The sequence below is a fragment of the Pantoea cypripedii genome (assembly GCF_011395035.1).
In the GTDB taxonomy this organism is placed as follows: domain Bacteria; phylum Pseudomonadota; class Gammaproteobacteria; order Enterobacterales; family Enterobacteriaceae; genus Pantoea; species Pantoea cypripedii_A.
The window spans coordinates 4,252,367-4,354,892 of record NZ_CP024768.1 but is presented as its reverse complement, the minus strand read 5'-3'; the positions used below and the strand labels follow the sequence as shown (position 1 = coordinate 4,354,892).

Here is a 102,526-nt window from a genome sequence, read left to right as displayed (position 1 = left end):
ACATTAGGAATAGGCTTCCTGACTTCATAGATAGTATATGGTTTAGAGTCTGTTCCTGGCGGAAGTGCCCGCATTGAATATGGAGTTCCTACTGGTGAAGTATATTTACCGCCGGGATAACCATAACGATCAATTACGTGACCAGGCTCCAGAATAGTAACTTTCTCCGAGCCAAAAGCCCCATTATTTGGCGGCCAATAGGTAACCAGCCCCTTATTCAACCCCAGCGGGTCGATCCACGTCAGAGGGTTTGGTGCATAAGCGTAAAGGTTTTCTCCCCCCGCTAACCCTATCGGGTCCTGGACTGTAAACCGTCCCACCTGCGGGTCATAATACCGGAACAGATTATAATGCAGTCCGGTTTCCCGGTCGGCGTATTGTCCGGCGTAGCGCAGCGGCTGATGGTGCAGCGACGCCAGTCCGGACAGGCGGTAAAAGCCTTCCGTCTGCCTGCTGACCTCGCCAAAACTGCCGTACTGCCCGCTCCAGCGTACCGCGCCCTCTGCATCCGTCACCTCCAGCGGCGCGCCGTTCAGGTCGGTGCTGAACCAGAATATTTCCCCCTGCGCGGCATCCTGCTGATGGTCGATACGCGCCAGCGGGCTCCAGGTTTCCGTTGGGTCATAAACGTAGGTCTGGCGGCTGCCGTTTGCCTGCTGTTCCTGCAACAGACGATATCCCTGCCACAGAAAACGGGTTTCCTGCTCACCCTGTCCGCTGTTCACCACCTTGCGCGTGCGTCGTCCCAGCGCATCGTAATGATAATGCGCGGTAAACCGGCCCTGCGGGCCACTGCCGCTGGCGGTTATCAGCCGGTTTTCCGCGTCCCAGGTAAAATGCTGTTCATACTGACCGCTGCGGCGGCGGATTAGGTTGCCCCACGCGTCGTACTTCATAAACAGCTGCTGCCACTGCCGCAGACGGTTATCCCTCACCGCCACGAAACCCTGCTCCTCATCCACCAGGTTGTCGGCGGCGTCGTAGCGGAACCCGCGGCTGGCGTGGCCCTGACGCGCTTCATAATGCTTCAGCAGGCGGCCTTCGGCGTCATAGCCGTAGTCCACCTGGCCGCGCAGCGTGTCGTGGATACCCGCCAGCTCACCCCGCGCGCAGTAGCGGAAGGCGCGCGACAGGATATCTTTTTCCGGCAGCGCCACCCCGTCTGTCACCGCGCTCTGCTGCCGGATGCGGCGGCCGAGGCTGTCGTACCCGCGGGTCTGCCAGCGCGCCCCCTGGCTGCGCCGGATTTCGCGGTGCAGCCGGTCACGGGTAAATTCACTGACCTGCTGCCGGTTGAAACGGATGGCGCTGACGTGGCCGGAGCCGTAATGCAGCCAGCTCAGCTGCTGCCCGTCCGGCAGCGTCAGGCCGGTGAGGTTGTTCAGTTCATCCCACTGATAATTCAGCGTGCCGCTGCTGCCGGACTCACTCAGCAGGCGGCCTGACGCATCACGCCGGAACAGGATTTCATCCGCTTCGATACCCAGCTCACGGCCTTCCTCTGTGGGCGTGCGCGTCACGCCAAGCAGCTGACCGGCACGGTCATGCCGGTAATGATATCCGGCATGGCGGTGGCTGCGCCCGGTCAGCAGGCCGCTGTCGTCATAGTGGAACTGCTGGATACGGCGCGGCAGCCCGCCATCCGGGCCGGGCATGCCGTCTTCGCGCATCGCACTGAGCAGGCCGCGTTCGTCCCACTGCCACAGCCGTTCGGTTTCGTCCGGGCGCACTTCACGCAGCGGGCGACCGGCGGCGTCATAGTCAAAACGGTATTCGCCACCGTTGCCGTTCTCCAGCCGCAGCAGGTTGCCGCGCGGATCATAATGCCAGCGCCGCGTGCGTCCGAGCCGATCGGTCTGGCTGACGGGCAGGCCCGCAACGTTGTAAGCCCAGCGGATTTCACTGTCCAGCGTATCGCGCCAGCCGCTCAGCTGACCGCGCGGGTTCCATATCAGCGTTTCACGGCTGTCGTCAGGATGGATCAGGGTGCACAGCTGACCGGCGCTGTTCCACCCGCGCTGCGTCACGTTGCCTTCCGCATCTTCGCTGCGGATAAGCTGGCCGAACCGGTCATAGCTGAAGCGGGTGACGCTGCCGGAGCAGTCGGTACGCTGCGTCAGCAACCCCTGACGGTTCCACGTCAGCCGCACCACACCGCCTGCCGCATCGGTCACACTTTCCGGCAGCGTCTCTTCATCGTCCGGGTAGTAATAAACCGTGGCATGGCCGGAGGCGTCGGTTTCCGACAACAGGCGTCCGGCCGGATCATAAACATTCTGCGTGCTGGTCTGGTCGGGGTACCGGATACGGGTGATAAGGTCGGTCTGGCGATGCCAGTGATATTCCGTCCGGCGCCCGGCCGGATCGGTCTCTGACGTCATGCGGCCATATTTATCCCAGCCGCTGCGACGCATCGCGCCGCCCGGCAGGATGACATCGCACAGCTCACCGTCTGCATAGATCAGGGTGGTCTGGCGGCCATCAAAATCGGTGAAGCGGGCAACGTTATCGTCGTCATCCGTCAGCCAGTGCGCCTGCGCGCCATCGTCACGCAGCGCCAGCCGCGTTCCTGCGGCAAAATCGTAGCTGAATTCAAGTTGTTCTCCGCCGTTGTGGCGGAAGGCGACCACACGCGGCAGACCGTCAATTTCCTGCCAGCGATATTCACTCAGCAGGCCGTTTGCATCCTCATGGGCGCTCATCAGCCCGTCACGCCACTGAAAACGACGGCGCACGCTACCGCCCCGGCCGGTTACGCAGACAAGCTGGTGCTGATCATCGTAAGCGTAACTGACCAGACACACCTCGTCATCCAGCCAGGCTCCCGTCAGGCGGCCGGCGTCATAACGACACACCACGGTTTGCCCGGCGCTGTCAGTTAAGGCATGCAGGGTGTGATCGGCGTTCCAGGTGAACAGAATGTCATTGCCACCGCGCTCACTGAGGCGCAGCGGCAGGGAAGGGGCATCATCGGCCAGTGGCGGGAAGTGCCAGCGCTCGCCGCTGATGTCATAAAGGGACCAGCTGTCATCCTGGTGATGCTCCAGCCACTGTTTTTCATCGGCACACCAGCTGCGATGGCCCCGGGGCACCCAGGGGAAGAAAATAAAGTCGCCGGACGGCGCGCGCCAGACCAGGCCATCCTGATATCGCTGCAGCCGGGTTTCCCAGAACAGATTCCAGCCCCGGCCCAGCACGCTGTCGCCGGGATTACCGCTGCGCCAGTAGCGCTGCCAGCGCACCGGCAGGCGGGAAGGCAGCACAAAATCCAGCTCGTCATCGCCGCTGAGAAACTTCTGGCCGCTGACGATATCCACCGGGCGGGCAATAATCCCGGCCGCCGCAGCCCCGGTCATCAGCACTCCGGCCCGGCAGGCGATACGCGCCAGTTTGTTGATGCCCGGCAATTTGCTCAGCAGTCTGCCCAGCGCGCCGGTCTTCCCGGCCATTCCGCCCCAGCCACCGGCGAGTCCGGCAAACAGCAACGTCAGATCCGAGACTTTGTATAACCATTCAGGGACTTCAGGTTCGATCGGCAGGGTCTGCTGCGCTGCGCCGCCGATGAACACGTCAGAGGAGCCGGTCATCACCCTGGCATCGCAGGTGGTATGGTCCCCGAGGCGCACGGCAGGCATGCCGTTGATAAAGACGCTGGACGATCCTTCCGCCATCTGTTCGGAACCGTCGTCAGAACAGTCCACCTCGCTGTAAGTGGCGACCGCCGCAGGCTGACCATTGATAAAGACATCGGCGGAGCCGGTGGTGATGGTGCCTTCTTTCGACATACTGGCGGCACCGGCTTCGGCAATGCCGTCACGGGCCGCCGTCGCCAGTTCCCCCGTGATCCAGCCAACCGCCACGCTGGCACCGATCAGCAGAACACCCACGCCGAGACAGGCTGCGCCCAGCCCGGCAATCATCAGTGCGCCCGAGGCAATCCCCCCAACCGCCGCAATCAGTCCGCCAATTAACGTTCCGCCGATCATGCCAGCCAGGGCATGAGAATGCCCGATGTCGTCCCCGACGCGTGCTGCTTCAAACATAACAACATTCCTTATCGTTAAGCGTGAAAACGGAAGCTCCTGAGCAGGGAGTTAAAGCGGGAAGAATCCGTCTCGCTCAGTACATCCATCGAAGTCATGGTGAACACCAGCACCCTGCTGTTGTCCGGGGTGAAAACCGCCTGCTGCTGCCAGACGCGTCTGCCATCACGCAGATAACTGGCGTGGACGATTTCGCCCGTCAGGAGATTTTCGCCAAGTGTGGTGGAGGCGCGTTGCGACTGTTTCCAGCCCTGCAGATGCTGCGCCATCAGTGCCAGTTGACGATCAATATACGTATCCAGCGCTTCATCAGCGTGGAGGGTATCGCGGGAAATATTGAAGGCGGGTGCACCCGCGCCTGTTACCGTAAAGACATTGACCGTGCGATCCTGATAGCCGTCAGGCAGCGCAATCCGGCCTTCTGTGAAGAAACAAACCTGAGATGAGTCGTTCATTGAGCGCATTCCCTATGCTTAAAACGTAAGGGAGTCTCTCACAGGAAGACAATATTGACCACAATTTATACTGGACCTGTTTCAGGGAACAGCGCGATAAATCGCGCCGCTACAACCTGTGCCGATCCTTTCACTTCACCAGATTCGCCTGCCAGTCACTAAACAACATCGGCCAGTTTTTTGCCGGGATGTCCTGTTTTTTCACAATGCCAAAACCGTGGCCCCCCTGCTGAAACAGATGCAACTCAACCGGCACCTTGTTTTTGCGCAACGCATCAAACATCAACAGTGAATTCTTTGGTGAGGCCGTGCCATCATTCAGCGCCTGGGCAAGGAAGGTCGGTGGCGTATGGGTGGAAACCCGGTCTTCCTGTGAATAACGCTGTTTGACGTCATCACTGATATCTTTGCCATACATGGCGGCACGCGTGCCGTTATGGGTGACACCATCTTTCAGCGACAGCACCGGGTAGATCAGCGCGGCAAAATCGGGGCGGGCAGAAACCTTATCCTGATCATCTTTTGCCGGATAGTTACTGGCATCGGGATCGTTGCTGACATTCGCTGCCAGGTAAGCCCCCGCAGAGAAGCCCATCACACCTATCTGGTTGGAGGCTAGCTGGTATTGGTCCGCATTGGCACGAATCAGACGCATGGCGCGCTGCACATCGGCAAAAGCATTATTGCGGTTAACCTCTGATCCATCGTGTGGCATGCGGTAAAGTAGCACGAACGAGGAATAGCCTTTTTTACTCAGGACCTTTGCCACATCCAGCCCTTCGAGATCCTCCATAATATAAGAAAATCCCCCACCCGGAATGATAAGCACCGCCGAATGATTATTTTCCCCGGTCGGTGGAACATAAATCATTTCCGGTGATGCTACCTTTGTGACAGCGCGATTATTATCCGCCAGGTTCTTACTAAAGTTAATAAATGTATTATTTCCTGACACTTCATTTTGCCAGATCGGAATTTCCTTATTGGCAAATGCGCTGGGAAGATAAATCAGGGAAATCAATGCGGATAAAAAAATCGACTTCATCTTTCTGGCTCCAAATCCTGAATGAAAACAACAACAAGCGCTCCGGCAGCTCACCACAACGGCACGCCCCCTGCCGCAGAATCCAATCCCAGAAGAAAAAACCTGACTTTATAATAAGTCCAAATCAATCTACAGAGAAAGGTAGCAAATATTGCTGTTCATTTTCATCCAATATAATTATGGACCAGAAAAAATTAGACTTTTCTCATGTTTACGTTAACAACACCCTATGTTATAAGTAAATTTTAAACTATAAGAATCTGTGACCATGGGAATTTACTGGATCATAAGCCTGACATTGACCTTCGTGGCAATTGTTGAAGTCATGCTTAGTAAAGATGAAAACACAGCACGACTCAGATTATATCTTTATTTTGTTGCCGTGGTCGTGCTTTTTACCTTTGGTGGAATTCGTGGTCTTGGCACCGGTCTGGATGATTTACAGTATCGCCAGTTCTTCTCACAGTTTATCGATCAGATTATTATCGATGGATTCTGGAATGCGGTGGTCAACTTCCGCTATGAACCGGCTATTTATGCCATTGCAGGTGTTACCCGAATATTTACGGCCAATCCGGACATCTTTATCTTTGTCTTTACTGTGATTGCCGTCTGCGTCAACGCACATTATTTCCGCAAGCTGACACCGATCCCGTTAGTCGCCCTGGCCGTTTACTCTGCTCACCTGTTTATCAATAAAGACATGAACCAGATTCGCTTTGGTTTGTGCTCGGCATTTTTAATGGGTTTTGTTTATCATTTCGCACGCAGAAGTAAATCGGGCATGATCACCACCTTTATTCTGTCGTTTATCAGCCACGCCACCGGCATTGTCGCGTTGCTGGTGCCGATAGCGCTGATCGTGAAGAAACATAAGTACATCCCGATACTTATCGTGCTGGCCAGCCTGCCATTGGCCTTTATGGGCAGTTCGGCGTTAATCTCTGCCCTCTCAAGCCATCTGGGTTCGTTAGGCGACAGGGCAATGGGCTACGCCAACCAGGACTCCGCGCAGGAACAGGGCATCATCACCCTTTCCAACCTGAAAAATATTGGCTTCGTCTTCATCTTCAGCTTCCTGTTGCTGAGCGACAAAATAAAGAATTTCGAGGAAGAGAAATTCCGTCTTTACTACATCCTGGTCATTACCTTTGCGATTGGTAGTGGTTTGAGGATGGCCCTGCAGGATTATGCGTCCGGTGGACGTCTGGCCAACTATTTATTGCAGGTAGAACCCGTCCTTATTTCCCTGTGTATCTGGGAAACGAAGAAATTCATGAAGGTTCTGGCGGTAGGCGTGACGGTATTAATGGTTCTTTACTATCTTTATTACAATACTATTTCAAGCAAGCAGTCGATCACCGGCTACCAGGTTTCACGTACCTTCCAGTTGTTCCGCTAAAAAAATGCGCTGACGTTAACTGCGTCAGCGCTTCGCTTCTATTTAAGAATAGCCCGATAGACACATAAGGAAAGTCCGAATATCTTTCCTCTTCGGGCCATTGCTTGCATTTTGAATCTTTTAAAACTTTAATAGCTGAACATCTGCGTCAGCAGTGATCGGATTATTCCTAACAACTCACGTGAAGTTTATTAATGATTTCACTGGCGCAACGTCACTCAATGAAAGAATGCAGATATGAACGAAAAAAATAACTTCGACATCGTCCGACTATCGCTCGCCTTTATCGTGTTACTGGTGCATTCGGCAGAAGTAACCAGAAATCCTGACATTCGTTTCCTTGCTCACTTTCTGAATAGTGATTTTGCCGTAAAAGGATTTTTCGCAATAAGTGGTTTTCTTATTGCAAAAAGTTACTTAAGAAGTAAATCACTCACCTCTTATTTTATTAAACGTGCGCAACGAATTTTACCCGCGTATATATTCGTGGTGATTATGTGCTTCGTGATTGGCCTGTGCCTGACGACGCTGCCGATTGTCGATTTTCTGAAAAACAAAGAAACCGTCAAGTATCTGATAGCGAACTTCTCGTTCCTCAACTTCATCCAGCCATCACTGCCGGGCGTGTTCACCAGCAACCCGAACCAGCCGCTGGATGGCTCGCTGTGGACGATTAAAGCCGAGCTGAGTCTCTACGTGCTGCTGCCCTTCGTGCTGCCGCTGATGAAGAAAAACCCGCTGAAAGTCTGGGGGGCGATTTTCTTCATCTCCTGTGCCTGGTTCTTTTACTTCACGGTGGTGTATACCGGAGCTAAAGCCGACACGCTGGCGAAACAGTTCATTTCGCTCTCTTCCTACTTCTTCTTTGGCAGCCTGCTGGCGACCCACCAGCCCACGTTTGATCGGCTGAAAGAAATCACCATCATTTCACTGGTGGTGTTTCTGCTGTTCAAAGGCACCGATTATTCCTTCCTGGTGGAGCCAATCGCCTTCTCTTCGGTGGTGATTCTGTTCTGCACCAACCTGTGTAGCGAGATCAAAATCAGCCAGTACGGTGACCTGTCTTACGGCATGTACCTTTACCACTGGCCGATTATTCAGGTGTTGCAGCACTTTGGCGTCTTCAACGCTAACGCCTTCCTCGGCCTGCTGATGACGATTGTGATTACCGTGGCGCTGGCTTATACCTCGTGGAATCTGCTGGAAAGCCGCTTCCTGAAACGTGCGCATCACACGCCGCCACCCATTGCAGGCAGTGCCGCGCGCGACTGACACACCATCCGTAACGGCGCGATAAATCGCGCCGTTACGGTCATATGCAACAGTTCAGGTGTTTCAGATGGTGGCACCCATCGACAGGCGATAGTGCAGATTGACCTGCTCGATGGTCGGCAGGTGATTGATCTTTTTAATCACGATTTCGGTGGCCACTTTGCCCATTTCAAAGCGCGGCGTAATCACGCTGGCGAGGCGAGGCGTGGTGACCTGACCAATCTCTAACCCATGAAAACCGGCAATCGCCATCGACTGTGGCACCGCGATACCCGCCGCATGGCATTCCTGCAATACGCCGACCGCCAGGTCATCATTGGTGCAGAGAATCGCATCCATCTCCGGGTAGAGCTGGCGCGCCAGCGTCATCATGCCAGTACCAATCGATACTGATGACACCTTGTTTGGCACAATGCGCCCGGCAGGCAAACCCGCCGCGGCCACCGCATCGCAATAACCAGCATAACGTTGCTCATCACGCCGGTCCGACATGGAGCCAAAATAGATCACGCGTTTTTTGCCACTCGCCAGCAGCATTGCCGTCATGTCGTAGCCCGCACGATAGTTGTCGAACCCGACATTAATGCGATCGCGCGTTTCAGTCAGTCCCATCACTTCCGCCACCGGAATGGTGGCAGCCTTGAGGTATTTTTCCGCCCGGATGGTGTGCACGGACTCGGTAAGGATCAGGCCCTTGATATTCAATGCCAGCACCGTGGCAATCTGCTCCTCTTCCCGCTGCGGGTTGTAGTCATAATTGACCACCAGCGTTTGGTAGCCTTGCGCACTGGTCACCGATTCAATCCCGGCCAGCAAATCGGCAAAGATTTGATTATTAAAGGAAGGGATCAGCACACCAATGCGTGGCGGGCTGGCACTGCTCAGGGCGAGGTTGTCCGGATCGGGCGTGTAGCCGATTTCGGCAATAACGCTGGCAATTTTGTCGGCCGTTTCCGTTTTCACTTTTTCCGGCGTGCGTAAATATCGGCTCACCGTCATCTTGGTGACCCCCGCCAGGGTGGCAATATCATCCAGGGTGATGCGCTGCGTTTTCATCGCGATGTCCGCAAAGACGGCCTTTCAATCAACGTATTATGCCTGCTGCCCGGCAAAAAATGAAACCGTGCCCAGGCGGAATTACCGGCAGGGAAAAGGGCAACATTTCAGAATGAAAATTTCAGAAAAATTCCAGTAAAAAACAAGAAAGGCAACATCCCTGTCAGAAGGTAATGACAAAAAACCTATCATTTCATCCGCATAAACCTTCTCTCCCTTATCCATGACAGCAATTTTCGCAACCCCGCTCACACATTTCGGAAAAAATGATCCAAAAATATCCATTTAGAAAATATATTTCACTGCGAGTACCCTGCGTGAATACACGGAACATCGACAACCTACAACATTCCTCTTTCTGGACATGCAACGTTCAGGCGGTAGAGACAAGGGGCTATAACTATGGATTCCAGGCAAAAACGCTACAATATGAAGTATGTCATTCTCTGCTGCACTGTCGCCGCATTTGGCGGGCTGCTGATGGGCTATGACTCTTCCATTATCTCCGGTGCAATCGAACCCTTAAGTGAATACTTCCAGCTGACACCCGCGGAAACGGGCTGGGCGGTTTCTAACATTCTGCTCGGGAGTCTGGTGGGCTGTTTTATCGCCCCGCGCCTGAGCGACGTGCTGGGGCGTAAAAAATCGCTCGCCATCACCGCCTTATTGTTCACCGTTTCGGTGATCGGCACCGCCATCGCCCACAATTTCACGGTATTTGTGCTTTTCCGCATCATCGGTGGCCTGGCAATTGGCCTCGCTTCGGTGATTTCGCCTATCTATCTGGCAGAGCTGTCGCCGTCGAAGTTCCGTGGTCGCACCACCGCGCTGTATGCGGTGTGCTGCGTCGGCGGACAATCAGTGGTGCTGCTGACCAACTACTTCATCACCAAATCCATGCTACCGGAAGCGATGATTGCTATGGGCTGGCGCTATATTCTGGCGACCGCACTGGTCCCCTGCGCGTTGTTTATCTTCTTTATCGCCTTTATCCCGGAGTCACCGCGCTGGAACGTGCTGAAAGGCAAATACGATGCCGCCCTGGATACACTGACCAAAATCTCCAACCGCGAACATGCAGAAAGCGTGTTTAGCGAAATCAAACACTCGTTCTCCGATGAAACAGCACGTCAGCACAAGGCGCGTTTTCGCCTCGATAAAACCACGGTGCCATTGCTGGTGATTGGTATTGGTCTGGCGGTGGGGAACCAAATCAGCGGCATCAACGTGATTCAGTATTTTGGCCCGACGCTGCTGAAAAATGTCTCTGGCAGTGTGGATTCGGCGCTGCTGCAAACCTTCTGGCTGTCCGTTTGCCAATTTATTGGCGTGCTGGCGGGGATGACGCTGATCGATAAAGTCGGGCGTCGTAAGCTGCTGCTGCTCGGGGCCATCACCTCCTGTATCTGCCTGGCTTACTCCTTTATCGCCTTCTACTACCATCTGCCAGGCCTGCTGGCCGTGATTGGCCTGTTCGCCTATATGATTTTCTTCGGCATGACCTGGGGCCAGATTGTCTGGACGGTGCTGGGCGAAATCTTCCCGACCGAAATTCGTTCCATCTGTGTGGGGATCTCCATCTGCGCGATGTCGATGGCGAACTTTATTATCAGTTCCACCTTCCCGATCATGAACAGCAACCCCCTGTTGCTCGATATGTTCCACGGTGGATTCCCGCTGCTGCTGTTCGCGATTTTCTCGCTTGGCATGTACTTCTTCACCTTCCGCTATCTGCCGGAAACCGCTGGCGTCTCGCTGGAGAAAATTCACGGCCTGGTGCTGGAGAAATTTAATGTTGATGTGGAACTGCCAGCTGCCACCAGCAGCAGCAAATCCGCTGAGTCACTGAATATTCCACGGCATTAATCCTTTCAGGCGGCGATATACCGCCTGAAAATAGCGCGATAAATCGCGCCGCTACAACGGATTGCACAACCCGTAGCGGCGCGATTTATCGTGCAGGATTTTCATCCCATGCGCTGTTCATACTGCTCAATCACCGCCAGCGCCAGGCCGTTAGCTGGATCGATGCGCTGCGGCAGAAAATGCAGCGCAGTATGGGCAAAGGTAAAGGCCAGCGTGCTTGCCTGCGTCGTCTGTTGCACCGCCTGGACAAAGGCGGGTGACGCATTCCACGGCGCATCCACCATAATGCTGGCGGGGTTAAGCAGCAACATCACCTGGCTCAACGCAATACCGAGCTGCGCACCAGCCTCACTCATTACCGCACTGACAATCGCCGGTTCGCTCTCGCGATTTTGCCAGCGCAGACCCGATTTTCGCTGAGCTAACTGGTGTTGAATGGCAGGCAGGCTGACCAGCGCTTCCAGGCAACCACTACGCCCGCAGCTGCAACGCGCACCATTCGGCTGCACCGTCAGATGCCCCACTTCTCCTGCGGTCCAGCTGCTGCCGGTAAAGACTTCGCCAAGCTGCACCAACGCCCCGCCAATGCCTTCCGCAATACGCAGGTAAAAATGACCCTGGTTTTTATCCAGCGCCAGTTGCTGCACCGGAAGCAGCGCCGCCGCTTTGACATTATTCATGATGCGCAGCGGCAGGTTGATTTCAGCGTTGAGTGGCGTCAGCAGATCAATGTCCTGCCAGCCAAGATGGGAAGAGAAATGCATCCAGCCACGTTGGGGATCCACGATGCCCGGAAATCCCAGCGCGATACCAATTAACTCAGGATGGGCGGCGGCCAGCGTCTGGCAGCACTCCGCCAGCTCCTGCAACAACGCGGTGGGATCATGGGTTTCGGTACGCCAGGTCTGCTCAGCAATCACCTGCGAGAAATAGTCACAGACCCGCCAGTGAATCGTCTTACGTTCTACCATGATACCAGCGCTTTTCAGCTTTTCCGGCCTGAGCGATATTTCAATCTTCGGACGTCCGGCAGAGGCAACACTGACCGGCCCCAGCTCGGTAATCACCCCCAGCTCCAGCAGATCATCCACAATCAGCGAAACGGTATTTTTGCTGAGGTTTAATGCCAGGGCCAGATCCTGGCGGGAGGTTACGCGCGTCTGACGCAGCTGCGCCATCACCCGCTTCAGGTTATTCAGTCGTAATAATGCCGGCCCTTTACCCGTCGCTTTCATGCCTGTCTCACCCGGCAATATAGAAGAGGTTCAGTGTAGCAGTGTCCGGGTGCGCTTTATCTCAGACTTTGCTGGCATTTTTGATGTGGCGCACCCTGATGCAGTGAGGAAGGTGAATTAGTATTCATCGCCGCGCACGCGGCTGCGGTAACTTTCCCAGTCGAAGCGTACCCACAGGCTGTTACCGAGGCGCATACGGTCCATCACACGCTCACCCAGCAGCGTGTTCATACCGGCGGGATCGAGGTTCGACAGCATGCCCGTTGGCCGTTTGGAGGAAGATCGGCGATCGACAATCTGGTTGATGATCACTTTTTCATAGCGTGATTCGCTTTGCATACCGATCTCGTCGATCACCAGCAGATCGACATGGCTCAGATCCTGCAACAGGCGTTCTTCCGTGATATCGCTGCCGCCGCTGAAGGTGCCTTTCATGCTCGACATCAGGTCCGCTACGGTCACAATCAGCACGCTTTTACCGCGCAGAATCAGATCATTACCGATAGCCGCGGCCAGATGGTTCTTGCCGGTACCCGGACGGCCGGAAAACACAAAGCTGGAAATGCTGTTATCAAAACCCGCCGCATACTCGCGCGCCAGGCTCAACGCTTTGCGTTGTCCTTCGTTTTCCACCCGATAGTTATCGAACGAGCAATTCATATGCAGTTCACGAATGCCCGAGCGCCCCATAATACGCTGCATCTTCATCGCGCGATTCTCACGCACAATCGCTTCGGAGCGTAAACGGCCCTGCTCCTGATTCCAGGCGAGCAATTCTTCACCACTGGTGAATTTTGGCTTCACATCATGCGGCATCAGTTTTTTCAGGCGGCTGAAAAGATCGTTCGGCGTTTTCATCATTCACCTCGAAAACCATCGGGAATATCATAATCAGTATTGCTGATCCGGGTGATATCGCGCTTCGGCTGCCCGCCGTTCGCCACCCGGTTCATCTGTACGCTACGCGCCAGCTTCTGCTGCCACTGCACATGATGGAACAAACGGCCCTCGGCCTGCCAGTAAGCGACAAAGGTGGCCAGCTCAGCGGGAGTTACCGGTTCGCTCAGCGCGACGCCCCAGATTGCCGCCTGGCGCTGAAAATCGTTGTCCGGCGTCCAGCCCTGATACATGGCAAATTTCCCCACCGGGGCCGCAATGGGCGCGCTGGGGCTATCAAACATGCTGTCATCCAGCGTGACATCATTGGGTTGCTGCGCCGCGGCTTCCAGCGCCAGCAATTGCGCCAGCCGTTGTGGCGTGACCGCATAAAACGCCGGTACGTTGTGATGCAGCACCGCCAGCGTGCCGTTTTCTGCCTGTTGCAGTTTCGCGAGCGGATCCTGACAAAAGCCATCCAGCCCGACCAGCGTTGAAGTTAAGATTTTGACTGACATGAAGAAACCTGACGTTGACAAGCCCAGTGCGCCGGACCGGATATTCCGTCCGGCGCTGAGCTTGCAGTGTACCTGTTTTAGCGCGCGGAATCGCCTAAAAGCTGGCGCTGACGCCCAGGCTATAGATGAACTGTTCGCCGCTGCTCATGGCCCCGGTTTGTGAAAACGAGGCAAACGCCGACAGATGCTGCCCCAGCGGCATATTGGCACCCACGCTGACATCCATCCAATTGTTTTCCCGCCCAATCCCCTCATCGCTGCGTGGGGTAAAATTCATCTCCCCCAATTGATGGCTGTAGCTAATCTGTGCGTAGGGCGCTATCCAGCCAAGGCTGGAATCAACACGCCAGCCCAGCGAGGCGACCTGGTCAGGGTTGTTATGATCGATAAATTCACATTGCGGGCAGTTGAGAGACGAGGGATCGACCGCGTATTGCGCAATCGGCCCGGTGGATATCGTCTCACTCATCGGCATTTGCCAGCCGGCGGAGAGGCGGCTAGCAAACGGATTCGCGCCAACGCTGGCGGCTTCGGTATGCAGGTTAACACCCGCCCCATCCGGCGGGTTCAGCGCTGCATCCATCAGGCCTCTCTCGTTGTTTCCGGTCAATGTCAGGTGATTCTGGGAAATTTTTTCCGCCAGGATGGCGTCATAATCAGGCGAGCTGGCGCTGGTCGTATTCTGCTGGCTGCCCTCATCCCATGCGCGGGCAGGCAGGGCGCAGGCAGATAGCCACACACCAACAAGAGCCAGCGCAATAATGTGCTGGCCTGACCGCTGACTTTTCTGCAACATGAAGGACTCCTGACGAGCCAGATAGGAACCGGGCGTTTAGGTATTGGATAAAACAGTTATCGGCGCCCTTTGATTAACTATTAACCGATTATTGAATACGTCAAGGAAAGAGAAGTATTTTCCTCATGCTTTAGGAGCACTGCGATGCAACGATGTGGCTGGGTAACAAAGGATCCGCTCTATCTGGCGTACCACGACACCGAATGGGGCGTGCCGCAAACTGATAAGCGTGCCTTATTTGAAATGCTGTGTCTGGAAGGACAGCAGGCCGGGCTTTCATGGATTACGGTGTTAAAAAAACGCGAAAACTACCAGCGTGCTTTTCATCAGTTTGACCCACAGGCAGTGGCTGCGATGGATGAAGCCGATCTCGATCGGCTGATGCAGGACAGCGGCCTGATTCGTCAACGCGCCAAACTCTCAGCCATTATGGTGAATGCGCGTGCATTCCTCGCCATGGAAGCCAGCGGTGAAGACTTTTCTCGCTTTATCTGGGGATTTGTCGATAACACGCCAGTTTTGCATCATTTTCCCGATTACAAGCTGGCTCCGACCACCTCCGATGCGGCCATAGCAATGTCTAAAGCGCTGAAGAAGCGTGGTTTTAAATTCATCGGTCCCACGATTTGCTATTCCTATATGCAAGCCTGCGGCCTGATCAACGATCATCAAACTGATTGTTTCTGCCATCCTGCTAATCTCTGAGGCGATTCTTTACAATTTAAGACTTATTCTCACGCTTTCCCTCACGATTTAACGGCATAATCAGCACCGTTTTGGGTTTTTCCCCCCATTTAAATCGAAGGGACTTTTATGAATAAGCACACTGTTGCACTGGCCTTGTTACTGAGCGGCAGCCTGGCATTATCTGGCTGTACCACCAACCCTTACACTGGCGAATCACAAGCAGGGAAATCCGGCATTGGCGCGGGCCTTGGCGCCGTGCTGGGCGCGGGTGTCGGCATGCTGTCATCCTCGAAAAAAGATCGCGGTAAAGGGGCGCTGATTGGCGCAGCTTCCGGCGCAGCGCTGGGAGGCGGTATCGGTTATTACATGGATGTGCAGGAAGCCAAACTGCGCGACAAAATGCGCGGCACCGGCGTCAGCGTCACGCGCCAGGGTGACAACATCGTGCTGAATATGCCAAACAATGTCACCTTCGATTCCAGCAGCAGCAACCTGAAACCGGCAGGTGCCAATACCCTGACCGGCGTGGCGATGGTACTGAAAGAGTATCCGAAAACCGCCGTCAATGTGGTTGGCTTTACTGACAGTACCGGTACGCGCGCGCTGAATATGCGTCTGTCGCAGCAGCGTGCGGAAAGCGTTGCCAGCGCGCTGATTGTGCAGGGCGTCGAAGCCAGCCGCCTGCGTACCCAGGGCATGGGGCCGGATAACCCGATTGCCAGCAACAGCACCGAAGCCGGTAAGGCACAGAACCGCCGCGTTGAGATCACCCTCACCCCGCTGGGTTAAGTCGTCTTTTGGGCCTGCGCCGTCAGGCCCATTTCGCACGTTTTTACTCCACTTTTGACGCTTGCTGCTGCCCCTGCCCTCAAATATTATTCCCCCGTAGAGCCGCCGATTTCTTTATGTTAGCTTGATCAAAAATTGATCAATGGAAGCCCATCATGTCGCTGAAAGCCATCGCCTCCGTCCTCGGACTTTCCGTTACAACCGTGAGTCGTGCACTGAATGGCTATGATGATGTGGCTAAAGACACACGCAAACGTATTGAAGAAGAAGCCAGCCGACGCGGCTATCGTCCTAATGCCGCAGCACGCCACCTGAAGACCGGCCGCACCAACACGGTCGGGCTGGTGATACCCGACAGCGTATTGCCGCTGAGCGATAGCCATTTCACCGGCATGCTGCAAACCATTGATCAACGCCTTGCCCGTGAAGACATTGATCTGCTGATGCTGGCCGATAAACCGCAGGATCAGCAGCGCACTTTGCGTATGCTGCGCAGCCGCGCCATGGATGCGCTGATCGTCACCCACACCACCCCCGATGACATTCGCCTGCAACGTCTGCAACAGAAAGGCTTCCGCTTTCTGGCGCTGGGACGCAGCCAGCTGGCGCAACCCTATGCCTGGTTTGACTACGATAATCACGCCGGGGTGAAGCTGGCGACAGAACACTTTCTGGCAAAGGGCCTGACCCGGTTGGGGTGGATTGGCAGCGATGAACCCAGTTCCTTTGTGCGCGACCGCCGTCAGGGTTTTCTCGACGCCATCGCATCGCACCAACCGCCCGTTCCTGCCCCGGAGCTTGCCACCGTACCGCCCTCACGTCGTGCGGGTTATCAGCAAACCTCGGCCTGGCTGGCGAACGACCCTCAACCACAGGCGATCATCACCGATTGCAGCCCACTGGGTGAAGGTGCTGCGATTGCCTTGCAACAGGCCGGACGTCTCAGCGGGCCGCAGGCGATTCCGTTGTTTGTTTATGACGGACTGCCGCATGATTCGATTATCGATCACCCGGTCAATGCCATCCTGCAATGCTCACAGCAGCATGTTGGCGAAAAGATCGCCGAAATGGTGCTGCAATTGCTGGAAGGTACGCCCCCCGAACAGCTGCAAACCCTGTGGCAACCGCGTCTGCTCCTCACTTCTGACTAGCCGGTTGTTGCGCAGCGGTGTTCCTGTGATAGTCTTCGCCTGTTTCTTTTGATCCAGGTGTATGCAATGAAGACCAGGCCGCCCCGCGCGACTATCAGTGATGTTGCCCGTACAGCAAAAACCGGGAAAACCAGCGTTTCCCGTTATCTGAACGGCGAGCAGAACCTGCTGTCGCCCGACCTGAAGGCGCGTATTGAACAGGCGATTGCTGAACTCGATTACCGCCCCAGCCAGATGGCTCGCGGGCTGAAACGTGGACGTACTCGCCTGATTGGCCTGATCATTGCCGACATCACCAACCCCTACTCCGTTGATGTGCTGAGCGGAATTGAAGCCGCCTGTCGCAGCCACGGTTTTACCCTGCTGATGTGTAACACCAACAATGAGGTGGACCTGGAGCAGCATTACCTGCAACTGCTGAGCAGCTATCAGGTGGAAGGCATTGTGGTGAATGCTGTCGGCATGCGTGAAGACGTGCTGCGCCAGCTGCAACAGTCAATGCTACCGATGGTACTGATTGACCGCAAAATCCCTGATTTCGCCTGTGATGTGGTAGGGCTGAATAACCCGGAAGCGGCGCAACAAGCCACTCAACACCTGCTGGATAACGGTTATGAAGCGCTGCTGTTCCTCAGTGAACCTCTGGGCAGCGTCAACACCCGCCGCGAGCGCCTGGCTGCGTTCTTCAGCAGCGCGCAATCGCAGCCTGCGGTGCAGGCAGAAAACACCGAAGTCGCCCTGCATCAGCCCGCGCTGATGGATGCGGCGCTGCGCGATTTCCGCCAGCGTCATGCCGGAAAACGCTGCGCCATCGTCGCCGCCAACGGTGCCCTGACGTTGCAGGTGGCGCGCGCAATGCAACGTCTTAACCTCAACTGGGGCGAATCAATCGGCCTGCTCGGCTTCGATGAACTGGAGTGGGCTGCGCTGGCTGGCCCTGGCATCACCACCCTGAAACAACCAACCTGGCAGATCGGCTATGCCGCGCTGGAAAAGGTTATCGCGCGTATTGAAGGCGATGATCAACCGATCTCCGAGCAGGTGTTTTCCGGCGAGCTGATCGTGCGTGGTTCCAGCCAGCGGCTGCGTTGATTTATCCTGTCAGATGTCGCCTGCCCGGAGCGCATAAATGCGCTCCCTACAAGAACCCAGTAGGGTCACCATTTATGGTGACCGATTTCCCGCTACGGCTCACTTCGTGAGCAGGATCATACTTCCGCGATCTGTCGCTTTTCTTTGGAACCGGTTCCATCTAACGTTTTTATAACGTTTGGCAAGCTGTTTGCGCCCGGAGAGATGAGATGAAACCAGAAATTATCGTTGTAACAGCCGCTTACGGCACCACCAAAGTAGCAGAACTGGGCGGCCAGGCTGCGCTGCTGCCGCTGATTAAACAGGCAGGGGCGGATGGTGTGGAAATTCGCCGTGAATTATTCGGTGCCGATGAGATAAGCCAGCTGCCCGCGCTGGGTGAGGCTATTGCCCAGCAGGGGCTGAGCGTGTGCTATTCCGCCCCGGAAACACTGTACCTGGCCGATGGCGCACTGAATCCCCATCTGGCGCAACTGCTGCTCGAAGCCGGGCTGCTCGGCGCACAGCGCCTGAAGCTGTCGCTTGGCCGTTATGTCGAGCCGCACTTCGATGCCTTACTTGCGGTACTGAACGCTACCCCGGTCAAACTGGTGGTGGAAAACGATCAGACCGCCGATTGCAAACTGGCCCCGATGCAACGCTTTTTCCATCACGCCTTTGATGCCGCGCTGCCGCTGCAAATGACTTTTGATATGGCGAACTGGCACTGGACCGGCGAAGACGCCATGCAGGCGGCACAGCAGCTGAGCCGCTATGTCGGCTACGTGCATGTCAAAACTGCCGTGCCACACAACAACAGTTTCCGCGCCATCGCGCTGGATGACAGCCCCGAAGACTGGCGCGCCCTGTTGCAGGCGCTGCCCGGCGATGTCCCTCGCGGTATTGAATTCCCGCTGGAAGGCGACGATTTGGTGGCGGTAACGCGCCATTACGTTGACCTGCTGCGCGCCTGCTAAGGAGCTGACGATGTCCCAGACACAACTTGATGTCGTCACCATTGGCGAAGCGATGGCGATGTTTATCGCTGAGCAAACCGGCGATCTGGCCGCTGCCGGGCGTTTTACCAAACGCATCGCCGGTGCCGAACTTAACGTGGCAATTGGTCTGGCGCGCCTGGGATTGCAGGTGGGCTGGGTAAGTCGGGTGGGTGACGACAGCTTTGGTCGCTTTACCCTGCAACAGCTGGCAAAAGAAGCCGTTGATCATCGCTGCGTCACCGTTGATACGCGCTATCGCACCGGTTTTCAGCTCAAATCCCGCGTCGATGATGGCTCCGATCCTGAAGTGGAATATTTCCGTGCCGGGTCCGCCGCCAGCCATTTGTCGCGGGATGACTTCAATGCCAGCTATTTCGGCCATGCACGCCATCTGCATCTGAGCGGCGTGGCGGCAGCAATCTCCGACACCTCACTGGCGCTCTGTAAACACGCCGCCAAAGAGATGCGCGCCCAGGGCAAAACCATCTCCTTTGATCCCAACCTGCGGCCGGTGCTGTGGCGCAGCGAAGAGGAGATGCGTAAACAGCTAAACCTGCTGGCGGAATACGCCGACTGGGTACTGCCGGGCGAGCGCGAAGGATTGATTCTCACCGGCTACCGCCAGCCGGAAGCCATCGCTGATTTCTACCTGGATAAAGGGGTCAGAGCGGTGGTGATCAAAACCGGCAGCGACGGTGCCTGGTTCAAAACTGCCGACGGCGACAAAGGTCTGGTGGCACCGATTCGCGTCGACAAGGTAGTCGATACCGTCGGTGCCGGTGATGGCTTTGCCGTCGGCCTGATCAGCGCCCTGCTGGAGGGCAAAACCCTGCCGCAGGCGATCCTGCGCGGCAACAAAATTGGCTCGCTGGCCATTCAGGTGGCGGGTGATAGCGAAGGGCTGCCGACACGCGCCACCCTTGGCGATTATTAACCCCGTAGCGGCGCGATTTATCGCGCAGAGGATAAACGTATGAAAACGCAGACAATCGCGCCAAAACGCTGGTGGTTTATCATGCCCATCGTGTTTATCACCTACAGTCTGGCGTATCTCGACCGCGCGAACTTTAGCTTCGCCTCGGCCGCAGGCATTAACGACGACCTTGGCATCACCAAAGGCATGTCATCGCTGCTCGGCGCGCTGTTCTTCCTTGGCTACTTCTTTTTCCAGATCCCTGGTGCGGTGTACGCCGAACGCCGCAGCGTGAAAAAGCTGATTTTCTGCTGCCTGGTGCTGTGGGGGCTGTGCGCCTCGCTGACCGGGGTCGTCAGCAATATCCCGATGCTGGCGGCCATCCGCTTTGTCCTCGGCGTGGTGGAAGCGGCGGTGATGCCCGCGATGCTGATTTACATCAGCAACTGGTTCACTAAATCCGAACGTTCGCGCGCCAACACCTTTCTGATCCTTGGTAACCCGGTGACGGTGCTGTGGATGTCGGTAGTGTCGGGCTATCTGATCGATTCCTTCGGCTGGCGTGAAATGTTTATCTTCGAAGGGATTCCGGCGGTGATCTGGGCCATCGCCTGGTGGTTCCTGGTGCAGGACAAACCGGCGCAGGCGAAATGGATGAGCGACAGCGAGAAAGCCGCGTTGCAGGCGCAGTTGCAGAAAGAGCAGGAAGGTATCAAAGCGGTGCGTAATTACGGCGAAGCCTTCCGTAACCGTAATGTTGTCCTGCTTTGCCTGCAATACTTTGCCTGGAGTATTGGCGTGTATGGCTTCGTGCTGTGGCTGCCCTCCATCCTGCGTAACGGTACGCAAATGGGTATGGTGGAAGCGGGCTGGCTGTCGGCGGTGCCTTATCTGGTCGCCACCATTGCGATGATCGTGGTGTCGTGGGCCTCGGATAAGATGCAGAACCGTAAACTGTTTGTCTGGCCGCTGCTGCTGATTGGCGCGCTGGCTTTCCTCGGTTCGTATCTGGCAGGCTCCAGCAATTTCTGGCTGTCATATGCGCTGCTGGTGATTGCCGGTGGTGCGATGTACGCCCCGTACGGTCCGTTCTTCGCCATCATTCCGGAAATGCTGCCGCGCAATGTGGCAGGGGGCGCGATGGCGCTGATTAATAGCATGGGCGCACTCGGTTCCTTCGTCGGCTCATGGATTGTAGGCTATCTTAATGGCGCAACCGGTAGCCCGTCGGCCTCTTACATTTTTATGGGGGCAGCCCTGCTGGCGTCAGTCTGGCTGACGCTGGTCGTCAAACCCGCTGAAAACAAAACGCCGCCGCTGCACGGGGCAAAACACGCCTGAAAGCGTAAGCTGAAATGACTTTTCCGGGCGACGCTGGTCGCCCGTCACTCGTTCTACAGGGAGCAAAAGATGAAACCTGCTGTGATTCTTTACAAGAGCCTGCCGGAAGACCTGCGTGCCAAACTGGACGCGCATTTCACCGTGACCGAAGTCAGCGATATTTCGCCAGAAAGCGTCAAACAGCACGCGGCACAGTTTCAACAGGCGCAGGGGCTGCTGGGTTCCGGGGGTAAGGTAAACAGCGATTTACTGGCGCAGATGCCCGCGTTGCGCGCCTGTTCCACCGTGTCGGTGGGTTATGACAATTTCGATGTCGCGGCCCTCAGCAAGCAGGGCGTGGTGCTGATGCACACGCCGACCGTGCTGACCGAAACCGTCGCCGACACCATGATGGCGCTGGTACTGAGCAGCGCCCGCCGCGTCACCGAACTGGATGCATGGGTGAAAGCCGGTGGCTGGCAAAGCAGCATCGGCCCGGAAAAATACGGCGTGGATGTCCATCATAAAACCCTCGGCATCCTCGGCATGGGCCGCATCGGTCTGGCGCTGGCACAGCGCGCGCATTTCGGTTTCGGTATGAAGATTCTGTACAACGCACGTCGTCAGCATAGCGAAGCGGAAACCCGTTTTGGCGCACGCGCCTGCGATCTGGAAACGCTGCTGAAGGAGAGCGATTTTGTCTGCATCAGCCTGCCGCTGACCGAGCAGACGCATCATATGATTGGTACTGCACAGCTGAAAATGATGAAGCCGAGCGCCATTCTGATCAACGCCGGACGCGGCCCGGTGGTCGATGAGCAGGCGCTGATCGCGGCCTTGCAGGACGGCACCATTCACGCTGCGGGTCTGGACGTGTTCGAGCAGGAGCCCGTCCCTGCCGATTCCGCCCTGCTGAAGCTGCCGAATGTGGTGACGCTGCCGCATATCGGTTCCGCCACCCATGAAACCCGCTACGGCATGATGAGTGATGCGGTGGATAACCTGATCGCCGCGCTGACCGGCAAAATCGAGAAGAATTGTGTCAATCCTGAGGTAGTGAAATAAGGCTTTGCACCTTTTCCCCGCCTGACCATTGCGCCTGCCTGTTGCGGGCGCTATGGTTGTGCCCAATCAGTCATCACAAAGTTTTAACCTGCTATGTCTTTTTCACAGTTCGGCGACAAATTTACGCAACATTCCGGTATCTCACGTCTGATGGAAGATATGGGTGAAGGGTTGCGTACCCCCGGCACCATCATGCTTGGCGGCGGCAATCCGGCGCAAATCCCGGCCATCAACGACTATTTCCACCAGCTTTTGCAGCAGATGCATCAGGAAGGCAAGCTGAGTGAAGCGTTGTGCAACTACGACGGCCCGCGCGGCAAAGCGCTATTGCTTGATGCGCTGGCAGCCATGCTGCGCGAGGAGTTCGGCTGGCCATTAACGGCGCAGAACATCGCGCTCACCAACGGCAGCCAGAGCGCGTTTTTCTATCTGTTTAACCTGTTCGCCGGACACCGCGCCGACGGCAGCAAAAAACGCGTACTGTTCCCGCTGGCCCCGGAATACCTCGGCTACGCCGATGCCGGACTGGAAGAGGGTTTGTTTGTCTCCGCGAAACCCAACATCGAACTGCTGCCGGAAGGCCAGTTTAAATACCACGTCGATTTTGACCATTTGCCGCTGAATGACGAGGTTGGCCTGATCTGCGTATCACGCCCGACCAATCCGACCGGTAACGTGATCACCGATGATGAACTGTTGCAGCTGGATGCCCTGGCACAGCAGCATCAGGTGCCGCTGCTGATTGATAACGCCTATGGTGTGCCCTTCCCCGGCATTATCTTTAGCGAAGCGCGCCCGTTGTGGAATCCCAACATTATCCTGTGCATGAGCCTGTCAAAACTCGGCCTGCCTGGTGCGCGTTGCGGCATTATCGTTGCCGATGAAAAGACCATCAGCGCCATTGGCAACATGAACGGCATTATCAGCCTTGCACCGGGCAGCATCGGCCCGGCGATCGCCAACGAGATGATTGCGCGCGGGGATTTATTGCGTCTGTCGGAAGAGGTGATCAAGCCGTTTTATCAGCACAAGGTGAGCGAGACGATCGCCATCATTCGCCGCTATTTACCGGAAGATCGCTGCCTGATTCATAAACCGGAAGGGGCGATTTTCCTCTGGTTGTGGTTCCGCGATTTGCCGATCTCCACCGAAGCGCTGTATCAACGTCTGAAAGCGCGCGGCGTGCTGATGGTGCCCGGCCACTTCTTCTTCCCCGGTCTGGAACAGGAATGGCCGCATACCCATCAATGCATGCGCATGAACTATGTGCCGGACGCAGAGAACATTGAACGCGCGGTGCAGATCCTGGCGGAAGAACTCGAAGACGCCTGGCGCGCTTAATCCTGCTTTGCTTCTACCAGTGACAGCTGGCACCACTGTGCCAGCTGGCGAATCGCCTGCTCCACTTCCGCATTCCAGCCAAACCCGGCGTTGAGCCGGAAGCAGTGATCGTAGCGGTGATCGGTCGCGAAGATATGCCCCGGCGCAATGCCAATCCCGGCGTTGCGTGCCTTGAGAAATAACGCACGCACATTCAGCGCCTGCACCGGCATCTCAACCCAGAGCACATAACCCCCTTCCGGATCGGACACCCGCGTGCCCACCGGAAAATAGCGCAGCACCGCCTGGCGCATCTGGCGGATCTGATTCGCCAGTTCACGACGCAGCTTACGCAGATGGGCATCGTAACCGCCATTACGCAGCAGCTCGGCAATCGCCGCCTGCGACAGCACCGAGGTACCCATGGTTGAGGTGTACTTTAGCGAGGCGATTTTGCGCATGTAGTTGACGCTGTGCACCCAGCCAATGCGAATGCCGGGTGCCACGGTTTTCGAGAAGCCGCTGCACAAAATAACGTTCGGGCTGAAGGCGCGCATCGGGAACGGCCGACGTTCGCCAAAGGCGGTATCACCGAAGATATCATCCTCAATAATCACCACATCGTTTTCATCCGCCTGACGCGCAATATAGGCCTTCTGCTCGTTGGGAATACTTTTGCCCAGCGGGTTGTTGATGTTGTTAATACTGAGGTACGCCTGCACCGCCTGGCGCTGGAACAGCGACGTCAGTTTTTCCACGTTGACGTACCCTTCCGCCCCCGCTTCCACTTCAATCACCCGCAGGTTGAGGTTGTGCAACATTTGCAGCAGCACGAAATAGCACGGCGATTCCACCGCCACGATATCACCGGGGCGCGTGGTGGCACGCAGCGACAGCGAGATCGCCTCGATGCAGCCATTGGTGATCAGGATGTCATCGGCGTTGATGTTGCAGCCATAATCCACCGCGCGGCGGGCGATCTCCGCTTTGAGCGGCGCATAGCCGGTGCCCTTGACCGTATTGCCCAGCAACGCCGGTTTGCTGTAGCCCATCTGACGCATCAGCAGGCCAATTTTCTTTACCGGATACAGCGAGATATCGCCGTTTGCCAGGTCCAGTCGTACCCGACAATCCGAGCCGACCATCGCCAGATGCAGCTCAGTCTGTTCATCCAGCGGTGCGATTTCACGCGGCTGCTCGTGCGCAACCATCGGCAATTTTTTGTCCGCTTTGCGCGGTGCCACAAAAAAACCGGACTTAGGACGCGCGACCGCATAGTGCTCATCCTCAAGGGTGCGTAATGTTTTCAACGCGGTGGTCATGCTGACATGGTACTGCGTCGCCAGGGTGCGAACCGAAGGCAAGCGGCTGTCTGGCGGCAGCGATCCGCTGTGAATCGCCTGTTTGATCTGTTCTGCTATCTGACGGTAACGACTACTCTGACTCTCCTGTTCTTCCGTCTCACCCGCCATCTGTTCCACCCCATATCGTGCTGATCTGTGCGTATCCATCAGATTACATTCAAAGTAGTTTAGGCTGCATCTGTTAAATAACGATGCGTATCAGTGGCTGATCAACCGCCACGACTGAGAAATTCATTCCGTAGCACCTTCGTGGCCTGTTAGCCGCAATGTTGTCGAACTCAAGGCGACTGCGATTTTATTAGCCAAAGGAAAAAGTGAAAAATGAATAATCTGTCCACCATGATGAGAGAAATTGAAGGATACCTGTCCAGCGCCATTCTCGAATCAGCCCAGGCCTGTTCCCGCCGTTTGCTCGCCGCTCTACCTGATACGCATCATCCCGAAAACAACCGTGTGCTGCTCGCCTATGGCGGTGGCAAAGACAGCAGCTACATGGTGGCGTATGTGCGCTACATCCAGGGGCTGATCTGGCAACAGCGTGGCAGCACCTTCCAGCTGCGCATCAGTACCAACCGCCATGCGGCGATGAACGACAGCGTGATGGAGAACATCGATCGCGTCTATCGCGCGCTGCATATCCACAACGATGACTTTACCGAATGTCTGGTGACCGACGGATTACAGATTCGTCCTTTTGCCCGGCATTTGCCGATGCCGGAAGCGGTGCGCCAGCAAAATCGCCACGATGTGCTGATGAATGGCCACCGTTTCCGCGCCGATGCGCGTTCCACCTTTTGCAACGCCTGCAACCTCAGCATGGTGAACTCCTTTGGCCTTGCTGCGCACTACGATGGCGGGGTGGATATGATCATCACCGGCGATTCCCCGCAGGAGCAGACAGCCTACCTCGCGTGGGCGCGCCATCTGTCACGGCTGTTTAATGCGCCAGTGGCGGATAAATCACGCGGCTTTAGCGGCTTTCTGCAAACCCTCGATGGCGTCGCCGAACGTTATTTTGCCGATGTCTACGGTGCCGATCAGGTCACTCCTGCGCATCGCATCACCTGGCAGCTGGCCCGCGACCCGCTGTTCTTCAATATCTATCAGGACACCGCCTATGAAGCCGGTGCGCACTGGGCGTTGCTGACGGAGTTTATGCATTTCCGCTTCGACGAGTTGATGTTCAGCTTTTCCGAATCGGACTGCGGCAATCCGACGTTAATGGCACATCTTCGCGGTCTGCGCGCGGAAACGCTGTTGCAACGGAGCTACGCCGAAGGCATTCGCGAATATGTGCGCTTTGCGCTGGGGTTGATGCAGCAAAAGGATTTCCCGCCTCAGCTGATACAGGAGATGGCGGCGCGCTACCAGGATGATGACGCGATCGCGCGGGCGCGTCAGCGCGCGGCACAGTTTGCTGAACAGGCATTTGGCCTCAACGAAACCCAGCTGGTGTGCATGATTTATTCGCCATTTATCGCCAGCGGCAGGCAGCTGGCGGCCTGGTTACATCAGCTGCCGCACCCACCGCAGGAGCAGGCCGTGCGCGCGCTGCTGGCGGGGGAGAGCAACGAAATCCAGCTGGCACAACAGCTGGAACAACTGTCCGGCCTGACCATCACCCAAATGCGCCATTGCTGGCGCAGCGCACAAGTCAGCTCACTGCTGGATAACCAGCAGCACGATGCCCTGTCGCGCGTGTTGCGCTTCGATCCACACAAAGCGGTGATTCAGGTAAACAATGGTGTCCTGCAGGACATCGTCACAGAAGTGATTTCCGGGCGCTGACCCGGTAAGGCTAAGCGATGAGAAAGATATTCCTGCAGATTGGCGCAACCCGCGACGGGCAAAACCCGTACTGCTCCGTGGCGAAACGCGAAGGCTATTTTACTGTGCTGGCGGAGATGGGCGACTTTGTCGATTACCAGTCGCTGAGCTTTAGGCTGCCGTTCGATCTGATTGTGCGGCTTGATCGGCCAGAAAACCCCTGGGATGTGTTGCAGGCGTGCCTGCGTGCCGGGTTGCTGGAACATCCCCAGGTGGTACTGGCGGGGTTTGAAGCCTATAACGTCTCCGCCGGACGGCTACGCGAGATGCTGGCAGGTCCGGATGCCGGCCCTGGTTTTATTCCGCCGGATAAATATGCCCAGCGCATGGCGTTGCGCAAAGCCTGGCCACGTTTCCCACAGCCGGAATTCCGCTTCTTTGCTTCACCACTCAGTATCCGCGATGCGCGTGAAGCGTTGCTTTATCCGTGCGTGATCAAGCCGGTTGATGGCGGCGGCGGCCTCGGGATTTGGCTGGTGGAGCAGGCCTGCCAGCTCGACACCGTGATCAATAAATTAGTCGATACCATGAATTATGGCGGACGCGGCTTTTCCGGCTTTATCGTCGAAAGCTGGCTATGCGGTGATGAGTATTCGCTCCAGGGCGTGGTGGATAACGGTCACGCGGTGGCGCTGACCTGCTGCCAGAAGGTGATCGAGCATCACAGCGATCAGGATGGCAGCATCAGTTTTTATGAATCCGGGCATGTGGCGATGGCCGCACACCAGTTGCCAGCCTCCTTCACCAGCCTGATGAGTTTCTGCTGCGAAACCTTTGGCTATCGTCAGGGGGCCTTTCATATCGATTTCATTATGGTCAACGGCGAGCCGCATTTTCTCGAAATGGGTTTCCGCCTGTCAGGGATGGGCGTGGTGAATCTGGTCGAGGAAGTGACAGGTATCAACTGGGCTGAGGTAGCCTTTCACATCGAAGCGGGACGCGGCATGCCCGAGCTGCATTTTTGCCAACCCGCTCAGGTGGTGGGACGCTTACGTTTGCGCCAGTCGCTGCAATATCGCCAGGCGGAGCAGTGGATCGCCCAACAACAGCGCGGCCAGCTATTGCCGCCGCTCAATCTGCCTGCGCTTGAGGTCTCGCCGCGATCCTCTCTGTACGCCGATTTAACCCGTCATGCGGGCATCCTCGCCACCTTTTGTCTGCCGGGCAACAGCCGCGACGACGTGCTGGCGACCTTCCATCAGATTCTCGATGTTACGTCCTTTGCCACCCGGGGGGATTTACTATGTGCAGAATGATTCTGGCACACGGTCAGTTTGATGCCGCAGCGGTACTGGAGGCGGCGCGCGCCATGAGCTGTGGAGAAACCGCCACCCATGATGGCCCAATCAAACAACATCCGAACGGCTGGGGCTTACTGTGGCGTGAACAGGGCCATATTCGTACGCTGCACGGCACCGGCACCTTTGCCGACGCGCTGCCGGGTATCGATGTGGATCGTCTGCGCGGCCGTTTTCTCGCTGTGCATGTCCGTCATGCCACGCTGAGTAAAAATCAGGGCATCGAATTTTCGCATCCGCTGTGGCGTACCAGCGGCCAGACGCAATGGTACATGATGCACAACGGCTTTCTGCCGACGGTGCACCAGCAGCTCGGTATGGCGGAGTCGCGCTTTGATTCGGCGGAATACCTTGAATACATCGTTGATCGGGCGACGCCTGCCGATTTCACCCGTCGTTATCTGCGCGACAAGATGGCGCAGGTAGCGCCAGGCGGCAGCGCGGCCAACGCCATTTTTGTCACCCGCGAGAAAGCCTGGGCGTGGCAATGGCATCCCGATGACACCCCCTACCCGGATTATTTCACCCTGCACCACTGTCAGCATAACAACAGCACGTTTATCTCTTCTGAACCCATTGCAGCACTGGGCGCGGCGTCCACGTGGCGTCGTATGAGTAACCATGAACTTCATGAAATTCCTTTGTCGGAGTGAACAAGCATGGCCATTTTCAATCAGATACGCGTTATTAGCCCCAAAATGTTTGTGGAAAGTACCTGGCTGGATGACATTGTTACTGCGCGCGTGCCGCTACTGGTACTGCGTAATTTTCTGACCCCGGAAGTGCGTGAAGCGGCGGTGGATGACCTGCAACTTTGCCGCGAGAAGGTGCGGGTCTCGCACTATCCCAACGGTGCACTGACCACCCTTGGCCCCTATCTGGCGAAACATACCGCTGCGCCGGAAAACTACTTCACCGAACTGCGTGATATTCAGCCCGCGTTACCGCCGTCGCTGCATTGCCTGCGTGACCAGGTCTACAACTGGGTGAAACACGCTTTGCGGCTGGAAAGCCTGCAAACCGCCACCGATCCACAACACGGCGATTACGCAGGTTCGATTGTGCGGTTCCATGCCAATGGCGTCGCCAACCCGCTGCATAACGACAACATCGTGCGCGATGCGGCGGGTAGCGGCCTGACCGTGACTGAAATTTTGCATCAGCTGAGTTGTGTGGTGTGCCTCCAGGAATGCAGTGCCGGGGGTGAATTACGCATCTTTAATAAGCAATGGCAGCCAGTGGATGAGCGCTTTAAAACGCCCGGCGAACTTGGCTACCAGAGTGGCGTGATTGAGCACTGCGAAACCTGCGAGTTTTCACCGCGCAGTGGCGATATCTATCTGTTTAATCCTGCTTTTTATCATGAAATTGATCGGGTGGAAGGCGATACGCGCATCACCATGGGCTTCTTCTTTGGTCTCACCGACAAAAAGATGAAGCACGCGATTGCCTGGAGTTGACCCGAGGCCCGTCATACGAGGAGAGAAGATGACAACCTTTGAGAAAGTGATCACCCAACTGGAGCAGCATCAGGCGGATTATCGTGTGATTGAGCATGAGGCCATCGGTCAGACCGATGTCATCAGCGCCATCCGCGGTAACGAGCTGAATCAGGCAGCAAAGGCGATGGTGCTGGAAGTGACCATGCCGGAGGGCGCGGAGGCCCGTTACCTGCTGGCGATTGTGCCGGGTGATTGCAAAATTAACTTCAAAAGCGCCGCCCGTGCCATCGGCGGCAAGAAATCGAGCTTTGCCGCCCCTGAAAAAGCCCAGGAGCTGACGCAATGCGTGATGGGCGCGGTGCCGCCCTTTAGTTTTGATGACCGACTGGCGCTGCGCGTTGATGCGCGCCTGCGTGATGTCGGCACTTTGTGGTTTAACGCCGGGTTGCTGGAACGCTCAGTGGCACTGGATGTGAATGACTATTTTCGTGTTATCGGTGATGACTGCTGCGCAGAGATCGCCACCCCCGTGACGGCGACCGCCTGATCGCGGCAGAAGGAATGTTTATGTCAGTCAAAGATCTCTTATTAGCCCTGTGTGTGGTACTCGCCTGGGGCGTCAATTTTGTGGTGATTAAACTGGGGCTGCATGGCATGCCCCCCTTTTTGCTGGCGGGACTGCGTTTTACTCTGGTGGCATTCCCGGCGATCTTTTTCGTTAAACGCCCGGCCATTCCGCTGCGCTGGTTGGTGGTGTATGGCATGACCATCAGTTTTGGTCAGTTTGCCTTTCTGTTCCTCGCCATCAAGCTGGGTATGCCCGCCGGACTGGCATCGCTGGTGGTGCAGGCGCAGGCCTTTTTCACCCTGATACTCGGCGCATTGCTGCTGGCGGAGAAACTGCGCTGGAACCATATCGTCGGCATTCTGGTAGCAACCCTTGGCATGTTTACCCTGGCGACGGCGGGGATGGAGGGACAGACCACCGCAGGCATTACGCTCACCACCATGATGCTGACGCTGGCGGCGGCGTTATCGTGGGGATTGGGCAATATCACCAACAAGATTATTTTGCGTAACCGCAAAGTGCCGGTGATGTCGCTGGTGGTGTGGAGTGCGCTGGTACCTATGGTGCCGTTCTTTGCCTGTTCATGGTGGTTTGAAGGGCAAGAGACGATTGTCAGCAGCCTGATGAATATCTCGCTGCAAACCGTGCTGGCGCTGATCTATCTCGCCTTTGTCGCCACCATTATCGGCTACGCCATCTGGGGCAATCTGCTGAGCCGCTACGAAACCTGGCGCGTGGCACCGCTGTCGCTGCTGGTGCCGGTGGTGGGGATTCTCAGTGCCGCACTGATTCTGGGTGAAACGCTGTCGGCACAGCAGATGCTCGGGGCATCGGTGATTATTTTTGGTCTGCTGATCAATGTGTTCGGCGGCATGGTGAGCCAGCGATTTCTGGTGAGGACCTGACGCACCGCAGGGGTGTCGGGGGCATGTTACCCCGCCACTCCTCATCCCCATTGTCATCTTTCCTTTCTCTCTCAGCAAATCACTGCATCGTACCGAAAAATTAAATAACCTTTAAAAACAGACAATTAAACACAAAGGTACAAATTGTACTTTAATGTGGTCACTTTTGGTGCCATTATAATGAAAACTGACGAGGTGTGACCGTGAAAATATCATGTCATCTGCAAAAGAGAATGTCGGAAAGAAATATATCTCTCGGAGTGATTAATTTAGTGATGTCACTTGGATCCTTTAGCGATAACAGCGAGAGATTGATATTAGATGAAAAGACACTGGCGTTAGCCATTCAATGCACCGATTCGCTGAAAAAACAGTTGGTGTCTTTACAGCAAAAAAAAGGGGCAAGCGTCGCATTAACCGACGACCTGCTTATGACTTCCTTTTTTCATTATGGTAAAAAAAATGCTAAAAATAAACAAAGACAAAATATTAAGCAATTCAGCTGACAGCACCATTGTATTGCCAGTGCCACCACAAAAAATGAATCTTAAAATACATCGGGCAGACCTGAAATTTATCGATGAATTGGCACTTAAAATTGATACAACCCGATCAGCCATTCTCAATAACATCATCAGAAAAATTTTAATTGAAAAGCTGAAGACGGAAGTCACCGAATTTGATAGCCAGGTGTTGTTAGCTGTTGAGGCTGATAAGTTATCTTCACAAAATATTATTGATGGCTGTAATGACCTGGAAGAAAGCTGGGTTTTTGAAGTAGCCAGGGCGGAGATCAAGAATGAGATTTTCTATAAATACAATAATTTTAAATTATCAGAACAGGATCAATATACTGACTTGCTCAGCAAAGAAGAGATAGAATTAGAAAAACATTCTGATGAACATAACTTTTGCAAGCAACTTATCGAGCAGAAACTGGTAAATAAAAATGATTAAAAATCAAATCGAAAAAATGAAGAACAACGCAATTAAAGATTCTCGCGATCTTTACGAAACCGTATCCATTAAGATACCCGCGAAAAGCTATGCCATGCTGGAGTTATTAAGTCGGCTGAGTGCCGAACCTAAAACCTCATTACTGACCAAAGATATCTCTGATACCCTATACCGGATTGTCGCTACGGAGAGTGAGGAAACTGATTTAATTGAGGAGATTATCAATAAGATCGATCCTCAATACTATCAGGAATCCTTTGTTGAGCAGTTGATTAATAATAACATCATTCATTCCACTCCAGAGAAGTAATTATCCACAGGGAATTAAAATGCCTCTTGTATATATCACAAAATATTCTTTAATTAAGATTGGTGGCATCCTTGATATACCTTATGAAAAATCTCTCACCGCCAGTAACGCCATTCAAACCATAATAGCGTCACATACGAAAGAAAAAATATTCAGCGCACCTGAACTCAGGGTCATGACGATGACACTTGCGGTGAATGAAATTCTTAACACAGAAACAGCTGGCAATATAAAAATAATGAACCAGCGAAAGTCTGATATTTATTCACGCAAGCAACGAGTGATCTTCTATCAGGACAGGCTTACTTATCATTATAATAAAGATTGTCCAAATTTGTTGTCTGATTATAATAATTTCACCATCCCTGCTGAAATCCCTGAGCATCGGATAGAAGAATATCGGAAATATTTCATTAATAATATCGATGTTTTTAACCGCAATGAAGAAGCTTACTATGCCCAGGCAAATGCTTTCTTCCGGGTTCATATGAGCCCGATAAAAAAAAGCCACTACGCCAACAGTGGTAAGGATTCGGTTTCAAGCAATAATCTGCTGCAATCTTCAGCAGATGAAGAGGACGGAAAATATATTGAAGAAGCATTGTCTTTTTTTCAAACCTACAAAAAGACGATAAATAAATATGGCTATGCTTCCCATCTCAAAGAAAAATTGCTCCAGGAAAATAAAATGTCTATGGAGGATTATAACATCATCACCGCATGGCACATTCTCAAGACGAATACAAAAAGCGAAATCATCAGCAAAATAATCAAGATAAATCAGCACAGCGAACAATTATTTTCTGAGGAAGTGATGATAGCACTGGGATTTCATGGCTGTGCGACATGCAAGGCGCTTAATAAATAATCCGCAGGTTTATACGAAAAAGCCGCATTTCTGCGGCTTTTGCTTTATTTATTTCAAAATCTCAATCCGACGCGGTTTCGCCTCTTCAGGGACGATGCGTTCCAGATCGATGCTTAACAGGCCATTTTCGAGCCGCGCATCGCGCACCACGATATGGTCTGCCAGCTGGAATTTACGCTCAAAGTTACGCTCGGCGATGCCCTGGTACAGGTATTTACGTTCCTGTTGCTCCTCGGGATGCGCGCCGCGCACAACCAGCATGTTGTCGTGTGACGTGATATCTAACTCGCTTTGGGCAAAGCCCGCAACGGCAATGGTGATACGGTAGTGGTTTTCGTCTACCAGCTCGACGTTATACGGAGGATAGCCACCATTGGCCTGGTTCTGATTGGATTCCAGCAGGTTAAACAGACGATCGAAACCAATAGCAGAACGATAAAGCGGAGAGAGATCAAAATTACGCATATTAGGACTCCTGATATTCAGCAAGTTTTGGCAACCTTCCACTATGGACAGGTTGTGCGGCCCGTTGCTCTCCCTGTCGGCAAAAGCAGCGTGACCTTATCCTAAAAGTGGGTGCGGTTTTGTCGCTTTCAAGTTTTCATCAGGATTTTCTTGCAGCAATTCTGATGAAATAGCATACACTCAGGAAATTATTCACCTGATATCAGGACATCACCCCAGAGTGATGCAGCACAGGTGACACACTCCAGCCAGGGCCATGCCATGACTGAAGGGATGAAGACGATGAATCTAATGAAACGCTTTTCGCTGCCAGGCCTGTTGGTCTGCTGTGCATGTACCACCTCCGGTTGTTCCAGCGTCATGTCTCATACTGGCGCCAGTCAGGGTTACTACCCCGGCACCCGCGCCAGCGCGGAGATGCTGACTGATGATCAAACCAGCTGGGCGATGAAACCGCTGGTCGCGATTGATCTGCCATTCTCAGCCGTGATGGATACCATCCTGCTACCGTGGGATTACTTCCGCCACGATGATGACAAATCGATCGACTCACCGCGTGAGCGCGTGCGGCAAAGCGAGAAGCTGGCCGGTACGCAGGCCAGCCTGTCAGGCGCAGCCGTTATGCCTGTGGAAGCGCACTGACGCCAAACAGCTGTCGCCAGCCGTTAACTTCGCGCATATACGCAATCTGCTGCCCATCCGGCGACCAAACCACCGCGTCACCGGAGGGTGGCAGTTCACTGCGCGGCGTCAGGCGTGTGCATTTCCCGCTCGTCAGCTCGCAGCGCATCACGCTGTTGTCGCAAACGAAGGCGATCGCCTCGCCAGAGGGATGCCAGCTAAAGGCGGACTGAATGCTGCTCTCCAGCTGCGTCACCTGCCGTGGCGTTCCACCGTTGGGGGAGACCGTCCACAGTTGCACCACGCCGTTATCATCCGCCAGCAAAAAAGCAATGGCGCTGCCGTCCGGCGCAGCGCGCAACCAGTGACGCGGCTGTAAAGCCAGTCCTGTGCTATGGGTCACCCGGCGCTGCTGCACCCCGGCCGGTGGCGCAGGCAGTTTATCCGTTGTTCCCTGCAGCGGCACCGTTCCTGGCCTGGCGTAATCTGCCAGCGCAGCTGGCAAATCCACCACAAACACTTCCGGCACTTTTGCGCCATCAGCCCCGCGCGTATCACCAATAAACGCAATGGCCCAGCGCTGCCAGCTGCCGTCTGGCTTTTGATAGCCACGATCGCCAATCCAACACTCCTCATACGCCCGGTCGATTTGGTCACTACCCGGCTGCGGATCGCGCTGCGTCTGGCTGACCAGCACACAATAATGGCTGCCTTCGTATTCACGCGGATGGTGCTTTGGCGGACATACCGGATGCAGCGGCACGGCAATACCGACGTTGCGCAGGTCATCGCCCACATCCTTTTCGTGCATCACATGGTCGTTATAAGTGAAACTGAGACGTGAACCATCCGGGCTGAAGACATGGACATGGGACCCGCCGCGCAACGCACCTGGCGTGTAGGGTGCAGTGATATCACAGGCATCGAGGTTTTCCGCGATACCTCGCTGCACAATCACGCCACGACGATGGTGGAAATCGTAATGCCAGTGCGCATCGGGACGTTCCGGGCCGTGGATGCAAACGTAACGTGGCGGCAGATCCGGGCTGACGGTGACCACACCAACATAGGCGCCGTCGCGTGCCTGATACAGCACCTCCACCGCGCCGCTCTGCACATTCACGCGCTCAATGGTCAGGCTGGTAAAGGAGGCACCGGAGGGCCGGACATCAAACGCCAGCCATTGGCTGTCGGCAGTCCAGACATTGATATTGGTGAGCTGGTGATGACGTTCTGCAAAGGTGAGTTGTTTTTCTGACATGGGGCAACCTTACATCCAACAGTTGCCAGACAAACTACGCGATTCTGCCCTGCCGGGCCAGTGCTCCGGCAGGGCGTAACGCCATCAACCGACGCGCTTCACATCACCGACCAGCAGGATGTAAGAAAGCGCACCAAGCAGCGCCACCACTGAGATATAAATCAGCGCCGGGGAGAAACCGTAATCCTGCGCCAGATAGCCCACCACCAGCGGTACGCTGATCCCTCCCAGACCACCGATAAAGTTAAACATACCGCCAGTCAGGCCAATTAACCGCACCGGGGCCAGCGACGAAACCAATGACCAGGTAATTGACGCGAAGCCGTTACCGAAGAACGCCAGCGCCATGAGCGTCATAATCCACAGCGGATCGTTGGTGTAATTGGCTCCCATAATGCAGGTGGAGATCAGCAGGCCGCAGATGATCGGCGTTTTACGTGCGAAGCCGAGTGAACGGCCACTGCGCACCAGACGGTCCGCCACGATGCCAGAAAGAATCACCCCGACAAAAGCGGCGAGGAAAGGGACGGTGGTCATAAAGCCCGCCGTCAGCGCGCCAATGTGTTTTTCCTGCGTCAGATAGTTCGGGAACCACGTCAGGAAGAACCACAGGGTTGAAGTCACGGCAAACTGGCCGAGATAGACGCCGCACAGCTTACGATGAAACACCAGCTTCCAGTCGGCAGCGGTTACCCGGCTACGGGTTTTCTTCTCAGCGGGCGCATCCCCTTCCACCATCGCGCCGCCTTCACGAATATAATCCAGCTCAGCCTGATTGATGCCTTTGCTCTGCTTTGGTGCCTGATACACCTTAATCCACACCAGCGACCAGACCAGGCCAATCGCCCCGGTGAGGATAAACACCCAATGCCAGCTCAGCAGCTCCTGAATCCAGATCAGCAGCGGCGTCAGGAATGCCAGGCCAACAAACTGGCCGGAAGTGTAGAAACCCACGGCAGAGGCGCGCTCATGCTCCGGGAACCAGCTGGTCACCAGGCGATTATTGGTTGGAAATGCCGGTGCTTCGAATACGCCGGTAATGGCGCGCAGGCCAATCAATGACAATAACCCGCTGGCAAAACCCTGGCACAAAGTGGCGACCGACCAGCCGCAGATGGCAATAAAATAGGTTAAGCGCGAGCCGACACGATCGAGAAACCAGCCACCGGGAATCTGGCACAGCGTATATAACCAGGCGAAGGCGGAAAATACATAACCCATTTCCGCTTTGGTGATGCCAAATTCCTGCTGAATATGGGCAGAGGCGACAGCTAAATTCGCGCGATCGACATAACAAATTACCACCGTAATAAATATCATCAATAGCGTGATATAACGGCGACGCGTCGGACGGGCTTGAACGGCAGAGAGATCCATGGTGTTTCTCCGGATACGTAGGGTATCAATATCGGTAATAACCGCCGATGGCGGCAAATAAGGCACGCAGCAATCCAGCACAGCGAATATCGCTGCGCACCGGTGGTGGCGATAAATAAAGCGTGCACGAGGCCCTGCGCCTTATTTACCGGCACATCGTTATCAGAGATTTAATAAATTCAGAGGGTGATCAAATTACCATTCAGCGACAGTACCGTCCGGGAAGCGCCATAACGGATTACGCCAGTCCGGCGCATTTTTACTGCGCTCAATCACCAGTTCTTCATTAATTTCCACGCCAAGGCCTGGTTTATTTAATGGATAGAAATGACCGTCATCCATTTTAAAATCGTCTTTATTGATGACATAATCGAGCAGCTCGGCACCCTGATTATAATGAATGCCCATGCTCTGCTCCTGGAACACCGCATTGCGTGAGACGAAATCAATATGCAGACAAGCCGCCAGCGCAATCGGTCCAAGCGGACAGTGCGGAGCCAGCGCCACATCGTAGGATTCCGCCATCGCCGCGATTTTGTAGCATTCGGTGATACCACCGGCATGGGACAGGTCCGGCTGCAGAATCGCCAGCCCACCAGCATCCAGCACGCGTTTGAATTCGAAGCGCGAGAACATCCGCTCACCCGCCGCAATCGGCAGATGGGTTTGCGCCGCCAGACGCGGATAATATTCCGCCTGCTCGGCCAGTACCGGTTCCTCAATAAACAACGGGCGGTAAGGTTCCAGCTCTTTAATTAACACTTTCGCCATCGGTGCGCTGACGCGACCGTGGAAATCGAGGCCAAACTCGATGTCCTTGCCAAAGGCTTCACGAATCTGCGCCACGGTATTCACCGCTGCATCAATTTTGCGTGAATTATCGATAATCCCCATCTCTTCACAGCCGTTCAGCTTGAAGGTGTCGAAGCCGATGGTGCGCAGTTTTTTGATGCCATCGATCACTTCCGCCGGGCGATCGCCCCCGACCCAGCTATAGGCTTTGATGCTGTCACGCACCAGGCCACCCAGCAGCTGGTACACCGGCACGCCAAGCGCTTTGCCTTTGATGTCCCACAACGCCTGATCGATACCGGCGATGGCGCTCATCAGAATCGGACCGCCGCGATAAAAACCGCCACGGTACATCACCTGCCACAAATCGTTGATGCGTGCCGGGTCCTGACCCACCAGATACTCCGACAGCTCATGCACCGCCGCCTCGACACTGCGCGCGCGGCCTTCAATCACCGGCTCGCCCCAGCCGACGATGCCTTCATCGGTTTCGATTTTCAGGAACATCCAGCGCGGAGGCAGGCGGTAAGTCGTCAGTTTGGTAATTTTCATCGTACAGCGTCCTTATAAGCAGCAATAAATGCGCGGGCCTTCTCCACGGTACGCGTCAGCGGCTGACCGGCGCGATAGAGATCGCTGCCTAAGCCCGCACCGATACAGCCCGCGGCAAGGAATTCATGCAGGTTTTCTGGCGTCACGCCACCGACGGCAAACACCGGCACTTCCGGCGGCAACACCGCCTTCAGGGCTTTGATGTAACCGGGGCCAAACGCCGATGATGGGAAAATTTTCAGCGCCTGTGCGCCAGCCTGCAGGGCGGTAAAGGCTTCGGTGGCGGTCGCGCATCCGGCAGCCACCGTCATGCCGCAGGCCACTGCCTGGCGAATCACCGCCGCGTCGGTATTCGGGGTCACCACCAGCTTGCTGTTGAGCGTTGCCAGCTGATCCACCTGCGCGGGCGTCAGCACCGTACCGGCACCGATCAGTGCTTTATCGCCAAAGGTGTTCACCATCGCGCCAATGCTGCTGGCCCAATCCGGTGAATTAAGTGGGATTTCGATGGCATCAAAACCCGCCTCAATTAATGCGCCAACGTGTGCCTCGGCTTCTTCTGGCCTGATGCCACGCAGAATGGCGATCAGCGGTAACTTAGTTTGCCAGTTCATGGGCAATGCTCCTTATTCCGTGCTGGAAGGCACGATCGCCTTCCAGCGTGACTGAATCATGTCCGATAAAATGCAGCGCCTGCTGGTAACGCTGCGCCAGCGCGCTGCCAGCAATAATGGTGATCGGTTGTGTCGCTGGGGTGGCCGTCATCTGTGCCACTTCGTGGCCGATCAGCAGGCCAGACAGGAAATCGCTGATATGGCGACGATCGCGCGCCCCCAGCACATGCGCCGCACGCACTTCAAACAAACGCGCCAGAATCGAGCGATCGTGGCTGCCAATATCCAGACCGGCACGGAAGGCGGCTGCATTTTCTTCCTGCTGCGGCAGGCCTGCGCCAATCAGGGATTGCGTCAGCAACAGGTGATGAAGTTCCCCGGTCATCACGGTACGGAAGTCGATCACACGGTCCTGATCCATCTGCACCCATTTGGCGTGGGTGCCGGGCATGACATACAACGACGATGGATGCAGATCCAGCGCGCCCAGCAGCTGCGTTTCCTCACCGCGCATGACGTTGTAGTTGTCGTCACGTTCGACGCACAATCCCGGCACGATCCACGCTTTATCCTCCACGCGGGTCAGGCGACCAGCCAGGGCGCTCAGCGCCACCGGGCAGTTCAGATACGGCACCGAAAGCCAGCCTGCATTGCTGCCGACCATACCGGCCATCACCACCGGCACCTCGTTCACCGGCCAGCCTGCGGTGACGCTGGCAAACACCTCGGCCGGGGTACGTCCGTTAAGGCGGGTCACACCCGCTTCGGAACGGCGTTCATCGATGCACTCCCCGTGCTGATAACGCCAGGCGCGCAGATTGGTGGACCCCCAGTCAATCGCGATATAGCTGGTCACATAAACTCCTTAAGTCGTGCCGTTGAACTGGCGATCATCGCTTTGGCGGCTCGCTCGGCAGCGTTCGCATCCTGATGACGAATCGCGTCAAACAGCGCTTTGTGCTCGGCCAGGGTGCGCGGCATGTTGCCTTCATCCGGCATATAGGTTTTGGCGAACACCGCTTTTTGCAGCTGGCTGATCGCCACATTGAGCTGCTGTAAAACCGGGTTGTGCACCGAGGCCAGTACCGCCTCGTGGTAGCGAATGTCCGCTTCGTTAAAAGCATCCCGATCAAGGTGATTCGCCACCATGTCGTTAAATGCCTGTTCAATCGCCGCTAAATCGTTGGAGGTGGCGCGTTCGGCAGACCAGCGCGCAATTTGCGGCTCCACCAGCACACGGACTTCGTTCATCGCGGCAATCAGACGCGGGTCCTGATCGTGCGCCAGCGCCCATTGCAGAACATCGCTATCGAGGTAATTCCACTGGTTACGCGCGGTGACAAACGCACCACGATAGCGCTTCATCTCCACCAGGCGTTTGGCCATCAGCGAACGAAACACTTCGCGGATGATGTTGCGCGAGGTAGCAAAGCGTTCGCAGAGTTCAGCTTCGGCGGGCAACGCGCCACCTGGGGCAAACTTCCCTGCCACAATCTCTTCACCCAGCGTCAGGATGATGCGCTCGGTTTTGCTTAATTGTTCTTGCGTCATGATGTTCCATTCAATGAAAGGCGGTGTACCCTCAGAGTACTACAATCTGCACCGTCTCAACCTCTGATGCGGATTGTAGTACCATTAACTAAGTTTGTACTACAATCTGGATCACAAAATAGACAATGCTTACGCAATAAAAATCCAGGTGCGCATGAATGCGCACCCTACGATTGTAGGGTCGGCATTCATGCCGACCGGGTCAAAATGGCAGGCTTTATGTGGGTTTTAAAACACAGGAAGGGTTACAGCACCAACTCTTCGATCGCGTAAGCAACGCCATCTTCCATATTGGTTTTGGTGACAAACTGCGCGATGCTTTTCACCGAATCAATTGCGTTGCCCATCGCCACGCCGGTTCCGGCGTATTCAATCATCGCCAGGTCATTTTCCTGATCGCCAATTGCCATCACTTCAGACTGTTGCAGACCGAGTTTTTCCGCCAGCATTTTGACGCCATAGCCTTTGTTGACGCGAGGATCGAGGATTTCGAGGTAGTAAGGCGCACTTTTCAGGATGGTGTAACTGTCGCGGGCGCGGGCTGGCAGTGCGGCAATCGCTTTGTCCAGCAGAGCGGGTTTATCAATCATCATCAGTTTCGGGAAGCGCGTCGCCGGGTCCATCTCTTCCACGGCGCGATAGCGCACCGGAATGCCGGTCAGGCTGGCTTCATGGATGGTGTATTCACTGATGTCTTTGTTCGGCGTATACAGCGAGGAATGGTCGAAAGCGTGGAAATGCACGCCAAGTTCACGCGAAAGCTGTTCGACATAGAGAAAATCATCAAAGCTTAGCGTCACCTCAGCCACGCTCTCGCCGGTATCGGCGCGTTGCACCAGGGCGCCATTATTGCTGATGCAATACTGACCCGGCTGACGCAAATCCAGCTCCAGCAGGTAGCGCTCGACACCGACAAAAGGGCGCCCCGTCGCCAGTACCACCGCGACGCCTTTGTCGCGTGCACGCCCAATCGCCGATTTTACCGCCGGGGTGATGAGGTGGTGCGGATTAAGCAGGGTGCCGTCCATATCGATCGCAATCAGTTTTATCGCCATAACGTCCTCGTTAATTCAGGGTTTACATCCATGCTAGCGCGATTCAGCTCACATTGACCAGTTTATCGACACAAACGGCACCTTGCGTATCAGTTCCCCAGTGGTTTACGCACAAACAAGCCGTAACTCAGCGCGCCAATCATCAGCAGCGCCGCACCCAGCAGGAACACATTGGTGAACTTGCCGGTGGTATCAAGGATGATGCCGGTGACAATCGGCGCCATCGCTGCACCCAGGAAGCCACCGAAGTTCTGGATCGCCCCCAGAGACGCCACCTGTGATTTTGGTGCGATGTCTGTCGCCAGCGTCCAGAGCGCGCCCTGCGGCATCTGCGAACAGAAATAACCGAGTGCCAGCAGGGTAATCGCCAGTGGCGTACTGTCGACAAAAGGAATCGGTGCCACAAAGCAGGCGGCCAGCGCAGCACCCGTCACCACCGGGATTTTACGTGCGGTGATGGCGCGAACGCCGCTGCGTACCAGACGATCCGACAACATACCGCCCACCAGCACACCCAGAATGCCGCACAGGAAAGGAATCGAGGCGATCCAGCCAGTGGCCTTCAGGCTGAAGCCGAGGGATTTTTCCAGATAGCCCGGCAGCCAGGTGAGATACACCCAGATGGTGAACATGATGGAGAAGTTGCCGATCACCATAAACCAGGTGGTGCTGTGGCGGAACAGCGTGCCCCAGCTCGCCTGGGCCTTCTCATCAGAGGCGGCAACGCTGCGCTGACCGGCATGCAGCAATGCATCTTCGCGCGCATCCGGGTCACGATAGAATTTCCACCACGCCAGCAGCAAAGGAATCCCCATCAGGCCGATGGCAAAAAACATGCCGCGCCAGCCAAAGGTCAGCAGCAGCACCGTCAGGATGGGCGGCGCGATGGCATTGGCGATCTGCGATCCGGTATTGATGATCGCGGTGGGCAAACCACGTTCGTTCTCACCAAACCAGCGATGGGTGATTTTGATGCCAGAGGTAAAGAACGGGGATTCAGAGATACCCAGCATCATGCGCAGGCCATAGAAGAAGCTATAGCTATTCACGAAGGCGGCCAGCACGGTAAAGCCGGACCATAACCCCAGCGCCCAGGAGAACATTTTCTTCGGACCAAACTTATCCACCAGCCAGCCTGCCGGCAGGTTAGCCAGCGCGTATGGCCAGAGAAACGCGGATAACAGCAGGCCCATCTCGGTTTGCGAAAAACCGAACTCGGCCGCGATGGTGGTGTTGGCGATACTCAGGTTAGCGCGGTCGAGGTAGTTCACCACCGCCGCCAGCAGCAGGATGGTGATGATACCCCAGCGCAGTTTGCCCACCAGCGTCGTCGGCGCTGCCGTCGTTGCGCCGGACAACGTATTTACCGAGGTTTTCATTGTGCAACCTCCGGCGCGCTGAACAGGCTGAGATTGATTTTGATCACCGCTTTACGGATCGGCTGCGCTTCAGGCGCGGCGCAGCAAGGACGATGGACATCGTGCGGGAAAAACAGCGCGAACATGCCCGGCGTCAGGGTGATCATCGATTCATCAATCGTCTCCTGATAAAACACCACGTCGCGTTCCGCGCGCAGATCTTCGGTGATCACATGGTCGGGATGCGCGCGCGCCACGCCAATATTCTCGCGCCCGGCCAGCAGGTACTGGATATCAACATAGTTAAAATGCGACTCGGCGCGACGGGCGCTTGCCGGTTCGGTGTCCATCTCCTGCACCAGACAGAACATCTGGTTATCTGGCAGCAGGTCGTACTTGCCGGTCGGAAGCTGGCTGAAATCGGTATCGGCAATCCAGCGCAGTGCCTGGTCGACGATGGGGTGGAAGGCATGACGCTCACGCGCCCAGTCCTGGCTATCACAAATAATCATGGTGTTTTCCCTGTCGTTATCATTAGTGGGTTCAGGTACAGCCGTTGCGGCGCGATTTATCGCGCCGCGATAAATGTGGATGTTACTTTTCGATACGCTGCTGCCAAATCTGGCTGCCATCACGGATCTGGTCGAGCAGTACGCCCAGACCCCAGAATTTCTCCAGCACGTTGTCTTTGTTGACGCGGCAATGTTCACTGGCGAAGGTGCCGAGGCGCTGATGGTAGATTTTGGCGTTTTTCGGATAGCCGAGGGTTTCCGTCACCGCGCTAAGCGACAGGAACAAAGACAGCTCGTGAGCTTTTTCCGCCTGCTGCGCACCCTGGTGGTAAAGCCAGTGATACAGGCCAGGATGGAAGTTGGTGAAGACGCCACTGAAGCCTTTAGAACCGGCCTGTATGGCGGGCCAGGCGATGGCGGCGTTGGCGTTGATCACCGCCAGAGGCGTACCTTCGGCCAGTTGTACACGGCGGGTCACGGTCGGCAGATCGCAGCTCACATCCTTCAGCACCACGAAACGACCGCTGTTGGCGCAGAAGCTGAACTCTTCATCGCTCAGCAGACGACGGTACGGTGCCGGGCACTCGTACAGGCCGAGCGGCAGGGTGGCAGGCAGCGCGTTGAGCAGATGATTGAGATGCGCGTAGAAGGTGGCGCTGCCTTCATTTTTCGGGTCAAGGTGGTTGGTCACCAGCACCAGCGCATCAATGCCGGTGTTCGCCATCGCCTGCAACTCGGTGGTTTGTTCAGCCAGATCGTCGCTGATGTGGCCAGAGGCAATGACCGGCACGCGGCCCTGCACTTTCTCCACCACAAACTTCGCCAGCGCCACGCGTTCCTCAAGGCTGAGGAACTGCATCTCGCTTGACTGACACACGGCAAACAGCGCATCGACGCCTTCCGCCAGATACCAGTTAATCAGTCGCTCCAGTCCTGGATAATCAACCTGGTTGTCGGCGGTAAACGGGGTGAGCATAACCGGCACAATGCCTTCGATTTTTTTCATGTTCTCTCCTGCCAGCGGTTCCACCGCTGTGATTTGTTATCGTTGATGAAGTCGGGCCATAACCTGTTGTCGATCCGGCATATTGCTGGCACCTTCACGTTCCACAGCCAGCGCGGCAAAGGCCGATGCCCAGGTCGCGGCCTGCAACAGGCTTTGCCCCTGTGCCAGGGCCGCGGCCAGTGCACCATTAAAGGCATCGCCTGCGCCGGTGGTGTCGACGCTCAGCGCCGGAAAAGCGGGAATATGATGAAATTGTTGGTTATCAAGCAGTAACGCACCGCGTGACCCCATGGTAATGATGACGCGCCGTGCACCGAGCTGGACGATGGCCTGGGCCGCTGCGCGCGCAGTGGCTAAATCGACGATTTCAATGCCGGACAGCAGCGAGGCTTCGGTCTCGTTGGGGGTCAGCACGTCGATCATCGCCAGACAACTCAGCACCTCGGCGGAAAACGGTGCCGGATTCATAATCACCCGCACACCCAGCGTATGCGCGAGGCGGATAGCGCTGCGCGTCGCCTCGAAGTTGTTTTCCAGTTGCAGCAACAGCACGCTGGCATCCGACAGCTCGTGCGTCAGTTCGGCGATTTCGTCGTCGGTGAAGGTTTTGTTCGCGCCGGAATAGATGGCGATCATGTTCTCGCCATTCTCCTGCGAGACGTAAATGATGGCGCTACCGGTCGGCTCACTGTCCGTCTGGTACAAACGGAACGAATGAATACCAGAGGCGGAAAGGTGGTCGAAGGCAAATTTGCTGAACTGATCGGTGCCAACTTTCGCGACAAAATGCACTCGCGTACCGGCACAGCTGGCTGCCATCGCCTGGTTGGCACCTTTGCCCCCCGGACCGAGGGTGCTGCCAAGTGCCAGCAGCGATTCGCCGCCCCGGGGGAAACGCGCGACTTTCGCCACGATATCCACGTTGAAAGCGCCCAGAATGCATACTTTGCCGCTCTTTTCTGACGCTTTGGCGACCGTTTGCCGCGCCTGCAACCGTTCCAGCAACACTTCAAAATTGCCGCCGCTTTCGCTGATCAGCTTTTCCTGTAAGTTGCGACGCAGCGCGATGGCTCCGCCATAGCAGCGCTGCACCAGGCCCTCGCGCGCCAGTGCGCCGAGATCGGTACGAATGGTTTCACGCGTCACGCCCAGCTGGCTCGCCAGTCCGTTAACCGTGACGCGATCGTGTTCATCCAGCCATTTAAGTATTTGGTTGCGTCGTTCTTCCAGAAACATGCGTCATCCCCTCCGCTTCGCCAAAAGCGTAAGGGAGCAGCTCACAGATGTAAGTGACACGGATCGCAGCGCACGGGAAAAAACGGAAGCAAACAAAAGCTAACGCAGATGTTTTTTAAGCAAAAAGGGAAATGTCAGGCGGGTAACAACGGAGGCAGAAACAAAAAACCCTTCCCGGCTGGGAAGGGTTTTGGCACATCAGATATCGATATTGGCCGCTTTCAACGCGTTCTCTTCGATGAAGGCGCGGCGCGGTTCAACCGCATCGCCCATCAGCGTAGTGAACAGCTGGTCGGCAGCGATGGCGTCTTTGATAGTGACGCGCAGCATACGGCGGCTGTCCGGGTCCATGGTGGTTTCCCACAGCTGCTCCGGGTTCATCTCGCCCAGACCTTTGTAACGCTGTACCGACAGACCACGACGCGACTCTTTCACCAGCCATTCAATCGCCTGTTCGAAACTGGTCACCGGCTGACGACGCTCACCACGTTCGATAAAGGCATCTTCCTCGATCAGCCCGCGCAGTTTATCGCCAAGATCGCAGATTTTGCGGTATTCCGGACCAGCGATGAATTCGCTGTCCAGCGGGTAATCGGTATCCACACCGTGGGTACGGACACGCAGCACCGGCTCGAACAGGTTCTGTTCACGGTTAGCGCGCACCTGCGACACGTAGGTGCTGCCGTGCGCTTCGCGCTCGGTCAGGTACGCCACCAGCCCATCCAGCCAGCCTTTCACCGCGGCTTCATCGCTGAGATCGCTCAGGGTTGGGTGGTAAATCAGGCTACGCAGCAGCGCGAGCGGATAGCGGCGCTCCATACGTTTGATCATGCGCTGCGTGCTGTTGAAGCTCGCCACCAGATTTTCCAGCGGCTCGCCACCCAGCGCCGGGGCGCTGGCGTTGGTGTGCAGGGTCGCGCCATCCAGAGCGATAGCGATTTGATACTGATCCATCGCTTCATCGTCTTTGATGTACTGCTCCTGCTTGCCTTTCTTCACTTTATACAGCGGCGGCTGAGCAATGTAGACATGACCACGTTCCACGATTTCCGGCATCTGACGATAGAAGAAGGTCAACAGCAGGGTACGAATGTGCGAGCCGTCGACGTCCGCATCGGTCATGATGATGATGCTGTGATAACGCAGTTTATCCGGGTTGTATTCGTCACGGCCAATGCCGCAGCCCAGCGCGGTAATCAGTGTGGCAACTTCCTGCGAGGAAAGCATCTTGTCGAAACGCGCTTTCTCAACGTTAAGGATTTTACCTTTCAGCGGCAGAATCGCCTGATTTTTACGGTTGCGGCCCTGTTTGGCTGAACCGCCTGCGGAGTCACCCTCCACCAGGTAGATTTCGGACAGCGCCGGGTCGCGTTCCTGACAATCCGCCAGTTTGCCTGGCAGGCCAGCCAGATCCAGCGCGCCTTTACGGCGGGTCATTTCACGGGCACGACGTGCCGCTTCACGCGCACGCGCCGCATCAATAATTTTACCGACGACGATTTTCGCGTCAGACGGGTTTTCCAGCAGATACTCAGCCAGCAGTTCGTTCATCTGCTGTTCAACCGCCGATTTCACTTCTGAAGAAACCAGCTTGTCTTTGGTCTGCGAGGAGAATTTCGGATCCGGCACTTTTACCGAAACCACAGCGATCAAACCTTCGCGCGCGTCATCGCCGGTGGCGCTGACTTTGGCCTTTTTGCTGTAACCTTCTTTGTCCATATAGGCATTCAGGGTACGCGTCATCGCCGCACGGAAGCCCGCAAGGTGAGTACCGCCATCACGCTGCGGAATGTTGTTGGTGAAGCAGTAGATATTTTCCTGGAAACCATCATTCCACTGCAACGCCACTTCCACACCAATGCCGTCCTTCTCAGTGGAGAAGTAGAACACGTTCGGGTGAATGGGGTTTTTATTGCGGTTGAGGTACTCAACAAACGCCTTGATACCACCTTCGTAGTGGTAATGGTCGTTTTTGTCATCGCGCTTGTCTTCCAGGCGGATCGACACGCCAGAATTGAGGAACGACAGCTCACGCAGGCGTTTTGCCAGGATCTCGTACTCAAATTCCGTCACATTGGTGAAGGTTTCATGGCTCGGCCAGAAACGCACGCGCGTGCCGGTCGCATCAGTGTCACCGACCACGGCCAGCGGTGCCTGCGGCACGCCGTGAACGTAGGTTTGCTGGTGCACTTTGCCATCGCGACGAATGGTCAGTTCCAGTTTCTGCGACAGGGCGTTAACCACGGAAACACCTACGCCGTGCAGACCACCGGAAACTTTATAGGAGTTATCGTCGAACTTACCGCCCGCGTGCAGTACCGTCATGATAACTTCAGCCGCCGATACGCCCTCTTCCGGGTGAATGCCCGTCGGGATACCACGACCATCATCCTGTACCGATACTGAGTTATCGGCATGAATGGTCACCACGATGTCACTACAATAACCGGCGAGCGCTTCGTCAATGGCGTTATCCACGACCTCGAATACCATGTGATGCAGACCGGTGCCGTCATCCGTATCGCCGATATACATGCCAGGGCGTTTGCGTACCGCATCAAGCCCTTTCAGAACTTTGATACTTGAGGAGTCATAAGAATTCGACATCAACGTTTCTCGCTCATTTAATCTTCAGGTTGAACTGCTATTTTACCCTGTTCCACGCGGAACATCTTGCCCTTTTCGTCACTCATGTCGATTACATGCTCGACACCAATGGCACTGACGAAGACCTGAGCCTGAGTGGCTTTTAAACGCTCCGCTAACAGGCGGCGACGCACGTCATCCAGCTCTGAAGCAAAGTCATCAATCAGGTACAGGCAACGACGTCCGCTACTGCGCGTCAGGTATTCCCCCTGCGCCAGGCGCAGCGCACACATCAGCAGTTTTAACTGGCCGCGTGAGAGTAAATCTTCCACCGGCGTCCCTTCGGCACGAATGCGGAAATCCGCTTTGTGCGGGCCGCTGGCGGTGTATGTCAGCGCGCGATCGCGCTCGAAATTGCGTTCCAGCAATTCGCCGTAGTCGCTTTCCTTGTCCCAGCCACGCTGGAAGGAAAACGCCAGTTCAAATTCCGGCAAAAACTGGGCGCAGGTGGCGGTGATTTCACTGGAGATCGCTGAGCTGTATTCAGCGCGCCAGGCGCTGATTTGCTCCGCCAGCGGCACCAGTTCCTGATCCCACGGGCGGATCTGGCTGTAACGCGTGACCTGACGCAGTGCGGCGTTACGCTGCTTGAGCAAACGGCGCAGATTGCTCCAGGCATTGAAAAAACCGGGGGCAGCATGAAAACAGCCCCAGTCGATATAGGCTCTACGGTATTTGGGGCCGCCGTTGAGCAAAGTAAACCCCTCCGGGGTGATTAACTGCATCGGCAGCAATTGCGCCAGTTCGGCCACTTTATGGCCGTCGCTGCCATCAATGCGCACCTTGCTTTCCCCGGCGCGATTCTTCGTCAGTCCCACCGCCAGTTCACGTTCGCTGCCCTCGATACGGCCATGCAGCACAAAGGCGTCCTGATCGTGACGAATCACCCGTCCGGCTTGCAGGCTGCGAAAAGCACGACCATGGCCCAGGGTATAAATGGCCTCCAGCACGCTGGTTTTGCCACTGCCGTTGGCACCGACGAGGAAGTTAAATCCTGGCGCTAAGGTCAGATCGGCCTGCTCAATGTTGCGAAAATCTTTAATCAGGAGGCGGGTTAAAGCCATCAATCAATCCAGCTTTGAAGGACAAGAAGAGGGTTTAGCTAACTTTGCTTTACCAGGCCGTCGGCGTCGCAGTCAGTCTGGTTACGGCCAGCGCGCAGGCCCTGGGAGCATACTAAAGTATGTGACCAGGGACGAGCACTGCCCGGGACCAGAATGGCAAGTAAGCCAGGCCGATATTGTCTACAACCTCATTGGCATGACGACGTAGGCCGCTGCTGGACTGGCGACATCTTCAATTTGTACGCTGGAGACGGAATCGGTCAGCAACAGGCGGACGTTTTCGCACTTCAGCGCATTCAGCACATCCAGCACGTAACTGACGTTGAAACCGATCTCCAGTTCGCTGCCGTTGTAGCTGACATCCAGCATCTCTTCCGCCTCTTCCTGTTCCGGGTTATTGGCGGTGATCTTCAGCTGATTTTCGGTGATATAGATACGAACACCGCGGAACTTCTCGTTTGACAGGATTGCCGCACGGGCAAACGCCTGCTTCAGGAGATCGCAACCGGCTTCCAGCGCTTTGTCAGGATTCTTCGGCAATACGCGGCGATAATCCGGGAAACGGCCATCAACCAGCTTCGATGTAAAGATAAAGTCGCCGACATGCGCACGGATATTGCTGCTGCCAATCTGTACCTGCAACGGAGTTTCGCCGCCGTCGAGCAGGCGAACCAGCTCAATCACCCCTTTACGCGGTACGATCACCGAATGGTCAGGCAACGCCTGGCCTATCGGCATCGAGCAAACCGCCAGACGGTGGCCGTCGGTCGCCACGGTACGCAGTTCTTCCCCTTCGGTTTCGAACAACATGCCGTTGAGGTAGTAACGCACATCCTGATGCGCCATCGAAAACTGTGTCGCTTCAATCAGGCGTTTCAGCGTGGCCTGTGGCAAGGTGAACTCCACCTCGCTCTGCCAGTCATCCAGATTCGGGAAGTCACTGGCAGGCAGCGTGGAAAGCGAAAAACGGCTACGCCCAGAACGCACCAGCATTCTGTCGCCTTCCAGGGTCAGGCTGATTTCAGCGCCATCCGGTAATCCACGGCAAATATCGAGGAATTTGCGCGCCGGAACGGTGGTTGCGCCGGGTTCATGCGGCTGCGTTAACGTAACGCGTGCCACCATCTCCATTTCCAGATCGGTGCCGGTCAGCAACAAAGTGCCGTCATTGACCTGCAGCAGTAAATTTCCGAGGATCGGCAGCGTCGGACGCCCACCGAGCGGGCCGCTGACCTGTTGCAGCGGTTTCAGCAACTGCTCACGTTCAACAATAAATTTCATAGCGTCAGGAAGATAAAGTTCGAATGAGGTTAGAGAAATCTTCTTTGATGTCGTGGCTCTCTTCACGCAACTGCTCGATTTTACGGCAGGCGTGTAGCACGGTGGTATGGTCACGGCCACCAAACGCATCACCAATTTCCGGCAGGCTATGGTTGGTCAGCTCTTTCGCCATCGCCATCGCCATCTGGCGCGGACGCGCTACCGAGCGCGAACGGCGCTTGGAAAGCAGATCAGCCACTTTAATTTTGTAGTACTCCGCCACCGTCTTCTGAATATTGTCGATGGTGACCAGCTTTTCCTGCAACGCCAGCAGATCGCGCAGCGCTTCGCGAACGAAGTCGATGGTAATGGCGCGACCGGTAAAGTTGGCGTTGGCAATCACGCGGTTCAGCGCGCCTTCCAGCTCACGAACGTTGGAACGCAGACGCTTGGCAATAAAGAACGCCACTTCACCCGGCAGGCGGATGTCGTTTTCATCGGCTTTCTTCATCAGGATGGCTACACGCGTTTCCAGCTCCGGCGGCTCGATCGCCACCGTCAGTCCCCAGCCAAAGCGTGACTTGAGACGATCCTCTACCCCGTTGATCTCTTTCGGATAGCGATCCGAGGTCAGGATGATCTGTTGATTACCTTCCAGCAGCGCATTGAAGGTGTGGAAAAACTCCTCCTGCGAGCGCTCTTTATTGGCAAAGAACTGGATATCATCGATCAGCAGGGCATCGACGGAACGGTAATAGCGTTTGAACTCTTCAATGGCGTTGTTTTGCAGGGCTTTCACCATATCCTGCACAAAACGCTCGGAATGCATATAGACCACTTTGGCATTGGGCTTACGCGCCATGATGCCATTGCCGACCGCGTGTAACAGGTGGGTTTTGCCCAGACCGGTGCCACCATAAAGGAACAGCGGATTGTAAGCACCACCCGGATTGTCTGCCACCTGACGTGCCGCCGCGCGCGCCAGCTGGTTAGATTTACCTTCGACAAAGTTGTCAAAGTTATGGCGGTTATTCACGTTGGAACGGTAAGTCACATCGGCCGGAGCAGGCACCGAATCCCAGCTGGGACGCAGGGTTTGCGCCGGAGCCGGACGGTTTTGTGCCGGAGCCGGCGCGCTGACGCTGGCCATCGCAGGCTGGCTGGTCGCGACCTGCGCGACCGGACGCGTACCCACCTCAAAACGCAGCAACGGCACATCCGCTCCGCAGAATTCATTCAGCAGCCCATTGATACTGTTGAGATATTTATCCCGAACCCAGTCGAGTACAAACCGATTTGGTGCATACAAGGCCAGCGTATTGTCGTTTAATTCAGCCTGCAGCGGACGAATCCACATGCTGAATTCGGTGGCAGGAAGCTCATCCTGCAAACGGGCAAGACACTGTTGCCAAAGCGTAAGTGACACGGCGGACTCCACTCGTACAAAATCGATAAGAATTTTAGGCGCTAATAAAAGAAACGTTCGTTTTTTGACACAGGCGATCAGAAAGCGCCCGCGACCGCTATCCGCGGTAGTCTCCCCGTCGATCGCAGTGCGGATCGTCAGCGGAAGGGCGGATCATAGCGCAAAGCGGCACAGAGATCTTCCCTTTCTACACAGTTTTGATCCAATTTATCCACAGGGTACTGGCGCGCTAAAGAGTTTACGCCTTCTGGCGGAAAAGCGAGCGGGGATCCGGATGAAAGCTGCAAATTTTCTGGCGGCGTCTCGTTTTCTGTGCAAAAAATCCACTTACCGATCGCAAGAAGATCCTGCGCGATCCTTGCGCTTTGCCGTATAGCCCGTATAATTCTCCACCCCGGCGTTGTCGCGTTTAGCCCAATGCCCGGAAACAGCGGGCTGTATCCGGGTTTTCCTGGTACCGCGACCAGCGAAGTAAATTGACTCTGGACTGTACAATTATTACAATCCCGCCTCTTTATTAAAGACACATTGAGGCGTCGGTCGTTTTACTGGCCCGAATACGCGTCACCCAGTGAAAATTTTCAAGTTTAGGTAGAAACCGCCATGAAACGCACTTTTCAACCGTCCGTACTGAAGCGCAACCGTTCTCACGGCTTCCGTGCACGTATGGCTACAAAAAATGGTCGTCAGGTTCTGGCACGTCGTCGTGCTAAAGGCCGTTCTCGTCTGACCGTTTCTAAGTAATAAAAGCTAACCCTCGTGGTTAAGCTCGCATTTCCCAGGGAGTTACGTTTGTTAACTCCCACTCATTTCACTTTCGTCTTCCAGCAGCCACAAAGGGCTGGCACGCCGCAAATCACCATCCTCGGCCGCCTTAATTCGCTGGGGCATCCCCGCATCGGTCTCACCGTCGCCAAAAAGCATGTAAAACGCGCCCATGAACGTAACCGGATCAAGCGATTGACCCGGGAAAGCTTTCGTCTGCGCCAGCATGAACTGCCTGCGATGGATTTTGTGGTCGTGGCTAAAAAAGGGGTTGCTGACCTGGATAATCGTGCGCTGGCGGAAGCGTTGGAGAAATTATGGCGTCGTCACTGTCGCCTGGCTCGCGGCTCCTGATCGCCCTGATACGCGTGTATCAACGCGCCATCAGCCCACTGCTGGGACCTCATTGCCGGTTCAATCCCTCATGCTCGCAGTATGGAATTGAGGCACTGCGTCGCTTTGGCGTCATAAAAGGTAGTTGGTTGACGATTAAACGCGTATTAAAATGCCACCCTTTGAACCCGGGTGGCGACGATCCTGTGCCGCCAAAAACCTTTGATACCAGAGAACATTAACGATGGATTCGCAACGCAATCTCTTTCTCATCGCTTTTCTGTTCGTGTCTTTTATGATCTGGCAAGCCTGGCAGACGGACCACGCTCCGCAGCCACAGCAAACCCAGACCACGCAGACCACCAACAGCACAGCGGGTGATGCCGCCTCTTCCGGCGTTCCCGGCAGCGGCCAGGGCAAAACGATCACCGTTAAGACCGATGTCCTGTCATTGAACATCAACACCCGCGGTGGCGACATCGAGCAGGCTTCACTGCTGACTTACCCGGACAAACTGGGTTCGGATGCACCGTTCCAGCTGCTTGAAACCACCCCAGCGTTCATCTATCAGGCGCAGAGCGGCTTAACCGGCCGTAACGGTCCGGATAATCCGAACAATGGCGCGCGTCCGCTTTTCACCACCACTCAGGATCACTTCGAGATGGCGGAAGGCCAGACTGAGCTGCGCGTACCGCTCACCTGGACTGGCGAAAACGGTGTGGTTTACACCAAAACCTTCGTGTTCAAACGCGGTGAATTTGCCGTGAATGTTGACTACAACATCAACAACACCAGCGAACAACCGCTGGAAGTGGCGATGTTTGGTCAGCTGAAACAGACCATCGACGTGCCGAAGCACCGCGATACCGGCAGCAACAACTTTGCTCTGCATACCTTCCGTGGTGCAGCGTACTCAACCAGCGATGCGAAATACGAAAAATATAAATTCGACACCATCGCGGATAATGAGAACCTGAACACCACCACCAGCAATGGCTGGGTGGCGATGCTGCAACAGTACTTTGCGACTGCATGGGTACCGCGTACCGAAGGCACCAACACCCTGTACACCAGCAACCTGGGTAACGGCGTTGCCGCAATCGGTTATAAATCAGCACCGGTAACCGTTGCACCTGGCGCGCAGCAGAATCTTGGCGCGACGCTGTGGGTTGGCCCGGAAATTCAGGACCAGATGGCGGCTATCGCGCCTCACCTGGATCTGACCGTGGATTACGGTTGGTTGTGGTTCATTTCGCAGCCGCTGTTCAAACTGCTGAAGTTCATCCACAGCTTTATCGGTAACTGGGGCTTCTCCATCATCGTTATCACCTTCATCGTTCGTGGCATCATGTACCCGCTGACCAAAGCGCAGTACACTTCGATGGCGAAGATGCGCATGCTGCAGCCGAAGATTCAGGCGATGCGTGAGCGTCTGGGCGATGATAAGCAGAAGATGAGCCAGGAGATGATGGCGCTGTACAAAGCGGAGAAAGTGAACCCGCTCGGCGGCTGTCTGCCGCTGGTGATTCAGATGCCAATCTTCCTTGCCCTGTACTACATGCTGTCTGGCTCGGTTGAACTGCGTCACGCGCCGTTTATTCTGTGGATTCATGACTTGTCCGCGCAGGACCCGTACTACATCCTGCCGGTTATCATGGGTATCACCATGTTCTTCATTCAGAAGATGTCACCGACCACCGTGACCGATCCGATGCAACAGAAGATCATGACTTACATGCCGGTTATTTTTACCGTGTTCTTCCTGTGGTTCCCGTCAGGTCTGGTGCTGTACTACATCGTCAGCAACCTGGTGACCATCCTCCAGCAGCAGCTGATTTATCGCGGCCTGGAAAAACGTGGTCTGCATAGCCGCGACAAGAAGAAAGCGTAACGCCCAGCTCCTGAGAGCAAGGACGTAAACATCGGGGCGGCATTTATGTCGCCCTGTTTTTTTGATTATTACCCTAAATAATTCGAGTTGCAGGAAGGCGGCAAGAGAATGAATCCCCCGGAGCTTACTGTAGTAAGCGACCGGGGTGAATGAACGCCGCCAACGAATCTGCAGCTTGAAGTATGACGGGTAAAGAGGTGAATCATGAGCCATAGCGATACCATCGTCGCCCAGGCAACGCCACCCGGCCGTGGCGGCGTCGGCATTCTGCGTATCTCCGGAGCAAAAGCGGCCGACATCGCGCAATCCGTGCTGGGTAAACTGCCGAAACCGCGCTATGCCGACTATCTGCCGTTTACCGATGCCGATGGCAGCGTGCTGGATCAGGGTATTGCGCTGTGGTTCCCAGGCCCCAATTCTTTTACCGGTGAAGACGTGCTGGAGTTGCAGGGCCACGGCGGCCCGGTGATTCTTGACCTGCTTCTGAAGCGCATTGTGGCGTTGCCAGGCGTGCGCATTGCTCAGCCGGGTGAGTTCTCCGAACGCGCTTTTCTGAACGACAAACTCGATCTGGCCCAGGCAGAAGCCATCGCTGACCTGATCGACGCCAGTTCCGAGCAGGCAGCACGCTCGGCGGTGAATTCGTTACAGGGCGCATTTTCCGTGCGTATTAACGCCCTTGTGGAAGCACTCACTTACCTGCGTATCTATGTGGAAGCGGCCATCGATTTTCCGGATGAAGAGATCGATTTCCTTTCTGACGGCAAAATTGAAGCACAGCTCAATGCGGTGATCGGCGACCTGAATGGCGTGCGGGCCGAAGCGCGCCAGGGCAGCCTGCTGCGTGAAGGGATGAAAGTGGTGATTGCTGGCCGTCCCAACGCCGGAAAATCCAGTCTTCTTAATGCATTAGCCGGACGCGAAGCCGCTATCGTCACCGATATCGCTGGCACAACGCGCGACGTGCTACGCGAACATATTCATATCGACGGCATGCCGCTGCATATCATCGACACCGCCGGTTTGCGCGATGCCAGCGACGAAGTTGAACGCATTGGTATTGAACGGGCGTGGCAGGAGATTGAACAGGCCGATCGTGTGCTGTTTATGGTGGATGGCACCACCACCGATGCCACGGAAGCTGCCGCCATCTGGCCCGATTTCGTATCACGCCTGCCTGCTGAACTGCCGATCACTGTGGTACGCAACAAAGCCGACATGACGGGCGAAACCCTCGGTCTGTCCGAAGTGAATGGTCACTCGCTTATTCGCCTGTCTGCCCGGACCGGTGAAGGCGTCGATACATTGCGCGATCATCTGAAACAGACCATGGGCTTCAGCGGCAATATGGAAGGTGGCTTCCTCGCCCGCCGTCGCCATTTGCAGGCGCTGGAGTTAGCGGCGACTCACCTGCAACAGGGCAAAGATCAACTGCTGGGTGCCTGGGCCGGTGAACTGCTGGCTGAGGAACTGCGTCTGGCGCAGCAGGCCCTGAGCGAAATTACCGGTGAGTTCACCTCGGATGACCTGCTGGGGCGGATTTTCTCCAGTTTTTGTATTGGGAAGTAATCTGACGGGAGACCCGCGCCCGCGGGTTTCTTTCACCCGATAAAGCCATTCTTCTGCCGTTATCCACTTATCTTTCTCAGCAAACAAAACAACCGGCGATGCTGCTTTGTTATTTGGCTCCCCCCTGTCTTTGCAGTATAACGATCCCACTGGTTGCGCAAAGCGCACCACCGGATCCCGGTCATTCCTCTATTCATGCTAAACATTAGGCTCAATTTGATGCCTGAAAAGGAGAGAAACATGAGTACACCGCTCGACAGCCTCGCCCTGAATGCGCTGTTCAATGAAGCCCGCACCCATAGCTACTGGCAAAACAAACCGATTTCGCAGGACCTGATACAGCAGCTCTATGCCCTGACTGCACTCGGTCCGACTTCTGCCAACTGCTCGCCGGGCCGCTTTGTGTTTGTCACTTCCCAGGAAGGGAAAGAAAAGCTGAAACCCGCACTCTCTTCCGGCAACCTGGAAAAAACCATGGCGGCTCCGGTAACGGTCATCGTCGCCTCCGATGCAGAGTTCTATGAAAATCTGCCTAAGCTGTTTCCGCACGGTGATGCACGTAGCTGGTTCACCAGCAATCCAGAGCTGGTTAAAGAGACTGCATTTCGCAACAGCAGTTTGCAGGCGGGTTACCTGATCCTGGCGGCACGCTCATTGGGGCTGGATGCTGGCCCGATGTCGGGTTTCGATCCGGCCAAAATCAATGAAGCTTTCTTCAGCAACAGCAAATGGCAGGTTAATTTGCTGATCAACCTTGGTTATGGCGAAGCGAGCAAGCTGCATCCGCGTCTGCCGCGCCTCGGTTTTGACGACGTCTGTAAGTTTGCCTGAGTCATTAAAAAGCGTCGGCCCCTGGGGCGCGACGCCTTTTCATCCTCTTCTCTGCACGCTTATCCCAGCGAATGAAAGCCGCTGTTGAAGTAGACCATCGGTTCTGCCGCTTCGCCCGGCAAATTAATGCCCACAATCCGCGCCAGCAACACGCTATGTGTATGCCAATCCACCACTTTTTCCAGCTGACAATCAAAACTCACCAGCGCATCCGCCAGTACCGGCGCGCCCGTGGTCAGGGTTTGCCAGTCACCGTGCTGGAAGCGCTCGGCGCGACGCGCTGGCTGACTGAACTGGGCGCAAAGATCGGCATGCTGTTCGCGCAGCACGTTGACAGCAAAATAGCCCGCTTGCAAAAAACCCGCATGGCTGGAGGAGCTTTGGTTGATACAAACCAGTAGGCTGGGCGGTTCTGCTGCCAGTGAACTGACCGATGAAGCAATCAGCCCGAACTTCTCATCTGCTGATTGCGTGGTAACCAGTGAAACGCCCGAGGCAAGGCGGCGCATGCCATAACGAAAGTCATCGAGTGAAATCGATTCCTGGTGAGATGAAGTAACTGACATAAAAACTCCGACGTGCATGATTCTGCGATGAAGCACGGCTGAAATCCGACAATAATAATTTTCTCATCAGCCCGCTTTTTCTTTCGCCCAAATCCTACACTACATCGACCCATTCAGCATCTAATCAGGCATTTATCAGCAAACACTTCGGAGGATATGGCTACTGGCGCGGCCTCAGCACATTGTCATGATGTTCGGTGTTATCCGAAATTCAGGGATTCCATGTAATGCCGGATGCAAAGACATGAGAAAATTCTTACAATAGGGGTGATGATTATCCGACCATTTTCACGGAGCGACAGATGGCTAGTCATTTTGTTCGATGGATGGGTAACCCGCCCCTCTCCTCTGAGACAATGCGGGTTCCACAGGATGTAATTAATAGCGCGCAACGTCTGCCCGATAAGCGTCGTGGTCGCTTTCTTGCCGCGCGTGAGCTGCTGGCGCAGCTGATGTTGCGTGTTTACGGTATCAATGAACTGCCGTTGCTTGTTACCACCAGCAGCGGTCGGCCCTGTTTTGCCGATTCCGCCCTGCCCGATTTCAGCATCGCTTATGCCGGGAATATGGTGGGTGTACTGCTGGCTGAAGAAGGGGGCCGGGCCGGGCTGGATATGGAAATTGTGCGCGCCCACAGCCGCCAGACACAGGATGCCCTGACCCAGGACCTCTCCTCCGGGGAAAAAGCCTGGATTAATGCGCAGCAGGATTTTATGGAAGCGGTGACGCAGATCTGGACGTTACGCCAGAGCATCCTCAAACTCACCGGCGAAGCAGAAAGCGGTATCGATTCACTGCGGCTGCATCCCGCTGCTGGCCGTTTGCGCTCCAGTGTGTTCCCGGATATTCAGGCGGTGTGCGATGCCGAACCGACGCTGGTTTGGTCATGCGCTTTGTCTCCGGGTACGGAACGACTTCGGTTGTGGGAAATTAATGGCGACTATCAATGGCAACCGCTGCGCGATGTGGAGATGAGTAAACCGAACATCGGCCCACGCACCTTGCGTCTGACCAGTTTACCGAGCGAACGCACCACACCGCAGGAAATGGGTCACCCATAACAAAACAGGCCGCTTATGCGGCCTGTTTGCTGTTAATGGGCGTCTACAAACACGATTTTCAGTACAAACAGCAGCGCGACCACCACCACACAAGGACTGATTTCCCGCCAGCGCCCTGTGCCCAGTTTCATCACGCAGTAAGCAATAAAGCCCAGCGCGATACCTTCCGTAATCGAGAAACTGAACGGCATCATCACCGCCGTGACAAACGCCGGAACGGCTTCGGTGAGATCGTCCCAGCGCACACGCGACAGCGAGGCTGTCATCAACACGCCGACATAGATTAAAGCGCCTGCAGCCGCGTAGGAGGGCACCATCGCCGCCAGCGGTGACAGAAACATCACCAGCAGGAACAGGATACCGGTGATCACCGCCATCAGCCCGGTGCGGCCACCAATTGCCACGCCTGAAGAACTTTCGATATAGGCGGTAACCGATGAAGTGCCAATCAGCGACCCGGCTACTGAGCTAATGCTGTCAACAAACAGCGCCTGCTTCATACGCGGGAAGGTTCCTTTTTCATCGGTCAGCCCGGCTTTGTCGGTTACGCCAATCAGCGTGCCTGAGGAGTCAAACAGGTTGACCAGCATGAAGGAGAAAATAACCCCGGCCATTCCGATATTCAGCGCACCTTTGATATCGACCTGACCCACCACGGAGCCAACAGACGGCGGTGTGGCGAACACGCCGGTAAACTTCACATCGCCGAGCAGCAGGCCAATCACAGTGGTCACCACAATCGACACCAGCACCGCCGCATGGATATTACGTGAAGCCAGAATGGCGATGATAAAGAAGCCGAGCGCGCCCAACAGCACGCTATGTGAGGTCAGGTTACCCACGGTGACCAGCGTGTCGGCATTCGGCACGATGATGCCGGCATTTTTCAGCCCCATCATCGCGATAAACAGCCCGATACCGGCCGTGATGCCCACGCGCAGGCTAAGCGGGATGTTAGCGATCATCCAGTAACGCACGCGCAACAACGTAAGGATCAATAACCCCAGCGCGCCCCAGAAGATTGCCCCCATACCGATTTGCCACGAATCCCCCATCGCGCCGACCACGACAAAGGCAAAGAAAGCATTCAGTCCCATCGCCGGTGCCAGGGCTACCGGCAGATTGGCCACCAGCCCCATCAGGATGCTGCCAAATGCAGCAATCAGACAGGTGGTGACAAACACCGCCTGGGTGTTCATCCCCGCGGCACCAAGAATCTGCGGGTTAACAAAGACGATGTACACCATCGTCAGAAAGGTGGTGAAACCGGCGATCACTTCCGTGCGCACGGTAGTACCGTGTTCCTGCAACTTAAAAATGCGCTGCAACAGACCCTGCTTGTTCATAGCATTATCCTGCTGAAAAATTTAACGCGCGTATCCTATAGATTTTACCCGCCCAGCACACTGATTTTTCGCAAGCGTTTGCTCGACGCGCGCAGTGGGTTAGAGTGACAGCTCATTGTTTACCAAAAGGATGATGTGTGATGTCAGTTGAATGTATTTTTTTTGATTGTGACGGCACGCTGGTCGACAGCGAGGTGATCTGTACGCAATCTTACGTCAACACCTTTGCCCACTATGGTATCGAGCTATCGTTACAGGAGATGTTCGAAAAATACAAAGGGGTAAAACTGTACGACATCATCCGTGATGTGGCAGCGGAACATCAGGCCGAATTACCCATCGAGGAAGTCGAAACCGCCTATCGTGCCGAAGTGGCACGGCTGTTTGACTTGCAGCTGACACCCATCGCCGGGGCCAAAGCGCTGGTGGAGCAGGTTAAAGTCCCGATGTGTGTGGTATCGAATGGCACGGTGAAGAAAATGCAGCATTCACTTGGGCTGACCGGCATGCTGCCGTACTTTGCTGAGCACCTCTACAGCGGTTATGACATCAATCACTGGAAGCCAGACCCGGAGCTGATGTATCACGCAGCCGAGCAAATGCAGGTGCCGATTGAGAAATGCATTCTGGTGGATGATTCGGAAGCGGGTGCCCGCGCTGGCATAGCTGCTGGCATTCCGGTGTTTTATTACTGCGCGGACGCGCATAACCCGGAACTTGATCACCCGCTGGTGACACGTTTTGATGATATGGCGCAGTTGCCGGAGCTATGGCGCGCGCGGGGCTGGGCGCTGGTGTAAATGCTTTCATCCGTAGCGGCGCGATTTATCGCGCGGGTTTTGGTTCATGCGCCAAAAACATTGCGCGATAAATCGCGCCGCTACGGTGTGTTATCAGCCAATTGCGCCCAGTGAATCCTCTTTGCCCTGCGTCTTCGGTAGCAAAAACAGCGTTGCCACAATATCCAGCAGATAGATCAGCGCCAGCAGCGTAATCGCCGCAGCAAATGATATTTTCGCCGCCAGTAAACCAATCACCAGCGGACCAAAACCACCCACACCACGCCCGAGGTTAAACAAGACATTCTGCGCCGTGGCGCGGGCCTGTGGTGGGAAAGTATCGGAAATCAACGCACCGTAGCCGCCAATCATGCCATTCACAAACATCCCCATTAGCGCACCGGTAAACAACATCACGGTGGGATCGCGCAACTGCGCGTAAATCACCACCATCACCACTGCGCCAAATTGATACAACAGGAAGATTTTCCAGCGGGCGAAGCGGTCCGCCAGTACGCCAAACAACCAGATACCGAACGTCATTCCCACCACAGTGACGGCGGTCCACAGGCCGGATTTGGTCAGGCTAAAGCCGAAGCTGGAGGAGAGATAACTCGGCATCCAAATCATCAGGCCGTAATAACCAAAGTTCTGTACCGAGCAGAGGATAAAGATACCCAGGCTTGCCTTGCTGGTGGCCCGGTCGCTAAACAACAAACGGATACGCGCGGCAAACGACAATTGCGGGGTTTTCGCCACATGACGGGTAAACCCTTCCGGTTCCCCCATGCTGCGGCGAATCACAAATGACACCAGCGCGGGCAACAGGCCCACGAGGAACATCCCGCGCCAGCCAATAACGCTCAGCAACGGCGGCGTGATAAAGGCCGCCAGCAACACACCCAGCTGCCAGCCAATACCCACCCAGGCAGAGGCGCGATTACGCTTCTCCTGCGGCCAGGCTTCAGCAATAAGCGCCATACCGATACCAAACTCACCGCCCAGCCCCATCCCTGCCAGAGTACGGTACGCCAGCAAATCCCAGTAGCCCTGCGCCACCGCGCATAGCCCGGTGAAAATCGAAAACATCAGGATGGTGACGGTCAGAATGCGGATGCGGCCAAAGCGGTCACTGAGATGACCAAAGACAATACCGCCCACCACGGCCCCAATCAGTGTCCAGGTGACCAGCGAGCCTGCCTGCGAAGGATCGAGCGCCAGCGATATGCTAATCGCCGGTAACATAAAGCCAAGAATCAGCAGATCGAATCCGTCCATAGCATAGCCACTGACCGCCGCCAGCATCGCTTTGGCTGGGGTTACGCTCTGTTTCTTTTGGGGGGAGAGGGGTGACATCAGCAACACCTTGTAATAAAAAGTGCGCCAAGTATAAAGAGCGGAACGCCCTGAGACCAATCAGAAATGAAGATGGCTGCCGGTCATGCAGGCAGCCATCAGGCTATCAGGACGGTTTGTTGGTGCCATCGTCGCCGGATAACAGCTCATCCAGCTTGTCACCGCCAACGTGACGGAAATCCTGTCCCTTCACGAAGTAGAAGATGATTTCGCAGATGTTCTGGCAACGGTCACCGATACGCTCGATGGCGCGGGCGCAGAACAGGGCGGTCAGTACACTGGGGATGGTACGCGGATCTTCCATCATGTAGGTCATCAGCTGACGTACAATGCCCTCGTACTCTTTATCCACCTTCTTATCTTCACGGTAGATCTGGATCGCCGCATTAAGATCCATGCGGGCAAACGCATCCAGCACGTCATGCAGCATCTGCACGGTATGATGGCCAAGTGATTCCAGGCTCACCAGCAGCGGCAGATGTTGCTGACCAAATTTCTCCAGTGCAGTGCGGCTGATTTTTTCCGCCACGTCACCGATGCGTTCCAGTTCAGAAATGGTCTTGATGATTGCCATCACCAGGCGCAGGTCGCTGGCGGTAGGCTGGCGTTTGGCGATGATGCGCACGCAGGCTTCATCAATCTCCACTTCCATCATATTAACCTTCTGGTCACCGTCGATAACGCGCTGCGCCAGTTCGCCATCCTGGTTATGCATCGCGGTAATGGCGTCGGTGAGCTGCTGCTCAACCATGCCACCCATGATCATCACCTGAGTGCGAATGTGTTCCAGCTCCGCGTTGAACTGACCGGAGATATGTTTGTTCAGATTTAAATTATCCATGTGCGTCTCCTGTCAAATCAGCCGTAACGACCGGTAATGTAGTCTTCTGTCTGTTTCTGCGCTGGCTTGGTAAACAGCGTATCGGTATCGCTGAATTCAATCAGCTCGCCCAGATACATAAACGCGGTGTGATCGGAACAACGCGCCGCCTGCTGCATGTTATGGGTTACGATCACCACGGTGTAGTCCTGCTTCAGCTCGGTGATCAGTTCTTCGATACGACCGGTTGAAATCGGGTCCAGCGCGGAACAAGGCTCATCCAGCAGCAGCACTTCCGGGCGAATCGCAATGCCGCGCGCAATGCACAGACGTTGCTGCTGACCGCCGGAGAGACTGTAACCACTCTGATGCAGCTTGTCTTTGGTTTCATTCCACAGCGCTGCCTTGCTCAACGCCCACTGCACGCGCTCATCCATATCAGCACGTGACAGCTTTTCAAACAAACGCACGCCGAAGGCGATATTGTCGTAAATCGACATCGGGAACGGCGTCGGCTTCTGGAATACCATGCCAACACGGGCGCGCAGCAGGGCAATGTCCTGGCTCGATGCCAGAATATTGTCGCCATCCAGCAGAATTTCGCCTTCTGCACGCTGCTCCGGGTAGAGCGAGTACATTTTGTTGAAGGTACGCAGCAGGGTCGATTTACCACAGCCTGACGGCCCGATAAAAGCGGTGACCTGGTTTTTCGCGATCTCCAGATTGATATTTTTCAGCGCGTGGAATTTCCCGTAATGGAAGTTCAGATTGCGCACCTGAATTTTGCCGGCAGAAGAAGTTGCCATACTCATTGCTCGTCTCTCATGTACCGCGCCGCCGAAGCCGCGCCGGGAAATTAGTGTTTGCTTCTGGCGAAAATTACACGCGCCAGGATGTTCAGCAGCAGTACGCACAGGGTAATGATCAACACACCTGCCCACGCCAGACTCTGCCATTCAGCAAACGGACTCATGGCGAATTTAAAGATGGTCACCGGCAGGTTAGCGATCGGCTGCATCATGTCGGTGCTCCAGAACTGGTTCGACAGCGCAGTAAACAGCAATGGTGCGGTTTCACCGGCAATACGCGCAATCGCCAGCAGCACACCGGTCATAATGCCGGAGACTGACGCCTTCAGAGTGATGGCTGAGATCATCTTCCACTTCGGCGTACCCAGCGCATAAGCCGCCTCACGCATACTATCTGGCACCAGGCGCAGCATGTTCTCGGTGGTGCGGATCACAATCGGAATCTGCAACAGCGCCAGCGCTACCACACCTGCCCAACCGGAGAAGTGCTGCATCTGCGCCACCACGATGGTGTAAACGAACAGCCCCACCACAATCGACGGTGCGGATAACAGGATGTCGTTAATAAAACGAATCACTTCCGCCAGCCAGTGCTTGCGACCATATTCGGCAAGGTAAATACCCGCCATGATGCCCAGCGGCGTACCGACGAAGGTTGACCAGAAAATCAGTAAACCACTACCGGCCAGGGCGTTTGCCAGGCCACCACCCGCGGTGTTGGGCGGCGGGGTCGATTCAGTAAACAGCGACCAGGATAAGCCATCGATACCACGTGAAACGGTAGTGAACAGAATCCAGATCAGCCAGAACAGGCCAAACGCCATCGTCAGTAGCGATAACGTCAGGGCAATTTTATTTTTGGTACTGCGCCATGCCTGCATTTTACGACGTGAGGCTTCCAGCTCGGCGCGCGCCTGCAATTCAATCGTTGTCATGAGCGGGCTCCTTCACTCTTCGCCAGACGCAGGATCATCAGTTTGGAGATCGCCAGCACGATAAAGGTGATAACAAACAGGATCAGCCCCAGTTCCATCAGTGCCGCCACGTGCACGCCGGATTCTGCTTCGGCGAATTCGTTCGCCAGCGCCGAGGTGATGCTGTTGCCCGGCATAAACAGCGACGCGCTGTCGAGCTGGTAGGTGTTACCGATAATAAAGGTGACCGCCATGGTTTCACCCAGCGCACGACCAAGGCCGAGCATCACGCCACCGATGACGCCGTTTTTGGTGAACGGCAGTACGATGCGCCAGATCACTTCCCAAGTGGTGCAGCCGATACCATAGGCTGACTCTTTCATCATCACCGGCGTCTGCTCAAACACATCACGCATCACCGAAGCAATGTAAGGGATGATCATAATGGCCAGAATCACGCCTGCGGCGAGGATGCCGATACCAAACGCCGGGCCGGAAAACAGCGCGCCAACGATCGGGATATTCGACATGATATCGCCCACTGGCGTCTGGAAATATTGCGCAAACAGCGGTGCGAAAATAAACAGACCCCACATGCCGTAGACGATACTGGGGATGGCCGCCAGCAGTTCAATCGCCGTACCAAGCGGACGACGCAACCAGCCCGGCGACAGTTCCGTGAGGAACAGCGCGATACCGAAGCTCACCGGAACGGCGATGATCAACGCTATCACAGAGGTCACGACAGTACCGTAAATCGGTACCAGCGCACCAAATTGCTCATTAGGCGCATCCCAGGTTTTGGTCCACAGGAAAGAGAAGCCAAATTTCTGGATGCTGGGCCAGGAGGAGAAAATCAGGGAGACGATGATGCCACCCAGCAGCAACAACACAATCAGCGCGGAGAGTTTAACCAGCGCGCCGAAAATCATGTCACCTTGTTTGCCAGGGGCTTTAAACGTCGGCTTAGTGGCAGCCATAGAAGTCTCTGTTCTCAGGGAATGACAGGGCGACATGATTATCATGCCGCCCATTGGGTAGGCCAGCATTACGGCTGGCCAGGTCTATCAGTTATTCGAACAGCGCTTTGCCTGAACTGTCTTTGATGTTGGCTTTCCAGGCTGAACGGATCTGCGCGGTTACGCTGTCTGGCAGAGCGGCGTAATCCAGGCTGGTCGCCGTTTTAGCACCGTGTTTGTAAGCCCAGTCAAAGAACTTCAGCACTTCGCTACCTTTATCAGCATTCGCCTGATCTTTGTAAACCAGGATGAAAGTGGTAGAGGAGATCGGCCATGCATCTGCGCCTTTCTGGAAAGTCAGGTCCTGAGCAAAGGTTTCGCTCCAGTTCGCGCCTTTCGCCGCGTTAGAGAAGCTGGTTTCGCTCGGCGATACCGCTTTACCGTCAGCATCCATCAGTTTGGTATAGGTCAGGTTGTTCTGCTTAGCATACGCATATTCTACGTAGCCAATTGAACCCGGCAGACGCTGTACGAATGCAGCCACGCCGTCGTTACCTTTACCGCCCAGACCGGTCGGCCAGTTTACGGTGTTACCTTTACCGATTTTGCTGTTCCACTCTTCGTTCACTTTAGACAGGTAGCTGGTGAAGACGAAAGAAGTACCGGAACCATCAGCGCGGCGTACCACGTTGATGTTGGTGTCAGGCAGTTTCACGCCCGGGTTCAGCTTAGTGATGGCCGGATCGTTCCACTTTTTGATGTTACCCAGGTAGATGTCACCCACGGTTTTACCGTCGAGGGTCAGCTGACCAGATTTGATACCAGGGATGTTGACTGCCAGTACCACGCCACCGATTACGGTCGGGAACTGGAACAGACCATTTTTTTGCAGATCTTCATCTTTCATCGGCGCATCTGACGCACCGAAATCGACGGTTTTAGCGATGATTTGCTTCACGCCGCCTGAAGAACCAATACCCTGATAGTTAACTTTGCTACCGGTGGCTTGCTGGTATTCTGCTGCCCACTTGGCATAAACCGGTGCCGGGAACGTCCCGCCTGCGCCAGTCAGATCGGTTGCTGCAAAAGCAGAGACCGCGCTTACTGCGAAGGTGGCGGCGAGGATTCGGGCTACGGTGCTACGCATCAGTGTCATGTTCCCTCCAGGGGAGTTAAAAAAATCAGGCTCTATGCCATTTTAGTAGGAGTCATTGATTGCTGCTGGAGGGAAAATAGGACAGTTTGATTACAGTCAAATGTACGAAATATGACAGTTTTATGACATCGTTTAAAAATGAAGCGGGACCTGACAGGCCCCGCTTTTCTTACTGATTATTCAACGGTAACTGATTTCGCCAGGTTACGTGGCTGATCAACATCGGTACCTTTAATCAACGCTACGTGGTACGAAAGAAGTTGCAGCGGTACGGTGTAGAAGATGGGCGCAATCACCTCTTCCACATGCGGCAACGAGATAATCTTCATGCCTTCGCTGTCGCTGAAACCCGCATCCTGATCGGCGAACACATACAGCAGACCACCGCGCGCGCGCACCTCTTCAATATTCGACTTCAGCTTTTCCAGTAACTCATTGTTCGGTGCCACCACAATGACCGGCATATCAGCATCAATCAACGCCAGCGGACCGTGCTTCAGTTCACCAGCAGCATAGGCTTCAGCGTGAATGTAGGAGATCTCTTTGAGCTTCAGCGCCCCTTCCATCGCAATCGGGTACTGATCGCCACGGCCAAGGAACAGGGCGTGGTGTTTATCAGAGAAACCTTCCGCCAGACTTTCGATAACCTTGTCCTGCGCCAGCATCTGCTCAATACGGCTCGGCAGCGCCTGTAACGCGTGCACAATCTCGTGCTCGGTGTCGGCAGACATACCCTGCAGGCGACCCAGCTTCGCCACCAGCATCAACAGAACCGTAAGCTGAGTGGTAAAGGCTTTGGTTGAAGCCACACCGATTTCGGTGCCCGCTTTGGTCATCAGCGCCAGATCGGATTCCCGCACCAGCGACGAACCTGCGACGTTACAAATCGCCAGCGAACCGAGGTAGCCCAGCTCTTTCGACAGACGCAGTGCGGCCAGAGTATCCGCAGTTTCGCCCGACTGCGACAGCGTAATCAGCAGGCTATTTTTACGCACGGCGGATTTGCGATAGCGAAATTCAGAAGCGATTTCGACATCGCAGGGAATATTGGCCAGCGACTCAAACCAGTAACGTGACACCATACCGGAATTGTACGACGTCCCGCAGGCGATAATCTGGATATGCTCAACTTTGCTCAGCAGGGCTTCTGCCTGCGGGCCAAGTTCACTGAGATCGACTTCACCGTGGCTAAAACGACCGGTTAAGGTGTTTTTGATTGCCATCGGCTGTTCATAAATCTCTTTCTGCATGTAATGACGATAGACACCTTTGTCACCGGCATCGTACTGCACGTTGGATTCGATCTCTGCGCGATTAACCGGTTTGCCACTGCGATCGACAATTGTCACTTCACGGCGGGTGATCTCGGCGATATCGCCCTCTTCCAGATAGATGAAGCGACGCGTCACCGGCAGCAATGCCAGCTGATCAGAAGCGATAAAGTTTTCGCCCATACCACGACCGACTACCAGCGGGCTACCGGAACGGGCAGCCACCAGCAGTGACGGATCGCGGCTGTCCATGATCACCATGCCGTAAGCACCGCGCAATTGCGGGATCACCCGCAATACCACTTCACGCAGCGAACCGCCCTGCTTCTGCTCCCAGTGCACCAGATGCGCCACCACTTCGGTGTCGGTTTCTGAGGCAAACTGGTAGCCACGTTCAATCAGTTGTGCACGCAGTGGCTCATGGTTCTCAATGATGCCGTTATGCACAATGATGATGTGCTCAGAAATATGCGGATGCGCATTCGCTTCTGAGGGTTCACCATGCGTTGCCCAGCGGGTGTGAGCGATACCGGTGCCACCAATCAACGGCTGTTGTTCCGCCGCCTCTGCCAGCTTCTGCACTTTGCCGAGGCGACGCAGACGCGTCACATGGCCCTGACGGTCAACGACGGCCAGACCAGCCGAATCGTAACCGCGATATTCGAGACGACGCAGACCTTCCAGCAGAATCTCTGCAATGTCGCGCTGTGCTACTGCACCAACAATTCCACACATAATAGTTTCCTGACTTCATGGCTTTCGGCCATTGCGTTGTCATCTGACCTGATATCCGGCATTGCCGGTTCCCCGAGCCTTGTAGAGAGTGGGGATAGAGTTATAGGTACTGCATAAGGCCGGTCTTTGCCGGCCATTAAAAATTACTTTTTCTTCACCGGACGCTGCCAGCCTGCTTTCTGGTTCTGTTCTTTACGGTTATAAACCAGAACGGCGGCAGGGACGTCTTTCATCACTGTGGTGCCTGCGGCGATAGTCGCACCACTGGCCACGGTCACCGGAGCAACCAGTTGAGTGTCGGAGCCAACAAACACGTTATCGCCAATGATGGTTTTCGATTTGTTGGCGCCATCGTAATTACAGGTGATGGTGCCCGCGCCGATATTCACATCCTCGCCGATCTCCGCATCACCCAGATAGGAGAGATGGCCGGCTTTCGATCCTTTACCCAGGCTGGCTTTTTTCATTTCAACAAAATTACCGACGTGCGCCTTCTCACCCAGTTCACTGCCGGGGCGCAGACGGGCAAACGGGCCGACAGTACAAGCCGCCGCCAGACTGGCATCTTCGATCACCGAATACGCGCTGATTTCACAGTCATCGGCAATCACGCTGTTTTTGATGATGCAACCCGCTGCGATTTTCACGCGATCGCCCAGCGTCACGTTACCTTCAATGATCACATTGGTATCGATTTCGACATCGCGCCCGTGTTGCAACGTACCACGCAGATCAAAACGCGCCGGGTCGCGCAACATGACGCCAGCCAGCAACAATCTTTCGGCCTGTTCAGCCTGATACGCACGTTCCAGCGTAGCCAGTTGCAGACGATTGTTCACGCCGTCGGTTTCGCTGATGCGCGCTGGATGGACTGCCTGCACGACACGGCCTTCCTGATGCGCCATGGCAATGATGTCGGTGATATAAAACTCGCCCTGAGCATTGTTGCTGTTCAGCTGAGAAAGCCAGCGTTTGAGATCGCCGCCGTTAGCAACCAGGATGCCGGTGTTGATTTCCTGAATTTTCAGCTGTTCTGCCGAGGCATCTTTTTGCTCCACGATGCCGGTGATGGTGTCATGTTGACGCACGATGCGGCCATAACCGGTGGGATTGTCGAGCACCACCGTCAGCAGCCCGATGCCGCCCGCGGGTTTAGCGGCGCGCAGGCGCTGCAACGTTTCCTGCGAGATCAGGGGGACATCGCCGTACAACATCAGAATATCTTCGTCATCGGCGAAAAAAGGAGCCGCCTGCTGCATCGCGTGTCCGGTGCCAAGCTGCTGTGCCTGAAGTACCCAGTTCAGGGTGTTCCCGGAAAGCTGAGCTTTGAGTTGATCGCCGCCATGACCATACACCAGATGGATTTGCTGTGCGCCCAGCCCGGTGGCGGCATCAATCACATGCTGAACCATCGATTTTCCTGCCAGGGTATGCAGAACTTTGGGGAGATCGGAATACATACGGGTGCCCTTGCCAGCAGCAAGAATCACCACACTCATCGCAGTTGTAGACATAACCATCCTGACTCAGTTTTAGCTTTCGAAAGTTTAAGGTTTACCCCTGAGATTACTACATTTTTCTCGGATCGAAATTAGGGGGATGATGAAAGGTGCTACACGCATGATGCGGCATTGCGCAATAAATTGCGCCGCTACGGTCAGCGCACACATTGGTAGCGGCGCGATTTATCGGGCTAAGTGCGCAGATAAAAAAAATGCCAGCCCAAAGGGCTGGCATTTCGTGACGCATAAAGCCTGATTACATCGCTTTTTTGGTCAGCTCGATAACACGCAGTTTCGCGATAGCTTTCGCCAGTTCAGCAGAGGCCTGTGCGTAGTCCACGTCACCGTGGCTGCTGCTCATGTGCTCTTCTGCTTTACGTTTCGCTTCCAGCGCGCGCGCCTCGTCAAGGTCTTCACCGCGAATCGCGGTGTCGGCCAGAACGGTGGTGCTACCCGGCTGTACTTCCAGCACGCCGCCAGAGAGGTAGATATACTCCTCTTCGCCGTGCTGTTTTACGATGCGAATCATACCAGGCTTGATGGCAGTCAGGAGCGGTGCGTGACCCGGGAAAATACCCAGTTCACCTTCGCTACCTGACACCTGGATCTTCTGCACCAGACCGGAGAACATTTGTTGCTCCGCGCTGACCACATCCAGGTGATAAGTCATAGCCATATCATTCCTCCCGGGAAACCGTAATTACAGTTTCTTCGCTTTTTCCACGGCTTCGTCGATCGCGCCAACCATGTAGAAAGCCTGCTCTGGCAGATGGTCGAATTCACCTTCCATGATGCCTTTGAAGCCACGGATGGTGTCTTTCAGCGATACGTACTTACCTGGAGAACCGGTGAACACTTCAGCAACGAAGAACGGCTGAGACAGGAAGCGCTGAATCTTACGCGCACGTGCCACCAGCAGTTTGTCGTCTTCAGACAGCTCGTCCATACCGAGGATGGCGATGATGTCTTTCAGTTCCTGGTAACGTTGCAGCAGTGACTGTACGCCACGCGCGACATCGTAGTGCTCCTGACCAACAACCAGCGGGTCCAGCTGACGGCTGGTGGAATCCAGCGGGTCAACGGCCGGGTAGATACCCAGAGAGGCGATCTGACGGCTCAGGGTTACGGTTGAGTCCAGGTGGGCGAAGGTGGTCGCCGGAGACGGGTCAGTCAAGTCATCCGCAGGGACGTAAACGGCCTGTACGGAAGTGATTGAACCGGTCTTGGTGGAGGTAATACGCTCCTGCAACACACCCATCTCTTCAGCCAGAGTCGGCTGATAACCTACCGCTGAAGGCATACGACCCAGCAGTGCAGAAACTTCTGTACCGGCCAGGGTGTAACGATAGATGTTGTCGATGAACAGCAGTACGTCACGGCCTTCATCACGGAATTTTTCCGCCATGGTCAGACCGGTCAGTGCTACGCGCAGACGGTTACCCGGCGGCTCGTTCATCTGGCCATACACCAGCGCTACTTTATCGATAACGTTGGAGTCAGTCATTTCGTGGTAGAAGTCGTTACCCTCACGAGTACGCTCACCCACACCGGCAAATACCGAGTAACCTGAGTGCTCAGCCGCGATGTTACGGATCAGCTCCATCATGTTTACGGTTTTACCTACACCCGCACCACCGAACAGACCGACTTTACCGCCCTTAGCGAACGGACACATCAGGTCGATAACCTTGATGCCGGTTTCCAGCAGTTCCTGCGAGTTAGACTGCTCTTCATAAGAAGGTGCTGCACGGTGAATAGAGGAAACCTCTACTGCGCTGCCGTCTTCTTCTTTCAGGTCGCCTTTCATGTCGATCGGCTCGCCCAGCACGTTCATGATACGGCCGAGGGTTGCTTTACCAACCGGTACCTGGATCGGTTTTTTCAGGTCAGTCACTTCCAGACCGCGCTTCAGGCCGTCAGAAGTACCCATGGCGATGGTACGAACCACGCCACCACCCAGCTGCTGCTGAACTTCCAGCACCAGACGAGCATCACCATTCTTAACCTCAAGGGCGCTGTACACTTGCGGTACTGCATCCTGAGGGAACTCGACGTCAACTACGGCGCCGATAATCTGGACAATCTTTCCAGCTGCCATCTTGAATCCTCTACCTAATTCCAAACCTGGTTAAACCGCGGAGGCCCCCGAGACGATCTCGGTAAGTTCCTGGGTGATGCTGGCCTGACGAGCTTTGTTGTAAACCAACTGCAGCTCTTTGATCAGATTTCCGCCGTTATCGGTTGCGGCTTTCATCGCCACCATACGTGCGGCCTGCTCACTGGCCAGGTTTTCCACCACACCCTGATAAACCTGCGATTCGACATAACGACGCAGCAGGGTATCCAGCAGCGCTTTCGGATCGGGTTCGTACAGGTAATCCCAGGTCTTCGCCTTCATCTCTTCTTCACCTTCCGCTGGCGGTAACGGCAGCAGTTGGGTAATGGTCGGAGTCTGAGACATGGTGTTATTAAACTTGTTGCTGACGACATACAGCTTGTCGATGCGGCCTTCATCATAAGCCTGCAACATCACTTTTACCGGGCCGATCAATTCAGACAGTGAAGGCTTATCGCCCATGCCTGTAACCTGCGCCACGATGTTGCCACCAACAGAGCCGAAGAAACCCAGCCCTTTGGAACCGATAATCGCCAGATCGCTCTGTACGCCTTTATCAGTCCAGGCTTTCATTTCTGCCAGCACTTTTTTGAACAGGTTAATGTTCAAACCACCACAAAGCCCGCGGTCAGTCGAAACGACCAGGTAGCCGACGCGCTTAACGTCACGCTCATCCAGGTAAGGGTGCTTGTATTCCAGATTACCTAACGCAAGGTGACCAATCACTTTGCGCATGGTATCTGCATACGGACGACTGGCCGCCATGCGTTCCTGCGTTTTACGCATCTTGGAGGCGGCGACCATTTCCATTGCTTTGGTAATCTTCTGCGTGTTTTTCACGCTTCCGATCTTGGATCGTATTTCTTTTGCGCCGGCCATTAGCTTCTCCTCAAAGCCTTGCGGCCTGCCTTTTCAGACAAGCCGCCAGACATTACCAGGACTGGGTTGCTTTGAACGTTTCGAGGAGGCCTTTCAGCTTCTCTTCGATTTCGTTGTTGAAGTTACCAGACTGGTTGATTTCAGCCATCAGCTCGGCGTGATCGCGGTCTGCAAACGCCAGCAGCGCTGCTTCGAAGCTACCAATTTTTGCCAGCTCAACGTCGTTCAGGAAGCCACGCTCTGCAGCAAACAGCACCAGACCCTGCTGCGCGATAGACATCGGCGCATACTGTTTCTGTTTCAGCAGCTCGGTCACTTTCTGACCGTGGCTCAGCTGTTTACGGGTTGCATCATCCAGATCAGAAGCGAACTGAGAGAACGCTGCCAGTTCACGATACTGTGCCAGAGCGGTACGGATACCACCGGACAGTTTCTTGATGATCTTGGTCTGCGCTGCACCACCCACACGGGATACCGAGATACCCGGGTTAACTGCCGGACGAATACCGGAGTTGAACAGGTTAGATTCCAGGAAGATCTGACCATCGGTGATTGAAATCACGTTGGTCGGAACGAACGCAGAAACGTCACCCGCCTGGGTTTCGATGATCGGCAGTGCAGTCAGAGAACCGGTCTTACCTTTCACTTCACCATTGGTGAAACGCTCAACGTAATCAGCGGTAACGCGTGATGCACGCTCCAGCAGACGAGAGTGGAGGTAGAACACGTCGCCAGGGAATGCTTCACGACCCGGCGGACGACGGAGCAGCAGAGAAATCTGACGGTAAGCAACAGCCTGCTTAGACAGGTCATCGTATACGATCAGCGCATCTTCACCACGGTCACGGAAGTATTCGCCCATTGCGCAACCAGCATATGGTGCCAGGTATTGCAGTGCAGCAGATTCAGAAGCAGAAGCCACAACCACGATGGTGTTAGCCAGTGCACCGTGTTCTTCCAGCTTACGTACCACGTTAGAGATGGTAGAAGCTTTCTGACCAATCGCAACGTACACGCATTTGATGCCTGAATCGCGCTGGTTGATGATGGCGTCGATGGCCATCGCAGTTTTACCGGTCTGACGGTCACCGATGATCAGCTCACGCTGGCCACGGCCGATTGGAATCATCGCATCGACAGATTTGTAACCAGTCTGAACTGGCTCATCAACAGACTGACGATCGATAACGCCCGGAGCAATCACTTCAACCGGCGAGAAGCCGTCGTTTTCGATTGCGCCTTTACCGTCGATTGGAGCACCCAGGGTGTTCACAACGCGACCCAGCAGGCCACGACCAACCGGTACTTCCAGAATACGGCCAGTACACTTAACCTTCATGCCTTCGGCGAGGTCAGCATACGGACCCATCACCACCGCACCTACAGAGTCACGCTCGAGGTTCAGGGCGATAGCGTAACGGTTACCCGGCAGGGCAATCATCTCACCCTGCATCACATCGGCCAGGCCGTGTACGCGGATGATACCGTCACTTACAGAAACAATAGTACCTTCATTGTGAGCTTCGCTCACGACATTGAACTGAGCAATGCGCTGCTTGATCAGTTCGCTGATTTCGGTGGAATTCAGTTGCATATGCTCCAGTCCCCTTAAGACTGCAAGGCGTCTGCCAGACGCTCAAGACGGCCGCGAACGCTGCCATCAATCACCAGATCACCCGCACGGATGACCACGCCTGCCATTACAGACTTATCAATTTTGCAATTCAGCTTAACTTTGCGTGACAGACGTTTTTCCATCGCGGCGCTGATTTTCGTCAGCTGGCCGTCGCTCAGCGTACTGGCAGAAATCACATCAACTTCGGCCGTCGCTTCGTGAGCGTCACGCAGTTGAATGAACTGTTCCAGTACATCTGGAAGCGCTGTCAAACGTCCGTTTTCCGCCATCACCTTAATCAGGTTCTGAGCGTATTCATCCAGTTGATCACCACAGACTGCGATGAAAGAAGCAGATAAGGCTTCCGGTGCTAAGGCACCGGAAAGGAGATCTGCCATCTGTTCGTTGCCAGCCACTTCTGCGGCAAACGCCAGCATGTTTTGCCAGCGCTCGATACTTTGATGCTCAACAGCAAAGTCAAAAGCTGCTTTGGCGTAGGGGCGAGCTACAGTAATCAGTTCAGACATCAGCCCCTCCCTCCTTACAGTTCAGCGACCAGTTTATCAACGATGTCGCTGTTAGCAGCTTCATCAACGGAACGTTCGATGATCTTCTCGGCGCCAGCTAATGCCAGCAACGCGACTTGCTTACGCAGCTCTTCGCGGACACGTGAACGCTCGGCTTCGATTTCTGCCTGCGCCTGCGCCACGATGCGGTTACGTTCAGTCTCAGCTTCAGTTTTCACTTCGTCCAGAATCTGGGCACGGCGTTTGTTCGCCTGCTCGATAATGACCTGGGCTTCTTCTTTAGCTTTTTTCAGCTGGTCGGTCGCATTGGCCTGCGCGAGATCCAAATCTTTCTTCGCGCGTTCAGCAGAAGCAAGGCCATCAGCAATTTCTTTCTGGCGCTTTTCGATGGCAGCCATAATCGGCGGCCATACGTACTTCATGCAGAACGCGACAAACAGGATGAACGCGATGGCCTGGCCGAGGATTGTTGCATTAATGTTCACAGCACAATGCCTCTTATTAAGTTAACTTGCTCTGCCGTTATCAATGATAAGCGGCAGAATCCGTTTCTCACCACACCCGGTGTCATGAGAAACAAAGGCTATCAGGCTTAGGCGACAGCAAACATCACGTAGAGACCCAGACCAACAGCGATCATCGGGATTGCATCCACCAGACCCATTACAACAAAGAACTGCGTGCGCAGCAGAGGAATCAGGTCCGGCTGACGCGCAGCGCCTTCCAGGAATTTTCCACCGAGGATGCCGATACCGATCGCAGCACCGATTGCCGCCAGGCCCATCATCACAGCGGCAGCCATGTACAGCAGATCCATATTCAGGTTTTCCATGACAGTCTCCAGTTTGTTTCAGTTAAAAGCTAAGTAGTTGAGATAAAAATCAATGCTCTTCAGATGCCATCGACAGATAGACGATCGTGAGGACCATGAAAATGAAAGCCTGCAGCGAAATGATCAGGATGTGGAAAATGGCCCACGGCACATTCAACACCCATTGCGACCACCACGGCAGCAGACCGGCAATCAGGATAAAGATCAGCTCACCCGCATACATGTTGCCGAACAGTCGCAGACCGAGTGAAACCGGTTTGGACAGCAGGCTAACACCTTCAAGAATCAGGTTGATGGGGATGAAGATCGGGTGATTAAAAGGCTGCAGCGTCAGCTCTTTGGCGAAGCCACCTACACCTTTCATTTTGATGCTGTAGAACAGAATCAAAATAAATACGCCCAGCGCCATAGACAGCGTGATGTTCACGTCCGCAGACGGCACGACGCGCAGCGCCGGCAGGCCTAAATAGTGCTCACCGATAAACGGCAGCAGGTCGATAGGCAGCAGATCCATGAAGTTCATCAGGAAGACCCAGACGAAAATCGTCAGAGCCAGCGGGGCGATAAGTTTGCTTTTACCGTGGTACATGTCGCGCACGTTGTTATCAACGAAGCCGACAACCAATTCGATAGCCGCTTGTAATTTCCCTGGCACACCGCTGGTGGCGCTTTTTGCCACTTTACGGAACAACACCAGGAAGATAAGTCCCAGCACCAGAGAGAAAAACATGGAATCGATATTTAATACCCAGAACGTCGCGGGAGCGTCGTGCGGATTCACTAACTCGAAAGTACGCAGGTCCAGCTGAAGGTTATTCAGGTGGTGACCTATGTATTCTTGCGGAGTAGAGATTTCTCCTGCAGCCATGATGCCTCTTACCCTTTGTTGTTAATTACAGCCGGTGCGACGATCTGCACCACCAGCACCGATAACCAGGTGATTGCGACTGGCCAGAAGACCGCCCCAAACACACCCAACGCCACAATGAGAAAAATAATGGTGGCGAACACCTTTAACACTTCACCGAAGGCGAAGCTCCAGGCTACACGCCCTTTGGCCGGTGTTTGCCCCTGCAGGCGCCAGGCTAAAAACATAAACAACACATTCGGCAGCCAGGCTGCCAGCCCACCCGCGATGGCGGAGGCACCCCAGATAACATCTTTCAGGGCAAACAACGCACCGATTACGACAAATGTCACCAGCTGAAAAAGCAGCACGGTTCGGGCTAATTTTACACTGTAAAGAGACACTGACATGGTGCTGAACTCTCCTGCCCCGAACGGGGTATGTCGCGTGTCGTATAAGACTGCCTTTACTCATTTGAGTCAAGCAGCAAAAGCCGTGCAAATTATACGGGCCGCACCTGCGATTTCAATCGCTAAGTAGCGAAAAGGTGAACAATTATTTAAATTTCTTTCCGGAGGGCTATTTCTCAAAAGATTCACATCGGAGAATGATGGATTCATGAGGTGAAATTGCGCCTGCCACTTGCTTTTAAAGCGTGCTTCAGATCACATTATAAGCATATGGACATGATGTGATTTTGTTTTGAACAAATAAATACCAATTTCGAATCGGACAAAAAAGTCCAGTTATCAGAAAGATAAAATTATAATCAGGCCACATCGGCTGGATTAACGATAAAAACACTCTATTGACATCTCACAGCGTAATAAAATCGCAAAACTGATATTACGCACGCCGATTTATTGCAGAGTTATATTTTCTGGCGTGACTATTCTTTCGCGTAAATACACCCAGAGAAGTGATCTAACTGATAATGAAATGTGAATTAAACGTTAAATGTAACAGAGCTTTTCGGATAATTTCCGCCAGGAATGTTAACTCGCTTCCCCTGCCCTGCTGAATAAATCTCTTTATCGCCTGTCGTTCGATTGCTGCTTTTTTATCCACCCCATCAGGTAACTCAAATGGTATAGATTGGTCTTAATCCATACCATTTTCAGGGCTATTGACGGGCGATAACCACCAGATGACGTTCCCCATCCAGCTCAGGTACCTGCAACGGATAAACCTCTTGCACCACAAAACCTGCTGGTAAGGTGGTCATTTCATCATCCGGACGTACCCCTTTCAGGGCATAGAAATGTCCCTGTGCCGAAGGCAGATGATGGCACCAGTTCACCATATCCTCAAGCGAAGCGAAAGCACGGCTGATCACCCCATCAAAAGGCGGCTCTGCCGGGAAATCTTCAACACGGCTCTGCACTGGCGTAACATTAGTGAGCCCTAACTCATGTTGCACCTGACGGAGAAAACGAACCCGTTTGCCGAGGCTATCCAACAGCGTGAAATGCGCCTGTGGCCGCACAATCGCCAGCGGAATACCCGGTAATCCCGGCCCGGTTCCCACATCAATGAAGCGATCACCCTGTAAATGCGGCTCTACTACGATGCTATCGAGAATATGACGTACCAGCATTTGCTGCGGATCGCGCACGGATGTCAGGTTGTAGGCTTTATTCCATTTATGCAGCAACTCAACATAACCAACCAGCTGTTGTTTTTGTTGATCGGAGAGAGAAATGTTTGCCGCTTTCAGCAGCGCGGAGAGTTTGTTAATCACGACGAGAATTCCATTAACGGGGGCGAGCAGGCCCGCCCCGTGGTCTATCAGGCGCTTTTACGCAGCAGGCCCTGTTTTTTCAGGTAAATCAGCAAAATGGAGATCGCAGCGGGTGTGATACCAGAAATGCGTGACGCCTGACCAATCGAGCTAGGTTTGTGATCGTTGAGTTTCGCAATCACTTCATTCGACAGACCAGAAACCTGACGGTAATCAAGCGTGGCAGGCAACAACGTGTTTTCATTGCGCTGCTGGCGATCAATTTCTTCCTGCTGACGCGCAATGTAACCTTCGTATTTCACCTGGATTTCGACCTGCTCCGCAGCCTGTTCATCGGCCAGTGCCGGACCATAGCTGTTCAGCGAGGTCAGCAGCGCATAGGTCATTTCCGGACGACGCAGTAAATCTTCACCACTGGCTTCTTTGGTCAGCGGCGAGCTGGTGATGCTGTTCACTTCGGCCACGTTGTCCGATTTTGGATGCACCCACAGATCGCGCAGACGCTGACGTTCCTGCTCAATCGCTTCCAGTTTCTGGTTATAACGCGCCCAACGCGCATCATCCACCAGACCCAACTCACGACCAGTTTCCGTCAGACGCAAATCCGCGTTGTCTTCACGCAGCATCAGACGATATTCCGCGCGTGAAGTAAACATACGGTACGGTTCTTTGGTTCCCAGCGTGCACAGATCATCAACCAGCACACCCATATAAGCCTGATCGCGACGTGGCGCCCAGCCTTCTTTATCGGCTGATTGACGAGCGGCGTTCAGACCCGCCAGCAGACCCTGTGCCGCCGCTTCTTCGTAGCCGGTGGTACCGTTGATCTGACCCGCGAAGAACAGACCCTGGATATATTTGCTTTCCAGTGTCAGTTTCAGGTCACGTGGGTCGAAAAAGTCATACTCGATGGCATAGCCCGGACGCACAATCTTCGCGTTTTCCAGGCCTTTCATCGAACGAACGATTTGCATCTGCACATCAAATGGCAGGCTGGTGGAAATACCGTTCGGGTAGATTTCGTTGCTGGTCAGCCCTTCCGGTTCAAGGAAGATCTGATGCGAGTTACGATCGGCAAAGCGCATCACTTTATCTTCGATCGACGGGCAGTAACGGGGTCCGATCCCTTCGATAACCCCGGCATACATCGGGCTACGATCGAGGTTGTTGCGGATCACATCGTGAGTTTGTTCATTGGTATGGGTGATCCAGCACGGCACCTGCTGTGGATGCTGCGCGATATTGCCCATAAATGAGAACACCGGCATCGGGTTATCACCGTGCTGCGGTGATAACTGACTGAAATCAATGGTACGCGCATCAATACGCGGCGGAGTACCGGTCTTCAGGCGACCCACGCGCAGCGGCAGTGCACGCAGGCGTTTGGACAACGGGATCGACGGCGGATCGCCTGCACGACCACCGCTGTAGTTATCCATACCGATATGAATTTTGCCGTCGAGGAATGTCCCGACAGTCAGCACGACGGTTTTGGCACGGAATTTCAGACCCATCTGCGTCACAGCGCCGACGACACGATCGTTTTCCACAATCAGATCGTCAACCGCCTGTTGGAAGATCATCAGGTTAGGCTGATTCTCCAGTGCAGAACGCACTGCCTGACGATACAGCACGCGGTCAGCCTGGGCACGGGTAGCACGCACCGCCGGGCCTTTGCTCGCGTTTAGTATCCTAAACTGGATACCCGCTTTGTCGATTGCCGTTGCCATCAAACCGCCGAGGGCATCCACTTCCTTCACCAGGTGTCCTTTGCCGATGCCACCGATTGCCGGGTTGCAGGACATTTGTCCCAGCTTATCAATGTCATGGGTGAGTAACAGGGTTTGCTGACCCATTCGGGCAGCTGCCATCGCGGCCTCTGTGCCCGCATGACCACCACCAATTACGATGACGTCAAAAGGATCTGGATAAAACATGAAGTGGTACCTCGTTAATGTTCGGACAGGGATCGTTGCCCTGGGCGGTGGATTCTACTGAAATTCTGTCTGCGGTGAAAGTCGCGGGATCCTGAGGTTTAAAAGAAAGGATCTTTATTCTTTGGATGATCTTCCTGTTAGATCTCTTATTAGGATCGCGGTTCGCTGTTGATAACCTAAAAAAGCACTTAAGTAACAGCATCCTGGTCTGGATCATTTGCTGTGAATGATCGGTGATCCTGATCCGTATAAGCTGAGATCAAAATGCCTGGTTATCCACAGCTCAGAAAAGCATCATCGGTTATTCTTGGGATAACTACCGGTTATACGCATGATTTAGGCTGTGTTATCCACAAGGGATCGGGAAATAAAAAGCATAAAACAGCGGAAAACTCTGGGGATCGCCTCGATTTCACGATCCCCCACCAGCCTGGATCGTCTTATAACTGTGTTTGCCAGCTTGCCAGCCACACTTCTGCCGGATCTTCCGGAATCTCATGCTCCAGCACGTCGATCTCCAGGCGATCGCCAATACGTTTAGCGCCCAGCTGGTTCAGTTGATCTTCCAGCGTTCTGATCGCGCCACAAAACAGATCGTATTCGTGGTTGCCAATGCCTACTGCGCCAAAACGAACGGCTGAGAGATCCGGTTGAGTCTCTTTTAATGCTTCATAGAATGGCAGCAGGTTATCAGGCAGCTCACCCGCTCCGTGCGTTGAGGTCACAATCAGCCAGATACCTTCCTGCGGCACTTCATCCAGCTCCGGTCCATGCAGCACCGCGGTAGAGAAGCCCGCATCCTGCAGTTTTTCTTCCAGATGTTCGGCGACATATTCGGCGCTGCCAAGGGTACTGCCAGTGATTAACGTAATATCGGCCATGATGCTCTCCGGAACTCAAAGGCGAGCATTGTACGCTGTGATTAAGCCGTGATCCACCTGTGGAAAACAGGGTTAATAACGAAAAGCACGGGCTGCCAGGCTGCATCCCAGGTGAGATCCGCCTGGGATAAGTGTGTGCACAATAAAAGGAAGGGATCAGGGCTTGATGGTTCGCATGATCGGGTTTTGCAGGGAGATCAGGGTTTCAGTGGACTGAATTTCGTCAATGGTCTGGATCTTGTTGATCAGCACCTGTTGCAGGGCATCAATTGAACGGCACATGACTTTAATAAAGATGCTGTAGTGGCCGGTGGTGTACCAGGCTTCGACCACTTCGTCCAGCGCCTCCAGCTTGCTTAGCGCTGCGGGATAGTCGCGCGCACTTTTCAGGATAATGCCAATGAAACAACAGACGTCAAAGCCCAACTGGCGAGGATCGATCTCAACCCTGGTACCGAGAATGATGCCAGCCTGACGCATCTTCTCGACGCGCACGTGAATCGTGCCAGGACTGACATTGAACTGTTTGGCCAGCTCGGCGTAGGCTGTACGCGCATTCTCCAGCAGGGCATTTAAAATGCCGCGATCCAGGTTATCCAGTTGCACATGTTCCGCCATTTCCTTCCCTCTTAAACTTGTCTTCAGTGAACAGAGGAGAATGTGCAGCAAAATGGCGGAGCAGGCAAGGCGCAGACAGCGGAGGTGCCGCTGCCTGCACGCTTTTAGCGCTTACGCCACAAGGTGACCTGCGCCAGCGTGTGCTGGAACTTGCGCGCCGTTTCGCGAATCACGAAAGGCACATCCTGCGGGGTTGCTATCTCCTCGAATTCATCGCGCAGCAAACGTTGCAGCGTCTGATATGTCGTCAGTGCTTCACCGTTTTCCCGCACGCCACCCAGCCAGTTTTCCTTCGGGGTGAAATCTTCCAGCCAGGTATAAGGTGATGACAACACCAGCAGGCCACCAGAACGAATCATCGGCGCGACATCCTGGAGAAAGCGCTTCGGTTGACGCAGGCGATCCAGCAGATTGGATGCCAGCACCAGATCGTAACGATCCGGTTGTGGCTTGAGGTTACAGGCATCGCCCTGTACGAACTGAATACGCTGTGCCTGCTCATCCGTAAGATCAAACTCTTTCAGACGCACCTGGCGATACTCCACCAGCTCACCCTCTTCCGGCACCACATAGCGGAAATCCTCACCGGAGGTCAGTTGCAGCGCCACATCAATAAAGCGTGCCGAGTAATCCATACCGACCACCTGCCCGAAGTGGCGCGCCAGTTCAAAGCTGGCGCGGCCGGTCGCACAGCCGATATCCAGCGCCTGGCCGCGCTGGGTACAATGCGGCAACAGCAGCGAGACGAGGTTTTCCGCATAATTAGGTACGCCGAAGTAGCGTGGCCCGTACTGGAAATCGAGATACTGCGACACCATGCTGTCGGTTTCATACGGGTTCAGTGCCATGGTTTCCTCGTGTGAGGACACCACATAACGGAAACCGGCGTGCTGGAAGAAGTGGCGACGGAAGGCATAGCGTGAAGACTTCAGCGCTTCGTTACCGGTAGAAATCCAGCTGCCGCCTTTGATCAACGCATGTTTGCCATCAAAGGTGGGGGTAGAGAAGTCATCGTACAGGGGATGTACCTTAAAGCCCTCAAAGCCGTTGATAGGCGTGGTGGTCCATTGCCAGACGTTACCGACGATATCGAAAAACTCGCCCTGACTGAAGCGATCCACCGGGCAGGAAGACGCCCAGTACGCCAGATTGATGTTGCCTGGCGCGTCATGCCAGTCCGGCTGATCGCCGCTGACTAATTCACGCAGCTGCATCCACTCGGCTTCGCAGGGGAGCTGGATGGCTTTGCCGGTTTCTTCTGCCAGCCAGCGGCAAAACGCTGCCGCTTCCAGCTGATTGACTTCTGCTGGCCAGTCCCACGGCATTGCCACTTCTTCGGTCATCAGACGGAGTTTTAGCTGATCGGGTTGCTGAATATCACCAACCCAAAAGGTGGGCATCCGTGCTTTGGAAAACTCGCGCCAGCCCCAGCCTTCGTCATCCCACCAGCGTCGTTGCTGGTAGCCCCCTGCGGCAACGAAGGCATAATATTCCGCATTGCTGACCAGCATCCTGCTGGCTTTAAACGGTTTTAGCTCGGTTGTCTTGCTGCCATATTCGTTATCCCAGCCGTAGGTATCTTCAGTTTTGCCCTGTTGCACACGGCCGCCGGGCATAGCAATCAATGCGTTAGCCGGAACCTTGCGACGATCATGTCGGGCCTGCGGACATGCTGGCCAATGCGGCTGTGGTTTTACCCATTCAATCGGCAGCTGGCGCATCAGCACGCTGGAGGTTTCCAGATGGATGCGCTCATGTTCGATACCCATCAAAATCACCCATGCCGGACTATCCCAGTCGATAGGTAATTCCAGCGGCATGGTCTGGATCAATTCGCTGACCAGGCTTTTAACCTTGCCGCGATAGTCGCGGACTTCCGCCACTGTCGGCCAGGCATAATGGCTATCGTCGAGATCGTCCCAGCTCATTTCATCCACGCCGATCGCCATCATCGCTTCAATACGATCGTCGACGCGCTGATCGAGATAACCACCCGCCATCAGCTTATTAATGTAGAAAGTGGCGGTATGGCCAAAATAGAAGATCAGCGGATGGCGCAGGGAAATCGCTTTATTGAAATATGCACGTTCGTCGGCAAGGCAATCGAACAGGCTTTCATAGAGCGTCCAGGTTTGCAGAAAGTAGGTCAGCAGCTCGGCGCGTTTTTGTTCTGAATTCTGGCCGGAGAGCCGCAGCGTGCGGGTTGGTGTTGGCAGGGCGATGGTCACGGTGTGCTCCAGTTTGCTCAATGTGAGAACTTATCACTATAGCAAATAAGCATTTCCGCCAGATGACTTAACGCTTCCAGCGGCGCAGCAGGCGGCTTTTCAGTCCGGTGTCAAAGCGCCAGATATGATCGAAAATACGCAGGATGCCGGGTTTGCCATGCGCGGACATCGCCACCGCATGAAAACGCTGCTGATTATGGCGCTGGCGTTGTTTGACGGCGTTAACAACCTCTTCCGGTAAACGTTGAGCGATAAAATCGGAAACGATCACCGCATCGGCTTCCTGCCACAGGCTGCCTTCCATCCGCGCCACCACTGCCGCCAGGCAGGCGGCCAGATCGGTACCGCCACGAAAACGCTGGCTGAGAAAACGTATCGCCTGTTCGATGCCGTTATCAGCGGTCAGTTCATAACCGATCACTTCATGGGCGAACAGCATGATGTAGCAACGGCGTTTATCTGCCAGCGCGACTTTCAGCAGCGCCAGGCAAAAGGCTTTGGCACAGCGTTCATTAAAACCGCCCATGGAACCGGAGGTATCGACACAGACGATAAAGGGGCCACGCGGTTGTTCTTCATGCTGCTGGTGGCTGACCGGTCGCAGCGTGACTTTTTCATGCCAGGCTTCACCTTGCAGGCGGTAAGTCAGCAGACGCTTCTCTACCAGGCGGCGATAAAACTCCAGCTCCAGCTCACTGATGCTCAGCGTTGCCAGTTCGGGCGGCAACAGGCGCAGTACATCATCGCTCTGATGAAGGCCGCTGACTTCTTCCGGCACATTATCGGGTTCGCGCACCAGCTGGTGAAACTCTTCCAGCGGCGCATCCTGCGACGGCACTGCTTTTGCTTCACGGCTGCGACCCAACTGTTGTGCCAGCTTCATCAGTTCCGGCTGCTGAGCAAGAAAATCGCCGTACTGGACGATCAACTCATAATCACCATGCTGCAACGGCGCTTTGCTCATATCCCATAAGCGCCCGGCAGCGGCTTCATCATCATCGGTGAGAATCGGAGCCAGCTGGCCGCTCAGCGCCATGCGTTGTTGCAGCTCCGCCATCAGGCGCTCGCGCTGCTGTTCCAGCAATTGCTGGTTCAGCGTCAGGGTTTGCAACGTCAGGCTAAGCCGCCAGCGTTGCAGGAACAGGGTGTGCTGCGCGTTGCTCAGCTGGTCGCTATCAGTATGCAGCAGCAGTTTGCTGGCTTCTTCAATAAAGGGTGACGGCAGGCTTTTCAGCTGCGTCATGATGGCGGGTAGCTGCTGGCTGAATTCATGCGGGGTGAGCAATTGCGCCTGCTGGAACAGCTGAAACTCCTGCCCCAGCGCCTCTGGCACTGCCGTGTTTTTCATCTGTTCGGCGATTTCAGAACGCCAGCGCGGCAGGTCACGCATCATCGCCTGTTTCAGGCGGGGGAATTTCTCAAAAAACATCGCCAGCTGTGGCGACGCGAGCAAAGCCAGAATTAACTCTTCGATCAGCTCGGTTTCGCCAATCGACAGCAGCGTGCTCAGCGCCTCCAGCGAGATCATTTACGCGCCTGTTTCAGCTGTTCCGCCACATCCTGCAGGCTGGTTTCAATGCGTGCCAGCCAGTCGTCGCTGATAAACAGACAGCGCTGATGCTGGCTGAACAAGGTGCGCTGAGCGCGCAGCTGGTTATCCAGCGCATCAAACTCATCAATGATTTCCTGCGGCATTTCATTGCTGGTACTGACTCCGGGCAATGTCAGACGGGTGGCCTGCAGGCTCACGTCACGTAAAGTCAGGCAATGTTGCGCATCCACCAGCAGATCGAGGGTCTGAGCAAAACCGATGCCGTTGAGTTTGCCGCGGATTTCCCCGCCTTTCAGTAGCCATTGATTCAGCGCTTCACGGCTGATCAACACATGGCTGACCTGCATGTCATGCAGCATCAGTGGCTGTTGCAACATCAGCGTCAGCTGTTCGTCGCTGAGGGTGGCGGGTAACTCGTAATGGGGCTTACGGCTAAACATGCCGCTGTGTTTTTCCAGTGTCAGCGCCTGCGCCACGCTTTGCTGCTGTTGCAGCGCCAGCCGACGTGCTTTGATTTGCTGGAGTTTCATCAGCATCGGTTGTTGTTGCCAGGCGTGTTGCGTCATCAGCGCATCGATTTCACGATCCAGCAGCTTCATCGAGGTCACGTCGTGCCACAGGCAATCTTTTAGCAGGATCAAATCCAGCGGGGCAATGGACACGCGACCACTGTAGAAGGCGCTGGCCTGCAATAGATGAATGGCTTTTTTCCAGCGACGATCGGAGATATAAGGCGCATCGGCCAGATTCTCCAGTTGCTGACGCAACTGATAAATCAGTTCAAACACATGGTCTGGCAGGCTCACCTGGCTGATGCCTTTCTGCCACTGATGATACTCTTCATCAGTGATGCACAGTGAATCAGCCACCGGATTAACGTTTTCATCCTGCTGGTGGGTCAGCATGCTGCGGAAGTTCTGTTTCTCGTGCACGTTATCGAGCCACAGGCGAATCAGCATGCGATCATACAAGGCTTCCAGCCCACTGTCGGCTTCCGGCAGTTCGTTGGAGGCGGTGACCAGCAAGCGCATCGGAATTTTTTCTTCGCTGTCGCCATTGCGGAAGCGGCGTTCATTGATGGCGGTGAGCAAAGTATTGAGAATCGCCGGGCCCGCTTTCCAGATTTCATCAAGAAAGACGATTTCGGCATCCGGCAGATAACCTTTGGTCAGGCGCTGATAGCGGCCTTCATCTTTTAACGCCTGGATGGAAAGGGGACCAAAAACTTCTTCGGGAGTGGAGAAACGCGTCATCAGGTATTCAAACGCGCGGGCATGCTGGAAAGCGTACTTCAGGCGGCGGGCAATCAGGCTTTTGGCGATGCCTGGCGGACCCAGCAAAAAGACGCTTTCGCCACTCAGCGCAGCCAGCAGGCAGAGGCGGATCGCATGATGCCGTTCATACAACCCTTTTTCTAAGGCGTTGCTCAGGCGAGAAATTCTTTCTGCCAAAAGATGGGGTTGAGCCATAATCACATCATTGTCCTTCTGATCCTGGTGCCATCGCATTCTGGCGAGCGCATTACTCTACTGATTATCATGCGTGAAAGCGTTGATAGCCGTCAGCTTTTTTGTTTCAGAAGGTTGAGACGAGGCCTATCGCCTGTTCCGGCATCTTTTTGCCGGGTTTTGCAGCGAAAAAACGCGTTGCTGACGCCATGTTGTATGTTAGTAAGGGTAGGTTTTTTTGGGAATATGTGCATACTGTGCGCTTTTTGATGGCCAGAGCGGTCGGCAACCGCCTGATCGACTCCAACAAAAGATAACTCTATGAGCTCGGAAAACAAGCAGTCCCTAGGCGCAGTCACGCTGGCCGCAATCGGCGTGGTGTATGGCGATATTGGTACCAGCCCGCTTTATACCTTACGTGAATGTCTCTCCGGCCAGTTTGGCTTTGGTGTGGAACGTGAAGCGGTATTTGGCTTTCTTTCCCTGATTTTCTGGCTGCTGATTCTGGTGGTGTCGCTGAAATACATCAGCTACGTGATGCGTGCGGACAACGCCGGTGAAGGCGGGATTCTGACGCTGATGTCGCTGGCGGGACGTAATACCGGTGCCAGAGCCACGGCGATTCTGGTGATCATGGGGTTAGTGGGTGGCAGCTTCTTCTATGGCGAAGTGGTGATCACCCCGGCTATTTCGGTGATGTCGGCGATTGAAGGCCTGGAAATTGCGGCGCCTTCGCTCGATCCCTGGATTGTTCCGCTGTCGATTACCGTGCTGACGCTGCTGTTTATCATCCAGAAACACGGTACCGGTATTGTGGGCAAACTGTTTGCCCCGGTGATGCTGCTGTGGTTTATCGTGCTGGCGGTACTCGGGGCGGATAGCATCATCAAAAACCCGGAAGTACTGCAGGCGCTTAACCCGTCCCATGCCGTGTACTTCTTTGTGCATTACAAAACCGTCTCCTTCTTTGCGCTGGGTGCCGTGGTGCTGTCAATCACCGGTGTGGAAGCGTTGTATGCCGATATGGGCCACTTCGGTAAGTTGCCGATTCGCGTGGCATGGTTCGCGGTGGTGTTGCCGTCGTTGGTGCTGAATTACTTTGGTCAGGGCGCGCTGCTGCTGTCCCATCCTGAAGCCATCAAAAACCCCTTCTTCCTGCTGGCTCCGGACTGGGCGCTGATTCCGCTGCTGATCCTCGCCACGCTGGCGACGGTGATTGCTTCACAGGCCGTTATTTCCGGTGTGTTCTCGCTGACGCGCCAGGCGGTGCGTCTCGGCTATCTGCCACCGATGCGGATTATTCATACCTCTGAGATGGAGTCCGGCCAGATCTATGTTCCGGTGATCAACTGGCTGCTCTATTTCGCCGTGTTGATTGTGATCGTCAGCTTTGAACACTCCAGTAATCTGGCGGCTGCTTACGGTATCGCGGTAACCGGCACCATGGTGCTGACCACCATTCTGTCCTGCACTGTGGCGGTCAAAAACTGGCACTGGAATAAGATTCTTGTCGGTTTGATTCTGGTTTCGTTGCTCTGTATCGATGTGTCGTTGTTCTCCGCCAACCTGGTGAAAGTCTTCTCCGGCGGTTGGTTGCCGCTTTCACTGGCGCTGGTGATGTTTATCGTAATGACCACCTGGAAAAGCGAGCGTTTCCGCCTGCTGCGCCGTATGCATGAACACGGCAACTCTCTGGAAGCGATGATTGCTTCACTGGAGAAATCGCCGCCAGTACGGGTACCGGGCACTGCCGTGTACATGTCGCGTGCGTTAAACGTGATCCCCTTTGCCATGCTGCATAACCTCAAGCACAACAAAGTGTTGCATGAACGTGTGGTCCTGCTGACGCTGCGTACCGAAGATGCGCCTTACGTGCATAACGTTCGACGGGTGACGATTGAACAACTGTCACCGACTTTCTGGCGTGTGGTCGCCAGTTATGGCTGGCGCGAAACGCCGAATGTGGAAGAAATTTTCCACCGCTGCGGGCTGGAAGGGTTGAACTGCCGCATGATGGAAACCTCGTTCTTTATGTCGCATGAATCGCTGATCATTGGCGACCGACCGTGGTATCTGCGTCTGCGCGGTAAGCTGTTCCTCGCGCTGCAACGCAATGCGCTGCGCGCGCCGGATCAGTTTGAAATCCCGCCGAACCGGGTGATTGAACTGGGAACTCAGGTCGAGATCTAACTTCCTCTGCGCGTCCGCTACCAGCTTAGCGTGACGCGCAATCCCCCTGCTTCCCGCCGACTAAATACCACGCGAATACCGTGCAGTTGCGCAATATTCTTCACAATCGATAATCCCAGCCCGCTGCCGGTTTGCGTTTGTCCGGGTGGCCGCCAGAAACGTTCCCCCAGCCGCGCTAATGCCGCATCGTTCACGCCCGGACCATTATCGTCAATGGTCATGGTGCGGGCCGTCAGGCTGACCTGCACCAGACTGCCGCCTGGGGTATAGCGCAGCGCGTTATCCAGCAGATTACGGACCATCAATGATAACAACAGTTGATGACCGTTCATCACCGGCTCGGCAACCACCTGCAGCTGAAGCTCGATATTTTGCTGCTCTGCCTGCGGATAATGCTCGGCCAGTAAGGTTTGCAGCAAGGGGGCCAGTGCGACTGGCTGGAACTCGCTGCGCAGATCGTCTGCTTCCACACGGGATAGCGTAAGTAATTGATCCACCAACCGGGTTGCACGCAGGATCCCGGCATCCAGTTGTTGTAACGCACGATTGCGCATCACCTCATCGTCATCGGCAAGCTGGATCACTTCACTTTGCACCCGCAGCGCCGCCAGTGGCGTGCGCAATTCATGGGCGGCATCTGAGGTAAAACGGCGTTCGCGCTGGACCAGCTCAGCCATGCGACTGAACAGGCCGTTTAACGCCTGTACCAGTGGCTTAACTTCTTTCGGCAGTCGGCTGAGTGGCAATGGTGCGGCATCGTCAGCGGCGCGCTGGTGGAGCGAGCGGGTAAGGCGTTTTAACGGACGCAGTTCAAACCATACCAGCCCCAGCAACAGCACCAACATAAACGGCAGTGCGATCAGCCACGGCATGATGCTGCTTTGGGCTAAATTGCGCGTCATATCATCGCGATATTCCCTCTCCTGCCCCACCACCACACGATAACGTTGGTCCGGCGACGTCAGCCACAGCAGACGCCAGCTGTCATCATCATCCCGCAGCTGCCCATCGCGAAAACCGTCGCGCCGGTCATCAAACTGTAAATCGCGGCCATTTTCGCCATCATTCAGCAGCAGTTTACCGTCGCGACTAAAAATGGCGAAGGCCAGCGCGTCATCATCCTGTTTACCCCGATGTTTGCTCAGGAGAGCTTTGTTTTTCGGCAGCGTCGCTTCATGGAGGGTGGCAGGATCGAGCGTCAACAGGCGTTTGGCAAACAGCATTTGCTGGGTATCGAACAGTTCATTAACGGTGTCGCGTGTCTGGTGCCAGGCGCTCAGGCTGGCGCTGCCCCAGCACAGGATGATCAGCACGACAAAGCCGATAGCGAGACGCAGGAACAGACTCATTCTGCCGTCCCCAGCGTATAGCCGACGCCATGTACGGTGCGGATAAACTGGCTGCCAAGTTTTTTGCGCAGATGATGAATGTGGACTTCGACGGCATTACTGGAAACGTCGTCATCCCAGCTATAAAGCTTTTCCTCCAGCTGGCTACGTGTGAGCACCCGGCCTGGATTACGCAGGAATAACTCCAGCAGCGCCAGCTCACGGCTTTTTAGCATGAGCGGATCTCCGTCATACAGCACGCTATGGCTGGCGGGTGACATCACTACCTTGCCGTGGCGCAATTCAGGTTGTAACTGGCCATGCCGGCGGCGAATCAGCGCCTGCAAACGTGCCGCCACTTCCGTCAGGGCAAAAGGTTTGCAGAGGTAATCATCTGCTCCCAGTTGTAATCCCTGTACTCGCTGATCGAGCGCATCCCGTGCGGTCAGGATCAATACCGGCACATCCTGCCCCTGCTGACGCCACTGGCGCAGAATATCGAGTCCATCCCGTTCGGGCAGGGACAAATCAAGGATCACCGCATCCCAGGGGGCGGATGTCAGTGCCTGAAACCCCGCATCGCCGGAAACAAACCAGTCCACACTAAAACCGAGTTTGGTCAGGCCAACTTTCAGGCCATCGCCAATGATCCTGTCGTCCTCAATCAATAAAATCCGCATGTAAAATTCTCCTTTTCTGCTGGTGTTATACGAAGCAGAGTTGCGTATGTACAGGAGAAATGGCGGCATTTTGCCTGTTTTTCACCAATTTTAATTAATTGATCAGCCTTAAGATCCTGTTAAGAACCTTATGTTGAAATAGCCTGCGTATCCCGCACATTTCATGGAAAAGAGGTGAATCAAATGAAAAAGCATGCAGCAATTTTGGCGATCGTGGCGCTGGTTTCCACGCCGGTTCTGGCGGCACAGCAGGGGGGATTTGTGGATCCCAATGCACCAGCCGTGCAAAACCAGGCTGGTGGCTTTCAGGCTGGCAACACCAGCGTAGTGACGGTGAAGCAGGCCGAAGAAATGAAGGACGATAGCTGGATCACCGTGCGAGGTTCTCTGGAGAAGCAAATTGGCAAGGAGGATTATCTGTTCCGTGATGAGACCGGCAGCATGAAGGTCGAAATTGATCATAAGCACTGGAATGGACAAACCATTTCACCCAAAGATCGGGTGGAGCTGACAGGTGAACTGGATAAAGATTTCAATGCGATTGAGCTGGATGTGAAACAGGTCAGAAAACTGCCGTAAACGCATTCAGGGGCTGCCATGGCAGCCCCTTTCGGTTATTGCACCAGCCAGACGGAATGCTGCCCCGGTGTGTTGCCCTGCGTCCAGTAGGCCGCCTTATAGGTTTTTCCCTGATAAGTAACGGTATCGCCGCCGGAATAGGCCATCGATGCTTTCCATTCTGTTACCTGAGTTGGATAGGCCAATTTCCAGGCATCGTTATAACCGGGTTTGAATAGCGTCCAGTATTTCGCGACGTATTTGATCCCTTCATAGGTCACTTTATCCCCTGCCACATAAGGCGTACCCGCTTTCCATTCTGGAAACTCAGTATCCCCCTGATCCGGTGTTGTCGGGTTTTCCGGTGCAGTGACCGTGATGGTCACGCGTTTCGTGTCTTGTTTGCCATTTTTGGTCACGGTTAATTCATAGATGGCGGTACCGCTGGAATTTGCTGGAAAGAGGGCGCGAACCTTAGCCTGTCCTAATGCGCTTACCCAGCCACCCTTTTCTTCTTCCTGTAACCAGAAGCTACCCTTGCCACCCACGACTTTCCAGCTGAATGAATCGGCATTTTTACTGCCGGAAGCGTCCAGCTCGCGGACAATCGATTCATTAGGGGAACTGGTAACGCTGAAATCGGCGGGAACCACCGCGACAGGCGCGTTATCGGTGTTGCCACCGGAATTGTTGTCTCCGTCAAATGTTCCTCCGGCGCTCATAAGGACTTCGGTTGGATAGGCCCCGGTCATGTCATAGGTTGCACAGGTATTGGGGTTCGAATCGGAGATATAGCTCTGCCACGGGGTGGATGTATCGGAAGACACACCCGAGACGCCACTGTACTTAACAACAAAATTGGTACGCTGCGCACAGGTGAGTTCCCCATTCAAAAACCACTCAGCCCAGCCCAGCAGGCTTGGCTGCAAATCTGACCAGCGGGCAGGCACGGACACGATACCGATGATGGTCTCCTCACCCGTTGTCTGATCGGTGACGGAACCTTGCCAGGTTGTCAGACTTTGCGCGCTATCCTGCGCGGTACGTTTCACGTTGAAGGTATATTTATGGCCAACTTCCCAGTTGTACGGAATATGGCAACTCATACCGGTATCGGGATCGGTCGAATCTGCGCCGCGTTTACACCATTCAAAGTTGCTTTGTGTGCCCTTGCCGAAAATGCTGAACAGCGCGGTTTTGCCATACTCGCCATTTGGCTGGAGACCAAAGTAATAAGCGCCTTCACTCATATACCAGCCCTGATAAGCCCAGTACCAGGGGGGAGCTTCATTTGTCATCTCCTGCACTTCCATACTTGCCGTCAATGCGCTGAGCATTTTGCTGCTCTGCATGTTGGGATGGGTGCTGAAATGTACGTTCGGTGTGCGGGCTTTATCTCCCTGATCGTTATGCGCTTTTGCCACACGCACATTGACGGTTAAGAGCGAGAGCGCAATCAAACTTCCGAGTGTTTTCACCTTGAAATTCATCATTGTCCTTAGATAAATCCATCTGTATTTACAACCAGCGGATGGTTGTTCAGTGTTGGTTTTGGCGTGAAATGACATATCCGGACACATCAGAAAACATATTGACATAGGGTTAAATAAGACATTTCTCCTGAAAACCAGGCGGGTTCTTTATTCGGATGAAAAAGATCTCGGGTTTTTTCCTGCCTAACTCAAATTTTCCCTGGCACAAGCGAAACGTTTCGATGGCGATCACATTTCCGTGATGTCGCCATTGAGTTGCGATGTACATTTTATACACTCCGGTCAGCGAAACGTTTCGCTGTGGAGTGGAAGAAATGAAGAAAGGTCGCTTGTTAAACGCTGAAATCTCTCATGTGATTGCCCGTCTGGGACACACGGATACGCTGACGATTGCCGATGCGGGTTTACCCATTCCTGTGGGTCCGCAACGTATCGATCTGGCGCTGACGCCGGGGACACCCGAGTTTTTACAGGTTGTTGAGGTGGTAACAGAAGAGATGCAGGTCGAAAGCGCTCTGATGGCGGAAGAGATTAAGCAACACAACCCGCAGCTCCACAGTGCACTGCTCGCCGTGCTCGAAGCCTTGCAACAGCACCAGGGAAATACCATTGCTGTTAGTTACATCAGTCATGAACAGTTCAAACAACAGACTCAGCGTAGTCAGGCGGTCATTCGCAGCGGAGAGTGTTCTCCGTATGCGAATGTCATCCTGAGCGCGGGCGTTACCTTCTGAGGTCGTTATGCAACCGTTATTGCAACTCAAAGGGATTGAAAAGTCATTTCCCGGCGTTAAAGCGCTGAAGGGCGCATCGCTGGCGGTCATGCCAGGACGTGTCATGGCGCTGGTGGGAGAAAATGGTGCCGGTAAATCCACCATGATGAAGGTGCTGACGGGTATCTACAGCATGGATGCGGGTTCGTTACAGTGGCTGGGCCAGGAAACCACCTTCTCCGGGCCGAAAGCGTCACAGGAAGCGGGCATCGGCATTATTCACCAGGAACTGAACCTGATCCCGCAACTGACGGTTGCGGAGAATATCTTCCTGGGCCGTGAATTCGTTAACCGTTTTGGCCGCATCGAGTGGAAAAAGATGTATGCCGAAGCGGATACGCTGCTGAAGCGCCTCAACCTGCGTTTCAACAGCCATAAGCTGGTGGGTGATTTGTCGATTGGTGACCAGCAGATGGTGGAGATCGCTAAGGTACTGAGTTTTCAGTCGCGGGTAATCATTATGGATGAACCGACTGATGCGCTGACCGATACCGAAACGCTGTCGCTATTCCGCGTCATTAATGAGCTGAAAGCGCAAGGCTGCGGCATTGTCTACATCTCCCACCGCATGAAAGAAATTTTCGAGATTTGCGACGACGTCACGGTGTTCCGCGACGGCCAGTTTATTGCCGAACGTCCGGTCAGCGAACTCAGCGAAGAGAGCCTGATTGAGATGATGGTGGGCCGTAAGCTGGAAGATCAGTATCCGCGCCTTGCTCAGGCACCAGGCGCACTCCGTTTGCAGGTGGAAAACCTGAGCGGCCCCGGGGTGCATGAAGTCAGTTTCACTTTGCGTAAAGGGGAAATCCTCGGTGTTTCCGGCCTGATGGGCGCGGGCCGAACCGAACTGATGAAGCTGCTGTACGGCGCACTGCCACGCAGCGGCGGCAAGGTGATGCTCGATGGCCGTGAAGTGGTAACGCGCGCACCGCAGGACGGCCTGGCGAATGGCATCGTTTATATCTCCGAAGATCGTAAACGCGATGGTCTGGTGCTGGGGATGTCGGTGAAAGAAAACATGTCGCTGACGGCATTACGCTATTTCAGCCGCGGCAACGGCAGCCTGAAGCACGCCGAAGAACAGCTGGCGGTAGGCGATTTTATCCGCCTGTTCAACGTCAAAACCCCTTCGATGGAGCAGCCGATTGGTCTGCTTTCCGGTGGTAATCAGCAAAAAGTGGCGATTGCCCGCGGGCTGATGACGCGGCCGAATGTGCTGATCCTTGATGAGCCGACGCGCGGTGTTGATGTTGGCGCCAAAAAAGAAATCTATCAGTTAATCAACCAGTTTAAAGCCGATGGGTTAAGCATCATCCTGGTGTCGTCCGAAATGCCGGAAGTGCTGGGCGTGAGCGACCGCATTCTGGTGATGCATGAAGGCCATCTGAGTGGCGAATTTACCCGTGAGCAGGCTACCCAGGAATCCCTGATGGCGGCGGCAGTCGGTAAGCAACACAGCGAGGAGTTAGTTGTATGAGTACCCAAACCTTACCTGCCAGCCGTCGCTGGTTCAGCAAAGCCTGGTTGCTGGAGCAGAAATCGCTGATCGCGCTGATTGTGCTGATTGCCGTGGTTGCCAGCCTCAGCCCGAATTTCTTTACCGTTGCCAACCTGTTCAACATTCTGCAGCAGACCTCGGTGAACGCCATTATGGCGGTGGGAATGACGCTGGTGATCCTGACGTCAGGCATTGATCTTTCGGTCGGCTCGCTGCTGGCGCTGACCGGTGCAGTAGCCGCCTCGATCGTTGGCCACGAAGTGAATGCGCTGGTGGCCGTGGCTGCTGCGCTGGCGCTGGGTGCCGTAATCGGTGGCGTCACCGGCACTATTGTGGCGCGCGGCAAAGTGCAGGCCTTTATCGCGACGCTGGTGATGATGCTGCTGTTGCGCGGCGTCACCATGGTTTACACCGATGGTAGCCCGATCAATACCGGCTTTAGTGATAACGCCGATCTGTTTGGCTGGTTCGGGATTGGTCGCCCGTTGGGTATTCCGACGCCAGTATGGCTGATGGCGGTGGTATTCGGGCTTGCCTGGTACATGCTGCACCACACACGCCTTGGTCGTTATATCTATGCGCTGGGCGGCAACGAAGCGGCAACGCGTTTGTCGGGGATTAACGTTAACCGCGTCAAAATCATCGTTTATTCACTGTGCGGCATGCTGGCAGCGCTGGCAGGCACCATCGAGGTGGCGCGCCTGTCATCAGCCCAGCCGACTGCGGGTACCGGTTATGAACTGGATGCGATTGCTGCTGTTGTGCTGGGCGGGACCAGCCTGGCAGGTGGTAAAGGTCGCATTATGGGGACGCTGATCGGGGCACTGATTCTTGGCTTCCTCAACAATGGACTCAATCTGTTGGGCGTCTCTTCTTACTACCAAATGATTGTTAAAGCAGTAGTCATTCTGCTGGCAGTGCTGGTGGATAACAAAAGCAGTAAATAACTCTGACCTTCACACAGGATTCATTAATGAAAAAGTTAACCGCATTGGCCGTCATTCTTGGCGCCACTCTCAGTGCCAGCGCGATGGCGAAGGATACTATCGCTCTGGTGGTTTCAACGCTGAACAACCCATTCTTTGTGGCGCTGAAAGATGGCGCACAGAAAGAAGCTGACAAACTGGGTTATAACCTGGTGGTGCTGGATTCGCAGAACAACCCGGCGAAAGAGCTGGCGAACGTGCAGGACCTCACGGTACGTGGAACGAAGCTGCTGCTGATCAACCCAACCGATTCTGACGCGGTGGGCAACGCCGTGAAGATGGCCAACCAGGCAAACATTCCGGTTATCACCCTTGACCGCGTAGCGGCACAGGGTACCGTGGTCAGCCACGTCGCTTCTGATAACCGCTTTGGCGGCAAGATGGCCGGTGACTTTATTGCGAAGAAAGTGGGTGACGGCGCGAAAATCATCGAATTGCAGGGCATTGCCGGTACCTCAGCAGCACGCGAGCGTGGCGATGGTTTTAAACAGGCTGCCGAGGCGCACAAATTCAATATTCTCGCCAGTCAGCCAGCTGATTTTGACCGTACTAAAGGCCTGAACGTAATGCAGAACCTGTTGCAGGCGCATCCGGATGTGCAGGCGGTGTTCGCGCAGAACGACGAGATGGCACTGGGCGCACTGCGTGCATTGCAGACCGCCGGTAAAACCGACGTCGTGGTTGTGGGCTTTGACGGCACCGCTGATGGTGTGAAAGCCGTTGAAGCGGGCAAACTGACCGCAACTGTCGCCCAGATGCCTGATAAGATTGGTATCATCGGCGTAGATACTGCGGATAAAGTACTGAAAGGTGAAAAAGTGCAGTCGATCAATCCGGTCGATCTGAAACTGGTTACCAAATAATACGCGAAGAAAAGCAGGGCAACGCGCCACCGTTGGGTGGCGCATTCTTGATGGATCACTCCCTATGAGCAAAAGCGCAAAACTGGCCGTACTCGGCAGCATCAATGCCGATCACATCCTCAATCTCGCCCACTTCCCACGTCCGGGCGAAACGGTGATCGGAAAACAGTATCAGGTTGCCTTTGGCGGTAAAGGGGCTAATCAGGCGGTGGCAGCCGGACGAGCCGGTGCCGATATCGCCTTTATTGCCTGCGTTGGTGCAGATGATATTGGCGAACGCATTCGTCAGCAGCTGCAGCAGGACCGTATTGACACCGCACCGGTCGAAACCGTGGCGGAAGAAGCCACCGGTGTGGCAATGATCTTCGTGAATGGCGAAGGTGAAAACAATATCGGCATTTATTCTGGTGCCAACGCGGCATTAACACCGGCCTGCGTGGCGCGTCATCAACAGGTAATCGCAGACGCGGATGCCCTGTTGATGCAACTGGAATCCCCACTGGAAAGCGTGCTGGCAGCGGCAAAAATTGCCAAAGCGCAGCAGACGCAGGTGATACTCAATCCGGCACCGGCGACTCAGCTTTCCGATGAACTGCTGGCGTTGATTGATATCATCACCCCGAATGAAACCGAGGCCGAGATTCTGACTGGCATCGCGGTGAAAAGTGATGAAGATGCCGCACGTGCCGCCGCAGCGTTGCATGCCAAAGGTATTCAAACCGTGTTGATTACGCTGGGACGCCGCGGTGTCTGGCTAAGTGAGCAAGGGGATGGCGTGCGTATTCCGGGCTTCAGCGTGCAAGCCGTAGATACGATCGCTGCTGGCGATACCTTCAACGGTGCGTTTATTACTGCCCGTCTCGAAGGCGTAGCGATGCATGATGCGGTACGTTTTGCCCATGCGGCAGCGGCGATAGCCGTTACCCGTCCTGGTGCGCAGCCCTCGGTACCCTGGCGTACTGAGATTGATGCCTTCCTGCAACAACAGGGATAAGCGCTTGGCTACCATGAAAGATGTCGCCCGCCTGGCGGGCGTCTCAACCTCCACCGTTTCGCATGTCATTAATAACAATCGCTTTGTCAGCGAGCAGGTGCGCGAAAAGGTGGAGCATGCTATTCGTACCCTGAATTACGCTCCCTCCGCTCTGGCGCGCAGCCTCAAAATCAATCAGACACGTACCATTGGCATGTTATTGACGGCCAGCAGTAACCCCTTCTATTCGGAAGTGGTGCGCGGCGTGGAGAATAGCTGCTATGAACGAGGTTACAGCCTGATTCTGTGCAACACCGAAGGCGATGAGGAGCGCATGAATCGCAGCCTGGAAACGCTGTTGCAGAAGCGCGTTGATGGCCTGCTGATCATGTGCACCGAAACTCACCTGCCATCGGCAGATATCCTGAATCGTTATCCGTCGATTCCGATGGTGATGATGGACTGGGCACCGTTTGAAGGACGTGGCGACATTATTCAGGATAACGCGCTGTTAGGCGGTGAGCTGGCGACGCAGCATCTGATCGATCGTGGCTATCGCCGCATCGCCTGTATTGCCGGTCCACAGGATAAAACACCGGCGCGGCTGCGTCTGGATGGCTTCCATAAAGCTATGTCCAGCAGCGGATTGCCGGTATTGCCGGGGTATGTGGTTGACAGTGATTTTGAGTTTCAGGGTGGTTTTAATGCCATGAACCAGCTGCTTACCCTGGACCCACTGCCGGAGGCGGTATTTACCAGTAATGATGCGATGGCTGTTGGCGTCTATCATGCGCTGTTTCAGGCCGGGTTGCGTGTGCCACAGGATATCGCCGTGATGGGATACGATAACATCGAACTGTCGCGCTATCTGACGCCGCCGCTGAGCACTATCCATCAGCCAAAAGATGAGTTGGGTGAACTGGCAATTGATACGCTGATTCATCGCATGAGCGATCCCGACGCCAGTCAGCAAACGCTGGTCCTGACGCCGGAGCTGGTGGAGCGCGGTTCGGTTTAAGCGCCTTTCTTCTTTTTATCGCGATTGGTGATCAAATGACGGCCATCGCCATTGCGCAGCCACATAAAGGTGAAGGCGGCCAGCACGGTGATCACCCCCATGGTGAGAAAGGTGGCGTGGAAATGCTGCACCGTGGTGCCGCCAAACTCCTGATAAAAGCGTAACACCGCTGCACTTACCGCTACACCAAAGCTGATCGACAGCTGCTGCGTAACGGCCAGCACGCTATTACCGCCACTGGCATTCTCATCATTCAAATCGGCCAGAGTGATGGTGTTCATGGCGGTGAACTGTGTCGACATTGCCATTCCCAGCACGAATAGCGCCAGCAATAGCATGACCACACTTCCGCCCGGCGATTGCAGTGAGAAGCTGGCAATCAGAATACCGATAATCACTGAAATGCCGACCAGGGTGTGGCGGTAACCAAAGCGTCGCAGCACCTGGGTGACGGTGGATTTCGCCAGTAACGAGCCGATAGCGGTCGGCCCCATCATGCAACCGGCAATAATCGCCGGATAACCAAATCCAACCTGCAACATCAGTGGCATCAGGAATGGAATACAACCCGTACCCAGACGCGAAGCAATATTGCCAATGATGCCGATGGAAAACGTGCGGGTTTTAAACATCGGCAGGCTGATCAGCGGTGCCGGATGGCGACGTGCATGGACAATATATAGAAGAAGCAACAACACACCGGCAAACAGCACGCCGGTTGCCTGCCACGGTGACACAATGCGTTCGCCAAACAGTTCGATACCAATGGAGATCAGTACCAGGCCTACGCCGAACAACACAAAACCGCCAAAGTCGAAGCGGCGTTTCGGCGTGGTGAAATTCGGCATGTATTTGCGCGCATAAAAGATGCCGAGCAGACCAATGGGAATGTTAATCAGGAAGATCCAGTGCCAGCTGGCATAGGTGACCAGTAAACCGCCCAGCATTGGTCCGAGAATCGGCCCGACCAGGCCGGGCATGGTAACAAAGTTGAGGACCGGCAAGAGTTCACTGCGTGGATAGGCGCGCAACAGCGCCAGTCGCGCGACCGGCATCATCATCGCCCCGCCAATGCCCTGAACCACCCGCGAGAAGACCAGCATGCCCAGGCTGCCTGATAAGGCGCAAGCCAGTGAACCTAACGTAAATAAGGCCACCGCCAGAATAAAGATTTTGCGCGTACCGAAGCGATCAGCCAACCAGCCACTGACGGGAATGAGCATTGCGACAGTTAATGTGTAGCTAATGACGGCGGATTGCATGGCCAGAGGAGAGCGTTCAAGACTGGTTGCGATGGCAGGGAGCGCGGTGTTAAGGATGGTGGCATCAAGCGATTGCATGAAAAATGCCATAGCAGCGATCCAGGGCAACCCGGCCATGCTGCGCGCGGAGCGAATCATTTAAAGTCCTTCTTTAATAAAATGCTGTCTGCAGCAGGGGAAAACTGCGATTGGACAAACAGGATAGCACCGCCACTAAAGAGCATTACGATGATTTGTGCCGCGCGGGGGGCTGCTTTGGGTGTTTCTTCATCGCAAAATGTCTTCTTTTTACTCGTTCGTCTAAAAAAGTAGCGCTCAGTCAATTTTTTGCAATAAACGCTTGTCACTCAGAATTATCTCCCTATAATGCGCCTCCACTGACACGGCAAAGCGGCAACGCAGACGGTCAGTGAGGGTTGAAGTGATTCATCCCGCCGGAGAAAGTCGCTGAAAAAAGTGATTGACTCTGAAGGAGGAAAGCGTAATATACGCCACCTCGCGACAGACGGTTAACCCGCTGCTCGCACTGCTCTTTAACAATTTATCAGACAATCTGTGTGGGCACTCGCAGGATTGATATCAAAAGTCCACGGACTTAAAAAATATCAAGTCTCAAGAGTGAACACGTAATTCATTACGAAGTTTAATTCTTTGAGCATCAAACTTAAATTGAAGAGTTTGATCATGGCTCAGATTGAACGCTGGCGGCAGGCCTAACACATGCAAGTCGAACGGTAGCACAGAGGAGCTTGCTCCTTGGGTGACGAGTGGCGGACGGGTGAGTAATGTCTGGGGATCTGCCCGATG

At 54.9% G+C, this 102,526-nt stretch carries 96 protein-coding genes; 39 read left to right on the top strand and 57 right to left on the bottom strand.

Going from position 1 to position 102,526, the window contains the following annotated elements:
- The 3 genes from CUN67_RS20375 to CUN67_RS20365 all read right to left on the bottom strand — a co-directional run.
- Positions 1 to 4,043, bottom strand: a 4,043-nt coding sequence (locus CUN67_RS20375) for an RHS repeat-associated core domain-containing protein (protein WP_208717035.1), incomplete at its 3' end; no start/stop codon positions are given.
- Positions 4,044 to 4,060: 17 nt separating this feature from the next.
- A complete protein-coding gene (locus CUN67_RS20370; protein WP_208717034.1) occupies positions 4,061 to 4,498 on the bottom strand; it encodes a DcrB-related protein in 438 nt (145 codons plus the stop codon).
- 130 nt (positions 4,499 to 4,628) lie between these two features.
- The gene (locus CUN67_RS20365; RefSeq protein WP_208717033.1) at positions 4,629 to 5,543 is read right to left on the bottom strand and encodes an alpha/beta hydrolase; all 915 of its coding nucleotides are present in this window, start codon (positions 5,541 to 5,543) and stop codon (positions 4,629 to 4,631) included.
- A 268-nt stretch (positions 5,544 to 5,811) separates the two neighbouring features.
- Between CUN67_RS20365 and CUN67_RS20360 the strand changes: the two genes are divergently transcribed.
- Together CUN67_RS20360 and CUN67_RS20355 are read left to right on the top strand one after the other, a co-directional pair.
- Positions 5,812 to 6,945, top strand: a complete 1,134-nt coding sequence (locus CUN67_RS20360; RefSeq protein ID WP_208717032.1) for an EpsG family protein — start codon at positions 5,812 to 5,814, stop codon at positions 6,943 to 6,945.
- A gap of 237 nt (positions 6,946 to 7,182) precedes the next feature.
- The gene (locus CUN67_RS20355; RefSeq protein WP_208717031.1) at positions 7,183 to 8,217 is read left to right on the top strand and encodes an acyltransferase family protein; all 1,035 of its coding nucleotides are present in this window, start codon (positions 7,183 to 7,185) and stop codon (positions 8,215 to 8,217) included.
- 63 nt (positions 8,218 to 8,280) lie between these two features.
- Here CUN67_RS20355 and CUN67_RS20350 read toward each other — a convergent pair whose 3' ends face one another.
- Entirely contained in the window at positions 8,281 to 9,273 is a 993-nt protein-coding gene (locus tag CUN67_RS20350) for a LacI family DNA-binding transcriptional regulator (protein ID WP_208717030.1), read from the bottom strand.
- A 402-nt stretch (positions 9,274 to 9,675) separates the two neighbouring features.
- On the opposite strand from CUN67_RS20350, the gene CUN67_RS20345 reads away from it, so the two are divergent.
- Positions 9,676 to 11,139 (top strand): sugar porter family MFS transporter, encoded by a 1,464-nt coding sequence (locus CUN67_RS20345; protein ID WP_208717029.1) that lies wholly within the window; start codon positions 9,676 to 9,678, stop codon positions 11,137 to 11,139.
- A gap of 101 nt (positions 11,140 to 11,240) precedes the next feature.
- On the opposite strand, the gene CUN67_RS20340 is transcribed toward CUN67_RS20345, so the two are convergent.
- From CUN67_RS20340 to CUN67_RS20325, 4 genes are all read right to left on the bottom strand, one after another.
- On the bottom strand, positions 11,241 to 12,374 hold the full coding sequence (locus CUN67_RS20340) for an ROK family protein (RefSeq protein ID WP_208717028.1): 1,134 nt from the start codon (positions 12,372 to 12,374) through the stop codon (positions 11,241 to 11,243).
- Positions 12,375 to 12,491: 117 nt separating this feature from the next.
- On the bottom strand, positions 12,492 to 13,232 hold the full coding sequence (gene dnaC, locus CUN67_RS20335; protein WP_208717284.1) for a DNA replication protein DnaC: 741 nt from the start codon (positions 13,230 to 13,232) through the stop codon (positions 12,492 to 12,494).
- Positions 13,232 to 13,768, bottom strand: a complete 537-nt coding sequence (gene dnaT / locus CUN67_RS20330; protein WP_208717027.1) for a primosomal protein DnaT — start codon at positions 13,766 to 13,768, stop codon at positions 13,232 to 13,234. Before dnaT ends, dnaC begins: the two co-directional genes overlap by 1 nt.
- 94 nt (positions 13,769 to 13,862) lie before the next feature.
- On the bottom strand, positions 13,863 to 14,564 hold the full coding sequence (locus CUN67_RS20325; RefSeq protein ID WP_208717026.1) for an autotransporter domain-containing protein: 702 nt from the start codon (positions 14,562 to 14,564) through the stop codon (positions 13,863 to 13,865).
- A 144-nt stretch (positions 14,565 to 14,708) separates the two neighbouring features.
- Here CUN67_RS20325 and CUN67_RS20320 point away from each other — a divergent pair, with 144 nt between their 5' ends.
- From CUN67_RS20320 to CUN67_RS20280, 9 genes are all read left to right on the top strand, one after another.
- A complete protein-coding gene (locus tag CUN67_RS20320; RefSeq protein WP_208717025.1) occupies positions 14,709 to 15,269 on the top strand; it encodes a DNA-3-methyladenine glycosylase I in 561 nt (186 codons plus the stop codon).
- A 108-nt stretch (positions 15,270 to 15,377) separates the two neighbouring features.
- The gene (locus CUN67_RS20315; protein WP_208717024.1) at positions 15,378 to 16,040 is read left to right on the top strand and encodes an OmpA family lipoprotein; all 663 of its coding nucleotides are present in this window, start codon (positions 15,378 to 15,380) and stop codon (positions 16,038 to 16,040) included.
- Between the two features lie 155 nt (positions 16,041 to 16,195).
- Positions 16,196 to 17,191, top strand: a complete 996-nt coding sequence (locus tag CUN67_RS20310; protein WP_208717023.1) for a LacI family DNA-binding transcriptional regulator — start codon at positions 16,196 to 16,198, stop codon at positions 17,189 to 17,191.
- A 66-nt stretch (positions 17,192 to 17,257) separates the two neighbouring features.
- On the top strand, positions 17,258 to 18,283 hold the full coding sequence (locus tag CUN67_RS20305; RefSeq protein WP_208717022.1) for a LacI family DNA-binding transcriptional regulator: 1,026 nt from the start codon (positions 17,258 to 17,260) through the stop codon (positions 18,281 to 18,283).
- Between the two features lie 209 nt (positions 18,284 to 18,492).
- Positions 18,493 to 19,239, top strand: a complete 747-nt coding sequence (locus tag CUN67_RS20300) for a sugar phosphate isomerase/epimerase family protein (protein WP_208717021.1) — start codon at positions 18,493 to 18,495, stop codon at positions 19,237 to 19,239.
- A 10-nt stretch (positions 19,240 to 19,249) separates the two neighbouring features.
- A complete protein-coding gene (locus CUN67_RS20295; protein WP_208717020.1) occupies positions 19,250 to 20,194 on the top strand; it encodes a sugar kinase in 945 nt (314 codons plus the stop codon).
- A 39-nt stretch (positions 20,195 to 20,233) separates the two neighbouring features.
- A complete protein-coding gene (locus CUN67_RS20290; RefSeq protein WP_208717019.1) occupies positions 20,234 to 21,514 on the top strand; it encodes an MFS transporter in 1,281 nt (426 codons plus the stop codon).
- 69 nt (positions 21,515 to 21,583) lie between these two features.
- Entirely contained in the window at positions 21,584 to 22,558 is a 975-nt protein-coding gene (gene ghrB, locus CUN67_RS20285; RefSeq protein ID WP_208717018.1) for a glyoxylate/hydroxypyruvate reductase GhrB, read from the top strand.
- A 93-nt stretch (positions 22,559 to 22,651) separates the two neighbouring features.
- Positions 22,652 to 23,899, top strand: a complete 1,248-nt coding sequence (locus tag CUN67_RS20280; RefSeq protein ID WP_208717017.1) for a valine--pyruvate transaminase — start codon at positions 22,652 to 22,654, stop codon at positions 23,897 to 23,899.
- On the opposite strand, the gene CUN67_RS20275 is transcribed toward CUN67_RS20280, so the two are convergent.
- Positions 23,896 to 25,350: a PLP-dependent aminotransferase family protein gene (locus tag CUN67_RS20275; protein ID WP_208717283.1), complete on the bottom strand. Its 1,455-nt coding sequence runs from the start codon at positions 25,348 to 25,350 to the stop codon at positions 23,896 to 23,898. The two genes, CUN67_RS20280 and CUN67_RS20275, sit on opposite strands and share 4 nt — an antisense overlap.
- Before the next feature lie 213 nt (positions 25,351 to 25,563).
- Here CUN67_RS20275 and CUN67_RS20270 point away from each other — a divergent pair, with 213 nt between their 5' ends.
- The 10 genes from CUN67_RS20270 (at position 25,564) to CUN67_RS20225 (ending at position 33,417) form a co-directional block, all read left to right on the top strand.
- The gene (locus tag CUN67_RS20270; RefSeq protein ID WP_208717016.1) at positions 25,564 to 27,030 is read left to right on the top strand and encodes a hypothetical protein; all 1,467 of its coding nucleotides are present in this window, start codon (positions 25,564 to 25,566) and stop codon (positions 27,028 to 27,030) included.
- 17 nt (positions 27,031 to 27,047) lie between these two features.
- On the top strand, positions 27,048 to 28,325 hold the full coding sequence (locus tag CUN67_RS20265) for an ATP-grasp domain-containing protein (RefSeq protein ID WP_208717015.1): 1,278 nt from the start codon (positions 27,048 to 27,050) through the stop codon (positions 28,323 to 28,325).
- Positions 28,313 to 29,020 carry a class II glutamine amidotransferase gene (locus CUN67_RS20260; RefSeq protein WP_208717014.1) on the top strand — a complete coding sequence of 236 codons (708 nt, stop codon included), beginning with the start codon at positions 28,313 to 28,315 and terminating at the stop codon, positions 29,018 to 29,020. Before CUN67_RS20265 ends, CUN67_RS20260 begins: the two co-directional genes overlap by 13 nt.
- A 6-nt stretch (positions 29,021 to 29,026) precedes the next feature.
- Entirely contained in the window at positions 29,027 to 29,827 is an 801-nt protein-coding gene (locus CUN67_RS20255) for a 2OG-Fe(II)-dependent halogenase WelO5 family protein (RefSeq protein WP_208717013.1), read from the top strand.
- Between the two features lie 28 nt (positions 29,828 to 29,855).
- Positions 29,856 to 30,356, top strand: coding sequence for a YbaK/EbsC family protein (locus CUN67_RS20250; protein WP_084878191.1), 501 nt, complete (start codon positions 29,856 to 29,858; stop codon positions 30,354 to 30,356).
- Between the two features lie 20 nt (positions 30,357 to 30,376).
- Positions 30,377 to 31,282 (top strand): EamA family transporter, encoded by a 906-nt coding sequence (locus CUN67_RS20245; protein ID WP_208717012.1) that lies wholly within the window; start codon positions 30,377 to 30,379, stop codon positions 31,280 to 31,282.
- A gap of 203 nt (positions 31,283 to 31,485) precedes the next feature.
- Positions 31,486 to 31,788 carry a hypothetical protein gene (locus CUN67_RS20240; protein WP_208717011.1) on the top strand — a complete coding sequence of 101 codons (303 nt, stop codon included), beginning with the start codon at positions 31,486 to 31,488 and terminating at the stop codon, positions 31,786 to 31,788.
- Positions 31,745 to 32,239, top strand: coding sequence for a hypothetical protein (locus tag CUN67_RS20235; RefSeq protein WP_208717010.1), 495 nt, complete (start codon positions 31,745 to 31,747; stop codon positions 32,237 to 32,239). Before CUN67_RS20240 ends, CUN67_RS20235 begins: the two co-directional genes overlap by 44 nt.
- The gene (locus CUN67_RS20230) at positions 32,232 to 32,549 is read left to right on the top strand and encodes a hypothetical protein (protein ID WP_208717009.1); all 318 of its coding nucleotides are present in this window, start codon (positions 32,232 to 32,234) and stop codon (positions 32,547 to 32,549) included. The genes CUN67_RS20235 and CUN67_RS20230 overlap by 8 nt, the downstream gene beginning before the upstream one ends.
- A gap of 19 nt (positions 32,550 to 32,568) precedes the next feature.
- Positions 32,569 to 33,417, top strand: coding sequence for a hypothetical protein (locus CUN67_RS20225; RefSeq protein ID WP_208717008.1), 849 nt, complete (start codon positions 32,569 to 32,571; stop codon positions 33,415 to 33,417).
- Positions 33,418 to 33,465: 48 nt separating this feature from the next.
- Here the strand turns inward: CUN67_RS20225 and ibpA are convergent, their stop codons facing one another.
- Positions 33,466 to 33,882 carry a small heat shock chaperone IbpA gene (gene ibpA / locus CUN67_RS20220; protein ID WP_013507211.1) on the bottom strand — a complete coding sequence of 139 codons (417 nt, stop codon included), beginning with the start codon at positions 33,880 to 33,882 and terminating at the stop codon, positions 33,466 to 33,468.
- 282 nt (positions 33,883 to 34,164) lie between these two features.
- Here ibpA and CUN67_RS20215 point away from each other — a divergent pair, with 282 nt between their 5' ends.
- Positions 34,165 to 34,524, top strand: a complete 360-nt coding sequence (locus CUN67_RS20215) for a YceK/YidQ family lipoprotein (RefSeq protein ID WP_208717007.1) — start codon at positions 34,165 to 34,167, stop codon at positions 34,522 to 34,524.
- On the opposite strand, the gene CUN67_RS20210 is transcribed toward CUN67_RS20215, so the two are convergent.
- The 15 genes from CUN67_RS20210 to dnaA all read right to left on the bottom strand — a co-directional run bounded on the left by CUN67_RS20210 (position 34,502) and on the right by dnaA (position 52,213).
- A complete protein-coding gene (locus CUN67_RS20210) occupies positions 34,502 to 35,764 on the bottom strand; it encodes a DUF3748 domain-containing protein (RefSeq protein WP_208717006.1) in 1,263 nt (420 codons plus the stop codon). The genes CUN67_RS20215 and CUN67_RS20210 overlap by 23 nt on opposite strands.
- An 84-nt stretch (positions 35,765 to 35,848) precedes the next feature.
- Positions 35,849 to 37,141 carry an MFS transporter gene (locus CUN67_RS20205; RefSeq protein WP_208717005.1) on the bottom strand — a complete coding sequence of 431 codons (1,293 nt, stop codon included), beginning with the start codon at positions 37,139 to 37,141 and terminating at the stop codon, positions 35,849 to 35,851.
- A gap of 195 nt (positions 37,142 to 37,336) precedes the next feature.
- Positions 37,337 to 38,485 (bottom strand): galactonate dehydratase, encoded by a 1,149-nt coding sequence (dgoD, locus tag CUN67_RS20200; protein ID WP_208717004.1) that lies wholly within the window; start codon positions 38,483 to 38,485, stop codon positions 37,337 to 37,339.
- On the bottom strand, positions 38,482 to 39,099 hold the full coding sequence (locus CUN67_RS20195) for a 2-dehydro-3-deoxy-6-phosphogalactonate aldolase (RefSeq protein ID WP_208717003.1): 618 nt from the start codon (positions 39,097 to 39,099) through the stop codon (positions 38,482 to 38,484). The genes dgoD and CUN67_RS20195 overlap by 4 nt, the downstream gene beginning before the upstream one ends.
- Complete coding sequence (locus CUN67_RS20190; protein WP_208717002.1) at positions 39,083 to 39,955, bottom strand: 2-dehydro-3-deoxygalactonokinase; 873 nt, start codon at positions 39,953 to 39,955, stop codon at positions 39,083 to 39,085. Before CUN67_RS20190 ends, CUN67_RS20195 begins: the two co-directional genes overlap by 17 nt.
- Positions 39,952 to 40,650, bottom strand: coding sequence for a FadR/GntR family transcriptional regulator (locus tag CUN67_RS20185; protein ID WP_208717001.1), 699 nt, complete (start codon positions 40,648 to 40,650; stop codon positions 39,952 to 39,954). The genes CUN67_RS20190 and CUN67_RS20185 overlap by 4 nt, the downstream gene beginning before the upstream one ends.
- 245 nt (positions 40,651 to 40,895) lie before the next feature.
- Positions 40,896 to 41,705: a sugar-phosphatase gene (gene yidA / locus CUN67_RS20180; RefSeq protein ID WP_208717000.1), complete on the bottom strand. Its 810-nt coding sequence runs from the start codon at positions 41,703 to 41,705 to the stop codon at positions 40,896 to 40,898.
- Positions 41,706 to 41,794: 89 nt separating this feature from the next.
- Entirely contained in the window at positions 41,795 to 43,084 is a 1,290-nt protein-coding gene (locus CUN67_RS20175) for an MFS transporter (protein ID WP_208716999.1), read from the bottom strand.
- Positions 43,081 to 43,575, bottom strand: coding sequence for a YhcH/YjgK/YiaL family protein (locus tag CUN67_RS20170; RefSeq protein WP_208716998.1), 495 nt, complete (start codon positions 43,573 to 43,575; stop codon positions 43,081 to 43,083). Before CUN67_RS20170 ends, CUN67_RS20175 begins: the two co-directional genes overlap by 4 nt.
- Positions 43,576 to 43,657: 82 nt before the next feature.
- On the bottom strand, positions 43,658 to 44,581 hold the full coding sequence (locus CUN67_RS20165) for a dihydrodipicolinate synthase family protein (RefSeq protein ID WP_208716997.1): 924 nt from the start codon (positions 44,579 to 44,581) through the stop codon (positions 43,658 to 43,660).
- 36 nt (positions 44,582 to 44,617) lie between these two features.
- A complete protein-coding gene (locus tag CUN67_RS20160) occupies positions 44,618 to 45,817 on the bottom strand; it encodes a PfkB family carbohydrate kinase (RefSeq protein WP_208716996.1) in 1,200 nt (399 codons plus the stop codon).
- 198 nt (positions 45,818 to 46,015) lie between these two features.
- On the bottom strand, positions 46,016 to 48,424 hold the full coding sequence (gene gyrB / locus CUN67_RS20155) for a DNA topoisomerase (ATP-hydrolyzing) subunit B (protein ID WP_208716995.1): 2,409 nt from the start codon (positions 48,422 to 48,424) through the stop codon (positions 46,016 to 46,018).
- Positions 48,425 to 48,441: 17 nt separating this feature from the next.
- Positions 48,442 to 49,527: a DNA replication/repair protein RecF gene (gene recF, locus CUN67_RS20150; protein WP_208716994.1), complete on the bottom strand. Its 1,086-nt coding sequence runs from the start codon at positions 49,525 to 49,527 to the stop codon at positions 48,442 to 48,444.
- Between the two features lie 180 nt (positions 49,528 to 49,707).
- Positions 49,708 to 50,808: a DNA polymerase III subunit beta gene (gene dnaN, locus CUN67_RS20145; protein WP_208716993.1), complete on the bottom strand. Its 1,101-nt coding sequence runs from the start codon at positions 50,806 to 50,808 to the stop codon at positions 49,708 to 49,710.
- A 4-nt stretch (positions 50,809 to 50,812) separates the two neighbouring features.
- Complete coding sequence (gene dnaA / locus CUN67_RS20140) at positions 50,813 to 52,213, bottom strand: chromosomal replication initiator protein DnaA (RefSeq protein ID WP_084878156.1); 1,401 nt, start codon at positions 52,211 to 52,213, stop codon at positions 50,813 to 50,815.
- 603 nt (positions 52,214 to 52,816) lie between these two features.
- Between dnaA and rpmH the strand changes: the two genes are divergently transcribed.
- The 6 genes from rpmH to CUN67_RS20110 all read left to right on the top strand — a co-directional run bounded on the left by rpmH (position 52,817) and on the right by CUN67_RS20110 (position 57,602).
- Positions 52,817 to 52,957, top strand: coding sequence for a 50S ribosomal protein L34 (gene rpmH, locus CUN67_RS20135; protein WP_003849659.1), 141 nt, complete (start codon positions 52,817 to 52,819; stop codon positions 52,955 to 52,957).
- A gap of 15 nt (positions 52,958 to 52,972) precedes the next feature.
- Complete coding sequence (gene rnpA / locus CUN67_RS20130; protein ID WP_036625704.1) at positions 52,973 to 53,332, top strand: ribonuclease P protein component; 360 nt, start codon at positions 52,973 to 52,975, stop codon at positions 53,330 to 53,332.
- Positions 53,296 to 53,553 carry a membrane protein insertion efficiency factor YidD gene (gene yidD, locus CUN67_RS20125; RefSeq protein WP_084878154.1) on the top strand — a complete coding sequence of 86 codons (258 nt, stop codon included), beginning with the start codon at positions 53,296 to 53,298 and terminating at the stop codon, positions 53,551 to 53,553. Before rnpA ends, yidD begins: the two co-directional genes overlap by 37 nt.
- Before the next feature lie 2 nt (positions 53,554 to 53,555).
- Positions 53,556 to 55,202: a membrane protein insertase YidC gene (gene yidC / locus CUN67_RS20120; RefSeq protein WP_208716992.1), complete on the top strand. Its 1,647-nt coding sequence runs from the start codon at positions 53,556 to 53,558 to the stop codon at positions 55,200 to 55,202.
- Positions 55,203 to 55,406: 204 nt separating this feature from the next.
- Positions 55,407 to 56,771, top strand: a complete 1,365-nt coding sequence (mnmE, locus tag CUN67_RS20115) for a tRNA uridine-5-carboxymethylaminomethyl(34) synthesis GTPase MnmE (RefSeq protein WP_208716991.1) — start codon at positions 55,407 to 55,409, stop codon at positions 56,769 to 56,771.
- A gap of 240 nt (positions 56,772 to 57,011) precedes the next feature.
- The gene (locus CUN67_RS20110) at positions 57,012 to 57,602 is read left to right on the top strand and encodes a malonic semialdehyde reductase (protein WP_208716990.1); all 591 of its coding nucleotides are present in this window, start codon (positions 57,012 to 57,014) and stop codon (positions 57,600 to 57,602) included.
- Between the two features lie 59 nt (positions 57,603 to 57,661).
- On the opposite strand, the gene CUN67_RS20105 is transcribed toward CUN67_RS20110, so the two are convergent.
- Positions 57,662 to 58,168, bottom strand: coding sequence for a flavin reductase family protein (locus CUN67_RS20105; RefSeq protein ID WP_208716989.1), 507 nt, complete (start codon positions 58,166 to 58,168; stop codon positions 57,662 to 57,664).
- A gap of 302 nt (positions 58,169 to 58,470) precedes the next feature.
- On the opposite strand from CUN67_RS20105, the gene CUN67_RS20100 reads away from it, so the two are divergent.
- The gene (locus CUN67_RS20100; RefSeq protein WP_208716988.1) at positions 58,471 to 59,229 is read left to right on the top strand and encodes a 4'-phosphopantetheinyl transferase family protein; all 759 of its coding nucleotides are present in this window, start codon (positions 58,471 to 58,473) and stop codon (positions 59,227 to 59,229) included.
- A 32-nt stretch (positions 59,230 to 59,261) separates the two neighbouring features.
- On the opposite strand, the gene CUN67_RS20095 is transcribed toward CUN67_RS20100, so the two are convergent.
- Complete coding sequence (locus tag CUN67_RS20095; protein ID WP_208716987.1) at positions 59,262 to 60,575, bottom strand: NCS2 family permease; 1,314 nt, start codon at positions 60,573 to 60,575, stop codon at positions 59,262 to 59,264.
- 140 nt (positions 60,576 to 60,715) lie between these two features.
- Between CUN67_RS20095 and yieH the strand changes: the two genes are divergently transcribed.
- The gene (gene yieH, locus CUN67_RS20090) at positions 60,716 to 61,375 is read left to right on the top strand and encodes a 6-phosphogluconate phosphatase (protein WP_208716986.1); all 660 of its coding nucleotides are present in this window, start codon (positions 60,716 to 60,718) and stop codon (positions 61,373 to 61,375) included.
- A 93-nt stretch (positions 61,376 to 61,468) separates the two neighbouring features.
- Here the strand turns inward: yieH and CUN67_RS20085 are convergent, their stop codons facing one another.
- From CUN67_RS20085 to ravA, 24 genes are all read right to left on the bottom strand, one after another.
- On the bottom strand, positions 61,469 to 62,710 hold the full coding sequence (locus tag CUN67_RS20085; protein WP_208716985.1) for an MFS transporter: 1,242 nt from the start codon (positions 62,708 to 62,710) through the stop codon (positions 61,469 to 61,471).
- Between the two features lie 106 nt (positions 62,711 to 62,816).
- Positions 62,817 to 63,551: a phosphate signaling complex protein PhoU gene (gene phoU / locus CUN67_RS20080; protein ID WP_208716984.1), complete on the bottom strand. Its 735-nt coding sequence runs from the start codon at positions 63,549 to 63,551 to the stop codon at positions 62,817 to 62,819.
- A gap of 17 nt (positions 63,552 to 63,568) precedes the next feature.
- Positions 63,569 to 64,342, bottom strand: a complete 774-nt coding sequence (gene pstB / locus CUN67_RS20075) for a phosphate ABC transporter ATP-binding protein PstB (protein WP_208716983.1) — start codon at positions 64,340 to 64,342, stop codon at positions 63,569 to 63,571.
- A 44-nt stretch (positions 64,343 to 64,386) separates the two neighbouring features.
- Complete coding sequence (gene pstA / locus CUN67_RS20070; RefSeq protein ID WP_208716982.1) at positions 64,387 to 65,274, bottom strand: phosphate ABC transporter permease PstA; 888 nt, start codon at positions 65,272 to 65,274, stop codon at positions 64,387 to 64,389.
- Entirely contained in the window at positions 65,271 to 66,233 is a 963-nt protein-coding gene (pstC, locus tag CUN67_RS20065; protein WP_208716981.1) for a phosphate ABC transporter permease PstC, read from the bottom strand. The genes pstA and pstC overlap by 4 nt, the downstream gene beginning before the upstream one ends.
- Before the next feature lie 91 nt (positions 66,234 to 66,324).
- On the bottom strand, positions 66,325 to 67,368 hold the full coding sequence (pstS, locus tag CUN67_RS20060) for a phosphate ABC transporter substrate-binding protein PstS (RefSeq protein WP_208716980.1): 1,044 nt from the start codon (positions 67,366 to 67,368) through the stop codon (positions 66,325 to 66,327).
- A 176-nt stretch (positions 67,369 to 67,544) separates the two neighbouring features.
- On the bottom strand, positions 67,545 to 69,374 hold the full coding sequence (glmS, locus tag CUN67_RS20055) for a glutamine--fructose-6-phosphate transaminase (isomerizing) (RefSeq protein WP_208716979.1): 1,830 nt from the start codon (positions 69,372 to 69,374) through the stop codon (positions 67,545 to 67,547).
- A 143-nt stretch (positions 69,375 to 69,517) separates the two neighbouring features.
- Positions 69,518 to 70,888, bottom strand: a complete 1,371-nt coding sequence (gene glmU, locus CUN67_RS20050; RefSeq protein WP_208716978.1) for a bifunctional UDP-N-acetylglucosamine diphosphorylase/glucosamine-1-phosphate N-acetyltransferase GlmU — start codon at positions 70,886 to 70,888, stop codon at positions 69,518 to 69,520.
- Positions 70,889 to 71,132: 244 nt separating this feature from the next.
- Complete coding sequence (locus CUN67_RS20045) at positions 71,133 to 71,552, bottom strand: F0F1 ATP synthase subunit epsilon (protein WP_208716977.1); 420 nt, start codon at positions 71,550 to 71,552, stop codon at positions 71,133 to 71,135.
- Positions 71,553 to 71,576: 24 nt separating this feature from the next.
- Positions 71,577 to 72,974 (bottom strand): F0F1 ATP synthase subunit beta, encoded by a 1,398-nt coding sequence (gene atpD, locus CUN67_RS20040; RefSeq protein ID WP_084878116.1) that lies wholly within the window; start codon positions 72,972 to 72,974, stop codon positions 71,577 to 71,579.
- A gap of 30 nt (positions 72,975 to 73,004) precedes the next feature.
- Positions 73,005 to 73,871 carry a F0F1 ATP synthase subunit gamma gene (gene atpG, locus CUN67_RS20035; protein WP_084878114.1) on the bottom strand — a complete coding sequence of 289 codons (867 nt, stop codon included), beginning with the start codon at positions 73,869 to 73,871 and terminating at the stop codon, positions 73,005 to 73,007.
- Between the two features lie 52 nt (positions 73,872 to 73,923).
- The gene (gene atpA / locus CUN67_RS20030; protein ID WP_084878112.1) at positions 73,924 to 75,465 is read right to left on the bottom strand and encodes a F0F1 ATP synthase subunit alpha; all 1,542 of its coding nucleotides are present in this window, start codon (positions 75,463 to 75,465) and stop codon (positions 73,924 to 73,926) included.
- Positions 75,466 to 75,479: 14 nt separating this feature from the next.
- The gene (atpH, locus tag CUN67_RS20025) at positions 75,480 to 76,013 is read right to left on the bottom strand and encodes a F0F1 ATP synthase subunit delta (protein WP_084878110.1); all 534 of its coding nucleotides are present in this window, start codon (positions 76,011 to 76,013) and stop codon (positions 75,480 to 75,482) included.
- A 14-nt stretch (positions 76,014 to 76,027) separates the two neighbouring features.
- Positions 76,028 to 76,498, bottom strand: a complete 471-nt coding sequence (gene atpF / locus CUN67_RS20020; protein WP_084878108.1) for a F0F1 ATP synthase subunit B — start codon at positions 76,496 to 76,498, stop codon at positions 76,028 to 76,030.
- Positions 76,499 to 76,605: 107 nt separating this feature from the next.
- Positions 76,606 to 76,845, bottom strand: a complete 240-nt coding sequence (atpE, locus tag CUN67_RS20015; protein WP_003849523.1) for a F0F1 ATP synthase subunit C — start codon at positions 76,843 to 76,845, stop codon at positions 76,606 to 76,608.
- A 49-nt stretch (positions 76,846 to 76,894) separates the two neighbouring features.
- Positions 76,895 to 77,713 carry a F0F1 ATP synthase subunit A gene (gene atpB / locus CUN67_RS20010; protein ID WP_013511097.1) on the bottom strand — a complete coding sequence of 273 codons (819 nt, stop codon included), beginning with the start codon at positions 77,711 to 77,713 and terminating at the stop codon, positions 76,895 to 76,897.
- Between the two features lie 8 nt (positions 77,714 to 77,721).
- On the bottom strand, positions 77,722 to 78,102 hold the full coding sequence (atpI, locus tag CUN67_RS20005) for a F0F1 ATP synthase subunit I (RefSeq protein ID WP_084878105.1): 381 nt from the start codon (positions 78,100 to 78,102) through the stop codon (positions 77,722 to 77,724).
- A gap of 713 nt (positions 78,103 to 78,815) precedes the next feature.
- Entirely contained in the window at positions 78,816 to 79,433 is a 618-nt protein-coding gene (rsmG, locus tag CUN67_RS20000) for a 16S rRNA (guanine(527)-N(7))-methyltransferase RsmG (protein WP_208716976.1), read from the bottom strand.
- A 47-nt stretch (positions 79,434 to 79,480) separates the two neighbouring features.
- Positions 79,481 to 81,370 (bottom strand): tRNA uridine-5-carboxymethylaminomethyl(34) synthesis enzyme MnmG, encoded by a 1,890-nt coding sequence (gene mnmG / locus CUN67_RS19995; RefSeq protein ID WP_208716975.1) that lies wholly within the window; start codon positions 81,368 to 81,370, stop codon positions 79,481 to 79,483.
- Positions 81,371 to 81,810: 440 nt separating this feature from the next.
- Positions 81,811 to 82,251: an FMN-binding protein MioC gene (gene mioC, locus CUN67_RS19990; protein WP_208716974.1), complete on the bottom strand. Its 441-nt coding sequence runs from the start codon at positions 82,249 to 82,251 to the stop codon at positions 81,811 to 81,813.
- 156 nt (positions 82,252 to 82,407) lie between these two features.
- Entirely contained in the window at positions 82,408 to 82,869 is a 462-nt protein-coding gene (gene asnC / locus CUN67_RS19985; RefSeq protein WP_013511092.1) for a transcriptional regulator AsnC, read from the bottom strand.
- 104 nt (positions 82,870 to 82,973) lie between these two features.
- Positions 82,974 to 85,118: a 5-histidylcysteine sulfoxide synthase gene (ovoA, locus tag CUN67_RS19980; RefSeq protein WP_439332266.1), complete on the bottom strand. Its 2,145-nt coding sequence runs from the start codon at positions 85,116 to 85,118 to the stop codon at positions 82,974 to 82,976.
- Positions 85,119 to 85,164: 46 nt separating this feature from the next.
- Positions 85,165 to 86,625: an ATPase RavA stimulator ViaA gene (viaA, locus tag CUN67_RS19975; RefSeq protein WP_208716972.1), complete on the bottom strand. Its 1,461-nt coding sequence runs from the start codon at positions 86,623 to 86,625 to the stop codon at positions 85,165 to 85,167.
- The gene (gene ravA, locus CUN67_RS19970) at positions 86,622 to 88,118 is read right to left on the bottom strand and encodes an ATPase RavA (RefSeq protein ID WP_208716971.1); all 1,497 of its coding nucleotides are present in this window, start codon (positions 88,116 to 88,118) and stop codon (positions 86,622 to 86,624) included. Before ravA ends, viaA begins: the two co-directional genes overlap by 4 nt.
- 300 nt (positions 88,119 to 88,418) lie before the next feature.
- Here ravA and kup point away from each other — a divergent pair, with 300 nt between their 5' ends.
- A complete protein-coding gene (gene kup, locus CUN67_RS19965) occupies positions 88,419 to 90,287 on the top strand; it encodes a low affinity potassium transporter Kup (protein ID WP_208716970.1) in 1,869 nt (622 codons plus the stop codon).
- 17 nt (positions 90,288 to 90,304) lie between these two features.
- Here the strand turns inward: kup and qseC are convergent, their stop codons facing one another.
- Positions 90,305 to 91,636 (bottom strand): quorum sensing histidine kinase QseC, encoded by a 1,332-nt coding sequence (qseC, locus tag CUN67_RS19960; RefSeq protein WP_208716969.1) that lies wholly within the window; start codon positions 91,634 to 91,636, stop codon positions 90,305 to 90,307.
- On the bottom strand, positions 91,633 to 92,295 hold the full coding sequence (qseB, locus tag CUN67_RS19955; protein WP_208716968.1) for a quorum sensing response regulator transcription factor QseB: 663 nt from the start codon (positions 92,293 to 92,295) through the stop codon (positions 91,633 to 91,635). The genes qseC and qseB overlap by 4 nt, the downstream gene beginning before the upstream one ends.
- Before the next feature lie 183 nt (positions 92,296 to 92,478).
- Between qseB and CUN67_RS19950 the strand changes: the two genes are divergently transcribed.
- On the top strand, positions 92,479 to 92,874 hold the full coding sequence (locus CUN67_RS19950; RefSeq protein WP_208716967.1) for a YgiW/YdeI family stress tolerance OB fold protein: 396 nt from the start codon (positions 92,479 to 92,481) through the stop codon (positions 92,872 to 92,874).
- Between the two features lie 35 nt (positions 92,875 to 92,909).
- Here the strand turns inward: CUN67_RS19950 and CUN67_RS19945 are convergent, their stop codons facing one another.
- On the bottom strand, positions 92,910 to 94,331 hold the full coding sequence (locus tag CUN67_RS19945) for a carbohydrate-binding protein (protein ID WP_208716966.1): 1,422 nt from the start codon (positions 94,329 to 94,331) through the stop codon (positions 92,910 to 92,912).
- Positions 94,332 to 94,660: 329 nt separating this feature from the next.
- On the opposite strand from CUN67_RS19945, the gene rbsD reads away from it, so the two are divergent.
- The 6 genes from rbsD to rbsR all read left to right on the top strand — a co-directional run bounded on the left by rbsD (position 94,661) and on the right by rbsR (position 100,457).
- Entirely contained in the window at positions 94,661 to 95,080 is a 420-nt protein-coding gene (gene rbsD / locus CUN67_RS19940) for a D-ribose pyranase (protein WP_208716965.1), read from the top strand.
- Between the two features lie 7 nt (positions 95,081 to 95,087).
- Positions 95,088 to 96,596, top strand: coding sequence for a ribose ABC transporter ATP-binding protein RbsA (rbsA, locus tag CUN67_RS19935; RefSeq protein WP_208716964.1), 1,509 nt, complete (start codon positions 95,088 to 95,090; stop codon positions 96,594 to 96,596).
- Entirely contained in the window at positions 96,593 to 97,564 is a 972-nt protein-coding gene (gene rbsC, locus CUN67_RS19930; protein ID WP_208716963.1) for a ribose ABC transporter permease, read from the top strand. The genes rbsA and rbsC overlap by 4 nt, the downstream gene beginning before the upstream one ends.
- A gap of 26 nt (positions 97,565 to 97,590) precedes the next feature.
- Positions 97,591 to 98,466 carry a ribose ABC transporter substrate-binding protein RbsB gene (gene rbsB / locus CUN67_RS19925; protein WP_084878074.1) on the top strand — a complete coding sequence of 292 codons (876 nt, stop codon included), beginning with the start codon at positions 97,591 to 97,593 and terminating at the stop codon, positions 98,464 to 98,466.
- Between the two features lie 64 nt (positions 98,467 to 98,530).
- Entirely contained in the window at positions 98,531 to 99,460 is a 930-nt protein-coding gene (gene rbsK / locus CUN67_RS19920) for a ribokinase (RefSeq protein ID WP_084878072.1), read from the top strand.
- 4 nt (positions 99,461 to 99,464) lie between these two features.
- A complete protein-coding gene (gene rbsR, locus CUN67_RS19915) occupies positions 99,465 to 100,457 on the top strand; it encodes a ribose operon transcriptional repressor RbsR (RefSeq protein WP_368389655.1) in 993 nt (330 codons plus the stop codon).
- Here rbsR and mdtD read toward each other — a convergent pair.
- The 3 genes from mdtD to CUN67_RS30295 form a co-directional block, all read right to left on the bottom strand.
- The gene (gene mdtD, locus CUN67_RS19910) at positions 100,454 to 101,857 is read right to left on the bottom strand and encodes a multidrug transporter subunit MdtD (protein WP_208716962.1); all 1,404 of its coding nucleotides are present in this window, start codon (positions 101,855 to 101,857) and stop codon (positions 100,454 to 100,456) included. The genes rbsR and mdtD overlap by 4 nt on opposite strands.
- Positions 101,854 to 102,066, bottom strand: a complete 213-nt coding sequence (locus CUN67_RS19905) for a hypothetical protein (protein ID WP_208716961.1) — start codon at positions 102,064 to 102,066, stop codon at positions 101,854 to 101,856. The genes mdtD and CUN67_RS19905 overlap by 4 nt, the downstream gene beginning before the upstream one ends.
- Before the next feature lie 265 nt (positions 102,067 to 102,331).
- Positions 102,332 to 102,526: hypothetical protein (locus CUN67_RS30295; protein ID WP_217621299.1), on the bottom strand; the 195-nt coding region annotated here is incomplete at its 5' end.

Excerpts from the sequence above, each read along its gene's own strand:
- CUN67_RS20310 (WP_208717023.1), top strand. The coding sequence starts at position 16,196 with ATGTCGCTGAAAGCCATCGCCTCCGTCCTCGGACTTTCCGTTACAACC.
- pstC (WP_208716981.1), bottom strand. The coding sequence starts at position 66,233 with ATGGCTGCCACTAAGCCGACGTTTAAAGCCCCTGGCAAACAAGGTGAC.
- kup (WP_208716970.1), top strand. The coding sequence starts at position 88,419 with ATGAGCTCGGAAAACAAGCAGTCCCTAGGCGCAGTCACGCTGGCCGCA.
- yieH (WP_208716986.1), top strand. The coding sequence starts at position 60,716 with ATGTCAGTTGAATGTATTTTTTTTGATTGTGACGGCACGCTGGTCGAC.
- rbsA (WP_208716964.1), top strand. The coding sequence starts at position 95,088 with ATGCAACCGTTATTGCAACTCAAAGGGATTGAAAAGTCATTTCCCGGC.
- dnaC (WP_208717284.1), bottom strand. The coding sequence starts at position 13,232 with ATGAAAACGCCGAACGATCTTTTCAGCCGCCTGAAAAAACTGATGCCG.
- ibpA (WP_013507211.1), bottom strand. The coding sequence starts at position 33,882 with ATGCGTAATTTTGATCTCTCTCCGCTTTATCGTTCTGCTATTGGTTTC.
- CUN67_RS20275 (WP_208717283.1), bottom strand. The coding sequence starts at position 25,350 with ATGGCGGGTGAGACGGAAGAACAGGAGAGTCAGAGTAGTCGTTACCGT.
- atpI (WP_084878105.1), bottom strand. The coding sequence starts at position 78,102 with ATGTCAGTGTCTCTTTACAGTGTAAAATTAGCCCGAACCGTGCTGCTT.
- CUN67_RS20110 (WP_208716990.1), top strand. The coding sequence starts at position 57,012 with ATGAGTACACCGCTCGACAGCCTCGCCCTGAATGCGCTGTTCAATGAA.
- CUN67_RS20250 (WP_084878191.1), top strand. The coding sequence starts at position 29,856 with ATGACAACCTTTGAGAAAGTGATCACCCAACTGGAGCAGCATCAGGCG.
- pstB (WP_208716983.1), bottom strand. The coding sequence starts at position 64,342 with ATGAGTATGGCAACTTCTTCTGCCGGCAAAATTCAGGTGCGCAATCTG.
- CUN67_RS20325 (WP_208717026.1), bottom strand. The coding sequence starts at position 14,564 with ATGTTGCAGAAAAGTCAGCGGTCAGGCCAGCACATTATTGCGCTGGCT.
- CUN67_RS20095 (WP_208716987.1), bottom strand. The coding sequence starts at position 60,575 with ATGAACAAGCAGGGTCTGTTGCAGCGCATTTTTAAGTTGCAGGAACAC.
- CUN67_RS20265 (WP_208717015.1), top strand. The coding sequence starts at position 27,048 with ATGAGAAAGATATTCCTGCAGATTGGCGCAACCCGCGACGGGCAAAAC.
- CUN67_RS20320 (WP_208717025.1), top strand. The coding sequence starts at position 14,709 with ATGCAACGATGTGGCTGGGTAACAAAGGATCCGCTCTATCTGGCGTAC.
- CUN67_RS19950 (WP_208716967.1), top strand. The coding sequence starts at position 92,479 with ATGAAAAAGCATGCAGCAATTTTGGCGATCGTGGCGCTGGTTTCCACG.
- mioC (WP_208716974.1), bottom strand. The coding sequence starts at position 82,251 with ATGGCCGATATTACGTTAATCACTGGCAGTACCCTTGGCAGCGCCGAA.
- gyrB (WP_208716995.1), bottom strand. The coding sequence starts at position 48,424 with ATGTCGAATTCTTATGACTCCTCAAGTATCAAAGTTCTGAAAGGGCTT.
- rpmH (WP_003849659.1), top strand. The coding sequence starts at position 52,817 with ATGAAACGCACTTTTCAACCGTCCGTACTGAAGCGCAACCGTTCTCAC.
- CUN67_RS20270 (WP_208717016.1), top strand. The coding sequence starts at position 25,564 with ATGAATAATCTGTCCACCATGATGAGAGAAATTGAAGGATACCTGTCC.
- glmS (WP_208716979.1), bottom strand. The coding sequence starts at position 69,374 with ATGTGTGGAATTGTTGGTGCAGTAGCACAGCGCGACATTGCAGAGATT.
- yidA (WP_208717000.1), bottom strand. The coding sequence starts at position 41,705 with ATGGCGATAAAACTGATTGCGATCGATATGGACGGCACCCTGCTTAAT.
- rbsB (WP_084878074.1), top strand. The coding sequence starts at position 97,591 with ATGAAAAAGTTAACCGCATTGGCCGTCATTCTTGGCGCCACTCTCAGT.
- pstA (WP_208716982.1), bottom strand. The coding sequence starts at position 65,274 with ATGACAACGATTGAATTGCAGGCGCGCGCCGAGCTGGAAGCCTCACGT.
- CUN67_RS20360 (WP_208717032.1), top strand. The coding sequence starts at position 5,812 with ATGGGAATTTACTGGATCATAAGCCTGACATTGACCTTCGTGGCAATT.
- CUN67_RS20210 (WP_208717006.1), bottom strand. The coding sequence starts at position 35,764 with ATGTCAGAAAAACAACTCACCTTTGCAGAACGTCATCACCAGCTCACC.
- pstS (WP_208716980.1), bottom strand. The coding sequence starts at position 67,368 with ATGACACTGATGCGTAGCACCGTAGCCCGAATCCTCGCCGCCACCTTC.
- qseB (WP_208716968.1), bottom strand. The coding sequence starts at position 92,295 with ATGCGGATTTTATTGATTGAGGACGACAGGATCATTGGCGATGGCCTG.
- phoU (WP_208716984.1), bottom strand. The coding sequence starts at position 63,551 with ATGGATAATTTAAATCTGAACAAACATATCTCCGGTCAGTTCAACGCG.
- mdtD (WP_208716962.1), bottom strand. The coding sequence starts at position 101,857 with ATGATTCGCTCCGCGCGCAGCATGGCCGGGTTGCCCTGGATCGCTGCT.
- CUN67_RS20195 (WP_208717003.1), bottom strand. The coding sequence starts at position 39,099 with ATGAACTGGCAAACTAAGTTACCGCTGATCGCCATTCTGCGTGGCATC.
- rbsC (WP_208716963.1), top strand. The coding sequence starts at position 96,593 with ATGAGTACCCAAACCTTACCTGCCAGCCGTCGCTGGTTCAGCAAAGCC.
- ravA (WP_208716971.1), bottom strand. The coding sequence starts at position 88,118 with ATGGCTCAACCCCATCTTTTGGCAGAAAGAATTTCTCGCCTGAGCAAC.
- atpB (WP_013511097.1), bottom strand. The coding sequence starts at position 77,713 with ATGGCTGCAGGAGAAATCTCTACTCCGCAAGAATACATAGGTCACCAC.
- CUN67_RS20085 (WP_208716985.1), bottom strand. The coding sequence starts at position 62,710 with ATGTCACCCCTCTCCCCCCAAAAGAAACAGAGCGTAACCCCAGCCAAA.
- CUN67_RS20290 (WP_208717019.1), top strand. The coding sequence starts at position 20,234 with ATGAAAACGCAGACAATCGCGCCAAAACGCTGGTGGTTTATCATGCCC.
- CUN67_RS20235 (WP_208717010.1), top strand. The coding sequence starts at position 31,745 with ATGCTAAAAATAAACAAAGACAAAATATTAAGCAATTCAGCTGACAGC.
- glmU (WP_208716978.1), bottom strand. The coding sequence starts at position 70,888 with ATGTCTACAACTGCGATGAGTGTGGTGATTCTTGCTGCTGGCAAGGGC.
- rbsK (WP_084878072.1), top strand. The coding sequence starts at position 98,531 with ATGAGCAAAAGCGCAAAACTGGCCGTACTCGGCAGCATCAATGCCGAT.
- viaA (WP_208716972.1), bottom strand. The coding sequence starts at position 86,625 with ATGATCTCGCTGGAGGCGCTGAGCACGCTGCTGTCGATTGGCGAAACC.
- recF (WP_208716994.1), bottom strand. The coding sequence starts at position 49,527 with ATGGCTTTAACCCGCCTCCTGATTAAAGATTTTCGCAACATTGAGCAG.
- atpE (WP_003849523.1), bottom strand. The coding sequence starts at position 76,845 with ATGGAAAACCTGAATATGGATCTGCTGTACATGGCTGCCGCTGTGATG.
- yidC (WP_208716992.1), top strand. The coding sequence starts at position 53,556 with ATGGATTCGCAACGCAATCTCTTTCTCATCGCTTTTCTGTTCGTGTCT.
- atpG (WP_084878114.1), bottom strand. The coding sequence starts at position 73,871 with ATGGCCGGCGCAAAAGAAATACGATCCAAGATCGGAAGCGTGAAAAAC.
- CUN67_RS20300 (WP_208717021.1), top strand. The coding sequence starts at position 18,493 with ATGAAACCAGAAATTATCGTTGTAACAGCCGCTTACGGCACCACCAAA.
- CUN67_RS20175 (WP_208716999.1), bottom strand. The coding sequence starts at position 43,084 with ATGAAAACCTCGGTAAATACGTTGTCCGGCGCAACGACGGCAGCGCCG.
- dnaT (WP_208717027.1), bottom strand. The coding sequence starts at position 13,768 with ATGTCAGTCAAAATCTTAACTTCAACGCTGGTCGGGCTGGATGGCTTT.
- CUN67_RS20230 (WP_208717009.1), top strand. The coding sequence starts at position 32,232 with ATGATTAAAAATCAAATCGAAAAAATGAAGAACAACGCAATTAAAGAT.
- CUN67_RS20295 (WP_208717020.1), top strand. The coding sequence starts at position 19,250 with ATGTCCCAGACACAACTTGATGTCGTCACCATTGGCGAAGCGATGGCG.
- CUN67_RS20255 (WP_208717013.1), top strand. The coding sequence starts at position 29,027 with ATGGCCATTTTCAATCAGATACGCGTTATTAGCCCCAAAATGTTTGTG.
- CUN67_RS20315 (WP_208717024.1), top strand. The coding sequence starts at position 15,378 with ATGAATAAGCACACTGTTGCACTGGCCTTGTTACTGAGCGGCAGCCTG.
- asnC (WP_013511092.1), bottom strand. The coding sequence starts at position 82,869 with ATGGCGGAACATGTGCAACTGGATAACCTGGATCGCGGCATTTTAAAT.
- CUN67_RS20260 (WP_208717014.1), top strand. The coding sequence starts at position 28,313 with ATGTGCAGAATGATTCTGGCACACGGTCAGTTTGATGCCGCAGCGGTA.
- CUN67_RS20245 (WP_208717012.1), top strand. The coding sequence starts at position 30,377 with ATGTCAGTCAAAGATCTCTTATTAGCCCTGTGTGTGGTACTCGCCTGG.
- CUN67_RS20370 (WP_208717034.1), bottom strand. The coding sequence starts at position 4,498 with ATGAACGACTCATCTCAGGTTTGTTTCTTCACAGAAGGCCGGATTGCG.
- CUN67_RS20355 (WP_208717031.1), top strand. The coding sequence starts at position 7,183 with ATGAACGAAAAAAATAACTTCGACATCGTCCGACTATCGCTCGCCTTT.
- dgoD (WP_208717004.1), bottom strand. The coding sequence starts at position 38,485 with ATGAAAATTACCAAACTGACGACTTACCGCCTGCCTCCGCGCTGGATG.
- CUN67_RS20225 (WP_208717008.1), top strand. The coding sequence starts at position 32,569 with ATGCCTCTTGTATATATCACAAAATATTCTTTAATTAAGATTGGTGGC.
- CUN67_RS20160 (WP_208716996.1), bottom strand. The coding sequence starts at position 45,817 with ATGTTTCTGGAAGAACGACGCAACCAAATACTTAAATGGCTGGATGAA.
- dnaN (WP_208716993.1), bottom strand. The coding sequence starts at position 50,808 with ATGAAATTTATTGTTGAACGTGAGCAGTTGCTGAAACCGCTGCAACAG.
- CUN67_RS20100 (WP_208716988.1), top strand. The coding sequence starts at position 58,471 with ATGGCTAGTCATTTTGTTCGATGGATGGGTAACCCGCCCCTCTCCTCT.
- CUN67_RS20170 (WP_208716998.1), bottom strand. The coding sequence starts at position 43,575 with ATGATTATTTGTGATAGCCAGGACTGGGCGCGTGAGCGTCATGCCTTC.
- ghrB (WP_208717018.1), top strand. The coding sequence starts at position 21,584 with ATGAAACCTGCTGTGATTCTTTACAAGAGCCTGCCGGAAGACCTGCGT.
- CUN67_RS20345 (WP_208717029.1), top strand. The coding sequence starts at position 9,676 with ATGGATTCCAGGCAAAAACGCTACAATATGAAGTATGTCATTCTCTGC.
- CUN67_RS20340 (WP_208717028.1), bottom strand. The coding sequence starts at position 12,374 with ATGAAAGCGACGGGTAAAGGGCCGGCATTATTACGACTGAATAACCTG.
- rbsD (WP_208716965.1), top strand. The coding sequence starts at position 94,661 with ATGAAGAAAGGTCGCTTGTTAAACGCTGAAATCTCTCATGTGATTGCC.
- atpD (WP_084878116.1), bottom strand. The coding sequence starts at position 72,974 with ATGGCAGCTGGAAAGATTGTCCAGATTATCGGCGCCGTAGTTGACGTC.
- CUN67_RS20305 (WP_208717022.1), top strand. The coding sequence starts at position 17,258 with ATGAAGACCAGGCCGCCCCGCGCGACTATCAGTGATGTTGCCCGTACA.
- CUN67_RS20045 (WP_208716977.1), bottom strand. The coding sequence starts at position 71,552 with ATGGCTATGACTTATCACCTGGATGTGGTCAGCGCGGAGCAACAAATG.
- CUN67_RS20205 (WP_208717005.1), bottom strand. The coding sequence starts at position 37,141 with ATGGATCTCTCTGCCGTTCAAGCCCGTCCGACGCGTCGCCGTTATATC.
- CUN67_RS20105 (WP_208716989.1), bottom strand. The coding sequence starts at position 58,168 with ATGTCAGTTACTTCATCTCACCAGGAATCGATTTCACTCGATGACTTT.
- CUN67_RS20185 (WP_208717001.1), bottom strand. The coding sequence starts at position 40,650 with ATGACGCAAGAACAATTAAGCAAAACCGAGCGCATCATCCTGACGCTG.
- yidD (WP_084878154.1), top strand. The coding sequence starts at position 53,296 with ATGGCGTCGTCACTGTCGCCTGGCTCGCGGCTCCTGATCGCCCTGATA.
- mnmG (WP_208716975.1), bottom strand. The coding sequence starts at position 81,370 with ATGTTTTATCCAGATCCTTTTGACGTCATCGTAATTGGTGGTGGTCAT.
- mnmE (WP_208716991.1), top strand. The coding sequence starts at position 55,407 with ATGAGCCATAGCGATACCATCGTCGCCCAGGCAACGCCACCCGGCCGT.
- atpH (WP_084878110.1), bottom strand. The coding sequence starts at position 76,013 with ATGTCTGAACTGATTACTGTAGCTCGCCCCTACGCCAAAGCAGCTTTT.
- CUN67_RS20280 (WP_208717017.1), top strand. The coding sequence starts at position 22,652 with ATGTCTTTTTCACAGTTCGGCGACAAATTTACGCAACATTCCGGTATC.
- atpA (WP_084878112.1), bottom strand. The coding sequence starts at position 75,465 with ATGCAACTGAATTCCACCGAAATCAGCGAACTGATCAAGCAGCGCATT.
- CUN67_RS20365 (WP_208717033.1), bottom strand. The coding sequence starts at position 5,543 with ATGAAGTCGATTTTTTTATCCGCATTGATTTCCCTGATTTATCTTCCC.
- CUN67_RS20165 (WP_208716997.1), bottom strand. The coding sequence starts at position 44,581 with ATGAAAAAAATCGAAGGCATTGTGCCGGTTATGCTCACCCCGTTTACC.
- CUN67_RS20215 (WP_208717007.1), top strand. The coding sequence starts at position 34,165 with ATGAATCTAATGAAACGCTTTTCGCTGCCAGGCCTGTTGGTCTGCTGT.
- qseC (WP_208716969.1), bottom strand. The coding sequence starts at position 91,636 with ATGAGTCTGTTCCTGCGTCTCGCTATCGGCTTTGTCGTGCTGATCATC.
- CUN67_RS20350 (WP_208717030.1), bottom strand. The coding sequence starts at position 9,273 with ATGAAAACGCAGCGCATCACCCTGGATGATATTGCCACCCTGGCGGGG.